The organism is Acinetobacter sp. ANC 3813 (assembly GCF_002135435.1).
Taxonomy (GTDB): Bacteria; Pseudomonadota; Gammaproteobacteria; order Pseudomonadales; family Moraxellaceae; genus Acinetobacter.
Window position 1 is genome coordinate 57,672 of sequence record NZ_NEGK01000001.1, and the last position, 115,343, is coordinate 173,014.

113 protein-coding genes (2 of these 113 cut by a window edge) are annotated in these 115,343 nt (G+C 42.8%); 49 read left to right on the forward strand and 64 right to left on the reverse strand.

The features are described from left to right. The 7 genes from B9T34_RS00260 to B9T34_RS00290 all read left to right on the forward strand — a co-directional run. Positions 1–658, forward strand: partial view of an LLM class flavin-dependent oxidoreductase gene (locus tag B9T34_RS00260; RefSeq protein ID WP_086211171.1) — the final stretch only. The gene continues 761 nt to the left of window position 1, outside the view; only the last 658 of its 1,419 coding nucleotides appear in the window; its start codon lies beyond the left edge, outside the window; the stop codon is at positions 656–658. 57 nt (positions 659–715) lie between these two features. Continuing rightward, entirely contained in the window at positions 716–1,546 is an 831-nt protein-coding gene (locus B9T34_RS00265) for a MetQ/NlpA family ABC transporter substrate-binding protein (RefSeq protein ID WP_086211172.1), read from the forward strand. Between the two features lie 9 nt (positions 1,547–1,555). Next, positions 1,556–2,392, forward strand: coding sequence for a MetQ/NlpA family ABC transporter substrate-binding protein (locus B9T34_RS00270; RefSeq protein ID WP_086211173.1), 837 nt, complete (start codon positions 1,556–1,558; stop codon positions 2,390–2,392). Positions 2,393–2,403: 11 nt separating this feature from the next. Further along, entirely contained in the window at positions 2,404–3,474 is a 1,071-nt protein-coding gene (locus B9T34_RS00275) for a methionine ABC transporter ATP-binding protein (RefSeq protein ID WP_086211174.1), read from the forward strand. Continuing rightward, the gene (locus B9T34_RS00280) at positions 3,455–4,114 is read left to right on the forward strand and encodes a methionine ABC transporter permease (RefSeq protein ID WP_086211175.1); all 660 of its coding nucleotides are present in this window, start codon (positions 3,455–3,457) and stop codon (positions 4,112–4,114) included. The genes B9T34_RS00275 and B9T34_RS00280 overlap by 20 nt, the downstream gene beginning before the upstream one ends. A 113-nt stretch (positions 4,115–4,227) precedes the next feature. Further along, entirely contained in the window at positions 4,228–5,319 is a 1,092-nt protein-coding gene (gene ychF, locus B9T34_RS00285; RefSeq protein ID WP_086211176.1) for a redox-regulated ATPase YchF, read from the forward strand. Between the two features lie 303 nt (positions 5,320–5,622). Next, positions 5,623–6,030: a hypothetical protein gene (locus B9T34_RS00290; RefSeq protein WP_086211177.1), complete on the forward strand. Its 408-nt coding sequence runs from the start codon at positions 5,623–5,625 to the stop codon at positions 6,028–6,030. A gap of 117 nt (positions 6,031–6,147) precedes the next feature. Here the strand turns inward: B9T34_RS00290 and B9T34_RS00295 are convergent, their stop codons facing one another. Next, on the reverse strand, positions 6,148–6,690 hold the full coding sequence (locus B9T34_RS00295) for a DUF962 domain-containing protein (RefSeq protein WP_086211178.1): 543 nt from the start codon (positions 6,688–6,690) through the stop codon (positions 6,148–6,150). Between the two features lie 131 nt (positions 6,691–6,821). Here B9T34_RS00295 and B9T34_RS00300 point away from each other — a divergent pair, with 131 nt between their 5' ends. Then, positions 6,822–7,523, forward strand: a complete 702-nt coding sequence (locus B9T34_RS00300; RefSeq protein ID WP_086211179.1) for a Crp/Fnr family transcriptional regulator — start codon at positions 6,822–6,824, stop codon at positions 7,521–7,523. A 146-nt stretch (positions 7,524–7,669) separates the two neighbouring features. Here B9T34_RS00300 and B9T34_RS18780 read toward each other — a convergent pair whose 3' ends face one another. Then, positions 7,670–7,828: a hypothetical protein gene (locus B9T34_RS18780; protein ID WP_171265085.1), complete on the reverse strand. Its 159-nt coding sequence runs from the start codon at positions 7,826–7,828 to the stop codon at positions 7,670–7,672. A gap of 380 nt (positions 7,829–8,208) precedes the next feature. Beyond that, complete coding sequence (locus B9T34_RS00305) at positions 8,209–8,691, reverse strand: hypothetical protein (protein ID WP_086211629.1); 483 nt, start codon at positions 8,689–8,691, stop codon at positions 8,209–8,211. A gap of 103 nt (positions 8,692–8,794) precedes the next feature. On the opposite strand from B9T34_RS00305, the gene B9T34_RS00310 reads away from it, so the two are divergent. From B9T34_RS00310 to dapC, 5 genes are all read left to right on the forward strand, one after another. After that, positions 8,795–9,541 carry an AzlC family ABC transporter permease gene (locus tag B9T34_RS00310; protein ID WP_086211180.1) on the forward strand — a complete coding sequence of 249 codons (747 nt, stop codon included), beginning with the start codon at positions 8,795–8,797 and terminating at the stop codon, positions 9,539–9,541. A 1-nt stretch (position 9,542) separates the two neighbouring features. Continuing rightward, a complete protein-coding gene (ygaH, locus tag B9T34_RS00315) occupies positions 9,543–9,890 on the forward strand; it encodes an L-valine transporter subunit YgaH (RefSeq protein WP_086211181.1) in 348 nt (115 codons plus the stop codon). A gap of 233 nt (positions 9,891–10,123) precedes the next feature. Next, on the forward strand, positions 10,124–11,338 hold the full coding sequence (gene purT, locus B9T34_RS00320; RefSeq protein WP_171265086.1) for a formate-dependent phosphoribosylglycinamide formyltransferase: 1,215 nt from the start codon (positions 10,124–10,126) through the stop codon (positions 11,336–11,338). A gap of 29 nt (positions 11,339–11,367) precedes the next feature. After that, entirely contained in the window at positions 11,368–14,034 is a 2,667-nt protein-coding gene (gene glnD / locus B9T34_RS00325; RefSeq protein ID WP_086211183.1) for a [protein-PII] uridylyltransferase, read from the forward strand. Positions 14,035–14,058: 24 nt separating this feature from the next. After that, a complete protein-coding gene (gene dapC / locus B9T34_RS00330; RefSeq protein ID WP_086211184.1) occupies positions 14,059–15,228 on the forward strand; it encodes a succinyldiaminopimelate transaminase in 1,170 nt (389 codons plus the stop codon). Positions 15,229–15,401: 173 nt separating this feature from the next. On the opposite strand, the gene B9T34_RS00335 is transcribed toward dapC, so the two are convergent. Together B9T34_RS00335 and msrB are read right to left on the reverse strand one after the other, a co-directional pair. Then, positions 15,402–15,884, reverse strand: a complete 483-nt coding sequence (locus B9T34_RS00335) for a glutathione peroxidase (RefSeq protein ID WP_086211185.1) — start codon at positions 15,882–15,884, stop codon at positions 15,402–15,404. Continuing rightward, positions 15,881–16,300 (reverse strand): peptide-methionine (R)-S-oxide reductase MsrB, encoded by a 420-nt coding sequence (gene msrB / locus B9T34_RS00340; RefSeq protein WP_086211186.1) that lies wholly within the window; start codon positions 16,298–16,300, stop codon positions 15,881–15,883. Before msrB ends, B9T34_RS00335 begins: the two co-directional genes overlap by 4 nt. Before the next feature lie 228 nt (positions 16,301–16,528). On the opposite strand from msrB, the gene B9T34_RS00345 reads away from it, so the two are divergent. Both B9T34_RS00345 and B9T34_RS00350 read left to right on the forward strand, forming a co-directional pair. Beyond that, positions 16,529–17,959: a pyridoxal phosphate-dependent aminotransferase gene (locus tag B9T34_RS00345; RefSeq protein WP_086211187.1), complete on the forward strand. Its 1,431-nt coding sequence runs from the start codon at positions 16,529–16,531 to the stop codon at positions 17,957–17,959. Between the two features lie 209 nt (positions 17,960–18,168). Next, a complete protein-coding gene (locus B9T34_RS00350) occupies positions 18,169–19,227 on the forward strand; it encodes a type II asparaginase (protein WP_086211188.1) in 1,059 nt (352 codons plus the stop codon). Between the two features lie 253 nt (positions 19,228–19,480). On the opposite strand, the gene B9T34_RS18785 is transcribed toward B9T34_RS00350, so the two are convergent. The 3 genes from B9T34_RS18785 to icd form a co-directional block, all read right to left on the reverse strand. Further along, positions 19,481–19,645 (reverse strand): hypothetical protein, encoded by a 165-nt coding sequence (locus B9T34_RS18785; RefSeq protein WP_171265087.1) that lies wholly within the window; start codon positions 19,643–19,645, stop codon positions 19,481–19,483. Between the two features lie 414 nt (positions 19,646–20,059). Then, positions 20,060–20,353, reverse strand: coding sequence for a hypothetical protein (locus tag B9T34_RS00355; RefSeq protein WP_086211189.1), 294 nt, complete (start codon positions 20,351–20,353; stop codon positions 20,060–20,062). A gap of 110 nt (positions 20,354–20,463) precedes the next feature. Continuing rightward, positions 20,464–21,720: an NADP-dependent isocitrate dehydrogenase gene (icd, locus tag B9T34_RS00360; RefSeq protein WP_086211190.1), complete on the reverse strand. Its 1,257-nt coding sequence runs from the start codon at positions 21,718–21,720 to the stop codon at positions 20,464–20,466. Between the two features lie 196 nt (positions 21,721–21,916). Here icd and B9T34_RS00365 point away from each other — a divergent pair, with 196 nt between their 5' ends. Continuing rightward, positions 21,917–22,708, forward strand: coding sequence for an rRNA large subunit pseudouridine synthase E (locus tag B9T34_RS00365; RefSeq protein ID WP_086211191.1), 792 nt, complete (start codon positions 21,917–21,919; stop codon positions 22,706–22,708). Positions 22,709–22,758: 50 nt separating this feature from the next. Here the strand turns inward: B9T34_RS00365 and B9T34_RS18965 are convergent, their stop codons facing one another. The 5 genes from B9T34_RS18965 to B9T34_RS00390 form a co-directional block, all read right to left on the reverse strand. Next, positions 22,759–23,490 carry a hypothetical protein gene (locus B9T34_RS18965; protein WP_228147378.1) on the reverse strand — a complete coding sequence of 244 codons (732 nt, stop codon included), beginning with the start codon at positions 23,488–23,490 and terminating at the stop codon, positions 22,759–22,761. A 160-nt stretch (positions 23,491–23,650) separates the two neighbouring features. Further along, positions 23,651–24,922: a cytosine deaminase gene (gene codA / locus B9T34_RS00375; RefSeq protein ID WP_086211192.1), complete on the reverse strand. Its 1,272-nt coding sequence runs from the start codon at positions 24,920–24,922 to the stop codon at positions 23,651–23,653. A gap of 30 nt (positions 24,923–24,952) precedes the next feature. Next, entirely contained in the window at positions 24,953–26,164 is a 1,212-nt protein-coding gene (locus B9T34_RS00380) for a PucR family transcriptional regulator (protein ID WP_086211193.1), read from the reverse strand. Positions 26,165–26,167: 3 nt separating this feature from the next. Continuing rightward, positions 26,168–27,454 carry a cytosine permease gene (codB, locus tag B9T34_RS00385; protein ID WP_228147379.1) on the reverse strand — a complete coding sequence of 429 codons (1,287 nt, stop codon included), beginning with the start codon at positions 27,452–27,454 and terminating at the stop codon, positions 26,168–26,170. A 220-nt stretch (positions 27,455–27,674) separates the two neighbouring features. After that, positions 27,675–29,378 (reverse strand): M61 family metallopeptidase, encoded by a 1,704-nt coding sequence (locus tag B9T34_RS00390; RefSeq protein ID WP_086211194.1) that lies wholly within the window; start codon positions 29,376–29,378, stop codon positions 27,675–27,677. A 177-nt stretch (positions 29,379–29,555) separates the two neighbouring features. On the opposite strand from B9T34_RS00390, the gene B9T34_RS00395 reads away from it, so the two are divergent. The 4 genes from B9T34_RS00395 (at position 29,556) to B9T34_RS00410 (ending at position 34,059) form a co-directional block, all read left to right on the forward strand. Further along, the gene (locus tag B9T34_RS00395; protein WP_086211195.1) at positions 29,556–30,866 is read left to right on the forward strand and encodes a D-alanyl-D-alanine carboxypeptidase PBP6B; all 1,311 of its coding nucleotides are present in this window, start codon (positions 29,556–29,558) and stop codon (positions 30,864–30,866) included. Between the two features lie 141 nt (positions 30,867–31,007). Continuing rightward, on the forward strand, positions 31,008–32,309 hold the full coding sequence (locus B9T34_RS00400) for an NAD(P)/FAD-dependent oxidoreductase (RefSeq protein ID WP_086211196.1): 1,302 nt from the start codon (positions 31,008–31,010) through the stop codon (positions 32,307–32,309). Between the two features lie 135 nt (positions 32,310–32,444). Next, positions 32,445–32,927: an FKBP-type peptidyl-prolyl cis-trans isomerase gene (locus B9T34_RS00405; RefSeq protein ID WP_086211197.1), complete on the forward strand. Its 483-nt coding sequence runs from the start codon at positions 32,445–32,447 to the stop codon at positions 32,925–32,927. A 103-nt stretch (positions 32,928–33,030) separates the two neighbouring features. Beyond that, positions 33,031–34,059, forward strand: a complete 1,029-nt coding sequence (locus tag B9T34_RS00410) for a hypothetical protein (RefSeq protein ID WP_086211198.1) — start codon at positions 33,031–33,033, stop codon at positions 34,057–34,059. Between the two features lie 57 nt (positions 34,060–34,116). Here B9T34_RS00410 and B9T34_RS00415 read toward each other — a convergent pair whose 3' ends face one another. The 4 genes from B9T34_RS00415 to B9T34_RS00430 all read right to left on the reverse strand — a co-directional run bounded on the left by B9T34_RS00415 (position 34,117) and on the right by B9T34_RS00430 (position 38,036). Then, positions 34,117–34,890, reverse strand: coding sequence for a M48 family metallopeptidase (locus B9T34_RS00415; RefSeq protein ID WP_086211199.1), 774 nt, complete (start codon positions 34,888–34,890; stop codon positions 34,117–34,119). Positions 34,891–35,004: 114 nt separating this feature from the next. Beyond that, on the reverse strand, positions 35,005–35,313 hold the full coding sequence (locus B9T34_RS00420) for a hypothetical protein (protein WP_086211200.1): 309 nt from the start codon (positions 35,311–35,313) through the stop codon (positions 35,005–35,007). A gap of 152 nt (positions 35,314–35,465) precedes the next feature. Continuing rightward, positions 35,466–36,785: an adenylosuccinate synthase gene (locus tag B9T34_RS00425; RefSeq protein ID WP_086211201.1), complete on the reverse strand. Its 1,320-nt coding sequence runs from the start codon at positions 36,783–36,785 to the stop codon at positions 35,466–35,468. Positions 36,786–36,869: 84 nt separating this feature from the next. Continuing rightward, complete coding sequence (locus B9T34_RS00430; protein WP_086211202.1) at positions 36,870–38,036, reverse strand: ATP phosphoribosyltransferase regulatory subunit; 1,167 nt, start codon at positions 38,034–38,036, stop codon at positions 36,870–36,872. A gap of 416 nt (positions 38,037–38,452) precedes the next feature. Here B9T34_RS00430 and B9T34_RS00435 point away from each other — a divergent pair, with 416 nt between their 5' ends. Beyond that, a complete protein-coding gene (locus tag B9T34_RS00435; protein WP_086211203.1) occupies positions 38,453–38,968 on the forward strand; it encodes a hypothetical protein in 516 nt (171 codons plus the stop codon). Between the two features lie 65 nt (positions 38,969–39,033). Here B9T34_RS00435 and B9T34_RS00440 read toward each other — a convergent pair whose 3' ends face one another. Next, complete coding sequence (locus B9T34_RS00440; protein WP_086211204.1) at positions 39,034–39,489, reverse strand: Lrp/AsnC family transcriptional regulator; 456 nt, start codon at positions 39,487–39,489, stop codon at positions 39,034–39,036. Positions 39,490–39,636: 147 nt separating this feature from the next. Here B9T34_RS00440 and B9T34_RS00445 point away from each other — a divergent pair, with 147 nt between their 5' ends. Both B9T34_RS00445 and B9T34_RS00450 read left to right on the forward strand, forming a co-directional pair. Further along, positions 39,637–40,383 (forward strand): AzlC family ABC transporter permease, encoded by a 747-nt coding sequence (locus B9T34_RS00445; protein ID WP_086211205.1) that lies wholly within the window; start codon positions 39,637–39,639, stop codon positions 40,381–40,383. After that, positions 40,380–40,679, forward strand: coding sequence for an AzlD family protein (locus tag B9T34_RS00450; RefSeq protein ID WP_086211206.1), 300 nt, complete (start codon positions 40,380–40,382; stop codon positions 40,677–40,679). Before B9T34_RS00445 ends, B9T34_RS00450 begins: the two co-directional genes overlap by 4 nt. Positions 40,680–40,814: 135 nt before the next feature. On the opposite strand, the gene B9T34_RS00455 is transcribed toward B9T34_RS00450, so the two are convergent. After that, positions 40,815–41,117 (reverse strand): hypothetical protein, encoded by a 303-nt coding sequence (locus B9T34_RS00455; RefSeq protein WP_086211631.1) that lies wholly within the window; start codon positions 41,115–41,117, stop codon positions 40,815–40,817. 186 nt (positions 41,118–41,303) lie between these two features. Next, the gene (locus B9T34_RS00460; protein ID WP_086211207.1) at positions 41,304–42,326 is read right to left on the reverse strand and encodes a type I glyceraldehyde-3-phosphate dehydrogenase; all 1,023 of its coding nucleotides are present in this window, start codon (positions 42,324–42,326) and stop codon (positions 41,304–41,306) included. A gap of 493 nt (positions 42,327–42,819) precedes the next feature. Here B9T34_RS00460 and alaS point away from each other — a divergent pair, with 493 nt between their 5' ends. From alaS to csrA, 3 genes are all read left to right on the forward strand, one after another. After that, positions 42,820–45,510, forward strand: coding sequence for an alanine--tRNA ligase (alaS, locus tag B9T34_RS00465; protein WP_171265088.1), 2,691 nt, complete (start codon positions 42,820–42,822; stop codon positions 45,508–45,510). Between the two features lie 350 nt (positions 45,511–45,860). Then, positions 45,861–47,141: an aspartate kinase gene (locus B9T34_RS00470; RefSeq protein WP_086211209.1), complete on the forward strand. Its 1,281-nt coding sequence runs from the start codon at positions 45,861–45,863 to the stop codon at positions 47,139–47,141. A 254-nt stretch (positions 47,142–47,395) separates the two neighbouring features. Further along, on the forward strand, positions 47,396–47,650 hold the full coding sequence (gene csrA, locus B9T34_RS00475) for a carbon storage regulator CsrA (protein ID WP_067670698.1): 255 nt from the start codon (positions 47,396–47,398) through the stop codon (positions 47,648–47,650). Between the two features lie 61 nt (positions 47,651–47,711). On the opposite strand, the gene rnhB is transcribed toward csrA, so the two are convergent. Further along, on the reverse strand, positions 47,712–48,287 hold the full coding sequence (gene rnhB, locus B9T34_RS00480) for a ribonuclease HII (RefSeq protein ID WP_086211210.1): 576 nt from the start codon (positions 48,285–48,287) through the stop codon (positions 47,712–47,714). 74 nt (positions 48,288–48,361) lie between these two features. After that, a complete protein-coding gene (locus tag B9T34_RS00485; protein WP_086211632.1) occupies positions 48,362–48,748 on the reverse strand; it encodes a hypothetical protein in 387 nt (128 codons plus the stop codon). A 212-nt stretch (positions 48,749–48,960) separates the two neighbouring features. Here B9T34_RS00485 and B9T34_RS00490 point away from each other — a divergent pair, with 212 nt between their 5' ends. Further along, positions 48,961–49,515, forward strand: a complete 555-nt coding sequence (locus tag B9T34_RS00490) for a cytochrome b (protein WP_086211211.1) — start codon at positions 48,961–48,963, stop codon at positions 49,513–49,515. Between the two features lie 85 nt (positions 49,516–49,600). Here the strand turns inward: B9T34_RS00490 and B9T34_RS00495 are convergent, their stop codons facing one another. The 5 genes from B9T34_RS00495 to yaaA form a co-directional block, all read right to left on the reverse strand. Continuing rightward, positions 49,601–49,909 carry a hypothetical protein gene (locus B9T34_RS00495; protein WP_228147380.1) on the reverse strand — a complete coding sequence of 103 codons (309 nt, stop codon included), beginning with the start codon at positions 49,907–49,909 and terminating at the stop codon, positions 49,601–49,603. A 151-nt stretch (positions 49,910–50,060) separates the two neighbouring features. Further along, positions 50,061–51,062, reverse strand: coding sequence for an adenosine deaminase (locus tag B9T34_RS00500; protein WP_086211213.1), 1,002 nt, complete (start codon positions 51,060–51,062; stop codon positions 50,061–50,063). A gap of 66 nt (positions 51,063–51,128) precedes the next feature. Beyond that, complete coding sequence (locus B9T34_RS00505) at positions 51,129–52,451, reverse strand: NCS2 family permease (RefSeq protein ID WP_086211214.1); 1,323 nt, start codon at positions 52,449–52,451, stop codon at positions 51,129–51,131. Between the two features lie 397 nt (positions 52,452–52,848). After that, entirely contained in the window at positions 52,849–53,037 is a 189-nt protein-coding gene (locus B9T34_RS18685; RefSeq protein ID WP_139841234.1) for a hypothetical protein, read from the reverse strand. 479 nt (positions 53,038–53,516) lie between these two features. After that, on the reverse strand, positions 53,517–54,296 hold the full coding sequence (gene yaaA, locus B9T34_RS00515) for a peroxide stress protein YaaA (protein WP_086211216.1): 780 nt from the start codon (positions 54,294–54,296) through the stop codon (positions 53,517–53,519). Positions 54,297–54,419: 123 nt separating this feature from the next. Between yaaA and B9T34_RS00520 the strand changes: the two genes are divergently transcribed. Together B9T34_RS00520 and B9T34_RS00525 are read left to right on the forward strand one after the other, a co-directional pair. Then, positions 54,420–55,049 carry an alpha/beta hydrolase gene (locus tag B9T34_RS00520; RefSeq protein ID WP_086211217.1) on the forward strand — a complete coding sequence of 210 codons (630 nt, stop codon included), beginning with the start codon at positions 54,420–54,422 and terminating at the stop codon, positions 55,047–55,049. A gap of 323 nt (positions 55,050–55,372) precedes the next feature. Beyond that, positions 55,373–55,813 carry a DUF2147 domain-containing protein gene (locus B9T34_RS00525; RefSeq protein WP_086211218.1) on the forward strand — a complete coding sequence of 147 codons (441 nt, stop codon included), beginning with the start codon at positions 55,373–55,375 and terminating at the stop codon, positions 55,811–55,813. Positions 55,814–55,950: 137 nt separating this feature from the next. On the opposite strand, the gene B9T34_RS00530 is transcribed toward B9T34_RS00525, so the two are convergent. The 4 genes from B9T34_RS00530 to pheA form a co-directional block, all read right to left on the reverse strand. Beyond that, complete coding sequence (locus B9T34_RS00530; protein WP_086211219.1) at positions 55,951–56,316, reverse strand: hypothetical protein; 366 nt, start codon at positions 56,314–56,316, stop codon at positions 55,951–55,953. A gap of 109 nt (positions 56,317–56,425) precedes the next feature. After that, the gene (locus tag B9T34_RS00535) at positions 56,426–58,675 is read right to left on the reverse strand and encodes a bifunctional prephenate dehydrogenase/3-phosphoshikimate 1-carboxyvinyltransferase (protein WP_086211220.1); all 2,250 of its coding nucleotides are present in this window, start codon (positions 58,673–58,675) and stop codon (positions 56,426–56,428) included. A 3-nt stretch (positions 58,676–58,678) separates the two neighbouring features. After that, entirely contained in the window at positions 58,679–59,770 is a 1,092-nt protein-coding gene (gene hisC, locus B9T34_RS00540) for a histidinol-phosphate transaminase (protein ID WP_086211221.1), read from the reverse strand. 68 nt (positions 59,771–59,838) lie between these two features. Then, entirely contained in the window at positions 59,839–60,948 is a 1,110-nt protein-coding gene (pheA, locus tag B9T34_RS00545) for a prephenate dehydratase (RefSeq protein WP_086211633.1), read from the reverse strand. Between the two features lie 474 nt (positions 60,949–61,422). Between pheA and B9T34_RS00550 the strand changes: the two genes are divergently transcribed. Next, positions 61,423–61,941 (forward strand): type 1 glutamine amidotransferase domain-containing protein, encoded by a 519-nt coding sequence (locus B9T34_RS00550; RefSeq protein ID WP_086211222.1) that lies wholly within the window; start codon positions 61,423–61,425, stop codon positions 61,939–61,941. 45 nt (positions 61,942–61,986) lie between these two features. On the opposite strand, the gene B9T34_RS00555 is transcribed toward B9T34_RS00550, so the two are convergent. Both B9T34_RS00555 and B9T34_RS00560 read right to left on the reverse strand, forming a co-directional pair. Continuing rightward, entirely contained in the window at positions 61,987–63,129 is a 1,143-nt protein-coding gene (locus B9T34_RS00555) for an acyl-CoA dehydrogenase family protein (RefSeq protein WP_086211223.1), read from the reverse strand. Positions 63,130–63,322: 193 nt separating this feature from the next. After that, entirely contained in the window at positions 63,323–64,669 is a 1,347-nt protein-coding gene (locus B9T34_RS00560) for a dicarboxylate/amino acid:cation symporter (RefSeq protein ID WP_086211224.1), read from the reverse strand. Between the two features lie 398 nt (positions 64,670–65,067). On the opposite strand from B9T34_RS00560, the gene B9T34_RS00565 reads away from it, so the two are divergent. Both B9T34_RS00565 and B9T34_RS00570 read left to right on the forward strand, forming a co-directional pair. After that, positions 65,068–66,072 (forward strand): glycosyl transferase family protein, encoded by a 1,005-nt coding sequence (locus B9T34_RS00565; RefSeq protein ID WP_086211225.1) that lies wholly within the window; start codon positions 65,068–65,070, stop codon positions 66,070–66,072. 132 nt (positions 66,073–66,204) lie between these two features. Beyond that, a complete protein-coding gene (locus B9T34_RS00570) occupies positions 66,205–66,579 on the forward strand; it encodes a hypothetical protein (RefSeq protein ID WP_086211226.1) in 375 nt (124 codons plus the stop codon). 70 nt (positions 66,580–66,649) lie between these two features. On the opposite strand, the gene B9T34_RS00575 is transcribed toward B9T34_RS00570, so the two are convergent. Both B9T34_RS00575 and B9T34_RS00580 read right to left on the reverse strand, forming a co-directional pair. Beyond that, the gene (locus tag B9T34_RS00575; protein ID WP_086211227.1) at positions 66,650–66,916 is read right to left on the reverse strand and encodes a YeaC family protein; all 267 of its coding nucleotides are present in this window, start codon (positions 66,914–66,916) and stop codon (positions 66,650–66,652) included. A gap of 3 nt (positions 66,917–66,919) precedes the next feature. After that, positions 66,920–67,858 (reverse strand): NAD(+) kinase, encoded by a 939-nt coding sequence (locus tag B9T34_RS00580; protein WP_086211228.1) that lies wholly within the window; start codon positions 67,856–67,858, stop codon positions 66,920–66,922. A 164-nt stretch (positions 67,859–68,022) separates the two neighbouring features. On the opposite strand from B9T34_RS00580, the gene mrcB reads away from it, so the two are divergent. Together mrcB and B9T34_RS00590 are read left to right on the forward strand one after the other, a co-directional pair. Continuing rightward, entirely contained in the window at positions 68,023–70,416 is a 2,394-nt protein-coding gene (gene mrcB, locus B9T34_RS00585) for a penicillin-binding protein 1B (protein WP_086211229.1), read from the forward strand. Positions 70,417–70,428: 12 nt separating this feature from the next. Then, complete coding sequence (locus B9T34_RS00590) at positions 70,429–70,977, forward strand: tetratricopeptide repeat protein (RefSeq protein ID WP_171265099.1); 549 nt, start codon at positions 70,429–70,431, stop codon at positions 70,975–70,977. Between the two features lie 38 nt (positions 70,978–71,015). On the opposite strand, the gene B9T34_RS00595 is transcribed toward B9T34_RS00590, so the two are convergent. Next, complete coding sequence (locus tag B9T34_RS00595; protein WP_086211231.1) at positions 71,016–71,915, reverse strand: thiamine phosphate synthase; 900 nt, start codon at positions 71,913–71,915, stop codon at positions 71,016–71,018. A gap of 141 nt (positions 71,916–72,056) precedes the next feature. Here B9T34_RS00595 and hemP point away from each other — a divergent pair, with 141 nt between their 5' ends. Further along, on the forward strand, positions 72,057–72,227 hold the full coding sequence (gene hemP / locus B9T34_RS00600) for a hemin uptake protein HemP (RefSeq protein ID WP_086211232.1): 171 nt from the start codon (positions 72,057–72,059) through the stop codon (positions 72,225–72,227). A 109-nt stretch (positions 72,228–72,336) separates the two neighbouring features. On the opposite strand, the gene B9T34_RS00605 is transcribed toward hemP, so the two are convergent. The 4 genes from B9T34_RS00605 to B9T34_RS00620 form a co-directional block, all read right to left on the reverse strand. Continuing rightward, on the reverse strand, positions 72,337–73,674 hold the full coding sequence (locus B9T34_RS00605; RefSeq protein ID WP_086211233.1) for a sensor histidine kinase: 1,338 nt from the start codon (positions 73,672–73,674) through the stop codon (positions 72,337–72,339). A gap of 3 nt (positions 73,675–73,677) precedes the next feature. After that, positions 73,678–74,343, reverse strand: coding sequence for a response regulator transcription factor (locus tag B9T34_RS00610; protein ID WP_086211234.1), 666 nt, complete (start codon positions 74,341–74,343; stop codon positions 73,678–73,680). Positions 74,344–74,489: 146 nt separating this feature from the next. After that, the gene (locus tag B9T34_RS00615; protein WP_086211235.1) at positions 74,490–74,873 is read right to left on the reverse strand and encodes a NirD/YgiW/YdeI family stress tolerance protein; all 384 of its coding nucleotides are present in this window, start codon (positions 74,871–74,873) and stop codon (positions 74,490–74,492) included. Positions 74,874–74,973: 100 nt separating this feature from the next. Continuing rightward, entirely contained in the window at positions 74,974–76,731 is a 1,758-nt protein-coding gene (locus tag B9T34_RS00620) for a GspE/PulE family protein (protein WP_086211236.1), read from the reverse strand. A gap of 229 nt (positions 76,732–76,960) precedes the next feature. Here B9T34_RS00620 and B9T34_RS00625 point away from each other — a divergent pair, with 229 nt between their 5' ends. Together B9T34_RS00625 and B9T34_RS00630 are read left to right on the forward strand one after the other, a co-directional pair. Beyond that, entirely contained in the window at positions 76,961–78,211 is a 1,251-nt protein-coding gene (locus B9T34_RS00625) for an MgtC/SapB family protein (RefSeq protein WP_086211237.1), read from the forward strand. Positions 78,212–78,376: 165 nt separating this feature from the next. Then, on the forward strand, positions 78,377–79,381 hold the full coding sequence (locus tag B9T34_RS00630; protein ID WP_086211238.1) for a hypothetical protein: 1,005 nt from the start codon (positions 78,377–78,379) through the stop codon (positions 79,379–79,381). Positions 79,382–79,428: 47 nt separating this feature from the next. Here B9T34_RS00630 and tsaA read toward each other — a convergent pair whose 3' ends face one another. Continuing rightward, on the reverse strand, positions 79,429–80,142 hold the full coding sequence (tsaA, locus tag B9T34_RS00635; protein ID WP_086211239.1) for a tRNA (N6-threonylcarbamoyladenosine(37)-N6)-methyltransferase TrmO: 714 nt from the start codon (positions 80,140–80,142) through the stop codon (positions 79,429–79,431). Positions 80,143–80,247: 105 nt separating this feature from the next. Between tsaA and B9T34_RS00640 the strand changes: the two genes are divergently transcribed. Next, positions 80,248–81,027, forward strand: a complete 780-nt coding sequence (locus tag B9T34_RS00640) for a ferredoxin--NADP reductase (RefSeq protein ID WP_086211240.1) — start codon at positions 80,248–80,250, stop codon at positions 81,025–81,027. 67 nt (positions 81,028–81,094) lie between these two features. Here the strand turns inward: B9T34_RS00640 and B9T34_RS00645 are convergent, their stop codons facing one another. Beyond that, positions 81,095–81,568 (reverse strand): hypothetical protein, encoded by a 474-nt coding sequence (locus B9T34_RS00645; protein WP_228147381.1) that lies wholly within the window; start codon positions 81,566–81,568, stop codon positions 81,095–81,097. Between the two features lie 321 nt (positions 81,569–81,889). Here B9T34_RS00645 and B9T34_RS00650 point away from each other — a divergent pair, with 321 nt between their 5' ends. Beyond that, positions 81,890–82,696, forward strand: a complete 807-nt coding sequence (locus tag B9T34_RS00650; protein ID WP_086211242.1) for a DUF2071 domain-containing protein — start codon at positions 81,890–81,892, stop codon at positions 82,694–82,696. Between the two features lie 620 nt (positions 82,697–83,316). Here the strand turns inward: B9T34_RS00650 and B9T34_RS00655 are convergent. Beyond that, positions 83,317–83,877 (reverse strand): TetR/AcrR family transcriptional regulator, encoded by a 561-nt coding sequence (locus B9T34_RS00655; RefSeq protein ID WP_086211243.1) that lies wholly within the window; start codon positions 83,875–83,877, stop codon positions 83,317–83,319. A 368-nt stretch (positions 83,878–84,245) separates the two neighbouring features. After that, positions 84,246–84,908 (reverse strand): cation transporter, encoded by a 663-nt coding sequence (locus B9T34_RS00660; protein ID WP_086211244.1) that lies wholly within the window; start codon positions 84,906–84,908, stop codon positions 84,246–84,248. A 66-nt stretch (positions 84,909–84,974) separates the two neighbouring features. Between B9T34_RS00660 and B9T34_RS00665 the strand changes: the two genes are divergently transcribed. Then, positions 84,975–85,397 carry a Cd(II)/Pb(II)-responsive transcriptional regulator gene (locus B9T34_RS00665; RefSeq protein ID WP_086211245.1) on the forward strand — a complete coding sequence of 141 codons (423 nt, stop codon included), beginning with the start codon at positions 84,975–84,977 and terminating at the stop codon, positions 85,395–85,397. A 72-nt stretch (positions 85,398–85,469) separates the two neighbouring features. On the opposite strand, the gene arsH is transcribed toward B9T34_RS00665, so the two are convergent. From arsH to B9T34_RS00685, 4 genes are read right to left on the reverse strand one after another with little or no spacing between them, the layout of a single operon-like run. Beyond that, positions 85,470–86,174: an arsenical resistance protein ArsH gene (arsH, locus tag B9T34_RS00670; RefSeq protein ID WP_086211246.1), complete on the reverse strand. Its 705-nt coding sequence runs from the start codon at positions 86,172–86,174 to the stop codon at positions 85,470–85,472. A 60-nt stretch (positions 86,175–86,234) separates the two neighbouring features. Next, complete coding sequence (gene arsB, locus B9T34_RS00675) at positions 86,235–87,284, reverse strand: ACR3 family arsenite efflux transporter (RefSeq protein WP_086211247.1); 1,050 nt, start codon at positions 87,282–87,284, stop codon at positions 86,235–86,237. Positions 87,285–87,297: 13 nt separating this feature from the next. Then, complete coding sequence (locus B9T34_RS00680; RefSeq protein WP_086211248.1) at positions 87,298–87,771, reverse strand: arsenate reductase ArsC; 474 nt, start codon at positions 87,769–87,771, stop codon at positions 87,298–87,300. A gap of 35 nt (positions 87,772–87,806) precedes the next feature. Continuing rightward, complete coding sequence (locus B9T34_RS00685; RefSeq protein ID WP_086211249.1) at positions 87,807–88,130, reverse strand: metalloregulator ArsR/SmtB family transcription factor; 324 nt, start codon at positions 88,128–88,130, stop codon at positions 87,807–87,809. A gap of 171 nt (positions 88,131–88,301) precedes the next feature. On the opposite strand from B9T34_RS00685, the gene yegQ reads away from it, so the two are divergent. Further along, on the forward strand, positions 88,302–89,708 hold the full coding sequence (yegQ, locus tag B9T34_RS00690) for a tRNA 5-hydroxyuridine modification protein YegQ (RefSeq protein WP_086211634.1): 1,407 nt from the start codon (positions 88,302–88,304) through the stop codon (positions 89,706–89,708). Between the two features lie 9 nt (positions 89,709–89,717). Continuing rightward, positions 89,718–89,972, forward strand: a complete 255-nt coding sequence (locus B9T34_RS00695) for a YfhL family 4Fe-4S dicluster ferredoxin (protein WP_086211250.1) — start codon at positions 89,718–89,720, stop codon at positions 89,970–89,972. A 304-nt stretch (positions 89,973–90,276) separates the two neighbouring features. Here the strand turns inward: B9T34_RS00695 and ahpF are convergent, their stop codons facing one another. The 4 genes from ahpF to B9T34_RS00715 all read right to left on the reverse strand — a co-directional run bounded on the left by ahpF (position 90,277) and on the right by B9T34_RS00715 (position 95,020). Next, positions 90,277–91,842: an alkyl hydroperoxide reductase subunit F gene (gene ahpF / locus B9T34_RS00700; RefSeq protein ID WP_086211251.1), complete on the reverse strand. Its 1,566-nt coding sequence runs from the start codon at positions 91,840–91,842 to the stop codon at positions 90,277–90,279. A gap of 260 nt (positions 91,843–92,102) precedes the next feature. Further along, the gene (locus B9T34_RS00705; RefSeq protein WP_086211252.1) at positions 92,103–93,020 is read right to left on the reverse strand and encodes a hypothetical protein; all 918 of its coding nucleotides are present in this window, start codon (positions 93,018–93,020) and stop codon (positions 92,103–92,105) included. 45 nt (positions 93,021–93,065) lie between these two features. Then, positions 93,066–94,211 carry a toxic anion resistance protein gene (locus B9T34_RS00710; protein WP_086211253.1) on the reverse strand — a complete coding sequence of 382 codons (1,146 nt, stop codon included), beginning with the start codon at positions 94,209–94,211 and terminating at the stop codon, positions 93,066–93,068. Between the two features lie 17 nt (positions 94,212–94,228). Next, complete coding sequence (locus B9T34_RS00715) at positions 94,229–95,020, reverse strand: tellurium resistance protein (RefSeq protein ID WP_086211254.1); 792 nt, start codon at positions 95,018–95,020, stop codon at positions 94,229–94,231. 362 nt (positions 95,021–95,382) lie between these two features. On the opposite strand from B9T34_RS00715, the gene B9T34_RS00720 reads away from it, so the two are divergent. Then, entirely contained in the window at positions 95,383–96,984 is a 1,602-nt protein-coding gene (locus B9T34_RS00720) for a hypothetical protein (RefSeq protein WP_086211255.1), read from the forward strand. 75 nt (positions 96,985–97,059) lie between these two features. Here B9T34_RS00720 and rnk read toward each other — a convergent pair whose 3' ends face one another. Together rnk and glyA are read right to left on the reverse strand one after the other, a co-directional pair. Next, positions 97,060–97,464 (reverse strand): nucleoside diphosphate kinase regulator, encoded by a 405-nt coding sequence (gene rnk / locus B9T34_RS00725; RefSeq protein ID WP_086211256.1) that lies wholly within the window; start codon positions 97,462–97,464, stop codon positions 97,060–97,062. Positions 97,465–97,633: 169 nt separating this feature from the next. Further along, complete coding sequence (gene glyA / locus B9T34_RS00730) at positions 97,634–98,890, reverse strand: serine hydroxymethyltransferase (protein WP_086211257.1); 1,257 nt, start codon at positions 98,888–98,890, stop codon at positions 97,634–97,636. Between the two features lie 171 nt (positions 98,891–99,061). On the opposite strand from glyA, the gene B9T34_RS00735 reads away from it, so the two are divergent. Both B9T34_RS00735 and B9T34_RS00740 read left to right on the forward strand, forming a co-directional pair. Then, the gene (locus B9T34_RS00735) at positions 99,062–99,556 is read left to right on the forward strand and encodes a DUF695 domain-containing protein (RefSeq protein ID WP_086211258.1); all 495 of its coding nucleotides are present in this window, start codon (positions 99,062–99,064) and stop codon (positions 99,554–99,556) included. 11 nt (positions 99,557–99,567) lie between these two features. Then, entirely contained in the window at positions 99,568–99,888 is a 321-nt protein-coding gene (locus B9T34_RS00740) for a ribonuclease E inhibitor RraB (protein ID WP_139841235.1), read from the forward strand. A 49-nt stretch (positions 99,889–99,937) separates the two neighbouring features. Here B9T34_RS00740 and B9T34_RS00745 read toward each other — a convergent pair whose 3' ends face one another. After that, the gene (locus B9T34_RS00745; RefSeq protein ID WP_086211260.1) at positions 99,938–101,203 is read right to left on the reverse strand and encodes an alpha/beta hydrolase family protein; all 1,266 of its coding nucleotides are present in this window, start codon (positions 101,201–101,203) and stop codon (positions 99,938–99,940) included. A 404-nt stretch (positions 101,204–101,607) separates the two neighbouring features. Here B9T34_RS00745 and B9T34_RS00750 point away from each other — a divergent pair, with 404 nt between their 5' ends. The 3 genes from B9T34_RS00750 (at position 101,608) to B9T34_RS00760 (ending at position 103,607) form a co-directional block, all read left to right on the forward strand. Further along, positions 101,608–102,306, forward strand: a complete 699-nt coding sequence (locus B9T34_RS00750; RefSeq protein WP_086211261.1) for a DNA polymerase III subunit epsilon — start codon at positions 101,608–101,610, stop codon at positions 102,304–102,306. Positions 102,307–102,405: 99 nt separating this feature from the next. Then, on the forward strand, positions 102,406–103,020 hold the full coding sequence (locus tag B9T34_RS00755) for a hypothetical protein (RefSeq protein ID WP_086211262.1): 615 nt from the start codon (positions 102,406–102,408) through the stop codon (positions 103,018–103,020). Positions 103,021–103,256: 236 nt separating this feature from the next. Then, the gene (locus B9T34_RS00760) at positions 103,257–103,607 is read left to right on the forward strand and encodes a hypothetical protein (RefSeq protein WP_086211263.1); all 351 of its coding nucleotides are present in this window, start codon (positions 103,257–103,259) and stop codon (positions 103,605–103,607) included. Positions 103,608–103,691: 84 nt separating this feature from the next. Here the strand turns inward: B9T34_RS00760 and B9T34_RS00765 are convergent, their stop codons facing one another. The 9 genes from B9T34_RS00765 to hutC all read right to left on the reverse strand — a co-directional run bounded on the left by B9T34_RS00765 (position 103,692) and on the right by hutC (position 114,445). Further along, complete coding sequence (locus tag B9T34_RS00765; protein ID WP_086211264.1) at positions 103,692–103,901, reverse strand: hypothetical protein; 210 nt, start codon at positions 103,899–103,901, stop codon at positions 103,692–103,694. A gap of 565 nt (positions 103,902–104,466) precedes the next feature. Next, positions 104,467–105,741, reverse strand: a complete 1,275-nt coding sequence (locus B9T34_RS00770) for a Glu/Leu/Phe/Val family dehydrogenase (RefSeq protein WP_086211265.1) — start codon at positions 105,739–105,741, stop codon at positions 104,467–104,469. A gap of 21 nt (positions 105,742–105,762) precedes the next feature. After that, a complete protein-coding gene (hutG, locus tag B9T34_RS00775) occupies positions 105,763–106,689 on the reverse strand; it encodes a formimidoylglutamase (RefSeq protein WP_086211266.1) in 927 nt (308 codons plus the stop codon). Positions 106,690–106,797: 108 nt separating this feature from the next. Beyond that, a complete protein-coding gene (gene hutI, locus B9T34_RS00780) occupies positions 106,798–108,000 on the reverse strand; it encodes an imidazolonepropionase (protein ID WP_086211267.1) in 1,203 nt (400 codons plus the stop codon). Positions 108,001–108,076: 76 nt separating this feature from the next. Next, on the reverse strand, positions 108,077–109,489 hold the full coding sequence (locus tag B9T34_RS00785) for an amino acid permease (RefSeq protein WP_086211268.1): 1,413 nt from the start codon (positions 109,487–109,489) through the stop codon (positions 108,077–108,079). A 73-nt stretch (positions 109,490–109,562) separates the two neighbouring features. After that, on the reverse strand, positions 109,563–111,095 hold the full coding sequence (gene hutH / locus B9T34_RS00790; protein ID WP_086211269.1) for a histidine ammonia-lyase: 1,533 nt from the start codon (positions 111,093–111,095) through the stop codon (positions 109,563–109,565). An 86-nt stretch (positions 111,096–111,181) separates the two neighbouring features. After that, a complete protein-coding gene (hutU, locus tag B9T34_RS00795; RefSeq protein WP_086211270.1) occupies positions 111,182–112,855 on the reverse strand; it encodes a urocanate hydratase in 1,674 nt (557 codons plus the stop codon). Positions 112,856–113,105: 250 nt separating this feature from the next. Beyond that, on the reverse strand, positions 113,106–113,696 hold the full coding sequence (locus tag B9T34_RS00800; protein WP_086211271.1) for a HutD family protein: 591 nt from the start codon (positions 113,694–113,696) through the stop codon (positions 113,106–113,108). Further along, positions 113,693–114,445, reverse strand: a complete 753-nt coding sequence (gene hutC, locus B9T34_RS00805) for a histidine utilization repressor (RefSeq protein WP_086211272.1) — start codon at positions 114,443–114,445, stop codon at positions 113,693–113,695. The genes B9T34_RS00800 and hutC overlap by 4 nt, the downstream gene beginning before the upstream one ends. Before the next feature lie 444 nt (positions 114,446–114,889). Here hutC and B9T34_RS00810 point away from each other — a divergent pair, with 444 nt between their 5' ends. Then, positions 114,890–115,343, forward strand: partial view of an OprD family outer membrane porin gene (locus tag B9T34_RS00810; protein WP_086211273.1) — the start only. The gene runs 881 nt beyond the window's last position; only the first 454 of its 1,335 coding nucleotides appear in the window; its start codon is at positions 114,890–114,892; the stop codon falls past the right edge of the window.

Sequence of the window (115,343 nt, forward strand, 5' to 3'; positions counted from 1 at the left end):
GTTTATTGGCGCGGATAAGCCAGAAAAAACCAAACAGCAAGTGGATAAAATCCGTGCCCACGCCAAAGCGCATGGCCGCGATCCATCATCTATCAAGCTGTTTGCAGGTATCAGCGTTGTAACGGCAGAAACAGATGAACTTGCACAGGAAAAATTAGCGGAATATATCCGCTACGCCAGCCCTGAAGCGGGTCTTGCGCACTTTTCCAGCTCTGTGGGCATTGACCTAAGCAAGTATGCGGATGATGAAGCCATTCCCTATCAAAAGACCAACAGTATTGCTTCGGTTAACAGCAAGTTTAAAGAACAGAAAATCACGCCAAATGACCTAAAAGCGCAGCTCAAACTGGGCGGACGGTACCCGCTCTTTGTTGGCAGCGGCGCAACTGTTGCTGAGCAGCTTATACAGCTGCTGGATGAAACGGGTTTGGATGGCTTTAATCTCACTCGCACGGTCGCACCCGAGTCACATCAGGACTTTATCCGCTGGGTGATCCCTGAACTGCAGCAGCGCGGGCGCTATAAAACGGAGTACTCGCAAGGCAGTCTGCGCAACAAGCTCTTTCAGCAAGGCGATCGATTAACTGCACCACATCCGGCAGATCAATTCCGCTTCAGAAACTGCAAACAAAAAAACAAGCAGGCTCAATCTGCTTAATACAGCAAATTTACTCAATACATTAAAAACAGAACTTTATATTTTTCGAGGAATATTATGGCGCTTAGTTCAAAATCCAAACTCACGCTGATTGGGGCTATTGCGGCCATCGTCATTATTGGCTTGCTGGTTTGGAATCATCAAAAAAAATCCGCCAATGATGAGTTAGTCATTGGCATCAGCCCTTCTTTTGCAAAACCCTTGCAAGTGGCTGCAGAAGAAGCGAAACAGCAAGGCCTGAATGTCAAATTAGTCGAATTTTCAGATTGGAACACGCCTAATATCACCCTGAATCATGGCGATATTGACGCCAACTTTTTCCAACATCAGCCGTTTTTAGACAATGCGAAAAAAGAAACCGACTTCAAAATCAAAGCCTTTGATGTAGGCGCTGCAACACATGTCGGCCTATATTCAAAAAAAATTAAAAACTTTGCTGAACTTCAAGATAATGCCAAAGTGGTTGTGCCAAATGATCCAGTCAACCAAGGCCGCGCCTTGCAGCTGTTGCAGCAAGCCAAACTGATTACCCTAAAACAGCCGGATAATTTCCTGTCAGGTCTGAACGATATTGCTGAAAACCCTAAAAAACTGCAGTTTATTGAAGTAGAAGGTCCGCAAACGGCCCGTGCAATTGATGATGCAGATTTAGCTTTTGGCTACCCGCATTATTTACGCTTAGCTAAAACAGCAGATCCAGAAAGCGCGCTGCTGTTTGACTCCAACACAGACAAGCGCTTTGCGATTTTATTTGCTGTGCGTGATGACTACCAAGACACCAATGGCAAACTGAGAAAATTTGTTGATATCTATCAAAATTCACCAAAAGTAAAACAGGCGCTGGACGCAGACTTTGGCGCGAAACTTTGGTTCCCGGGCTGGAAATAAGGAATCATCATGTCAAACAGCTTTAGCAAAAACCGTAAAATTTGGCTCATCGCCCTCGCAGCGGCAGCCCTTGTGATTGGCTTGAGTGCATACCGATGGTCTACACAGCAAATACAGCATCAGACCTTGAAAATTGGCATTAGCCCGCCTTATGCAGAACTGCTGCAAAGTGTTGCAGATGATTTACAACAGCATGGCATTCATGTCCAGCTGATCGAATTCTCGGATTGGCAAGCGCCGAATGTCGCTGTGCAAAATGGTGATATAGACGCCAATTTTTTTCAGCAAAGCGTATTTTTAGCCAATGCTGTCAAACAGACTGGCTATGATTTGCATGCTTTTGCCGCCGGCAGCGGCAGTCATGTCGGCCTGTACTCTAAACAATACAAATCATTGGCAGAATTACCGAAAAAAGCGCGCGTGGTCATTCCCAGCGATCCTGTCAATTCTGCCCGCGCGCTGATTCTGCTGCAGCATGCAGGGCTGATTCAGCTCAAAGACATCAGCAATGAATTATCAACCCTTGCAGATATTGTGTCCAACCCGAAACAGTTGCAGTTCATAGAAGTGGAAGGCCCGCAAACCGCCTTGGCTTATGACGATGCAGATCTGATTTTCGGCTTTCCGCATTATCTCAATATGGCCAAAAAAGCAGACCCGCACAGTGCCCTGTTTTTAGATACGATCGATAAGAAATACGCCATCCTTTTTGTCACGCGCAAAGACTATACCGATGAAAATCAAAATCTTGCCGCATTTGTACGCACCTTCCAAAATTCGGAAAAAGTCAAAGCGATTTTAGACCGCGACTTTGGCAAAGGCATGTGGTTTGAAGGCTGGAAATAAGGAGCATTATTATGGTTAGTTTTGGATCGCAAATTGATTTTTCTGTGCCTCACATTAAGATCCGCCAGCTCAATAAATATTATGAAGTGCAAGGCACGCAAGTGCATGCATTAAAGAATATCAATTTGGATATTCCACAAGGTACAGTTTTTGGCATCATCGGTAAAAGCGGCGCGGGAAAATCATCGCTCATCCGCACCTTAAATGGATTGGAAAGCACCAGCAGCGGCAGCATTCACATTCATCAGCAGAATTTGGCCCGGCTGAGCCATGCAGAATTGATTCAGCTACGTCAAAAAACCGGCATGATCTTTCAGCATTTTAATCTAATGTCTGCCAAAACTGTTTATGAAAATGTCGCTTTACCTTTAAGAGTTGCGGCCTATCCTAAAGATCAAATTGAAGCTCGGGTCAATGAAGTCCTCAGTCTCGTTGGATTAAGTGATAAAGCCGCAAACTACCCTTCACAGCTCTCAGGCGGACAAAAACAGCGTGTCGGCATAGCCCGTGCGCTGGTACATCACCCTGAGGTTTTGCTCTGTGATGAAGCCACTTCTGCACTTGATCCTGAAAGTACATCTGCTGTGCTGACATTATTGAAAGAAATTAATCAAAAACTCGGCATTACTATTGTATTAATCACCCATGAAATGCAGGTTATCCGCGAAATTTGCGACCAAGTGGTGGTGATTGATCATGGGGAAATTGTGGAATCAGGGCAGGTCTGGTCGGTATTCTCTTCACCGCAGCAACAAATCACCCAAGAATTGCTCAATCTAGAACAGCTGGAACTGCCTATTCCCTACACCGCAGAAATCCAGCCAGACAGTACTTTGAGTATTTTAAAATTGCGCTATGAATCCACTTTAGAACAATCGCCAGATCTTAAAGCCATATTTGCGCAATTTGATGCACCCGCTCATCTATTGCAGAGTCATGTCGATACCATCCAAAACCATCTTATTGGCTCATTCATTATCGCCTTAGCGCAAACAGATCTCGATTTTGCTGTGCTATCTAGAAAATTAAAACCGTATATTGCGCAGCTGGAGGTGCTGGGTTATGCAAAATCAGCTCATTGATTTATTGATTACAGGGACAATTGATACCTTATTGATGGTCGGCTCTTCTGCCCTTGCCGCATTTCTGATTGGTCTGCCCTTGGCCGTCATTTTAGTCAGCACATCTGATCATGGCATTTATCCATCTAAAAGTATTAACCGAAGCCTAGGCTGGATTGTGAATGTCACCCGCTCTGTGCCCTTTTTAATTTTGATGGTTGCGCTTATTCCGCTTACACGCTGGATAGTCGGTACAAGTTACGGCGTATGGGCCGCTGTCGTTCCTTTGACATTAGCGGCAACCCCATTCTTTGCTCGCATAGCTGAAGTCAGCCTGCGTGAAGTCGATCACGGCCTGATTGAAGCCGCGCAAGCAATCGGCTGCAACCGCAAGCAAATTATTTGGCATGTGCTGCTGCCCGAAGCGCTTCCCGGAATCGCGGCGGGTTTTACCGTGACTCTAGTCACCATGATTAATTCCTCTGCGATTGCAGGCGCTATCGGCGCTGGCGGTTTGGGGGATATTGCTTACCGCTATGGCTACCAGCGCTTTGATATGCAGATTATGCTGGCAGTGATTGTCGTGCTGGTCATTTTAGTCATGCTGGTGCAAGCTGCGGGTGACAGCATTTCCGCACAGCTGGATAAACGCAAGATTTAAATCTGACGCGACTTCATTCCGCATTCTGCACCACGCATCCAAGCCATGACTTTGTCATGGCTTTCATGTAAAATCGTCGGCAATTTTATATATAACACTGTGTGAGTTATTTCATGGGTTTTAATTGCGGTATTGTCGGCTTGCCGAACGTTGGTAAATCTACACTTTTCAATGCATTGACTAAAGCTGCTATTGCTGCAGAAAACTTCCCATTCTGTACGATTGAACCAAACACAGGCATCGTACCTGTGCCAGATCCACGTTTAGACAAACTTACTGCTATTGTTAAACCGCAGCGCGTCATTCCAACAACGATGGAATTTGTCGATATTGCCGGCTTAGTTGCAGGCGCGTCTAAAGGTGAAGGCCTAGGCAACCAGTTCCTTGCTAACATCCGTGAAACTGATGCTATTGCACATGTTGTTCGCTGCTTTGAAGATGAAAACGTGATTCACGTCAATGGTAAAATTGATCCGCTGGACGATATTGCCACCATCAATACAGAACTTGCACTGGCTGACCTAGACACAATCACGAAAGCAATCACACGCTTAGCTAAATCTGCGAAAGGCGGCGACAAAGACGCCATTGCCACTAAAGCGGTTCTAGACAAAATTTTGCCTTTGCTTGAAGAAGGCAAACCTGCCCGCGCAGCAGATTTAGATGATGATGAACGTAAAGCAGTTCGCGGTTTTGGTTTAATGACTTTAAAACCAACCATGTACATTGCTAACGTTGCTGAAGACGGTTTTGAAAACAACCCGCACCTTGAAGCAGTTCAAAAATTAGCAGCCGAAGAAAATGCAATTGTGGTTCCGCTTTGCAACCAAATTGAAGCAGAAATTTCATTGCTTGAAGATGAAGACCGTGCAGAATTCCTTGAAGCATTAGGCATGGAAGAACCTGGTCTAAACGTTGTAATCCGTGCTGGATATGGCTTGCTTGGTTTGCAAACGTATTTCACAGCAGGCGTACAAGAAGTCCGCGCTTGGACAGTTAAAATTGGCGCGACTGCACCGCAAGCGGCTGGCGTTATTCATACAGACTTTGAAAAAGGCTTTATCCGCGCAGAATGTGTCGCTTATAACGACTTTGTTCAGTTCAACGGTGAAGCTGGCGCGAAAGAAGCAGGTAAATGGCGTTTAGAAGGCAAAACTTACATCGTGCAAGATGGCGATGTATTGCATTTCCGCTTTAACGTATAAGCTGTAGTTTGAGCTTTTAATCCAAGCTTAAATAAAACAGATAAAAAAGCTCCAAGTGATTGGAGCTTTTTTATGCCCTATAGATACGAATGCTTGAAGGAAATGCCAAAATTACAACGCATAATCATGAAGCCAGCCTGAAGCTTAATAACATAAAACAAAGCCATAAAACTCCACAGCTTTTCACCTACACAGATGCTGCTTAATGATTTTAAATTCGGATTTATCTTAGAGAATAGGCGCCAAAGCCTTCAGACACCCAATTATAGATCAATTAAATTCGTGTTTTACGGAGTTAAAGAAATGAAAAAAATCAGCACTCTATTCGCAGCAGGAATGCTCAGTTTACTTAGCGCCACTGCATTTGCCTGCCCGCAAGGCACAACACTCACTGGCGGTACTGGCGCCAACCATAAAGGCGGAAAATGTGTAGCCGCTGCAACCGTTAAACATCAATCCCAAGCCGCAAAACATGAAGCCAGTCAAGCTCAGCTACACGCCACTAAAGCTAAACATGACGCAGTAAAAGCTGAACAGCATCGCACTGCAGCCATGCAAAAAGATGTAAAACAGGCTTCACATGAACAAGCCAAGGCAGCTGCAGAAACCAATGCGGCCAAACATGAAGCGGCTAAAGCTAAAACAGCAGCAACTCATGCAAAAATAGATGCACAGCATGCCCATACTGCAGCCAAACCCGTTAAATCTTAAAATTTCTAGCCTAAAAAAAACCGGTCTATGACCGGTTTTTTGCAAACTGTTTTTTAAATCCTATAAATTCAATATTTACTATTCGCAATTAACTTACTTTTATAAAGCTAATTAATTTTAGTGCGCTGAAACGTGCTGTGCTTGCTTAGCATCCATCAAGGCGCGCTGCTTACGGGCCTCTTCCAGCATGCGCTGTTCAATGTCTTTTCTAAAACCCAGCATAAAGACCATTTCGGCCAAAACAAATAATGGGCCAATAGCCAAGCCAATGACATCATCAAAGAAAGCCGGCTTTTTCTTTTCATAAAAATGCCCAATAAATTGAATGGCCCAGCCCACCACAAATATGCCAATGCTTGCACTTAACCATGCAGCCATGCTCCATTGAGCAATCAGATAAGCCAATGGATAAGACACAGCGAAGATCAGCAGCATCAGTAAACCAAAAATTTTATCTAAGCTTATATAATAGATCACCGTCATGGCAATAATCAGAAGAGCCAGCGTAAGTTCAAATCCTGAAACCATTACCCCTGCACGGGCGGTTAAACACATAATTGAAAATACAATCAGCGGAATGCCGACAAAGTGCGTTAGGATATTTTTATGATCCAGATGATATGCGGCATACTGGCTCAGCAGCTGTTCGAGTTTAGTCATGGCTATGCGTCCTTGTAATGGTTATGCTTTCACGCGTTATAATGACTATATAAGAATGCGCAACTGCAAGTTGTCGCGCAGGCGACAAATACAATTTAGACAACCGCCGCTAATGAAAATGGAATTTCAGCATGCTTGATCCGCAATACCTGCCACATTTAAACAATAACTATTGGTATGCGCAGCTTGGCCCCGAATTTCAGCGCTATATTTTAGAGCATGCGCATTTACAGCATATACAGAAAGAGCAGCGCATCTTCCTATCTGGTGATGCCTTTGATGGGATTTATGCCGTTTTAGAAGGCGCAGTCCGTCTTGGCTATATTGATATACACGGTAAAGAAGCTGTTGCCGCGATAGCAGAACCTATTATGTGGTTTGGAGAAATCTCTCTGGTTGATCAACTGCCCCGCTCGCATGATGCCATAGCGATACAGAAATCCACGATTTTGCATCTGCCGAGCGTAAGCATTCAACACCTGCTGCAAGAACATCCGCAGTTTTGGTTCCATATTGCACAACTCACCAGCCAAAAACTGCGTTTTGCCTTTCTAGAACTCATTTCTATCCAAACCCAAAATATCAGCCAGCGCCTAGCGCAGCGATTGCTGTTTATTTTAAATGGCTATGGCAATCATATTGAAATTGAACAGCATAGTATTCATATGTCGCAGGAACAGCTGGCGCAGCTGCTGGTCTGCTCACGGCAAACCGTAAATCAAGAATTACAGGAATTAGAAAAACGCGGCGTACTGAAACTGGCTTTTCGTAAAATAGAAATTTTAGATACTGCGCTGCTGCATCAAATTGCACATGCATGGCCTCAGGCTTAAAACTTGCTGTTTGATCTGACCTAGCGCAATTTAAGTGCAGTATTTTGCGCCATTTTGAAACGTTTTATAATTTTGATTTATATTGGTGCAAATATACCTTTAAAAAAAAATTTAAATGCATTAAGACAATATATTAAAAGCATCTCTTAAGAGAGCAACTGGCAAACATTTACGCTGTCAAAACCATTGGTGCATGGCGCAACTTCTTGCGAACTCGATTCTGGCGCTGTATTTGCATCCGCTTGAACATTCATTGCTGCAGTTAAACATGCCGCAATTGACAACATCATTAATACTTTTTTCATCTTTATCACCATTCATCTTCTTTTGAAATGACATCTATTGAACTTCTTTTACGCGGTTATTTTTACACATTTTATCAAATAACGATAATTCACATTTTTTATAATATTATTGTATTTTTATATTACTCATTGTTTTTAAATCTTAATTAAAAGATAAAAGAAGTGCTTGTTAAATAATATTTATTATATTTCAATATTTTAATTAACAATAAAAAATCACAAAAAAATAAAGCCTTACCTCTAAGACGCAATTATTCTTATAAAATCTATTTACAATCTCAAAATTAAAACTTAATTTTCTTATTTCAGAAACATCAATGTTTAAAAAAACCGCTAAATTGCTTTAGCGGTTTCTCAAACATACATTTCATAAAATTGGCTTAAACGCCAACTTTCTTCGGATCAGTATTTCCCAGCTGAGGCTGTTCAATTGCGCCCTGACACTGTTTTTTATCCCGCTCATAATCTGCCTGCTTTTGCGCGGTTGTATCTGCCTTATCAATGGTTTCACGCGCCCAGATTTCCAAACTGGTTAAGGCTTTACGGCAAAGTGCATATTTGCCTTCCGTTACCGAATCGGTCATTTTGACATTAATACGCCAGTCTGTACTCAGCTTACGGGCAGGCTTACGTACTTTTTCTTCCAGTTGATCAATCTGCTGACTGTATACCAGCGGATCGGCTTGATTAATGAACTTCCATGCTTCATTTGCATATGCCGTAGCGTCATTACTGAGTTTTGGCGCAGGCTTAATTACGACTTTATCTTCTTGAGCGTCGGATGAATTGCCGCAAGCCTGCAGCAACAGTACACTGCTCATCAACATTAGGGCTTTTAAAGTATTCGGTGCAAAGCTGAACATCGCAAGTTCACTCATACAAACTATTCGGCACTATGCTAGTAAATTCGGATACAATACACAATCTCATTTGACCTTTTGATCAACTCTCCCGCTAAGGTGTGTCGTGTCAGAGCACAATCCCTCCCCAGTACAGCCCGCCGGCTTTTGGCAAGGCGCTAAAGATAGCCAAGCAATTATTTTTACCTATCTTCCGGTTTCTTTTGCTTTTGGCGTCTCTGCGACTCAATTCGGCTTCAGCGCATGGGAAGCACTGTTTTTATCCTGCTCCATGTATGCAGGCGCCAGCCAGTTTTTAGTGGTCGCCCTGCTTGGCAGCGGCACCTCTATATGGATGACCGCCCTGACCGTTATTGCACTCGATATTCGCCATTTACTGTATGGCCCTGCTTTGCAAAACCTTATTCAAGACCGTTTAAACCTCAAAAAAACTGCCGTTTGGGCATGGGGCTTAACCGATGAAGTTTTTGCCTCCGGCATGATTAAGCTGTCGCAGCGCCGTCAGGAATGGTCTGAATCTTGGATGCTTGGCCTGAGTTTATTCAGCTGGATGTCGTGGGCGCTAGGTTCCTTTTTAGGCGGACTGTTTGCCGATCAAGTCAGCAATTTACCGCAGTTCTTGCAGGCGGCATTAGATTTCTTACTGCCTGCTCTATTTCTCAGCTTCCTATTGGCTGCTTTTGAGAAAAAGCACAGTTTTGTCGTCGCAGTAACTATCATTGTTTCCGCTGTTGCCTGTTATTTTATCGATTTATCTGCCGCCATTTTCATTGGCATTTCATCGGGCATCTGTGCAGGATTATTTAAGCATTATGTGCTGAAACAACCAGACCCAGAGCATATTGGAGGCTAGTATGAGTTTAGAAATTATCTTAGTCGGCATTATGGTCGGTATTGCCAACTTCGTTTCACGCTTCGGGCCATTTTATTTTATTCAAAAATTCGAGCAAGGCTCACAGCAGCGCGGCTCGCTATGGCTAAAAATTGCATTAGGTTCTATTGGCATTTCAGCAATCAGTTCAATGCTTGTGGTTGCTACTTTACCCCCGCTTTTAGAAACACCAAATAAAAGCATGGCGATGCTGGCGGGGTTTATTGTGCTTGCTGGTTTATATTTTAGATTCAAGAAAATTGTTCCAGCCACGCTGACCGCAGCGCTTACTTATGGCTTGGTGTATACCTATGTGCCTTTTCATTTTTAACAGTCTGATTATGTAATCTACTCGCTTACGTCAGAAGCCTCTCCTTATTATAAAATTTACAGCCTAAGCGCCTAAATTCATATTTTTAGACGCTTTCTCATTAAGCCTATACAAAAATTCTGCCGAATTTATTCATAAATAAAATTGTTGGACAATATCATTTATTTATGTGAATTGGAGCTTAAACAAACATTCAGTTCTGGTATGCTAAAAGTCCATAAAATCAAGCATGGATGATACACATGAGCGTGACTATTGGTACCCCACTTCAATCTTCGGCTTTTAAAGTTTTACTTTTAGGCTCTGGCGAACTGGGTAAAGAAGTGGTGATTTCTTTACAGCGTTTAGGTGTAGAAGTCCATGCTGCAGACCGTTATGAACACGCCCCAGCCATGCAAGTTGCACATTATTCTTATGCGCTGAATATGGCCGATCCAGCCGCACTAAAAGAGCTGATTAATCAAGTACAGCCCAATCTGGTTATTCCAGAAATTGAAGCCATTGCCACCCAAGTATTAGTCGAAATTGAAGAACAACAACTGGCAACCGTTATTCCTTCTGCCAAAGCCGTGAATCTCACCATGAACCGTGAAGGTATTCGCCGCCTTGCTGCAGAAGAACTTGGCCTTCCAACATCCGCTTACCGTTTTGCCGACACACTGGAATCTTTCCGTGCTGCCTGTGACGACATTGGCTATCCAAATTTTGTTAAACCGGTCATGTCTTCTTCTGGCAAAGGCCAATCCCGCGTGAGAAGCTTTGCCGAAGTGGATGCAGCTTGGGAATATGCGCAAACTGGCGGACGCGTAAATCAAGGCAAAGTGATCGTTGAGTCTCAAATTGAATTTGACTTCGAAATCACCTTGCTGACTGTCCGCGCTAAAAATGCAGAAACCGGTGAGATTGAAACCTCTTTTTGCGACCCGATCGGCCACCGCCAAGACTCTGGCGACTACGTTGAAAGCTGGCAGCCGCAAGCCATGACGCCTGCTGCGCTGGAAGAATCAAAACGCATTGCCAATAAAGTGACGATAGCACTAGGCGGCTGCGGTATTTTTGGCGTGGAACTATTTGTCAAAGGCGACAAAGTATGGTTTAGTGAAGTATCTCCTCGCCCGCATGATACAGGCCTCGTAACGCTTGCTTCTCAATTCCAAAGTGAATTTGAACTGCATGCGCGCGCCATTTTAGGCTTGCCTGTAAATACTGAGCGACACAGTACTGCCGCCAGCGCTGTCATTTATGCGGGTGTTGATGACACCAATTTATCGTTTTCTGGCTTGAATCTTGCTTTGGCAAATCCAAATACTGATTTACGTTTATTTGGCAAACCAGAAGGTTTTAAACGCCGCCGTATGGGTGTGGCAACAGCACGCGCAGAAACAACTGATCAAGCGCGTGAACTTGCACTGCAAACCGTACAGCACATCAGTGTTCATCAAAACTAAGCTTGCAACACCATAACGGACAACTGTTCATGATCAATACTTTACCGCTGCTGAATTACATTAAAAGTAATCAAGACATTCAAGCAATTAACCAATGGCGCACAGATGTCGAAAATCAGCTGCAGGAGTATTTTGAGAATGGACAGTCAATCCGTGATGTGATCTTGGCGCGCTCCAATATCATTGATGAAGCTTTGCAATTTTTATGGACACATGCCCACTTAGACCAGACAAATTTAGGTTTGTTTGCAGTTGGCGGTTATGGCCGCCGCGAAATGCTGCCTTACTCTGACGTCGACATCATGATTCTGTCAGAAGACAGTATTTCTGAAGAAGATGAAAAACTGATTTCAACGTTTATCTCATCTCTTTGGGATGTCGGTAACTTCAAACCCGGCATTAGTGTGCGCACCATTGCTGACTGCGTAGCACAAGCGACCAATGATTTAACCGTAGCAACAGCACTGATCGAATCGCGTTTAATCAGCGGCAATCAGCATTTAGCCAAATGGCCGCGTCGCATTGTTTCGCAAACATGGACAGACAAAACGTTCTATGATGCCAAAATGCAGGAACAGCTTAAACGCCATGCACAGCACAACAACACAGAAAGCAACCTAGAACCCGATATTAAAAATGCGCCGGGCGGCATCCGCGACATCAACCAGATTGGCTGGATCGCCAAGCGCCATTTCCGTGTTAACCGCATTTATGATCTTGTACATTTGGGTTTTATTTCAGAATTTGAACTGGGCGTTTTAGAGTCTGCTGAAAGCTTTTTGTGGGAGATCCGCCACCATCTGCATCGCCTGACCAAGCGTGATGAAAACCGCTTATTATTCGATTATCAGCGTGAAATTGCAGCTAAATTTGGCTACATGCGTGAAGAAGACAAATCACCGAATTATCCAATTGAACAATTCATGAAACGCTATTACCGCAGCGCGCAGCAAGTTTCAACACTCAATGAAATGCTGCTGGCTTATTTTAATGAATCGGTTATTACGCCGCGATTACCTAATTATAAACGTGAAATTGAAGAAATTAACGCCAACTTTAAACTGGTTGACGGCAAACTGGCCGTTCAGCACCATAAGATCTTTTCAGAAAATCCAAGCGCGATTTTAGAAATTTTCTACCTGCTGGCCAACCGCCCTGAAATTACAGGGATTCGCGCCAGAACCTTAAGACTGCTGATTTTAGCAGCCAAACGCATTGATAAGAATTTCCGTGACAACCCAGAACATCAAGCGATGTTTATGGCGATTATCCGTTCACCATACCGCCTATATGACACCATGGTCGCGATGAAGCGCTATAGCGTTTTGGGCAATTACATTCCTGCTTTTGGCCAAATTATGGGCCTCATGCAATATGACTTGTTCCACATCTACACAGTAGATGCACATACATTATTGCTCATCCGTAATCTGAACCGCTTTAAAGAGCCAGAGTTTGCCAAAGACTTCCCTGTTGTCAGCTCTGTGTTCCAGCGTCTCGCCCGCAGAGACATCGTGTACCTAGCAGCGATCTTCCATGATATTGCTAAAGGACGCGGCGGCGATCACAGTGAATTGGGCGCTGCCGATGCCATCCAATTCTGTATAAAGCATGGATTTAGTGAACGTGAAGCCAATATGGTGGCATGGTTAGTCAACAACCATTTACAGATGTCTGTGACTGCACAGAAAAAAGATATTTCAGACCCTGACGTTGTTCGTGCATTTGCAGAAAAAATGGGTGACATGGAGCATTTAGATTATCTCTATGCTTTAACTGTAGCGGATATTAATGCTACCAACCCAACGCTTTGGAACACATGGCGCGCATCACTCATGCGCCAGCTCTATACGCAAGCGCGTGATGTCATCCGTTCAGGCCTAGGCCGCCCTGTTGATTATCAAATGCTGATTGAAGACACTAAATTTGCCGCCAGCGAACAGCTGGTCGAAGACTTTTCCTTAGATGAAGTTGAAAAAGTCTGGCAAGAGCTGGGCGATGAATACTTCATTAAAGAATCAGCGGATGAAATTGCATGGCATACCCGCGCCATCTTAAAGCACGGCGATAATCCAGAACCGCTGGTATTGATGCGCGCACACCGCAAATACGCGCAAGATGCGGTGCAGATCTTTATCTACACGCAAGATCAGCCGAACTTATTTGCAACCACTGTAGCCATTCTAGACCGCATGAATCTGGACGTTCAAGATGCGCGGATTATTACGGCGCTAAAAGCCTTCAGCTTAGATACTTATGTTGTTTTAGACCGTTTTGGAACACTGTTAAATGAACCTGAGCGCCAAGAGACTGTCGTGCACGCCTTAGTGGAAGCGCTGAGCCAATCTGATAAATACCCTGGCCTCATGCAGCGCCGCATTCCACGTCAGCTGCGCCATTTTGATATCGAAAATAAAGTTGATATCACCCTAAATGAAGCCCTGCAGCAAAATATGGTGGAAATTGCGACGCTTGACCACCCTGGCCTACTTGCCAAAGTCGGCGGTTTATTTATGATGCAGGGGCTGGATATTCATTCTGCCCGAATCGCGACCCTAGGCGAGCGCGCAGAGGATATTTTCTTTGTGACTAAAAAAGATGGTACGCCAATGAACCGAAGTGAAGCTGATACTTTTGCAAGTCAGCTTAAGTCAGCTTTGGACGAAGCTTCGCATTTAGTGTGCGGCCATCATTAACTTATTTGAACCGGTAACCATTCCATGAACTCTAGTTTGTCATTATTGCACCCGTATCCATTTGAAAAACTGAATAAGCTTTTTCAGGACGTTACGCCTGCGGATTTGCCATTAATTCCATTATCGATTGGTGAACCGAAGCATCCTGCGCCTGAATTTGTAAAGCAGGCAATTATTGACAACTTCCAGCATCTATCTACCTACCCAAACAGCAAAGGCCTGCCTGAATTGCGCAGCAGCATTGCCAACTGGCTAAGCCGCCGCTTCAAGCTCAACAGCATCAGTGCAGAAAACCATGTATTGCCCGTATCTGGCACACGTGAAGCGATTTTTTCTTTTGTGCAGGCTTTGGTAAACCGTGACGATGCACCTTACGTGGTGATGCCAAATCCGTTTTATCAAATTTATGAGGGTGCAGCTTTGCTTGCAGGCGCTACGCCTTACTTCATCAACTGCACAGAAGAAAATAACTATCTGGGCGATTTTGATGCAGTACCTGCAGAAGTTTGGGAAAAAACAGCGTTGCTGTTTGTCTGCACGCCAGGCAATCCAACTGGTGCTGTTCTCTCTAAAGAGCAGTTCAAAAAACTGATCGCCCTGTCTGACCAATACAACTTTGTGATTGCTTCAGATGAATGCTATTCAGAGCTTTGGTTTGATGAAGCGCCGGTTGGCTTATTGGAAGTTTGCGCAGAAATCGGCCGTGATGATTTTAAAAACTGTGTGGTTTTCCATTCTCTGTCTAAGCGCTCTAACTTGCCAGGCATGCGTTCCGGCTTTGTTGCCGGCGATGCAGAATTGCTTAAACCCTACTTAAAATATCGAACCTATCACGGCGCAGCCATGCCGGTTCAGCATCAAATTGCTTCTATTGCAGCGTGGGATGATGAAACCCACGTAGAAGAAAACCGTAAACTGTACCGCGCTAAATTTGACTTGTTCCAAAGCGAACTTGGACATTTATTGCCTTTGCAAAAACCAGATGCAGGCTTTTATTACTGGCTCAAAGTAGACAATGATGAAACTTTTGCCAAAATGCTGATGGAAAAAGCGCATATTAAAGTCTTGTCAGGCCGTTATTTGTCTCGTGAAACCGCAACAGGCAATCCAGGCGAAAACCATGTCCGTATGGCATTGGTTGCGGACATTACACAATGCGAGCAAGCAATTCAGCGCCTTAAAGCAATTCTATAATACCTTAAGATTCGCATTGACAGGCTGCTTCGACATTGTCGGGCAATCCTTATGAAATGTGATCCAGATTAAATAAAACCCGCTTTAATCAGCAGGTTTTATTTTTCAACATCAGGCAGAAAGAAAATGATAAAGGCGCTTATGCGCCTTTAAATTCCTTTGTAAGCAAAAGCTTAACTTGCTAGAGCCTTTTCAATATCTTCCTGCAAAGCTTCCGGCTTGGTTGTCGGTGCATAGCGGTTCAGCACCTGGCCATTTTTTCCAATCAAAAACTTGGTGAAATTCCACTTAATGCCATTTCCCAATACACCTTTAGAATTATTGGTTAAGTAACGGAAAATCGCATGCGCTTCAGGGCCTTTCACATCGACTTTGGCAAACATTGGAAAGTCTACGCCATAATTTTTTTGGCAAAATGCGCCGATCTGATCATTGCTGCCCGGATCTTGGCCGCCAAACTGGTTGCAGGGAAAGCCCAGCACCAAAAAGCCCTGATCCTTATACTGCTGATATATTTTTTCCAGTCCAGCAAATTGCGGCGTAAAACCGCATTTACTTGCAGTATTTACCACCAATAAAACCTTGCCCTCATAGTCGGCAAACGATTTATTTTTTCCATCTAACAACTCAGCCTCAAACTGATAAATGCTTGTCATGGATAGGTTTCCTCATCATTTTTTTCTTGTGATTTTAAGTCTAATGAAGCCGAATTAACGCAATACCGCAATCCAGTCGGCTGTGGACCATCCGGGAAAACATGCCCTAAATGTGCGTCACAATGATGACAGACAATTTCTGTTCTCACCATGCCGTGCGATGTATCTTGATGTTCCTCAATAACAGACGTATTCAGTGGGCGGAAAAAGCTTGGCCAGCCACAGCCGCTGTCAAATTTTGTTTCTGAACTAAATAATGGCTCTCCACAGCAGCGGCAAACATATGTGCCATCTTGTTTCGTATTCCAATATTTTCCAGTAAACGCAGGTTCTGTTCCCTTTTGTCGTGTAATACGAAACTCTTCTGGTGATAACTCTCTTTGCCATTCTCTTTCTGTTTTATTGAGTTTTCCCATGATGACGTACCTTTCTATCTTGCTATTTAAAATAAGATAATCCTATATTTACGTCATTCAATCTTAAATTTCTAGTCTTTATTTAACAATTTACAAAAGACATATAATGAACCAAAAAAGCAAAAAGTAAGCAAAAATAAAAATAAGGTGAGCATTTTATTTATTAAATGCTTTTTTGTGAGCAACTTTAGTGGTAGGCTTAGTCTTATTCTTGCTCAGGATTAAAAAATGTCGCAAAAAAAGAGCGTAATTTTCAAAAATCTGCTGCCTGTGATTAAACAGTATCAGCAGTTAGGATTTACGCATGAAAAAATTGTTGCTTCACTTAGAGATGAGCATAATCTTGATCTGGTAACAACTGAGACATTTAAAAGTTATTTATACCGTTATGCAAAAGTGACCTCCACTCTTTCAGAGAACATCAAAATGCCGAACAACTTTCACACCCCTCGCGAAATAAAAAAATCGTCTAAGCTCGAGCATGTATGCTACGACATTCGCGGACCTGTGTTGCGAGCGGCCAACGAGATGGAAGAGGCTGGTCATAAGATTATTAAGCTGAACATCGGCAACCCTGCTCCATTTGGCTTCGAAGCTCCGCAAGAAATTATTAATGATGTGGCTTTAAACCTGCCAAATGCGATTGGCTATACAGATTCAAAAGGTATCTTCCCTGCCCGCAAAGCGATCTGTCAGTATTATCAGCAAAAAGGCATTTTAGATATGCACGTCAATGACGTCTATGTCGGCAATGGCGTATCTGAATTGATCGTTATGGCTATGCAAGGCCTGCTGGATGACGGCGACGAAATGCTGGTGCCAATGCCCGACTATCCGCTATGGACTGCGGCTGTAAACCTGTCTGGCGGGACAGCTATTCACTACAAATGCGATGAAGAAAACTTCTGGTATCCAGACATTGCAGATATGGAAAGCAAAATCACGCCAAACACCCGCGGTATTGTGGTCATTAACCCCAATAACCCGACTGGTGCGGTTTACCCTCGCCATGTGCTTGAACAAATCGTTGCACTGGCAAAAAAATATGACCTGATTTTATTTGCCGACGAAATTTACGACAAAATCGTTTATGACGGCATTGAACATGTTGCAGTTGCTGCACTTGCGGGTGATCAACTTTGCATTTCATTCAATGGTTTATCTAAAGCATATCGTATTGCAGGCTACCGTTCAGGCTGGATGGCTATTACTGGCGATAAATCACGCGCGATGGATTACATTGAAGGTTTAGATATGCTCGCGTCTATGCGCCTATGTGCAAACCATCAAGCGCAGTACGCGATTCAAACAGCATTAGGCGGCTACCAGTCTATTAATGACCTCATCCGTCCAGGCGGCCGTTTATATGAACAGCGCAACATTGCTTGGGAAATGCTGAATGAAATTCCAGGCGTGTCTTGTGTAAAACCTGAAGGTGCAATGTACTGCTTCCCTAAATTGGATCCGGAAGTTTATCCAATTCAGGATGATGAACAATTCATGCTGGACTTCTTAAAAGCAGAAAAAGTTTTATTGGTACAAGGAACAGGCTTTAACTGGCCAACTCCAGATCATTTCCGCGTGGTGTTCTTGCCAGCAGAAAATGAATTGCGCGAAGCCATTACACGCTTAGGCCGATTCTTAGCAAAAATGCGTTAATTCTTTTCAAGAAAAAAAGGCACTCCATAGAGTGCCTTTTTTTATTTTCCAAAAGCTGAATATCATTATTTGCCTAGACTATAAATTTGAATGATTAATTAAAGTTTCACATTTTATAATCAATATTGGCAATTCTCCTTCCTTTATATTAAGTTAAATCTGGTACAAAAAATGCTTAAAACCAGAACAATGATTGAAAAGGATAATCGATGAAAAAGACAGTTACAGCGCTCGCCCTTTCCATTGGCATGCTTTTGCCGCTTTCAACTTTTGCTAAAAACAATGTCGTTGTTGTCGCCACAGGCGGCACAATTGCCGGTGCTGGCGCAAGCTCCACCAACAGCGCCACCTATACAGCAGCGAAAGTCCCTGTAGATGATCTGCTGAATGCTGTGCCTCAAATTCAAAATTTAGCCAATGTAACAGGCGTTCAGGCACTGCAAATTGCGTCAGAAAGTATTACGGACAAAGAGCTTTTAACCATTGCACGTAAAGTGAATGAATTAGTTAAAAAATCAGATGTTAATGGTGTGGTCATCACACATGGCACAGACACTCTGGAAGAAACTGCTTATTTTCTAAGTCTAACTGTACATACCGATAAACCGATTGTGGTTGTAGGCTCTATGCGCCCGCCTTCAGCGCTTTCTGCCGATGGTCCCTTGAACTTATATAGTGCTGTTGCGCTTGCAGCAGCAGACAGTGCAAAAGGCAAAGGCGTTTTTGTGCTGATGAATGACGATATTTTTGCCGCACGTGACGTTAGCAAAACCATCAACATTCATACCAATGCCTTTGTCAGCCAATGGGGCGCTTTAGGCACATTGGTTGAAGGCAAACCGTATTGGTTCAGAAATGTTGCTAAACGTTTTAACAACAGCTCCGAATTTAATATTGAAAATATAAAAGGCGATGCCTTGCCGCTGGTTCAAATTGTGTATGGTTCAGGCAATATGTTGCCAGATGCATATTTGGCCTACGCAAAAGCAGGTGCTAAAGCGATTATCAATGCAGGGACGGGCAATGGTTCAGTTCCCAATTACATCGTACCGACACTGAATGAACTGCAGAAACAAGGGGTACAAATTATCCGCTCATCACGTGTGCCGCAAGGCTTTATATTACGTAATGCAGAACAGCCAGATGATAAATACGGCTGGGTGGTCGCGCATGATTTAAACCCGCAAAAAGCAAAACTTTTAACAGCCTTAGCTTTAACAAAAACCAAAGATGCAAAAGAAATTCAGCGTATATTTTGGGAATATTGATCTTTATTTAACTGAATAGCACTTTTAACAACGCTATTCGCAATAAATCATTTTAAGTAGTTCAAAAAAATGCAGGCGCCAAATCCCTTGGCGCCTGCATTTTTTATAGCTTTTGCTATGGTTTGATTTCACTGGCTATACTTTTTCCATTCCACGTTCCATATAGTTCAGTGCACTACAATTTTAAAAAATTTGATTCAAACTTAAGATATTCAATTAAATGGATGCCTTCATCCTCCAAAGCACACTTTTTTTAACGCTGTTGCTGATTGCGTTGGTGTTGTTGGTTGGGTTGCTGTTTTTCAGACTTCTGATTTTGTTGGTTCTGGTCTTGCTGCTGTTGCTGTTGTTGTTGCTGATCTTGCTTATTCGGCTGTTGTTGATTCGGGTTTTGCTGCTGCTGTTGATGACTAGCCATGACATGTAACTCCTATTCAATTTAGTTCATCGTACTAAGACGATAGGTTTACTTTAGCCCAGTTCCCTGTCTTTCCAAGCTTTGAGCTGTTTCAAATTGCGTCAATGTAATTACATTGCAAATAAATTGAATAAATTCAGGTACCCATTTTTTGACAGACTTACTGAAATAACGCTTAAGTCCCATATGCAAACCTAAGGATACAAAACCTTAAGCTGGCTGAAACATTTGATGGCAAGCATCAATCTCTATCCAAATTCAATCGCTTAAGCATAAAAACAGTAGTACAAATAAAGTAAAACCCGCTATGCAGCAGGTTTTTCGCTTAGAACTCAAGATTTGTAATGACGAAGCTTAAACCTAAAACACTCAAGCTTGGTTTTAAATCATTCAGTTTCGTCTAAAAATTGCGATTTAGTGTTTGTCTGCTGTTTTGTAGGCCTCTTGCGCTATTGCCAAGCTTTTCTTTTTACCTTCTACAGTATCGGATATTTCATTGCTTGTACCGTTTGCGGCTTTTTGCTTCGGAGCTGGAACACTGTAATTTCTTGGGCGCTGTTCACGCTGAAATTGCACATCTGCTGTTCCAACTGGACAGGGTTTCGCCTGATAGACTATGGAGCCTTTGACATTGCACTTATATACAGCGCCTGCCTGAGCAAAGCACGGAACCCCAAGTATTAGAATTGCTAAGCAATGATATTTCATTATTATCCCCTTATTATTTGTGAATAAAATAGCATCAATCCATGTAAATCACTAGATTTGAATACATAAAAGCCCGCAATATTGCGGGCTTTCAAAACAAGATTGATAACTCAATCGTCCATATGTTCAATAATCGCCTGACCAAATTCCGAACAGCGCAGCAATTTTGCGCCTTCCATTAAGCGTTCAAAATCATAGGTCACTGTTTTAGCAGCAATAGCGCCAGAAATACCCTTAATGATGAAGTCAGCAGCTTCTATCCAGTCCATATCGCGCAGCATCATTTCTGCTGACAAAATAATAGACCCAGGGTTTACTTTGTCCTGCCCTGCATATTTCGGCGCAGTACCGTGTGTTGCCTCATAGACCTGAACCGCACCGCCAATATTCGCTCCGGGCGCAATGCCAATGCCGCCAACTTCTGCTGCCAAAGCATCTGAAATATAGTCACCGTTCAAATTGAGCGTGGCAATCACAGAATAATCTGTAGGACGCATCAGAATCTGCTGCAGGAATGCATCTGCAATGACATCTTTAATCACAATATCTTTGCCGGTTTTAGGATTCTTAATTTTAACCCATGGCCCGCCGTCTATCAGCACACCGCCAAAACGCTCCACAGCAAGTTCATAACCCCACTCTTTAAATGCGCCTTCGGTATATTTCATGATATTGCCTTTGTGCACCAGTGTCACTGAGGGCTTATCGTTATCAATGGCAAATTGAATGGCCTTACGAACCAAACGCTGCGTGCCTTCTTTAGAAACGGGTTTAATGCCAATCCCGCAATTTTCTTCAAAGCGGATTTTGCTTACACCCATTTCTTCTTTTAAAAATTTGATCACTTTTTTGGCTTCTGGCGAATCAGCCTGCCATTCAATTCCTGCATAAATATCTTCAGAATTTTCACGGAAAATCACCATATCCGTATGCTCAGGATGCTGCACAGGTGAAGGCACACCTTTAAACCAGCGCACAGGACGCACGCAGACATATAAATCCAACTCTTGGCGCAGCGCTACATTGAGCGAACGGATGCCGCCGCCCACAGGTGTCGTTAACGGTCCTTTAATTGACACGACATATTCACGCAGCGCTTCCAAAGTTTCGTCTGGCATATATGTGCCGTAAATTTTATTGGCTTTTTCACCGCAATAGACTTCCATCCACTCAATAGAGCGTTTGCCGCCATAGGCTTTTTGCACAGCAGCATCGACCACAGCTTTCATGACTGGCGTGATGTCTACACCTATGCCGTCGCCTTCAACAAAAGGAATAATGGGCTGATTAGGCACATTTAAAGATAAATCTGAATTTACGGTAATTTTGCTGCCGTCCACTGGCACAATGATTTTTTGATGGCCCATTCTGTCTGTTCTCCTTATTATTCATCTGGCAATTTAAAAAATATTTGCCAATTCGCAATACTTTCAATCGCACTTCACGCATAATAGATTAATCGAATTCAAACATCTTTGAGATTTATAAGGGAAATAACTCTATTTTTCGCTTAAATAAAACTCGATGTTTCTTTTATTTATATTAGTGTAGAAGCCATTTCTTATGAAAATCGTCATTTTAAATAAGCCTTATGACGTGCTCTCCCAATTCCGTAAAGACGAAGCGCACTTGACCATGTCCGACTTCGTAGACGATCCAACTTTGCGTTTGGCTGGCCGTCTAGATATGGACTCTGAAGGTTTGGTCTTTTTGACTGACCACGGCGGTCTAAATCAATACATCACAAACCCTGCCAACAAAAAGTTCAAAACGTATGTCGTACAAGTTGAAGGTGATGTTACTGAAGAAGCGCTTGAACAACTGCGCAAAGGCGTAGAATTGAAAGACGGCATGACCTTGCCTGCAAAAGCTTCAAAAATTGAAGAGCCAGCATGGTTATGGGAACGAGATCCTCCTGTACGTTTCCGTGCGTCTGTACCTACCTCTTGGGTTGAGATTCAGATTTGTGAAGGCCGTAACCGTCAAGTACGCCGCATGACTGCAGCAGTGGGCTTCCCTACACTGCGTTTGATCCGTACTCAAATTGGCGCGATCAGCATTGTGCAAATGGAATTAAAACCGGGTGAAACGAAAGAGATTGAGCCGCTGCTGTACCCTGACTTCCAAAACCTGCCTGCTGAAGAACCTTACCGTTCACGTTCTTATGTGAAAAAACCGGGCGGTACAGGCGGTAAGCCAATGGTACGTAAGAACAAAGATGGTTCTGTGAAGAAAACATCAGGTACGAAGCGTATTTGGCAAATGGATGATAGCGAAAAACCAAAACGCCGTACCAATGGTACGACTCGTCCAAATACTAAAGCGCCACGTGGCCGCGGGCGTAATGGTCGTTAAGTTAGATTCTTAAAAATTTGTTTAAAAATTAAAGCTCACATATGTGGGCTTTAATTTACTATTAAACTCGTTGATATATAACACTCTTCTTTACGATCTGAATCTTCTAACTCAGTTTGCATATACACTTCAAAGTTTAAAATCATATGTTCAGCATGTACATTTTCAAAATCTAAAGTAATTTCAGCAATCATCGTTTGCTGAGTGTCATTAACATCTAAATCTAATTCATATAAATCAATTTCAACTAATACTTCGCCTTTTATATCTAATTGATCTAAAAAGTAAATAGCTTGCTGTCTACTATTACGAATATATAGTTTGTTTGCAGCACCACCTAAATTCATAAGTTTAAATTTTACTTGAATCATAAACCCAACAGATTCAAAACAATAACCACCTTTACTTAAATATTGAAAAATAGCGTCTTTTATGATTAAAATTGGCTTAACAGCATTATTCAATGCATCAAAATGCTTATTTTGAATTAATGCTAATTCTTTTTGTTGCTCAACACTTCCCTTCATCTCATCAATTCGCAATTGAAGCGCCCTTTCTTGCTGCTCCAACGCTTTGGTATTTAGATCAAGCTGTTTACCTTGCTGGACATAACCCAAAATCAGCCAGAAGAAAGCAATAGGCGCAAAAATGCCTGCAAGAGCATCACCAAATTCATTTAAAGATGATGGCGATTTTAGACCTGCAAAAAACCAAATAATAATAATTACAGTCAACCAAATGCCTGTAATAGCAATACCCCAATTTAATTTTTTTTGATTCATCAATTCATTCTTCTATGTTTAACTTTGTGTAGCTGTATTTTAAATGAAATTCCCTCTCCTCGTAGGAGAGGGTTAGGGAGAGGTTTTAAAACATCAATACCTCTAAATAAAAACCCATACTTAAGTATGGGTTTTACCTGAAATTTACAGGTATTTCAAATTAAGAAAATAACTCTACTTGCTCTTCCTGACGGCGCATAATCACTTCACCATTACGCACACTTAGCACCGCTTTGGCTTGATTCGCCACAACATCATAATCATTCTGCCCCGGTAAAATAATAAAACTTGCAGGACGGCCAACTTCTATCCCGTATTGATCACCTAAGCACAGTGTTTTCGCAGAATTGTCTGATACAAAGTCTAAGCAGCGCTGCAAATCTTCATAGCCCAGCATATGGCATATATGCAGACCCGCATCCAAAATGCGCAGAATATTGCCATTACCCACTGGGTACCACGGGTCACGGATTGAATCCTGAGCAAAACTGATATTCATGCCAGCACGGTCAATTTCTGCAACACGGGTTAATCCACGGCGTTTAGGATAAGTATCAAAACGGCCCTGCAAATGAATACTTTCGGTTGGGCAGGAAATAAAATTAATCTTTGAACGTTTCAATAAACGGAACAGCTTATAGCAGTAGGCATTATCATAAGAACCCATTGCTGTGGTATGGCTTGCTGTGACACGCTGCCCCATGCCGCGCACCTGTGCTTCATCGGCGAGAACTTCTAAAAAGCGCGATGCCGGATCATCAATTTCATCGCAATGCACATCCACCAAGCGGTCATATTTTTCAGCCAAATCCATCAAAAAATGTACTGAGCTCACCCCTTTTTCGCGGGTGTATTCAAAGTGCGGAATACCGCCAACGACATCTGCACCCAGCTTGACTGCTTCTTCCATCAAACCGCGGCCATTTTTATAAGATTCAATTCCTTCTTGCGGAAAGGCCACAATCTGCAGATTGACTTTATGTTTAATTTCTTCTTTCACTTCAAGCATGGCATGCAACGCAGTGAGCGTGGGATCTGTGACATCCACATGAGTACGCACATGCTGTATGCCATGCGCCACCAGCATATCCACGGTTTTTTTAGCACGCAGTTTTGTATCTTCAAAAGTAATGGTTTCTTTACGCTGTCCCCAGCGCTCGATACCTTCAAACAGCGTACCCGACATATTCCATTCCGGCTCCCCTGCTGTCAGTACGGCATCAAGGTGAATATGCGAATCGATCATTGGCGCCATAAGCAGTTGCTGTTTGGCATCAATTACCTTAGAGGTCTCACTTTGCGGCGCATCGCTTGACAATAGGCTATTTTGCAGCTCTATATGGTCAAATTTTCCATTGCTATAAGCGACTGTATACAGTCCCTCTTTATGGCGTAGTTTTGCATTAATCACTTTCGTGCTTGCTGTATTCATTTCTGTATTTCCTATTTCAATCTATATAAATTAGTGGGTCATGTGCCAAATCAGCAATGCAACGGATGCATTCAGCCGAAAATTGGCATGGCTAATGACCTGACCTGTTAAGCTTTCAATTTTTTGAATGCGCTGATTTAAAGTATTGCGGTGAATGCCTAAACGCTGCGCCGATGCCGCCAAGTTGCCGTTTTCTTTTAATACGGCATCCAGCGTTTCCAGCAGCAGATAAGGATGCTTTTTATCACTCAGCAACAACATGCCGACGGTTTCCTGCATAAACTGCTGAATCACGGTTTTATTTGGAATGGCTTTCAGCAGCTTGAGAATGCCCAAATCTCTGTACAGGCAAACACCATTTTCCGCCTGCACATCCAAGGCAATATCCTGCGCCTGTGAGGCTTCCCAAAAACCGCGCTGAAAAGCTACGGCGGAATTCACCTCATTAGACAGTCCTGCAAAGATTTTTAACTCAGCATCTAAAGTGTTCATGTGTTCAATGAGGCTGGATAATGCTTTCATCCAATCTTCAAGGCTGTACTGATCTAAACTCAGCACTGCGGTAAATTGATCGCCTTGACGGATAACTGGAAAAACCTGCTGATGCTGCTTGCACCAGTTGTCTAGCAGTTCATAACATTGCTGCTTCAGCTGGTACAGCTGTGATTCCTGAGATTTTTCACTGCATTGAAACAAAGCCTGCATATTGCTCAGCTTGAATACCGCGATGGCATGATTGCCCAAGACGGGCAGATCCAAATGTTTGGCTCTCAGCTGTATGGTTTCTAAAGAGGGATAATCTCCCATCAATAGCTGTGTCAGCACATCCTGTGCAGATTTTTTCACTTGTGAAAGCTGAACCAAGCGTGTGCCAATGATGTGCGTGACTTCAATCATTTTCAGACTGTAAGGATGCTCAATTAAAGGCAGCTGCAATTCTTCTGCGCGCTGAATCACGCTAGGCGGAATGTCATGAATATATTTTTCACCTGTCATGACCACCAAGCCAGAAACATTGCGCAGTGAAGCCTGCTCCAGCAAGGCCAGCAGGTTGTTTTCATCCCTTACATAATTAATGCCTGTGACAAAAACCAGCTCACCGCCTTCAATCCAGTCTGCAATGCCTTCATTTTCCGCCACATAAAACCAGCGGACGGTTTTATGCACATTGCGCTGCCCTGCCCGCAGTTTCATTTCATACAGGGCTGGCAGATCAAGCACATCTTGCACGCTCATGCTCATGGCTTACTCCGCCGCCTGCTGTAATACAGCCTGCTTGACTGGAAAGAGCGCATTCAGTACGGAATAGCAGGTAAATGCCACAGCAATTCCGACAATTGGCGCAATCCATGGCGATGTATACGCGCAAACTGCCCCCAAGGTATAAGCGATTAAACCTACCCAATTAAAATTCGGCAATTGCGCATCGGCCAAGCGCGGATACTGCCCTTTATAGCGCACCCAATAGTCCGCCATAATCACGCCACCCACAGGCGGAATAATTGCACCCAGCAGCAGTAAAAATGGAATCAGCAGCTCATACATACCCAAAACTGCCAGAATAATGCCAATCACCGCAGAAATGATCACCATAGTTTTACGGCGCTCACTGCGAACCAAGTGGCAGGCCGCTGCAGAAACGTTATAGATGGTAGGCCCTTGAATCGTCCATAAATTCAGGCACAGCATAATAATGGCTGCGACGGACAGGCCTTGAAGTATCAATACTTCCACAATATCTGATTGCTGATAAACAACGGCCATCCACGCGCCTGCCAACACCATCAAGCCATTGCCAATGACAAAACTGATTAGGCAAGCCCAGATGGCTATGCGGCTGCTTTTTGCCATACGTGTCCAATTGGTAATTTGCGTTGCACCGCTGGCAAAAGTACCAAAGACCATGGTGATTGCAGTGGCATAGGTCAAGCTTTCTGTTGGCTTAACACTGTTTAAACCTACCCAGCCGCCAATTTCTTTGGTCGCCAAATAAATTGAACCCAGCAATAAAAGGAACATTAAGGGAATAGATACTCGGGAAAGATATTCCAAACCTTTAAAGCCAATGAGTGCGGTAATGGAAAAGCCCAAACCAAACAGCACCATCAATGGGATATTCCAAGCTTCAGGCAGATGAATAATTTTGGCTAAGGAAATGGCTAACGTTGCTGTTCCCCATGCAAACCAGCCCAGCTCTGCAAAACCCAATAAAAAGTCGGATAATTTACTGCCTAAATTGCCAAAGCAGAAACGCCCCATAAGTACGGTATTCAAGCCGCTGCGTGCAGAAATTAGACCCAGTGATGCGGCATACAGCGCCAGCAGTAAATTGCCAATGGCGGTTATCCATAAGATATCGATAAATTCAAAGGCCACGCCAATTTTGCCGCCAGCAAACATGGTTCCAGTAAAAAATGTAAAACTGAACAGCACCAAAGCGATAGGCAAGAACCCTTTCCGCTGCGTTTCCGGTGTTTCGGCCAGCGGGCTTTCATCATGTTCATTCATAAGCGCACCCTGCAAATAATTCATTAAGGAATACGCCTCAATTGCAAGAGCTGTGCCTAGTTTAATTATTCTTAAATTGCATTATTTTTCTTCTATTATATGTGCACTATGCATATATTTTTTATATTTAACTTCATTCTATCGCCATAAAACTGTGCATGAAAATCAAGCAATGCACCCAATGCTGTGCAAAAAAAAGGATGCCTAAGCATCCTTTTTCTCAATTATTCAGGTATAGCTTAAATTAGGCTTTCAACCATTTTTCAGCTTTAGCTTGATCTTCCACTTTCAGCTCCACTTCAGTCAAATCTGAGCCTGCAGCTTTAAGGTCAAAACTCATCAATTCATCACGGCGGAATGCCAGCACTGTATAACTGCCATCTTGCTTGGCATATTTTTCTGCCAATTTAACTGTCGCTTTTAAACCATCAATCGCAATAATCACATCATTCGCAGACAATCCAGCTTTTGCTGCGGCGCCATCACGGCGGGTAGATTGCACTAGAACGCCTTCTGGCGTGTCGGCCAATTTCAAGCCAAATGGCAATGATTTGTCATTTTTTAGAATATAACTTAAGCCAAACTCTGGGAACAGCTGATCCAGCGGCAATTCATCAGTGGTATTAATCAAGTGATTGATTTGCTCTAACCAATCATCACCCGTCAATTCATTGCATAAATTGAAAATTGTACGCTCATTGACTTGAATCCCATTTTGCGCATTTTCATACAGCTTACGCATTAAGGCATCAAGGCTAGAACCGCGCAGGCGTAAGCCTAGGTCTAAACACAATGCAACTAAACAGCCTTTGTTATAGTAGCTCGTACCTGCATTATTTGAGTTTTCATCCTGACGGTAGAACTTCACCCATGCATCAAAACTTGATTCAGAGACAGACTGCACAAAACGCCCAGGATTTTGCAAATAGCGGTCAATCTGCGCTTTCAGCAACGCAAGATAAGAGCCCTGATTAATCACGCCGCTGCGCAGCAAGATCAAATCATCGTAATACGATGTGAATCCTTCAAAGATCCAAAGCAAGGAAGTATAGCCTTCTTTGTTCAGATCATAATTTACAAAGTTTTCTGGGCGGATAAATTTCACTAACCATGAATGGAAATATTCGTGGCTGCAAAGACCTAAGAAACGCTGATAATCCTTAGACGGCTCTTCTGGCTCATCTGCTTTCGGCAAGTCATCACGCGGTGTGATCAAGCTGGTGCTGTTTGGATGTTCCAAACCGCCATAGCTGCTGCCTGTCGCCATGGTCATGAAGGTATAGCCTTTGAATGGCGCCGAACCAAACATTGAAATTTCAGTACTGCAGATTTTTTCAATGTCCTGCTGCATGCGCTGCGCATTCATCGCGTGTTTGCCTGACAGCACAAATTCATGCGGAATGCCGTTGGCTTCAAAACTGAAACGGCTTTGATCCGCCAGCTCAAACGGTGAATCAATCAGCTGTGCATAGTTATCCGCATATAGAGTATAGCGGCCTTTCACTAAGCTTTTCACAGTCAAGCCCGTCGCGATTTGGAAATGCTTCAATTCATCTGGAAGGAAAACTTCAACTTCAATTTCTTTATCTTCCTGACCCGCCAAACCCAAACATGCGCAGGCTGGATTGACATATAAACGGCTTTGATCGACATAAGCGCCGCGTACAGACAAATCATAGGCATAAACATCATATTCAACCGTAATCAGTTCATGATCGGTATTGAATAATCGCCATTTATTCTTTTCAAACTTATCAATCTGCAAAAGGCGGCCATCTTCATCGTAGGCGCGCACAGCTTCAATATGCTTAGAAAATTCACGAATTAAATAGCTTCCAGGAATCCAAGCAGGAAGTGAAAGTACTTGCGTAGGGTCTGCTAGGAAGCGCGCAGTGACATGAATAAGGTGCTGACGATAATCGTCAAATTCGATTTGATAATGCAGCATAATGGGCAATACAAAATAAAAAAAGGTAACTTGACAATAAGCTTAACATTTTTTGACTGAACGATGCAGAGCTGCTGCAATTGTCTTCAATTTTCACTAGCTATCAGAAAAAAAAAGGCATAGCATTCTTTAAATTTTTCGTACTTTCAGCCTAGGGATGGCTCTTAAGGAACTTCATTGAAACACGTGATCTACTTTATCGTGGCGCTATGCGCTTTATGTTCCACGATAGCAAACGCTGCACTGCTCAACATCAATCCAGAAACTGTAGAAGCTGAAGCTTGGACCATTCTAGATCCGCAATCTGGACAGGTCATCGCTGAACATAATAGCCATGTACAGCGCGCACCCGCTTCTCTAACAAAAATGATGGTGGCCTATATTGCTTTAAAGGAAATACAAGCAGGCCGTTTAGATAAAAATGAAGTTCTAACTGCAACCCCAGTGGTCAACATCGTCCAATGGGATGAATCACAAATGTACCTCAAGCAAGGTGAACAAATTACCGTTGATCACTTGCTGGCTGGCCTGATTGTCATGTCTGCCAATGATGCTGCGGTCACACTGGCTGAAAAAATTTCTGGCGGCATTCCTCAGTTTGTAGAACGCATGAATAAAGAAGCCAAAGCGCTGGGCATGCAAGATACACATTTCCAAAATCCAGCAGGCATTACTATGCCTGAGCATTATTCATCAGCAGCGGACTTGTCCCGTTTAGGCCGTGCGCTGGTTCAGGAAACGCCGGATTATCTTACTTATTCCAAACAAACCAGCTTCAGCTACAATAAGCACTTTCACCGTGCAACCAATATATTGCTGAAACAGGACCCTTCTGTAGACGGTTTAAAAACGGGCTATACCAAAGCGGCAGGTTTTAACCTCGCCCTGACTGCAAAACGCCCTACTGGCCTGTACAATCAAGATGACCGCCGCTTAATCGTGGTGGTGATGGGTGCAAAAAGCGGTGTGAAGCGCGCAGAAGTTGCACATAAACTCATGAATCTGGCTTATGCCTACACCCGCAATGAAGTCGCGATTAAAGACAAACAGCTGATTGCAGAACTACCTGTCATTAAATCAACACTCAAAATGTTCAAGGTGGAAACCAAAGCGCCGCAAATCATTACCACTTCGCTGTTTGATCCAGCTCAAACTATTGATATGAATACTTTTGATCAGCCGCATCAGCGCATTATGCTCAATACAGGCGATGGCATGATTCACAGTATTGAACCGCTGCAGCAGACAGAGACACGCATGAAAGTGGAAGTGAATGAAAAACTGCTGACTGCACCTTTAACTCAGGTCATGAATTTGGTCACAGTCAATGTGTATCAAAATGACCAGCTCATCAACAGCATCAATTTAGAAGATGATGTGAATATTGAAGAAGCCAATGTATTGCAGCGTTTTTTTTACTGGGTTAAAAGCTTGTTCGGTCTGCTTTCTTCCGATGCAGGTGCTGTAAAAACTTATCCTTTAAATTAAACATTTACTGAAGCGCATGAAATGCATGCGTTTCCTTGCGATGACATTGTGTAACTTGTAAGACAATGTATTCATCGCACTCAAAAGAAGATGGCATACTCCTGCCATCTTCTTTTTTTACAACAAAAAATAGGCAATTTCATGACTCAGCATAAAAAGAGTGAAATGCACAGAATTGTCATCGTCGGCGGCGGTGCAGGCGGTTTAGAGCTGGTTACACAACTCGGCGACAGCCTTGGCAAGTCAGGCAAAGCGCAGATTACTTTAGTGGATATGAAACTGAATCATGTCTGGAAACCCCTGCTTCACGAAATTGCGGCCGGCACCATGAATATTCATGACGAAGCGACCAATTATTATGCCCATGCAGCCAAGCATCATTATGAATTTGTTTTAGGCTGTTTGGAAAATGTCATTGCTGCCGAAAAAAAAATCTTGATCAGTAAAACACAATTGAGTAAATACAATACTGGCGCAGAAACCTTCGAATTGGAGTACGACACGCTTATTTTAGCCGTTGGATCAGTTTCTAATGATTTTAACACAGCAGGTGTTGTTGAACATTGCCACTACCTGGACAGTCTTCAGCAGGCTGAGGTTTTTCAGCAAGATCTGCTGCATCTGTATTTAGATGCGCAAAACAGCAAGGAGCAGCGCCAGCTGAATATCGGCATTATTGGTGCAGGGGCGACAGGCGTAGAGCTTGCCGCAGAGCTGACTGAAGCCAAACAGAATTTCAATAAATATGGCTTAAACAAATTACAGCAGCAAAATGTAAAAATCACATTAATTGAAGGCGCTGAACGCATCCTGCCCGCTTTGCCTGAAAATGTTGCTGAACATGCGCATCGCCAGCTCGAACAAATGAATATTAATGTTTTAACAGCTCAGCGTGTGGAAAAAGTGGATGCGGATAAAATCTATTTTAATGACGGCAGCAGCATTGATGCGGAACTCAAAGTTTGGGCAGCTGGCATTAAAGTCCCGCCTGTTATCGCTAACTTAGAAGGCTTTGCCAAAGACCGTATGGGACGAGTTGAAGTCTATGCGACACTGCAGACCAAGGCTGATCCCAATATTTTTGCATTTGGTGACTGCGCGCATTGCCAGCCTCGCGCCAACGAACCTGTCCTTGGCCCCCGTGCGCAAGTCGCAAGCCAGCAGGCCGCTTTTTTGGCAGAAGCATTAAAACTACGCTTGCGCGGACAACAGCTGCCGATGTTTGTTTTCTCAGATAAAGGCTCATTGGTCTCATTAAGTAAAAATAAAGCCGTTGGCGAATTATTAGGACAAGTAAACGTGCAAGGTATTGTTGCAAAATCCATGTATGTGTCTTTATACCGTATGCATCAGGCATCAATTTACGGTTATGCACATGCAGGTTTGCTCACTGCCAAGGATTTTGTGAGCAGAAAAATCTCACCTAAAATAAAATTGCATTGAATTTTTGAAATTCATCCCTATTAATGAAACAACCATCATCTATAATATGCTTTGCATTTTTTTAGTAACTATTAGTCTACAAAAATGCAAATTCACTTTATGATGTACCCTTAAAAATTTGAATGGATCAATAACATGACTGCTATTGCAAATAACCTTGTGGTGTCTTTCCACTACACATTGACTAATGCTGAAGGTGAGAAACTTGACCAATCTCAAGGTGAACCACTTGCCTATTTGCACGGTGCAGGCAATATCATCCCTGGCCTAGAAAAAGCATTATTGGGCAAAACTGTTGGTGAAAAATTCACTGTAACTGTTCCTGCTGCTGAAGGTTATGGCGAATATAACCCAGACCTAGTTCAAGAAGTTCCAGCTCAAATGTTCCAAGGCGTAGACAACATCCAAGCTGGCATGCAGTTCCAAGCTCAAACAGATGACGGCGTGCAAATTGTTACTGTTAAAGCTGTGGAAGGCGACAACATTGTTGTTGATGCTAACTTCCCGCTTGCTGGTCAAGATTTGACTTTCGAAGTTGAAATCGTTGAGATCCGTGAACCTTCTCAAGAAGAATTAGATCACGGTCACGTACACGGTGCAGGCGGCCACCACCACTAAGATATTTTGATCTAAAGTGCAAAAAGGCAAAGTTTTACTTTGCCTTTTTTATTTTTTACGTTATTTATAGGAAAGATAAACTTCTTAAATTACTCTAAAAATAATGAAATTATTCACACTGTCATCTCTTTCAATGCTTGCCTTTAGCGCATCATCCTACAGTTTGGCAGCAGATGAAGACTGCGCCATTAATAGAACAAAATGGTCTGCAGGTTTCAATAAAGTCTACCAGCTGGATGAATTTTATGTGTATTACTCTGATCTGCCCAATAATCCCAATACACCAGTAGATACGAGAGATATCAACAAAAATAAAGTGCCTGATGTGATTGAAAATATTGCCATACAAGCACAAGCATCACGCGATGCATTCAGCCTTGCAGGATTACGCCACCCTTTAAAAAGCCCGCGCTATCAGCATGTGAAAGCCATAGCCATATATGTGCAAAAGCTGTCTGGCAATGGTATTGCTTATGAAGTCGCTGCTAAACACAGTGCAATTCCAGCCATTAAAAACATGCCCTGCTCTCTGCCCATGAGCATATCCAATAGCATTCCTGATTTTCCAGGCGCTTACTGGACCACGGTGACACATGAGCTTTTTCATTTATACCAATACGGTTACAGCCAATTTAAAAATAAATGGTATTTGGAAAGTATGGCCAATTGGGCGGAACGCGCCTTGCGAGTCGATATAAATACTCAAACCCAAAGACTGGAAGCATTGCCGCAAAATACAAAACAGCTGCAAAAGCAGATATTTGACAAAGACTATAACCCAATGTGGCGCAGGCTGTTTTATATTGATCAAAGTGATGTCTTAAAACTGCCTGTACAATTAACCTCAAGAAAATACATCAATGGCGAAGCTGTATTTAAAGATCAAGTTTGGTATGGAACGGGTTTCGCGCTTAAATTTTTGCAGGATTTGGAAAGGTCCTCAAATGCCATTAGCAAACAGCTGAAATGGCCTGCTTATGAATGGAAAGAACCTAATCAAAAGCTGAATGAATGGAATTGCACCATTTTCCAGATTTATCAAAAAAACTTGCAAGCCATGCCTGTTGATCTGAAAGAAACCGCCGCAATGAGAAAAATCAGCAAGCGTGAACTCAAACCTTTATGCCAATAATTGTATTTTAGTCAAAAAAAAGCAGGGCCTATGCCCTGCTTTTCTCCACTGCAACCATTATTTGCGCTGATTATAAATCTGCTGCGCGGCAGGCAAGTTTTTACGCATTGCTTCAATACGCTGCGTATTTGAAGGATGCGTTGATAAGAATGACGTGCCGCCTGAACCTTCAAGCTTATTCATTTTTTCCCAAAGTGTGATTGCTGCCTGAGGATTGTAGCCGCCGCGCGCCATCAGCATCAAACCGCCTTGGTCAGCGCGGCTTTCTAAGCTCCGTGAATACGGCAAGCCGATCCCAATTTGACTGCCAAGCTGAGCCGCTGCAGTACCAGTCTGCCCAACACCTGCTGCGCTTAGGCCAATGCCTAAGGCAAGATCAGTCAACGCTTGCGCGCCTACTTTATTCTTAGCGTGCTCTTCTAAAGCATGCACCATTTCATGCCCCATCACTGCTGCAATTTCCGCATCAGTCAAATTCAGCTTATTGACAATACCTGTATAAAATACAACCTTGCCGCCTGGCGCTACATAAGCATTCACCTGATCAGACTTCAACACTGCCAGCTGCCAATTAAACTTCGCGCCTGTTTGGTTCATTTGGTCTGCATATGGCTTCAGTTTGATAAATACAGTGTTGATACGCTTATATGTCGCCGAAGATGTATCTAATGTGTTGTTACTGCGTGCCTCTGTTACTGTTTTATTAAAACCTTGAGTTGCTGATGCATTTAAAGTTGCAGTATCTGCACCAGCCATATCAGCAATGGTGGTACAGCCAGAAAGAGTCACAGCACCTGCTGCGCACAAACTCATCAATATATTTTTATTCATTATTCCAAACTCCAAACCCAAAATTAGCTAACTCGAATGGAGCAATTATATTCTTAAAATTTAGGAGGTTGAATGAAGTTAAAGCATATTATCATAGGATTTATGTAAAATAATTTAACCTATAAACTGAATATACAGCCAGTAAATCAAACAGCCCGCATTTAAAAACAGATAAACCTTGCATAAAGGTTCAACTTTCGCCTCAACCGCCTCGCTTTTCCGCTTAAAAAATAAAAAAGCATTTTGAATAAGGATGAGCGGCACCAAAATACAGGCAATAATGACCGAAAGCCCAATCAATGCGTTATAGATAATTTCTGGATTCTGTGTTTGCGCACGGATAATCATCATGGCAATGGTCGGCGCACCGCCCATTGCAAATAGAAGTGAATAAAAGATTGTTCCAGAAATATATTTCTGCATCCTGCAGCACCTTGTTTAATCTAAACTGCATTTTAGCAATTCCCCTGCGGCTGTACAGCCAGCCTCACTGCAACTTTAGTCTTGAACATGATTAAATCCGCATAAAAAAAGCCCCGCATTTAGCGGAGCTTTTCAGTCATATTTCTGAGCGATTAAGCATCGAAAGGATGACGTAAAACAATTGTTTCATCACGATCTGGACCTGTTGAAACGATATCAATTGGGCATTCAATCAATTGCTCAATACGTTTCACATAGTTAATCGCTGCTTGCGGTAACTGATCCATAGATTTCGCGCCGAAAGTTGACTCAGACCAGCCCGGCATAGTTTCGTAGATTGGCTTTAAAGTTTCAAATGCAAGCGCATCAGAAGAACCCACACAGCCTGAATCTGCAGCTTCATAGCCCACACAGATTTTCACTTCTTCTAAGCCGTCAAGAACGTCTAGCTTAGTTAAGCAAATACCAGAAAGTGAGTTCACTTCTACAGAACGGCGCAGGATTTCAGCATCAAACCAGCCACAGCGGCGCTGACGGCCAGTTGACGCGCCAAATTCTGAACCAATAGTACCCAAGTGTTTACCAATTGCATCACCAACATCGTTAGCTGCATCGTAAACAAGTTCAGTAGGGAAAGGACCAGCACCTACACGAGTCGTGTACGCTTTAGTAATACCCAGTACATAGTCAAGGTGCAAAGGACCAAGGCCTGAACCAGAGCTTACGCCGCCAGCAGTTGTATTTGAAGACGTTACATACGGATATGTACCATGGTCAACGTCAAGAAGTGAACCTTGCGCGCCTTCAAACATGATTTTTTTGCCAGCTTTACGGTAAGCATGAAGTTCACCAGTGACATCAATAACCATTGGTGCAACAACTTTACGCCATTCGTCGCAAAGCGCTAGAACGTCTTCAACTTTAACTGCTTCAACACCGAAGAATTGAGTCAATTGGAAGTTATGGTATTCAAGAAGCTCTTCCAGCTGCGCTTTAAGATGCTCGCCGCCGCGAACCAAGTCAGCTACGCGAATTGCACGGCGTGCAACTTTATCTTCGTACGCAGGGCCAATGCCGCGGCCAGTTGTACCAATTTTCGCATTACCGCGTTTGATCTCACGCGCTTGGTCAAGCGCAATGTGATGCGGCAGAATCAACGGACAGTTTGGAGAAATACGCAGGCGCTCTTTAACAGGCACGCCTTCTTTCTCAAGAATGTCCATCTCTTTAATTAGCGCTTCTGGTGAAAGTACAACACCATTACCAATTAAGCACAGTACGTTTTCACGTAAAATACCAGATGGAATGAGGTGTAATACAGTTTTCTTACCACCAACCACGAGAGTATGACCTGCGTTATGTCCGCCTTGATAACGAACTACCGCAGTCGCTTGATCTGTGAGCAGGTCGACGATCTTGCCTTTACCTTCGTCGCCCCATTGGGTACCAAGTACCACAACATTCTTGCCCATAATAGCCTCATTACATCATGCTGTTAAAATTGAAAGCATCGCCAAATGACATGAACATTTGGCTTTGCCATTAAACTGATTCGATTAAACCGCTTCGACTTTCCACTCGCCTGCTGCATTCACCAGCTGGTGCGTCGCATTCGGCACAGAGTTTAAATCATCATTGCCTAATAACTGAATTACACTTAAGCCTTGTGCACGGACATCTGCAATTGCATCCAGCAATGCTTTGTCTGTGCCTTTAGGCGCAACAACTTTTTGAATTTGTGTGAACTGACCTGCACACAGCGCATATAAGTCACACGAGAAACCTGTCGCTGGACGCGCACGTCCAAAGTGTTCGCCAATCCCGTCATAACGTCCGCCTTGAGCCAGCGGAGCCGCACGGTTTGGTGCATATACGGCATACATCAGACCTGTGTGATAATGGTATGAACGCAATTCTACGACATCAATACCAATCAGCAGGTCTGGCCAGCGCGCTTGAATTTCTGACTGAGTTTGCTTCACAGCATTAAATGCCTGCTTGAACTCAGCATCTGCAAAAATTTCAGCGCTTAAGTTGGCTTGCAGCGCATCTAAATCACTTGAATATCGGCCAAGATTATAAAAATCTGAGCCAAATTTTAATTCTTGTGTAAATTCAGCCAGTTCAGGCAAGGCTTTACGCTGATACAGATCGGAAAGCTGACGTTCTACTGCTTTAGATAAGCCTGCATGTTTCACCAGACTGCGGAACAGTCCTACATGGCCTAAATCTAAATGGATGCCCTCAGACAAACCTGCAGTTTGAATTAAGCTCAGCATAACATCGACCATTTCTACGTCGGCATCAATACTGTCTGAACCAAATAATTCTGCGCCTAGCTGCAATGGAGCGCGTGTAGTGTTAAAACCCTGTGGCTTGGTGTGCAAAACAGTGCCAGCATAGCAATAACGCGCTACGCCTTCGACTGGATGTACATGCGCATCGATACGGGCCACTTGCGGTGTCATATCGGCACGCACACCAAGCAAACGCCCAGAAAGCTGGTCGATCACTTTAAAAGTGGCTAAGTCTAAATCTTGATTCGATTCTGAGAGAGAAGAAAGAGATTCGATGTATTCGATAAATGGCGTGTACACCAGCTGATAACCTCGAGATGCGAGGAAATCTAATGCTTTACGGCGCAAAGCTTCAATTACTTGCGCCTGTTCTGGTAATACATCAGCTACACCATCAGGTAATAACCATGTCTCTGAAATGGGCATGTTGTAAACCTAAATACTTGTCAGCGCGGAAGTAATCCGCATAAAAAAATCGGGAACACACCCGATTTCTCATAGTGTATCACGTTCAATTTAGCCATGCATCAGCCAATTTACGAATTTTTGCTTATTGCCTTAAAACAATATGTTCAGCAATGTGCTACAAATGCGGCTGCGGCATCAATAGCATGCAAAGCTTTCGGGCATAAATTAAACACAGGCATCATACTGCAGAATACAGCGACAAATCATTGAATAAAATCATTTAAAATAATATTTTATTAATTAATTCCAATAAATGAGCATCTTGTACAAACCACAGATTCACATATACTTCTGTTCAATTTAGCATCAACAATAAGTAAAAACCAAAATTGAAAAGATGCTGTATCTGAAGGTTTTATTCTAGGGGAAACTAAATGGAATTGCACAGCAACCTGTATTACCGGCATGCGAATGCTCAAGTCATGTCAAAATTAGACCAATTATTTCAGGAACACCGCGGTGATGCAGATAAATTCATTGCTTTGGCCTGCGGCATCAACCCAGAAAATGGCGCTGAATTAGCCAGAGACATTTTAGATACTGTCGACAATATTGAATTTGATTTAGGCCCGGAACTGCTTTATCCCATTGAAGGCTTTTCAATTGCACATTTTGTACACGGCTCATCTGGCGATGAATTTATAGAAGCAATTTTATTTTTTCTTAAGGCGCTAGTGCCAGATATTCATGTTCAGGCCTGGGGCTGCGGTGATGATGACCCTTGGGAATTTTGGTTCAAATTTGAAGGCGATGAACTTATCAGGGAAGATGATGAACCATTCAATGACCCTGAAGAAGATGAAGAAATCAAAGCGAACATCTACAGCTGGTGGCATGCAGGTTTGCCTGAAAAAATTAAAGAAGGCTTTTTAAACGAAGAAACTGAATAACATACTGGTCAGAAGTGCAGGACCTGCGCTTCTGACCCAATAATTTTGTTAATAACAATGCTCTGTTACAAGATCGGCAGTTCTGTAGTTTGCTTTATTTTTTGCAGCGGAATTTCAGTTTTCACATTTTGAATGCTGCTAATCTTATTTAAGCGATGAATTTGAAATTGCCGATAAGCATCTAAATCTGCCACCATAATGCGCAGGAAAAAATCACAATCACCAGCCATGAGCTGACACTCTACGACTTCATCCAATTGCTGAATGGCATCTACAAAGGCATTCACGGTTTTTTCATCCTGCCCTTTCAGCCAGATTCGCGCAAAGACTGTTAAACCCAAATTCACTTTATGGGGATTCAATAGCGCGACATACTTTTCAATAATGCCGTCATCTTCCAGCTGCTTAACACGGCGTAAACACGGTGATGGAGACAGACCGACCATTTGCGCCAACTCAACATTCTGCAGCTTTCCATTGCGCTGAATCTCACCAAGTATCTTCTTATCTATCTGATCCATTTATTATTGCAGCATCCTATTTCAACTTTATCTTAATTTATAAAATATAATGCCAAAAATACAAGCATATCAGGCAAATTAAATGCCCAATGCCAAATACCTTGCTCTAAAATAATGCCTTCACTATTTTTCGGATTGGCAAAGCTCATGTTAAGTTTTCGGACAGCTGCTGCGGATATTCAAACCACAGATAAATATGCAGAATTTAAACGCGGTCTGAAAACTTCAATCCCCTTGCTGCTGGGCATTATTCCTTTTGCTTTAGTACTTGGCGCTCAAGCCGCGCAAAAAGGATTTTCTACTTTAGAAGTGCCCCTGCTGACAGGATTAAACTTTGCTGGCGGTTCTGAATTTGCCATTTTAGAAGTGTGGACCAATCCGCCCAATATCATCATGCTGGTTTTTATTACCTTTTTGGTCAATAGCCGGCATTTACTGATGGGCGCCAGTTTAGCGCCATATTTACGCCATTTGCCCAATCGGACTGCGTACAGCGCCTTGTTCTTTATGTGTGATGAAAGCTGGGCGCTGAGTCTGGCGGATGCGCAAAAAAAGCAGCATCTTGTAGGCATGCTGCGCGCTTTCAGCATGATGTACTATGCAGGACTATGCTTTGCGCTGTATTTCATGTGGGTGGGGTTTACTTATTTAGGCGCTGCCATAGGCCCTGTGCTAGGTGATGTTCAGCGCTTCGGGTTTGATATGGCCTTTCCCGCAGTATTTTTAGTCCTGCTGCGCAGCATGTGGAAAGGAATTCGCGCCGCGCGCCCTTGGCTGGTCAGCTTAGTCACTGCCGCTTTGGCTTATTTGTATCTTCCATCTGGCTGGTATGTGCCCATAGGTGCAGTCAGCGGCATTGTTTCTGCTTTTTTCCTCATCGGAGATGAGGCATGATTCATACACCGACACTTATTGCCATTTTATTTATTGCAGCCACCACTTACTTAACCCGCATCCTCGGCTACGTACTGCTGAAAAATAAAACGCTCAACAATAAACAGCGGCAGATTTTAGAAGTTGTCCCCGGCTGCGTGCTCATTTCTGTAATTGCACCGTATTTTGTTAAAGATAATCCAGCAGATCTGATTGCTATTGTGATTACCCTGCTGGCAGCTTCACGTTTTTCGCTGCTGCCTACCGTTGCAATCAGCATGGCCTCAGCCGCCTGTTTAAGGCTCGTTCTGGTGTAATTCCAAACTTATCCAAGGCGTTTAAATAGTAGCAATTAGGCGCTTTGCTTAAAAAAAACTATAAAAAAGCCCTTTCATAAAAGGGCCTTTTTATACAATCTAAATATCACTGAAATGAAAAATCTGAAGATCCGCTTAATCTTGCTTAGGCGCCACAACCTTGGCGAGCAAATTTACCAGCTCAGCATTCTGCAGTTCGACCTGCTGCAGTTTATGTGAGGTCTGATCCATCGCCTCTTGCTGAACGTGCATCTTTTTAGCCAAATCCTGCATAATTTCCAGCGTCTTTTTCAGATTGGCTTCCAGATGCACAATTTTTTCTTCCAAATGCAAATTGGCTTGAACTTCTGCGTTGTCATCCTGATTTTTGAATTGCAGCCAAATCAGAAAAATAACAGCCAGCGACAGTAAAAAAATAAATCCCCACAATAAGATCATCAGTTTTGCTCTTTTAATCATTCCTTGTGTGCATCTTACCTATTTTAAAGAGACATTTTTGATAAAAAACAGCGATTTCACCGTTTTTACGATCAAAGATGCTTTTTAAGCGCTCAATAACCGCTTCATTGCAAAATCACCACTTAGAATAGGTATTTAAAAAGCGCCTTCAGGCGCTTTAAATTTTTAAGTAAAGGACTCACATAAATCTAATAAACGGTTGGCATAGCCCCATTCATTGTCATACCAAGCATAGACTTTGGCTTGGCGCCCGACTGTCATGGTCTGGCTTAAATCCACAATTAAAGAATAAGGTGAATGATTAAAGTCACTGGATACCAACGGTTCATCGGTCACAGACATAATAGAGGCATAGTCATGCGCTGCAGACTTCACCAGCACTTCATTTACTTTGTGCGTTGTAATTGGAGATTGCGCAATAAAGGTCAGGTCAATGGCTGCCACATTAATGGTCGGTACACGTATAGAATAGCCATCAATCCGGTTTTCCATTTTCGGCATGACTTGCTTTAATGCACCTAATGCAGATGATGTGGTTGGAATAATATTCTGACCAGAAGCTCTTGCTCGACGCAAGTCACGATGCGCGTGATCTAAAACAGATTGATCTGCAGTCACCGCATGAATTTCTGTCATCAGTGCAGATTCTATGCCAAACGCATCATCAATAATTTTAACCAACGGCACTAAAGCCTGTGTCGTACAAGACACACTGGAAATAATTTGATCAGACGTTTTTACTTCATGATGATTGACGCCATACACAATGGCGGCATCCACACTATCAAATGGCGCAGCGCCAATAATCACACGCTTTGCCCCTGCATGAATATGCTGAGTTGCTGCTTCACGCGAGCGAAATAAACCTGTGCACTCAAGAACCACATCAACATTTAAAGCATGCCATGGCAGTAAAACTGGCTCTGCACTGCGCAAGACTTGCACCCGCAGCGCTGTTTCACCAGCCTGTATGCTTATATATTGCTTGCCGTTTTCCGCTTCAATATGCACTTCGCCATGAAACCGGCCATGCGTTGAATCGTACTTAAACAAATGCAGTAAAGTTTCAATGTCTGCAATATCGTTAATGGCAATAATTTCAAAATGAAATTGTTTTGGATTTTCAAACCATGCGCGAAGCACATTGCGCCCAATTCGGCCAAATCCATTGATTGCCACTTGCTGCATGACTTATCCTTCATTTTGAAACAATTATAAAACACCTCTATGTTAATGGATTTCTCAGATCAACCGTTATCATTAATTTAAGTAAGGCTATTCAGAATTATTTTAGATTCGCCGCTTTTTCACCTGATCTTCAACACAGCTTCAATAAATTCAGCTTATATTCATTATTTTACACACCAATACAGCCCAGCTGATGCCTGAAACAACTAGCCCTGCTGTTTACTCAAAATTATTCATAAAAAATAGATTGATATTCAATGTTGTGGACTTTTAGACTTTAATAAAACTTGCGCCTTACAACGACAATTTGGATATTTTTAGAAATCCATAAAAAGTCACATACTTAACTTAAAATCATTGGTCGCAGTGGCTTTTTCCGTTATAATTTGTCGTTTTAAAATTTTAAGCCAGTATCTCAAGCCAGCTTTATCTATATGTAAGACTTGCTTGATATGCTATTCGCCAAATTCAAGATTTATGGAGTGACTTGGTTGTGAGTACTCGTTTTATGACATCAGCTGAAATTCGCGAAGCTTTTTTAAGCTATTTTGAATCGCAAGGGCATACACGTGTCGCGTCGAGTTCTCTGGTTCCGGCCAACGACCCAACATTACTATTTACAAATGCTGGTATGAACCAGTTTAAAGACTGCTTTTTAGGTTTAGAAAAGCGCGATTATGTACGTGCAACATCTTCACAAAAATGCGTACGCGCAGGCGGCAAGCACAACGACCTGGATAACGTTGGCTACACAGCACGTCACCACACATTCTTTGAAATGCTAGGCAACTTCTCGTTTGGCGATTACTTCAAACGTGATGCAATCAAATTTGCATGGGACTTTTTAACCAACGAAAAATGGTTAGGCCTTCCAAAAGATAAATTATATGCAACGGTTTACCACACCGATGACGAAGCATTCGATATTTGGAACAAAGAGATTGGCCTAGACGCCAGCCGTATTATCCGCATTGGCGATAACAAAGGCGGCCAATACGCATCAGATAACTTCTGGGCAATGGGCGATACAGGTCCTTGCGGCCCATGTTCTGAAATTTTCTTTGACCACGGTGATCACATCTGGGGCGGCCTACCGGGCACACCAGAAGAAGACGGCGACCGTTTCATTGAAATCTGGAACAACGTATTCATGCAGTTCAACCGTACTGTTGACGGTGTATTGCACCCTCTTCCAGCGCCTTCTGTAGATACAGGCATGGGCTTAGAACGTATTTCTGCAGTATTGCAGCACGTCAACTCAAACTACGAAATCGATCTGTTCCAGCATGTATTAAAAGGCGCTGCAGAAGTTATCGGTTTAGATACAACTGCTCTTGAAGCTGAAGCTGCTGAGAAAGGCACTCCTGTTCAATACCCTGCATCACTTAAAGTGGTTGCTGACCATGCACGTTCATGCAGCTTCTTGATTGCTGACGGTGTAAATCCTTCTAACGAAGGTCGCGGCTATGTACTGCGCCGTATTATCCGCCGTGCAGTACGTCATGGTAACAAGTTGGGCGCAACAGGTTCATTCTTCTACAAAACACTTCAGCCATTGATTGAAGTGATGGGTGCAGCATATCCAGAACTGGCTGCTAATCAAGCACGCATTGAAGCGCAGCTTTTGAAGGAAGAAGAGCAATTCGCGAAAACTTTAGAGCAAGGCTTGAAATTGCTTGAAGGCGAACTCGCTCAGCTTAAAGGCTCAATGATTCCGGGTGAAACCGTATTTAAACTATACGACACTTATGGCTTCCCAACAGATTTAACAGCGGATATCGCACGTGAACGTGATTTAACCATTGATGAAGCTGGCTTTGAAGTTGAAATGGCTGCACAGCGTCAACGCGCGCGTGATGCAGGCAAATTTGCAGTTGACTACAACTCGATTGTAAAAGTTGAAGGCGAAACTCAATTTGACGGCTATGACGCAACTGCAGGCCAAGGCCAAATCATTGCAATCTACAAAGATGGCGAACAAGTTGACGAAGTCGTTGAAGGCGACGAAGCGCTAATCGTATTGAACCAAACACCTTTCTATGCAGAAAGCGGCGGTCAAGTGGGTGATACAGGTATCTTCAAAAACGAAACCGGTATTTTCGAAGTTCAAGACACGAAAAAATCTGGCGGCGCATTTGTACACCAAGGCATCGTGACGATGGGCAACTTAAAAGCTGCCCAAGCTGTAGAAGCCATTGTTAAAGCAGATTTGCGTGATGCAACTGCGCGCAACCACTCTGCAACTCACCTGCTGCATGCAGCGCTTCGCCAAGTATTGGGTACGCATGTACAGCAAAAAGGTTCATTGGTTGCAAGTGAATTGCTTCGTTTTGACTTTGCGAATGATCAACCTGTTTCATTTGAACAAATTCAAGAAATCGAACGTATTGTCAATGCTGAAGTCATTGCCAACACTGCCGTTTCAACTGAACTTTTAGACATCGATGCTGCCAAAGAAAAAGGCGCAATGATGCTGTTTGGTGAGAAATACGGTGATGAAGTACGTGTACTTTCAATGGGTTCAATCATTGAGGAGAAAAACTTCTCGATCGAACTTTGCGGCGGTATTCACGTTAAACGTACGGGCGATATCGGCTTGTTCAAGATCACTTCTGAAGGCGGTGTAGCTGCTGGCGTTCGCCGTATTGAAGCGGTTACTGGCACCAAAGCAGTTGAAGCAGCACAAAAAGCGGATCGTGACATTCACGCAATCAATGATTTGCTGAAAGCGCAAAAAGATCAAACTTTAGAAAAAGTGGAATCTTTAGCTTCAACAGCATCTAGCCTGCAAAAGCAAATTGAACAATTGAACCAAAAACTAGCGAGCTTCCAAGCAGCTGAGTTATTAAGTCAAGTTCAAGAGATTGCTGGCCGCAAAACATTGATCACCACTGTTCATGGCGTGGATGCGAAATCACTTCGCAACTTGCACGACGGTGTTAAATCTAAGTTGGACAATGCTGTGATTGTGATTGCCGCTGTAGATGCCGACAAAGTGAGCTTAATTGCTTCTGTAGCAAAAGAGTTTACTGGCGCGGTAAAAGCTGGCGACATCATCAAGCACTTAGGTCAAGAACTTGGCGGTAAAGGCGGCGGCAAGCCGGACATGGCTCAAGGCGGCGCACCTTACAGTGACAAACTTGCATCTGTAATGTCCAGCCTGACTGCATGGCTTGAAAAATAAGGTCAAAAACCTTACAGCGGAAACCCATAAAATGATGGATTTCCGCCCTATTCCTCTCTGCTTGAATCACTGCTGTAAGAGCATACAAAATACACAGTCATCTTAAGCAAATATTGAATGCGCCAAGGCGCTTAAATACACAGATTTTCCACTCTATAAACAGATGGCAAATCACAAGAAAGGGTCTGGTCCTGATATTTTCAAGATTAGACACAAAGTATCCCATTAAATTGCATTAACTGATTGCAATTTAGGAGCTGCGTGGTATTTTGGGGCTGCTCAGCGCAGTTGGCTTCAAATATATGTAAGTGCTTTAAGTCTTTAGACTTATTTACTTGGTAAGGATAGTTATGGCATTAATCGTTCAAAAATATGGCGGTACCTCAATGGGTACTCCTGAGCGCATTCTCAATGTAGCTCGTCGTGTAAAGCGTTGGCATGATCACGGTCACAAAGTAGTGATTGTCGTTTCTGCTATGAGTGGCGAAACCAACCGCCTGCTTGCTTTAGCGAAAGCCATTACGGACACCCCTGACCCTCGTGAGCTTGACCAAATGGTCTCTACAGGTGAGCAGGTAACGATTTCAATGTTAGCAATGGCGCTCAATTCAATTGGCGTTGAAGCTAAATCATTAACAGGCCGTCAAGTTGGCATTAAAACTGACAGCGCATTTACCAAAGCACGCATCGAATCTATCGATACAGACGTGATGACAAGTCATCTGGATGCAGGCCGTGTGATTGTTGTGGCTGGCTTCCAAGGCTTTGACACTGAAGGCAATACTACAACTTTAGGCCGCGGCGGTTCAGACACCTCAGGTGTTGCGCTAGCTGCTGCTTTAAAAGCGGATGAATGCCAAATTTACACCGATGTAGATGGCGTATACACCACTGATCCGCGCGTTGCTCCAAAAGCAAAAAAAGTAGACCGCATTTCATTTGAAGAAATGCTGGAAATGGCATCACTTGGTTCTAAAGTTCTGCAAATCCGTTCTGTAGAATTTGCAGGTAAATACCAAGTGCCTTTACGCGTATTATCAAGCTTTGATAATGACGATGATGGCGCATTCGACGAAAACTTCAAACAAAACGTCGGGACACTAATCACCACTGAAGCGGAAGACAACATGGAACAACCAATTATCTCAGGTATCGCGTTTAACCGTGACGAAGCAAAATTAACAATTTTAGGTGTTCCTGACGAACCAGGTATTGCGTCTAAAATCCTATCTCCGATTGGCGCTGCCAACATCGAAGTAGATATGATTATTCAAAACGTTGAAGAAGACGGTACCACTGACTTCACGTTTACGGTAAACCGCGGCGAATTAGCAAAAGCAAAAGCCATTCTTGAAGCGACCGCTAAAGCAATTGGTGCGCGCGAAGTTGCAACACGCGATGATATCGTTAAAGTATCAATCGTGGGTGTAGGCATGCGCTCTCATGCAGGCGTGGCAAGCAAAATGTTCACTGCTTTGGCTGATGAAGGCATCAACATCCTGATGATTTCTACTTCAGAAATCAAAATTTCAGTGATTATTGAAGAAAATTACTTAGAGCTTGCAGTGCGTACACTGCATACAGCATTTGGTTTAGACCGCGAACACGGTGAATCAAGCGCACGTGCGTAATAAATGTGTCAAGAATTGTCATTGTTAGACAGTATTTGAAAAACATTACAAATAAAGCAGGGCCACTATAGTTTTTTTTATAGTGGCTCTGCTATATTAACCCTGAGGATTTTTAGAAAATTTATTAGAAATAAATCTGTAACAATGAAGGCTTCTGACGGTTACTTTAAATTCTGGTAAATTTTCTTTGCTTTCAGGCTGTGTTTTTACATTCTAGATCAATTGCAGGTTTAGCGTTTTGCAAGGAGATAAACATGCTGATTCTGACTCGACGTGTCGGAGAAACATTGATGATTGGGGACCAAGTCAGCGTGACTGTTCTTGGGGTTAAAGGCAATCAAGTGCGTATTGGCGTAAATGCTCCAAAAGAAGTATCCGTTCATCGTGAAGAAATTTACCAACGTATTCAACATGAACGCGCTATGCACGAACATCTTCAACATCTCGATCAAGATTATCAACCTTCTTTTGAAGATGATAATTTGTCACAGAACAACTTCAACCGTTAATTTTTGATGTTGTCTCGTGATAATAAAGCGGCTTTATAGCCGCTTTAAATTTATCTGCCGTTCAGCTTTCTGCCTGCTCAATCGCTTTGCGTACAGGACCAAAACTGCGTCGGTGCTCATCGATCACGCCATGCTGAGCAATCGCTTCAAAATGCGCTTTCGTTGGATAGCCTTTATGTTTTGCAAAACCATATTGCGGATACTTTGCATCCAGCTCAACCATCTCACGATCACGGCTGACTTTTGCCAAAATACTGGCAGCAGAAATTTCCGGATGGATCGCATCACCACCTACCACTGCATCACAGCTCATGCTTAAGCCCTGAGGCACTTTATTGCCATCAACCAGCAGATGTTCTGGCTGAACCGTCAGTTTCTCTACAGCGCGGCGCATGGCCAGCAAAGAAGCCTGCAAAATATTGTATTCATCAATTTCTGCCGCTGAACATTCTGCAATTGCCCAAGCCAGCGCTTTTTCTTGAATTTCTACAAAAAGTTTCTCACGCTTTTTTTCTGTGAGTTTCTTTGAATCATTCAACCCTACAATTGGGTTATTGGGATCAAGTATGACCGCCGCAGCAACCACAGAACCTACTAAAGGTCCGCGCCCTGCCTCATCTGCACCCGCAATTTTCATAGTGTTTCACTCCAATAAAAAACGACCCTCTTCACTAAATTTATATCAGCGCAGAGGATCGTTTTAATACATGCTTAGTTTTTTAGCGTTTCAACTACACATGCATTTAAAGTATTCGTTACAATTTTAGCAGCAAGATTCGCTTGTGAAGTTTTATCCATTGCAGCAACAACCAAATCAGTTGCAGTCACGCTTGTAGTCGCTTTTTCACCTACACATGAACATACTTCTGTTTGAAGTTCAGACTTTTGAGTTTCAGTTAAAAGTTTAGAACCTGTTTTCCAATAAGTATTGTTATTCAACTCTGTCACGCAAGTTGCTTGCACGCCTACTTTAACCGCCATCATTGCCAGGCTGTTTGATGTGGTTGCAGTTGAAGGCGCTGTACCAGTTGTACCTGTTGCAGCGCACGCAGAAAGAACTAATGTAAGTGGTGCTAAAACTGCAGCTAATTTTTTCACAGATAAATCCTTTGTTATGTTAATCGGTGCGCGTATTGTGCCCCAAATGACATCAAAAACGGTAAATCTATTTAAATATAATGCTGTAATTGTGTACTTTAGCATCAACATCAGTGTTTCAAATTATCAACACTGCGTATCAAATACTGGCATGTTTCCACATATAGGAATACATTAATATCTATGATCATATTAATGTATCACTATTCAAAATGAAAAATAATTCGCAATATTACACACGCACAGCTCAATGGCTGCACTGGCTGATGGCCATTATTTTTATTGCCGCATGGCTAATCGGTTTTTATAGCGGCAATTTTTTAAGCTATGACACAGACGGCAGCTTTAAAGGTCAAGTGATTACCCTGCATAAAAATATAGCCACAATAATTATCTTTTTAGTTGTTATCCGCATTTTCTGGCGCTATACACACCCTGTGCCCGAACTGCCAGCAACCATGACTCCACTGATGAAAAAACTTGCGCATTTAGGCCATCTGGCACTGTATTTAGTCCTGCTTGCACTGCCAATTACAGGCTGCTTATTCAGCTGGAGTGCTGGCCACCCTGCACCAGTTCTATATTTATTTAATCTTCCAACCCTAGTGCAGGAAGACCCTGATATTCTTGCGATTGTAAAACCGCTGCATATTTATATCTCATGGGCCGCCGGCCTATTGCTGGCTGGTCATATTCTAGCAGCATTAAAACATCATTTTATTGATAAAGACAACGTGCTGAGAAGCATGACACGTCAAGGCAAATAATCAGGCAATTTGCTTTGCAGCATGCAGATCGCACTAAAACTAAAATCATTCATAACAAACTGAATAAAAGCGCCTGATGGCGCTTTTACATCTTTTGCTGCACAACACAGCTTTTTAATGTGTTCATCATGGCTTTTTTAATCAGCAGATTTTTCGCATCACTACTTACAGCGGCATGCGCCAACTCAGTAGCCGGCACATCATTTAAGGCATTGGTGCTGACGCATCCGCAAACATCTTTAGCAAATTGACTTGTATTGCTGTCTGTCATTAAAAAAGTAGATGCTTTCCACATATTCGAATCTTTTAGCTCCGAAGCGCATTGCTGTTCTATATAGGGTTTTAGCATTTTTTGCATGGCAGTCTGCCCCGCCGCCGCATGACTCAGCGACATAAGCGCTCCCACAAATACAGCACTTTGTACAAAAACCTTCATCTATATCACTCATTCATTTTTTATTGCAGATTCACAGTTCTCTAAAGAACAACAATTTCAAGCAGGCACAAAAAAGGCAGCCGATGCTGCCTTTTCAAACATCCAGCAATTAATGCAAAATTTCAATCTGCTGCTTCCACTTCTGCTTTTCAGCATCAGAAATAAACGAAGCTTCAAATGAATTAATCGCCAATTGCTTTAACTCTTCATGGCTTAAATCTAAAGATTTTGCGATCGCAATGAAATTATCATTCATATAACCGCCAAAGTATGACGGATCGTCTGAGTTGACCGTCACGTGCACACCTTGCTGCAATAGGCGGCGGATATTATGCTCTGCCATATCATTAACCACACAAAGCTTTAAGTTACTGAGCGGGCAAACGGTCAACGGCATCTTCTCCGCAATGAGACGCTGCATCAAAGCTTCATCTTCCTCTGAACGCACACCATGGTCAATACGGTTGACTTTCAGCAAATCCAAAGCTTCCCACACATACTCTGGAGGGCCTTCCTCGCCTGCATGTGCAACAATTAAGAAACCAGCTTCACGCGCTTTTGCAAAAACTCGTTCAAATTTTGATGGCGGATGCCCAACTTCACTTGAGTCCAGCCCCACACCAATAATCTGATCTTTAAATGGCAGAGCCTGTTCTAAAGTTTCAAATGCAGCTTCTTCACTCAAATGACGCAGGAAGCACATAATCAAGTGAGAGCTGATGCCTAATTTGGCTTTTGCGTCATCACAGGCGCGCTGCAAGCCATTAATCACTGTTTCAAAGGCAATTCCGCGATCCGTATGTGTTTGAGGATCAAAGAACATTTCAGTGTGCACCACATGATCTTCAGCACATTTTTCAAAATAGGCCCACGCTAAATCATAAAAATCCTGCTCAAGGATCAGCACATTCGCGCCCGCATAATAAATGTCTAAAAAAGACTGTAAATTATGAAAGTTATAGGCTTGTCTAACTTCTTCTACAGATTGATATGGAATCGCAATTTTGTTGCGCTGCGCAATTTCAAACATCAATTCAGGTTCAAAAGTACCCTCAATATGCACATGCAGCTCTGCTTTTGGCAAAGCGCTAATCAGCTCAAGTTGATCCATTTCTTATCCTCATAAAAATAAAAAAGGGTGCAAACGGAGTTTACACCCTTTCGTGAGTTTGGAGAATTAACCGCCAAACGCAGCAAATTTTAATGCCCAAAGCACAGCAATAATCCACACCATATACGGTACAGTTTTAGCCTTGCCTGTGAACAGTTTAATTAATGCATAGCTGATGAAGCCCATTGCGATGCCGTCTGCAATTGAGTAAGTGAACGGCATAAATACAATCGTCAAGAATGCAGGTACTGCTTCTGTAATATCATCCCATTCAATATGAACGATACCCTGAATCATCAGCACACCAACAAACAGCAATGCAGGCGCTGTTGCAAAACTCGGTACAGATTGTGCAAGCGGCGCCAAGAACAATGCCAAAACAAACAGCACAGCCACAACCACCGCAGTTAAACCTGTACGTCCGCCAGCAGCCACACCCGCAGATGATTCGATATATGGCGTAGTCGATGATGTACCTAACGCAGCCCCAGCAACAATTGCAGATGAATCTGCAAAAAGCGCCTTTTTCAAGCGTGGCAATTTACCGTCTTTCAAAAGGCCCGCGCGGTGCGACACACCAACCAATGTACCCGTTGAGTCAAATAAATCGACCAAGAAGAATACAAAGATCACGCCAATTAAACTTGCAGTAAATAGGCCTTCAAAGTCCATTTGCAGGAATGTTGGAGCTATTGAAGGAATCGCGCCAACCACACCTTTAAATTCGTTATAGCCCAGTACAGTAGCAATCGCTGTGATCACCAGAATACTGATAATGATTGCGCCGCGCACTTTGAACTGGTGCATGACCACAACCATTAAGAAGCCAAATAAAGCTAAAAGAACCGAAGGCTGCTTAAGATCCCCCAAGCTCACCAATGTTGCTGGATTGTCTACAATAATGCCTGCATTTTTCAATGCAATCAGAGCGAGGAACAAGCCAATACCGCCGCCAATAGCCAGCTTAAGCGACATTGGAATTGAGTTCACAATGGCTTCACGGATTTTGAACATGCTGATCGCAATGAACACCAAGCCCGATACAAAAACTGCCGCTAATGCAGTTTGCCAAGGCACACCCATGCCTAAACACACAGAATATGTGAAGTAAGCGTTCAAGCCCATGCCCGGAGCAAGCGCAATAGGATAGTTTGCGACTAAGCCCATGACCAAGCAGCCAATTGCAGCTGCAAGACATGTCGCCACAAAGACAGCCCCATGATCCATGCCTGTTTCAGACAAAATCATTGGATTGACAATAATGATGTAACACATGGTTAAGAATGTAGTTACACCAGCTAATACTTCTGTTCTAAAGCTGGTTTTGTTTTCACTCAGCTTGAACAGGCGTTCAAGAATATTTTCTGAAGATGGATTAGGAGTCGTCATGACCTAGCCCCTATTGAGTAAACTTTATGCCTAAGCACTCCACAAAATGAATCATAAAAACATGATTGATTTTGTCGATGTTTTGACAATCTGCATGCCGGCATTTTCATACCGCAGGAAAATATTAAGTATTTTGCCAATCTCAGTGCGTTAAACCGCAAAATCAGCATCAACAAAAAAGCTGCATAGTATATTTATGCAGCTTCATTTACCTGTATTAAATCAGCACTTTAATATGTTAAAAACTGATCCAATTTCATATGTACCAAATTATAACACATTGATTTTTATTGTTTCTAAATTTTATTTAGCGGACAAATTCATTAAATTTAAGATATTGGTTTCTATAAAAGAAATTTATTTTTCTCATAAAAAAAATTATCCGCCAGCGATGCAATCAAGGCAGCTCAGCCGCCTGCGCTGATGCAATCGGCAAATGTTTATCTGCTGCAGACTTTCTTTGAGGCTGAATAGATTCGTTCAGCAGTTGATTGACTTCAGCCTGCTTCTTCATTTCAGCGTCCTTATAGACCATAAATCCAAGTACACCGACGAGCATAATCAAGACGGGAATAAGGGTTTTCATAACTGGCTTTTATTATTTAATAAACTTTTTCTTATGATAACAAATTTTCAACGAAAAAAAGTGAAAAATACAATTCCATCTTTCCAATTTTTCATTTCTATTTTCAATTTATAGCTAAAGTTGCGCTATTTCAAGGATTAGGAAATATTTAAAATACATTTGCTTTCTTTATCGGCAAATAAAAGTGTGAAATCCATCAAATAAAAGCGAATTGTAAAAAGATGGCCACACCACTTAATTTGGTTAAAAAAACACCCAAACCCAACAATGACAGACATCGTTTTTTTGCTGATATCTTTCAAGCCACAAAACTTAGCCTGTCATACGTTAGAGTTCTTTCAAAAATAAAAAAATGATCATTAATCGGTACTTAAATTATCAATGAAAGTCCCTTCTCCCTTTGGGAGAAGGGACTTTCATCATGAATTTTAAAAGTTCAAAAAATGATTTATGAAAGAGGTCTATTGTATCTGAATATGTTAAGCAGCCTGCTCATCACGCTTAAACACCAGCTCACCCTTTAAGGAACTGTTTGCATCAAAATAATAGCCATCTGTATTAAAGGCTTTTAAATCTTCAGCGTGTTCAATTTTATTTTCCAAAATATAGCGGGCCATTAATCCGCGCGCTTTTTTGGCATAAAAACTAATCACCTTATATTTGCCATTTTTTTGATCCAGAAAAACAGGCTTGATGATTTTCGCTTTAATTTTGCTTTCTTTTACAGACTTGTAATATTCCTCTGAGGCAATATTTACCAGCAGCTCAGAATTTGAAGCCTCCAAATCATGATTGATCATTTGAGTAATTTCATCGCCCCAAAACTCATACAAATTATGCCCGCGTAGGTTTTTCAGTTTTGTACCCATCTCTAAACGATAAGGCATCATCAGATCCAAAGGGCGCAATAAGCCGTACAGACCTGACAGCATTCGCAAATGCTTCTGTGCATACTCAATCTGCTGATCGTTCAGGCTATAAACATCCAATCCCGTATAAACGTCACCTTTAAATGCAAATAGCGCCTGACGCGCATTAGAAAAATTAAAGTCCGAATGCCAATCTCGAAAGCGCCCTGCGTTTAAATGCGCAATTTTTTCACTCACACTCATTAAACTGGCGATATCTGAAGCAGACAGTTTACGACTTACGTCGATAAGCTCTTGTGAATGATCCAGCAGTCTTGGTAATGTGTGTTTATCCGTTGGCAATGCAGATTCGTAATCTAAAGTTTTTGCAGGAGAAATTAGAGCGAGCATAAATAACTTGATTAAAATTTAAGTAATCAAACTATAACAGTAGACTTATTTTATTTCCAATCTGTGTTTTTACTGAACATTATCGGTAGAATAACGCATTCTCCTGCTTACTAATCTATCTCTATGTCTGAACAGATTTCCATTCAAGGCTCTGCTGGCCAAATTGAAGTTTTTGTAGATTATCCTCAGGGTGAAGTGAAAGGATTCGCGGTAGTTACACACCCTCATCCACTGCAAGGCGGTACACCGCAGCATAAAGTGCCTGTATTGCTTGCGCAAATGTTCTTAGAGCGTGGCTGCATTGTTTATCGCCCAAGTTTCCGCGGCGTAGGCCAAAGCCATGGCGAGCATGACGAAGGCTATGGCGAAACAGATGATGTACTGGATGTCATTCAGCATGTCCGTGCAATGCATACAACACTGCCATTTTATGCAGGCGGTTTCAGCTTCGGCGCGCATGTCATGGCAAAATGCTATCACTCGCTGCAAGAAGAAATCCGTCCAAAGCAAACCATCTTATGCGGCTTGCCGACAGCGACTGTTGCAGGCGTACGCCACTATGTAACTCCTGCAATCAAAGGCGACATTCTGTTCATTCATGGCGAAGCGGATGAAGTCACCCTGCTTTCAGATTTGATCGTGTGGGCTAAACCGCAGCGCCACCTTTTGACTGTTTTGCCGGGCGCAAACCATTTCTTTACCGGTTATTTAAAACAGCTGCGAATTGCGATTTCACGTTACCTCGTATCGTAAATACATTTTGCTTCAAGCTGTATATTCAAGGCTCAGAATTCATCTGGGCTTTTTTGTTTTTAATGGCATTTTATACCTTAGCCACCCCCTCATCAGATCATCTAAAATATCTGATTTAAGCTATAAATTATTGATAAAAAATATTAAAAATTTTAGATCCCTCAATCTTTCTGAATAAGAATACAATATATTTATCGTGAAACATTAGTTAAAAAATAATCATTAATGCAATTCATATGGTTGTTTTTTAACCATATAATCAAACGTTTGACTCATTTCGACATAAAAAATGTCGTTTATTCTTTATAGTTTACAGGGATATTATGAAAGTATTTTTCGGGGTTATTGCATTTTCAATATTGTGCACATCCGCAATGGCGCAAAACATTACAGGCACATGGCGCTATATGGATGATAAGACAGGTGAAGCAAAAGGCATTGTCAAAATTGAACAGCAGTCTGATGGCTCATATGCAGGCACAGCATTAAAAGCAACACCTCGCGCTGGCTATACACCAAAAGAATTTTGCACCAACTGCCCCGCTCCATATACCAACAAGCCGATCATCGGCATGAAAGTCATTTCAGGTTTAAAATCTTCGGACGAAGTGAACTATAACGATGGGAAAATTATTGATCCAGTCTCTGGAAAAATTTACCGCTTGAAAGGCAAATTAAGCGCAAATGACAAAAAGCTGTTCTTGCGCGGCTATATTGGCGTATCAGCGGTAGGACGTAATCAAACTTGGCTGCGTGTGGAATAAAATGCTAGTTCAGTTTTTTCTGTGCAGGAATTAAACCTTTCAGCACTAAGATAAAAAATGAATATTTCAAAAGAATAAGGCAGATACTTTTCATGAGGTATCTGCCCTAAAATATGGCGCTTAATGTGCAAAAAACATCAGCCTTTCCATTCAAATTTACTAAATGACTCATCTTCTTTCAGTGTATTTTCGACCGCTTGTGCCAACTGATTCAACAAGCTTTGTTCCGTAATTCGATCTAGCCAATCTTGATTTTCATCTGGATAAGAGGTTATTTCACAGACCAAATGCCCATCATGATCATGCCCTTGACACATCACTGACAGCGGTAAAGCATGATTATCTACGCTCACCGCAATCTGATCTCCGCTTTGCGATAAGGTCTCAAAGCCATATTGTCCCAGCTTTGATGCCAGCAAATCAGCGACCTGCTTTTGCGCCGCACTGAAATCATCCTGATCCTTCTGATGTTCGCAGTGGGCTGCAAATTGTAATTTTCTCATCGTATAACCTAAAGGCATTATTGTTGTATGGTTTTAGAATAAGCAATTAAAACAGAACAGCCAAGCGTTTGCTTGGCTGTTGTCTAACAAATGTACAAAATTAGACTAATTATTCACTGACGTGAATCGTTAAGCCCGCCTGATTTGCCAATGCAGTGAATGTTGGGAAGCTTGTCGCCACAGTCTCAGTGCCAACAATTTTAATCTCGCCTGATGTACGCAAACCCGCCATCGAAAAGCTCATTGCAATACGGTGGTCATGATGTGATTCAATTTCGCCGCCAGTGAAAATCACATCCCACGCTCCCGACCTGCCTTTTCCTTCAATGATGATGCCATCATCTGTTGGCGTACAGTCAATACCCATAATTTTCAGGCCATCTGCCATGACTTGAATACGGTCAGATTCTTTTACACGAAGCTCTGCAGCGCCAGTCAGAATCGTTTGCCCTTCTGCACATGCAGCCGCAATAAACAGCGCTGGAAACTCATCAATGGCCAATGGCACTTGATCTTCCGGCATATGGATGCCTTTCAGCGTACGTGTGCCGCGAATGCGAATATCCGCAATCGGCTCACCGCCTGCAATACGTTCATTCTCAACCGTCAGGTCAGCGCCCATCTGTTTTAAAATTTCAATCACGCCAGTACGGGTTGGATTGATGCCGACTGCTTCAAGCGTCACATCCGAACCTTCAGTAATTGCAGCGCCCACCATAAAGAATGCAGCTGATGAAATATCTGATGGCACTTGAATATTCGTGCCAACCAATTTTCCGCCGCCCTGTAGAGAAATGCGATTGCCTTCTGTTTTTACTTCATAGCCAAAAGCGCGCAGCATGCGTTCTGAGTGGTCACGCGTTGGCTCAGGTTCAGTCACAACAGTCTCGCCTTCTGCCCAAAGGCCTGCCAGCAAAATACCCGATTTTACCTGTGCAGAGGCCATTGGCAAGTCGTAGTGAATACCTTTTAGCTTTTGACTGCCCGAGATTGATACAGGCGGTGTACCGCGTTCACCCGTCGTTTGGATCTGTGCACCCATTTCACGCAGAGGTTTTGCAATACGCTCCATTGGACGTTTAGTCAGCGATGCATCACCTGTCATGACAGAATCAAATTTCTGCGCAGACAGCATGCCAGAAAGCAGGCGCATGGATGTGCCTGAATTGCCCATGTATAACGCACTTGCTGGTGCTTTAAGGCCATGCATGCCAACACCATGAATGGTGACTTCACCATTTTTAGGGCCTTCAATGCTCACCCCCATATCACGGAAAGCTTGCAGTGTCGCCAAAGCATCTTCGCCTTCAAGAAAGCCTGTGACATGCGTCGTGCCTTCAGCAATCGCACCAAACATAATGGAACGGTGTGACACAGATTTGTCGCCTGGCACGGTAAATTTACCTTGGAAATTTTTCTGGCCCGGTAAAATAGTAAATTGCTGTGTCGTCACTTTGTTTTTCTCCATCAAAGGTTTGTTGGCGAGCATATGATTGAAATGCTGACGGGCAGCCTGAGCATGCCCCAATACACCCATGAGCGCTTGAGAGTTATCATCTTCAATCAATTTACGCAAAGTCGCGAGCTGTTTTTCAAAGCCGTCGACTGCATTTAAGATTGCTTTTTTATTGGCAAAAAAGATGTCATGCCACATTTGCGGATCACTGGCTGCGATTCGTGAAAAATCACGGAAGCCGCCCGCGGCATAACGGAAAATATCTAAATTGTCTTCACGATTGGCCAATTGCTCAACCAAATTAAACGCCATTAAGTGCGGAAGATGGCTGGTATGCGCAAGCACTTCATCGTGCTTTTCCACATCCATGCAAATCACTTCCGCCTTGGCGGCCTGCCACAGCTGAATCAGCTTCTCTACAGCCCAATCCGCACTGCTTGGCAGCGGGGTCAAAATCACTTTATGATTGGCAAATAAATCGACCTTGCCTGCATGAACGCCTGTATGTTCAGCGCCTGCAATGGGATGACCCGGCACAAAACCGGCTGGCAATTGCTCGCCAAATACCGCTTTGGCTGCATCCACCACATTGCCTTTGGTGCTGCCGACATCCGTCAGAATGACATTTTCAGACAAATATGGCTTGATGCATTCCAAAACTTTCTGCGTAGCGCGTACTGGCAAAGCCAGCACCACAAGATCAGCGCCTTTTACGGCTTCAATTGGGTCACTGTACCCTTCTTGAATTAAGCCCAAGGCTTTTGCATCTTCCAAGGTCTGTTTAGAACGGGTCGATGCAACGATTTGCTTTGCCAATTTTTCAGCAATAATGACACGGGCAAGGCTTGAGCCAATCAGCCCAAGCCCGATAAAAGCAACTTTTTCAAACAGTGGCGCAGACATATGTTAAGCAACAGCCTCTAATTCAAGCACTTTTGCCAAAGCTGCAAGGAACTTGGCATTTTCAGCTTCTGTTCCAATGGATACGCGAAGATGATTTGCAATACCTACTGGACGCACAATCACACCCTGTTTAAGCAAACCATTAAAGGTTTGTGCAGGGTCTGCCTGAACATCCACCAAAATAAAGTTGGCACGTGACGGTACATAATTTAAGCCCAGCTTTTCAAAACCAGCCTGCAGCTGAGCCATGCCTGCTTTGTTCACTTCACGTGATTTTGCAATAAAGTCTTCATCTTTTAATGCCGCAACCGCTGCAACCATAGCCAAGTGGTTCACGTTAAATGGCTGACGAATACGGTTTAAATAATCAGTCACTTCTATAGATGCCAAAGCAAAACCGACGCGCAGCGCAGCTAGGCCATAGCACTTAGACAATGTGCGGCTGACAATAAGGTTTGGATATTGCTCTAAGAATTTCAAGCTATTGAAGTTTTCTGGGAAATATTCCACATAGGCTTCATCCAGAACAACAATAACATTGGCTGACACTTTTTTCATGAAAGCATCAAATTCCGCTTCTTCAAACCAAGTCCCTGTCGGGTTGTTCGGGTTAGCAATAAAAATTAGCTTGGTATTTTCTTTAATTGCGGCAGCCATTGCATCTAAATCATGCGCAAAGCCTTTGGCTGGCACTTCAATTGCTTCAGCATTAATCGCTTGCGTGACCAAGCTGTATACTGCAAACGCATGCTGGCTATACACCACAGAATCGCTTGAAGACACAAATGCACGCGCAAACATTTCCAGAAGATCGTTTGAACCATTGCCCAGTGTAATTCGGTCATGTGCAACACCAAACTGCGCTTGCACTTGGTCTTTTAAAATAAAACCGCCGCCGTCTGGATATCGCCCAATTTCAGCCAACTCTGCTGCAACCGCCTCTTTCACCTTATCTGAACAGCCCAATGGGTTTTCATTTGAGGCTAATTTGACAATATCAGTAATACCCAACTCGCGTTCAAGTTCACTGATCGGCTTACCCGGTTGATACGGCTTAAGTTTTGCGATGCCTTCATTGGCTGGGACAAACGTCATTTTACACTTCCGATGATTACAAGTGATGAATGCACTGAACCTCAACGAAGATTCAGTGCGGCTGTGATTTATAAAACGGCAATAGGATATGAACCCAATACGCGAAGCTCTTTCACCAACGGGCGGATTTCTTCCAGCGCAGCTTTCACATTGTCCTGTTCAACATGGCCTTCCAAGTCAATAAAGAACACATAGGCCCATTTTTCTGGCAATGCAGGACGCGTTTCAATACTGGTTAAGCTAATTTTATGCTTCGCAAATGGCGCTAGAATTTCCAGCAATGCACCGGCACGGTCATGTGCAGAAATTAACAAAGAAGTTTTATCATTGCCGCTTTGTGGAATTTTCTCACGGCCAATAACCAAGAAACGCGTGGTGTTTTCTGGATTGTCTTCGATATTGCTATGTAAAATTTCTAGACCGTAGATATTTGATGCTACTTCAGAAGCAATCGCAGCTGAGTGCCATTCGTTGCGGATACGGCGCGCGGCTTCTGCATTTGAGCTCAGCGCTACACGTTCTACACCTGGATAATGCGCATCGAGCCAGCCGCGGCATTGCGCCAAAGTTTGCTGATGGGCATAAATCTGTTTAATACTGTCTTTGCGGGTATTTTCAGAAATCAGGAACTGATGATGAATTGGCAATTCAACCTCGCCAATCACATTTAAATGCGACGTTTTAAAGCAGTCCAGCGTGTGATTTACAACGCCTTCTGATGAGTTTTCGACAGGCACTAAACCATAATGCGCACTGCCTGCTTCCACTTCACGGAAAACTTCATCAATGGTTGGCAATGGACGGATAACCGCATCTTGACCAAAATGCTTTAATACAGCCGAATGCGTATATGTGCCTACAGGCCCTAGAAATGCAATGCTTTGCGGCGCCTCTAACGCAAGGCAAGCCGACATGATTTCACGGAATAAACGCGCCATCGTTGCATCAGACAGCGGACCTTCGTTGCGCTCCATAACTTTGCGCAAAACTTGCGCTTCACGCTCAGGACGGTAAAACAGCGGGTTCTCTTCAGCAGCGAATTTCGCTTTAGCAACAGCTTCCGCCAATTTAGCGCGGCGGTTAATCAACTGCTGGATCTGCATATCAACTGAGTCAATATCCTCGCGGATTTGAACTAAGTCGAGAGAAGCCGTGGTGTTCTGATCGTCATTGATCATTGTTATGTCGCCCTTCAAAATCATGGTTGCAAACATTATAACAATAGTTAGCTTTCAAATGTTGCGCAATACGACATTCATTGATTCAGCCTTAAAAACAGACAGTTGTTTAAAACATCAGCAGCTCTGAAATTTATCATCAAAAATATTGCTATAAAAACTGATGTAAAAAACGGTAAATCATCTTGACTTTGATTGTAGTTAAATCACCTTTTGCCGCTTGGAGTATTTATCTATAAGCACAGAGCTTTTAGCAATAATAAAAATTAACAAATATGCCTAGTTTTTCGCTTGGATATACATTAAATTCTAGATAAACACGCTTAAAAAATCACCACTTACTTTTAATTTATAAATTTTTCATTATGGCTAGCATCTTGAATAACGATTTACAGACCAATCCGCTGCAAAGCTGACACGATTTTTTAAGCTTTGTACTTTAGTCTTCTAAAATGCAATACAGGAGCGCCTCTCATGCGCAAAAGAATCGCTGTACTGGTAACACATGATTTTGAAGATTCCGAATATGCCGAACCCGTAGAGGCTTTCCGTGCAGCGCGCCATTGCATTTCCAATATTGAACACCGCGCAGGCAATATTGTTCACGGTAAAAACCGCCAGCACAGCGTGACCATCGACCAAAGTATAGATCATGCTTCAATTGATGATTTTGACGCCCTGCTGATTCCGGGCGGGCATTCGCCTGAACGGCTACGCAGTGACGAACGCTATGTCAATTTCGTGCGGAATTTTGCCGGCGCTTATAAACCCATTATGTGCATCTGCCATGGGCCGCAATTACTGATCAATGCCCATGTTGTGAAAGGCCGCAGAATGACCACTATCGCACCCATTATCTTAGAACTGCAGGATGCAGGCGCTGTGTATTTTGATCAGCCTGTGGTGAATGATAATAATCTGTATATCACATCAAGAGCACCCAAAGATCTGCCTGAATTTATTCGGGAAACCTTAGAGGTTCTCCGCTTATAAGCAAAATAAAAGAGCCGCTCGGCTCTTTTATTTTATTAGTTTAAATTAGCGTCCTAAGATGCTGCGCGCGACAATCTCTTTCATAATTTCATTGGTTCCGCCATAAATACGCTGAATTCTGGCATCTACAAATAAGCGTGAAATTGGATATTCTGTCATATAGCCATAGCCGCCAAACAGCTGCAGCAGATTATCCGCAATTTTCATCTGCATGTCTGTGGCAAAGCTTTTCAGGGCTGCCGCTGTTTCTACATCCAGCTTGCCTTGCATGTAAAGCTCTACATTGCGCTCATAAAATGCCGCTGTTGCCAGTTCATCAATTTTGGCTTGCGCCATGACAAAACGGGTATTTTGGAATTGGCCAATTTGCTGACCAAAAGCTTGACGCTCTTTAACATATTGCACCGCAATATCAATTGAACCGCGTATTGCGCCAATTGCAGTTGAAGCAATGGCTGTGCGCTCACGCGGCAATTCCTGCATCAAATAAGCAAAGCCTTGACCAGCCTGCCCCAGCAGCTGATCTTTAGGCACTTTTACATTGTCATAAAACAACTCAGATGTATCTTGTGAATGCAGACCAATCTTGTCTAAGTTCGTGCCTTTTTTGAAGCCTTCTAAATGCGTATCGACCAATAACAACGACACGCCTTTGGCACGTGCCTGCGGGTCAGTCTTGGCTGCTAGAACGACAAGATCAGCATGCTGACCATTTGAAATGAACGTTTTAGAACCGTTTAGTAAATAATGATCGCCCTGCAAAATTGCGCTGCTGCGCATTGCCTGTAAATCTGAACCTGCACCCGGCTCAGTCATGCCAATTGCGCCAACCACTTCACCGCTGACCATTTTAGGCAGCCAATATTGCTTTTGCGCTTCAGAACCAATATGCAGAATATACGGCGCAGCAATTTCAGAATGGCATGAAATACCTGTAGATAAAGCACTAAAACCTGCACGGGCAGATTCTTCGACCAGCATTAATGAATAATGTGTTGGAACGCCATAACCGCCAAATTCTTCTGGTACATCTACACACAGGAAACCATTGTCACCCAATGCATTCCAAACTGAACGCGGCATAATGCCCTCACGTTCCCATTGCTCATAATGCGGCGCAATCTGCTCTTGCATAAAACGGCGAAAGTTATCTCTGAATAATTCTAAATCTGCATCATAAGCCAGCATTAAGTTCTTCCTTCTGAACATTGTTGTTTTGATTGATTCCATCCTAGATAAGTTTTGCTGCCATGTCATGCTGTAAAACTGAGCGTTCAACTTTTAGAAATACAGCTTGTGACGTAATTTTAAATTCTTATAAATCTTCAAATTTGCATAAAAAAAGGAAGCCGAAGCTTCCCTTTTTAAGTCTCAAAACACATTAAGCATGCGCTTGATTGCTTTCTTCCTGCATCTTGCGGTCTATTTCCGCAGGATCATTAAGCGCAGCATTCAATTGAACGGTATCCAACTTACCTACCCATTTTGCAACCACAATTGTTGCCAATGAGTTGCCCACTAAGTTGGTCAATGCACGCGCTTCAGACATGAAACGGTCAATACCTAAAATGAGTGCCAAACCTGCAACTGGAATATGACCAACTGCAGACAGCGTAGCCGCCATCACAATAAAGCCTGAACCTGTCACACCCGCAGCGCCTTTAGATGAAATCAGCAATACCGCTAAAAGGGTAATTTCATGCGCTAAATCCAATTGCGTATTGGTCGCTTGCGCAATAAAAATTGCAGCCATGGTCAAATAAATAGATGTACCATCTAGGTTAAATGAATAGCCTGTTGGAATTACTAACCCCACAACTGACTTTTCACAGCCCGCAAGTTCAAGCTTTTTCAGCATGCGCGGCAGCACAGATTCAGATGATGATGTACCCAATACAATTAGTAATTCTTCACGGATCATACGGATCATTTTTAAGATACTGAAACCGCAGAAGCGTGCTATCGAACCTAAAACAATAAAGATGAACAGCAGACAGGTCACATAGAAGCAGATAATTAACTGCGCCAATTGCGCCAATGAACCAATGCCATATTTGCCAATCGTAAACGCCATAGCGCCAAAAGCGCCAATCGGAGCAAGCTTCATAATCATATTTACAATGTTGAAGAACACATGTGAAATTTGATCAATGAATTTTAGAACCGGCTTACCTGCATCGCCTAATTTATGCAGGGCAAAACCAAACAAGAGCGCAAACATAAGCACTTGCAGAATCTCGCCTTCAGCAAATGCGCCAACGACTGTATTTGGAATAATATTCAGCAAGAAATCAATCGTCGATTGCGACGCACCCGACTCTACATACTTTGAAATACCTGATGTATCTAAAGTAGCAGGGTCAATATTCATGCCCACACCCGGTTTAGCAATATTAATTACGACTAAACCAATCACCAGCGCCAAAGTCGACACTACTTCAAAGTAAAGCAGTGCAATACCGCCCGTTTTACCCACAGATTTCATGCTTTCCATGCCAGCAATACCGCTCACTACGGTACAGAAAATCACTGGCGCGATAATCATTTTAATCAGTTTAATAAAAGCATCACCCAGCGGCTTAAGCTGCTCGCCTAAGCCCGGAACGCTTTGCTTTACGCCATTAACTATTTCGGTCGTGCTTGGCGAAAAATGCCCTACAATCACACCAAGAATAATGGCAACAATCACTTGAAAATACAGCGACTTATAAATTGGTTTTTTCGTCATGAGAATACTTCACAATATACTTCTGTTTACAGAAGCTTCCGTTTGTTCTGTCTATTTACTTTAAAAATAAACAACCCGAACTCATTTGCCGCTGACAAAAGAGTAAAACGTTGCTGAATTCAATCCAGCAAGCAAATAGTGTGAAAATCGATTTCGGTAAAATCACCCATGCCCTTTTAAGGCTTGGAATAGGAGAAACAGCACACAAAAATACGCGGGAATTTTACCAAGTTATAAACTGCTCGTTTTGCCTGTTATGTTAATTTTGCTCAATAAATATACTTTTCTTATTAGACTATGGTCTATCATTAGACGAAATAAGAATAAAAAATTGGCTGAAAAAACCCAACCATAAAAGTAGACTACAATGTTTGCCTATACTTTTACAATCAGCTGCCATGAATACAAAACGAAATATCTACAAAGATTTTGAACATCCATTTGCACAGTTTGTCCGCATTGTCGGCAAGGGTAAAAACGGCGCCCGCTCGCTGACCTATGATGAAGCCTATCAGGCCTTCAGTATGATTTTAAAAGATGAAGTTCTGGATGTGCAGCTCGGCGCATTCCTCATGCTGCTGCGTGTAAAAGAAGAATCTGTAGATGAGCTGACGGGCTTTGTGCAAGCCACGCGTGACCAGCTGAATTTCAAGCCGCTGCAGGTAGATTTAGACTGGTCATCTTATGCAGGAAAACGTAAGCACTATCCATGGTTTTTACTGGCAGCGCTCACTCTTGCTCATCATGGCTATAAAGTGGTGATGCATGGCGCTTCGGGCCATACCATTAACCGCTTGTATACCGAACAGGTATTGGAATATTTAAGTTATCCAATTTGCCAAAATGACCTCGATGTAGAGCAGCAATTAAAACAGCGCAATTTTGCCTATATGCCATTAGAAGCCATTTCACCTATTTTAAGTGACCTGATTTCACTGCGTAATGTGATGGGGCTGCGCTCGCCTATTCATACGCTGGCGCGTTTAATCAATCCGTTTAATGCCAAAGCAACCATGCAGGCCATTTTTCATCCGGCTTACCGCAGCTCGCATCAGCAGGCCGCCTTTAAACTTGGCTATCAAAACAGCGCAGTGATTAAAGGTGAAGGCGGAGAATTTGAACGCAATCCGGATGCCAAAACCCTCATCTGCGGTATTAAAGACGGTGAATTATATGAACATGAATTGCCTAAACTGACTGATAACCGCAGCCCAACTGAAGAAGAACTCGATTTAGCTGTCTTTAAAGCCGTTTGGGAAGGCTCGAAAAATCATGAATATGGCGAGATTGCCGTTGTAGAAACTATGGGCATTGCGCTGTATGCAATGGGTGCCGTACAAAGCTATGAAGATGCGATGAATTTAGCTCAAAAACTGTGGCAAACACGCAGTGCAAGCATTTAACCGATATGCTGCAGAATAAAGCAGCAAGATTGATACAGTCCCGTAAAAGATCTGCTAGGCAGAGCAGATCTTTTAATGCTAATTTATTTTTTCGTGATACAGTTATCAAAATAATAGCTACGGAGAATCTATATGAATACGACTTTCAACACAGATTCAGCCTCCGCAGAAAAAGAAATGCGGGCACGGAATGCCCTATATGATGCGCTCATTTTTCGGAATACCTTTACACAGGTGGTCATGCAATTTGTTCAGCTGCATTTAGATGCTATTCCAGCTGAATATTGGACTGCGCATTTTGGCAATCCAAAACCCAGTACAGAACAAATTATTGAGCATTTGGTTTTAAATGACCGCAGTATTTTAAATCAGGACGATCTCACTGAAGAGCAAATCGCTTTTCGCCAAAATCATTTGGACTTTGTCTTACCTGCCAATATCAGCCTGTATTCAATCTGTGTCAGCTTTGAAGAAGGTGAACCTTACAACATCAGCATCAACAATTAAAAAAACCAGCATGATGCTGGTTTTTTTCAGTTTAAGATTTATCAATACCTATCATAAATCTTAGATGTCATTACACAAAACGGATTGGCTTAAATTCCGGCTCTTCCACATGTGAATCACAATGTTCATCTTCTTCTTTGGTGCCACGGTCAATATAGCCGCTGCGCTCTGTTTCAGGCAAGTTCTTCATTTCCCACGCATACACTGCCTGCATGCATGTTTGACGCTGCTCTGCGGTCAGCGCTACACCATTTGGCCATTTTCCAATTTCAATTGCTGTTTTTAAGCGTGCAACAATTTCAGGATCCAGTATGGCAAGCATTTGTTCGATATTCATGGATTAATCCTGCTTAAATGAGTCAAAATCTTGGTTCCAGCCAAGCTTGGTACGGCATGCCATATAAAAGTCATAACCTGGCGGATGGAGCAAATTCAGTTTAAAGGGATGTTTACGGATATGTAAACTATCTCCAACACCCAGTGAAACACTGTGCTGACCGTCTGCGCTGACCATAGGCAGCACACGGTTTTCACGAATCAGAATCTTAATTTCACTTTGACCGCCCACGACAATTGGACGTGAAGACAAAGTATGCGGATGCATAGGCACCAAAGCAATAGCATCCATACTTGGATGCACAATTGGCCCGCCGCCCGACAGTGCATAAGCGGTAGACCCTGTTGGGGTAGATACAATCAGACCATCACTGTGCTGACGATAGACATACTGACCGTCAATGTTCAGCTCGAAGTCAATCATATGTACAGATTTACCTGAATGCAGCACCACATCATTGAGGGCAATCGCATCATAAATGCTTTCACCTTTAGATCGGATTTCAATTTCAAGCAAAAAACGGCGGTCCTGCTGAAATTCACCTTTCAGCACTTGATCCAGCTTAAAAATCACTTCTGTCGGCTTGATATCTGTTAAAAAGCCTAAACGTCCGCGGTTTACACCAATCACTGGCGTGTTGTATTTGACCAAAGCACGCGCCGCATGCAGCAGTGAACCATCACCGCCAACCACAATAACCAAATCTACCACTTCCCCCAGCAAGGCTTTGCTGACTGTCTGGGTGTTGGTATAAGGTACCAATTGAGCTGTTTCTGTATCAAATACAGGATGCAGCCCTAAACTCAGTAAATGATCATGTATCAGGCATAAGGTCTCAACCACTGACGATTTGTCAGGACGTCCAATTAATCCAATATTCCGAAAAGCCTTATGTGAAATATGCACCTGCGCCATTGCTCCGCTACGCTTCATGCTTATCATAGCATTAACGCTTTTGATTTAAAAAAACTTTGATTTACAAACTTTGATTTACCAATAATCTGACAGACACCTGCTTATTTTGCATAGTTATACAGTTTAAATATTGCAAAATGGTCAAAAGCTTCGCATGATTAGCAAAATTTCTCAGGATCTTATCATCATTTATGAAGTCTGAACGCGGCATAGGCATTATCGCATTTATTTTCTGTGTTTTGGTGATTGGCGCATTCGTCGCTTTCAGTGTCTATCTGATTAAAATCGACAATGTAGTCCGCGCTAAATTTGAAGGACAGCGCTGGGATATCCCAGCCAAAGTATTTGCTCGTCCTTTAGAAATTTACAGCAATGCGGCAGTCAGTCAAGATGATGTGCAGGAAGAGCTGAAAATGCTCGGCTATAAAAATGCGGACAGCTATGCTAAAACCGGCAGCTACGTAAATAACGGCAATGAAATGTATGTCCATACCCGTGGATTTGATTTCGGCACCAGTGTAGAGCCTGAGCAAGTTTTAAAGATTTCATTTGGTAAAGATACCATTACAGATGTAAGCGCGACCAAGCCTTCATCAAGCGGCATTGCGCGTTTAGAGCCTATGCTGATTGGCGGGATTTATCCGCAGCACAATGAAGACCGCGTGCTGATTAAACTCAAAAATGTGCCGAAACCTTTGATTGAAGCATTAATTGCAACTGAAGACCGCAATTTCTACAGTCACCACGGTATTTCAGTTCGCGGTACGGCGCGCGCTATTGTCAGCAACGTCACGGGCGGCAAACGTCAAGGCGGCTCGACTTTAACGCAGCAGCTGGTCAAAAACTTTTATCTGAGTCCTGAAAAAACCATCAAGCGTAAAGTCAATGAAGCATTGATGGCCATGCTGATTGAACTGCATTACGACAAAGATGAAATTCTTGAAGCGTATTTAAATGAAGTAAACCTTGGGCAAAACGGCAACTATTCAATTAACGGTTATGGTTTAGCTTCACAGTTTTATTTTGGCTTGCCGCTGCGTGAATTGAATATTGCACAGCAAGCTTATTTAGTCGGCTTAGTGCAAGGCCCTACGCTTTATAATCCATGGCGCAATCCTGAAGCTGCGAAAAAGCGCCGCGACATTGTATTAAACAATATGCTGGTCATGGGCTATTTAACACAGCAGCAATATGAGACTGAAACTGCCCGTCCGCTCAATGTCATTGCAAAACCGACGCTCGGCCCTGCCCGCTTCCCAGACTTCCTTGATATTGTGCGCCGACAGCTGCGTACCGAATACCAAGAAAGTGATTTGACCAATCAGGGTCTAAAGATCTTTACGACACTGGATCCATTGGCGCAAACCCGTGTGCAAAACAGCTTTAAAGAAACGGTTGCCCGCTTAGGCAACGCGAATCCGAGCCGTTTAAAAGAACTGCAAGGCGCTGTGCTGATTACTCATCCTGAAAATGGCGAACTCGTAGCCGCTGTCGGTTCTACCCAAGACTTTACAGGCTTTAACCGTGCGCTGGATGCTAAACGTCAAGTGGGTTCACTTTTAAAGCCAGTGATTTACCTCAGCGCAATTGAATCTGGACGCTACAACTGGGCGAGCCAAATTGAAGACAGCGCAATCAGCATTCAAAGTGAAGGCAAAGCATGGACACCCAAAAACTATAGCGGCGGCGAACACGGCGTAGTTCCCATGTCACAGGCATTGTCTCAATCCTATAACTTATCAGCTGTGCGCTTAGGTCAAGAATTTGGTATTTCGACCTTTATCAATCATCTGAAAAAATTTGGCGTCACTTCAAATATTTCCAGCTATCCATCTATTTATTTAGGTGCGGTGGATATGTCGCCTATGGAAGTCATGAGCATCTATGGCAACTTTGCTACTGGCGGTTTCAAATACCCAGTGAAATCGATCCGCTCTGTTGTAGACACCAACGGTCATACCCTAGAGCGCTACAGCTTATCTGTACAGCCGACTATCGACCCATCTGCCGCCTATGTGCTGAACTATGGCTTACAGCAAGTCATGAATTCTGGCACAGGCCGTTCAGCCTATAACACCTTCCCAACTTCGCTTGAATTGGCGGGTAAATCAGGCACCACCAATGACACCCGTGACTCGTGGTTTGCAGGTTACTCAGGCAATTATGCAGCCGTTGTATGGTTAGGCTTAGATGACAATAAAATTACTGGCCTGACGGGTTCAACTGGCGCCCTGCCAGTGTGGATTAATGTAATGAAGCAGCTGCGTCAGAAACCTGTCAATCTGCGCCAGCCAAACGATGTGCTTTGGCAATGGCTAGATAGCAGCACCGGCGAGCTATCAGCTTCAGGCTGTGCCGGCGCCGTGCATATTCCGCTGCTGCGCAACTCTATGCCTAACCGCTCAACCGCTTGCGCAGAGTCACAATATGAATCACCTGCTAACACAAGTGATACCGAATTCCCTCAAGCAGATTCATCTCCAACTGATAGTTTAGAAAACCTTATCCGCGAAAGTGATACAGGCAATGATCAGGATACTTCTGATGATACCCGTGTCATTTCCAGCGGCAGCTTTAACAACTGAGGTTAGATTTTGATTTTAAAGAATACACTCATCGCTTCGATCCTTCTTATTCTGGCTGGCTGTCAAAGCCTGCCAGCGCCTGAACAGAAAGCGCCAGAGAAAAATGCCCAGAAAGAAAATCCGAAAGTTATCCGAGATTCTTCTGGCGTCATTATTCACCCCTATGATCGTCCAGATATTGAACGTAAACCTGTTGTGATTCCAAAGCAGCCAGAACGTGTTCAGAAGTTTGATGATGGCCGCAACCTGCCTGCCTTTAAAAAGCTGATTCAGCAAACCCAAAGCTTTTACGCAAAAGGCGAACTGAATAAAGCGGAAGATACAGCAATGCAGGCGCAACGCCTCGCACCGCAATCTGCAGAAACTTTTATGTACTTGGCCATGATTGCCAACCGCAAGAACCAGCCAGCCAATGCCGAAGCACTCGCGCAGCGCGGTTTAAGCTATGCGCAAAGCACGCCTATGAAAAAACAGCTATGGAATATTATGCTGCAGGCCGGACAAAAACAGAAGAAAACGCAAACCATTCAAAAAGCGCAGCAAGCATTAAAAGCCCTCTAAAATGGGCTTTAATTTTTTAGATCTGTAATTCAAACTGTTTAGATAAAACGCTGGCCTGCAACTCCATAGGCTCCATGCTGCTGCACCTCTAGCAAATGTTCAGGTGTCATACCGCCCAAAGCAAATACAGGAATGTCCATCTGCTGCGCAATCTGCTCCAACTCAGCCCATCCTAAAGCCGGCGTGTCAGGATGAGTTGCTGTTGGCAACACTGGACTTAATAGAATGGCATCACAGCCGATGTCCTGCGCATGCTGTGCAGAATTTAAATCGTGGCAGGCGGCCAAGTAGCGATGGCCTACCTTAAGATCACCTTTTTTCAGCAATAGGCATTGCGCCTGTTTTAAATGTATTGTGCCGATGGCCTGCTGCTGGATGCTGTTCAGCTGTTTCCATAGTTCTATATTGACAATCAGTTGATCCAGCACACTGATATTCTCTTGCGCAAGCGCTTCTACATTCGCCTGTACCGCATCGACACGCCAATACAGCAGCTGATGCTCAGTAAGCTGCGCTAAAGCAGTTAAATCATCTGAAATTTTAATCTGCCGCTGCCAATGCAAGCGCTTCAGCATGGCTTTATTGGCTTTAGGAAAATTTAAATCCAGCAGTTCATTGCGCTGATACCACGTCCACGGCTGCTGAATTTCGTTGAGCAGCGCGTCTGGTACTGCGGCATGAAAAAGATGCAAATTAACAATAACATCGTCATATTCATGGCGAATGAAATCAAAGGCATGCCAATCATTTATGCCAACACCCACTTCTTCAAACACTTCACGGCGGCATGCTTCTTCAGGCGTTTCACCTTCCTCAACTTTACCGCCAGGAAATTCATGCTTATTGCCTTGATGCTGAGATGCTTCGCGCCATCCCACCAAAACTTTGCCTCGATGCAGCAGAATACCAATAGCAATATGCAAATTCGGTTTTGACATAACAGCCTGTTCCATGTTCTTCAAATTTTACTTAGTGTAAGCAAAAATGATTTTTTATAAAATATTCTCATTTACCGTTGACAGGCCTATTCGATAATGATTATCATTTAAATCACTCAAACACACCACGGAGTCGACGGAATGAACGCACCTTTTAGCTTATTTACACGCAACACTGAATCTCATCATGCACTGCCAATGCTGCATTCTAATAACTTATTTGCATTAGGCCGTGAAATCCGCATTATGCATGCAGGAGAAGAATACCGTTTGCGATTAACCCGCAATAATCGCTTAATTCTCACAAAATAACAAAAAGCTAGAGATAATAATAAACGTGGAAACAAGCAGTATGAATCAGCGCATACTGCTTTTTTATGCTTTAAAACAGCATCCTTTATAAAAATCTTCAAACGATGCCTTAGGCTAAAGGCAACTCAATTTTCACTTCTAAGCCGCCCAGCACAGATTGAGAAAATACAATACTGCCTTGATGCAGCTCAATGACTTTCTTGCAAATCGACAAACCCAGTCCAGTTCCTTGTGTTTGCGTACCCAGCGCACGGTAAAACCGCTCACCTAAGCGCGCCAGAACTTCATCCGTCACTTCTGTACCATTATCTGCAATCACCCACTGCGCCTGACCTTGATTGACACTCATACTAATATTCAGCTGGCCATTGCGCTGAGCATAGCGAATGGCGTTATCCACTAAATTGCGCAAGCATGTGAAGATCAGCTCTGCATTGGCATAAATAGGCAAATCTGCCGCCTGTACATGGGTCTGAATGCTTTTTTCCTGTACAAATGGTGCAAGGGCCTGCAGTACTTCAGAGGTCGTGTCTGCCAAATCAATCTTTGATTTAGGCAAATCTTCAGGGTTTGAAGGATCCAGCCTTGCCAGCAATAAAAGATTTTCCAGCACCTGCGTGCCACGGTTGACATCCTGTTGAATCTGCTTCAGCTCATCGGGCAGCTGCGCATGGTCTTGATATTTGCGTTTAAGCACCTGCACACGCATTTGTATAGCTGACAACGGAGAGCGCAATTCATGTGATGCATCGGCTGTAAAGCGCTGCTCAGCAATCAGCGCATGTTTTACCCGTTCCAGCATATGATTGAGCTGCTTGACCATTGGCTGTAATTCTGCCAGTTCAGGCTGCTGTGAAATAATCGGTTCCAAATCATTGGCGCTCTTTTCAGAAATTTGATGCGACAGCGCATGAATAGATTTAAATTGGCGTTTGATTAAAATATGCACAATCAGCCATTGCAAGCACCAAAGCACGGCCAAAATCGCAGCATAGCTTGCCGTGGTCGAAACAATTTCCTCAAAACGGGCTGCAAGCGGCTGAACCGCATAAACCGTCATGTCTGAATTATACTGTACAAAAGTCCGCCAAAGCTCTCCCTGATGCCACATCAGGGAATACCCCTGTCCTGCATGCTGCCGCAGATACTGAAATACATCATTTTCAGCATCTTCAGACTGGGTAAGGGTTTGGCCTTTAAACACCAAGCGGTAATGGATATCAAACTGATCACTCAATTCATCAACTTGCTGCCCTGAGGATTTAGTAATATCCGACAGCATCAGCATGTCTGAAATTTCATCCATGATCTGATCTTGCAGAGACATGATTTGATACGCTGAAATGCCCAACAGCAGCACCAAGGCAATTAAACCTGCAGCAATAGAACTGAAAACTGAAGTTTTAACTAAACGCCGCTGCAGTGAAACCGCCTGTTGTTTTTGCATGCCTTAATCCTGAGGCTGATTCATGCGGTAACCCAAACCGCGAATGGTTTTAATATACTGGCTGCCAATTTTTTTACGCAGCTGATAAATAAACACTTCAATCGCGTTGCTTTCAATTTCATCCCCCCATGCATACAGCGACTCCTCCAGCTGTTCGCGGGTAATGATGTGCTCTGGTTTTTGCATCAGCTTATACAAAATTTGAAATTCTTTAGCTGTGAGCGTCAAGGTTTCATTTTTATGAACCACAATTTTAGCTTGTGTATCTAAGGTCAAACCCGCGAAATGGATTTTTTGGCTATTCACATTATGCTTTTGACGCATTTGCGAACGCACGCGGGCAGACAGCTCTTCCAGACTGAAAGGTTTTACCAAATAGTCATTGGCGCCTAAATCCAGACCTTCGACTCGGTCTTGCACACTGTCGCGAGCTGTTAAAAAGATGACAGGTGTATTCAGCTGTTTTTTTCGCAGCGCCTGCAGAATTTCATCACCCGTTGCCTTGGGCAAGCCGCGGTCTAAGAGCACGCAGTCATATTGATGCTGTTCAATCGCTGAAATGGCAAAGTCACCGCGCTCCACCCAATCAATACTATAGCCATCCATTTCCAGCCAGGTTTTAATGCTTTGCGCCTGAGAGGCATCATCCTCTGCCAATAGAATTCTCATCTCATCTCCGCTTATATTTTTCTGTTATTTCACAACATCATACTGCTTAATTTCAGCAAATTTCACTGATGACACAAATAAAAACAGCATGGTCATTCGGTATGGCCATGCTGTGATCTAATACAATTGTATTGCATCTTTGCGCTTTAGAATTTCACACTATCTACATCAACACTGACGTGCTTCGCGGGTTTGTAATCCACGTCAATTTCGCCGTTAATAGTGAGCGGTGTTTTGGCTGCAACTTTTTTACCGTGCCAAAGTTTGTCGTCAATTTCTACCGTCATCGTGCCAGTGCTGTCACGGAATTGATATTTCTCATCGCCCAGCGCTTTAACCACGTTACCTTTCAGCTCAACCTTGGTATCGTCTTTCAGGCTAAGCGCCTGTTTTACCGTTACTGCTTTAGCAAAAGCGGTATGATTCACTGCGGGTTCAGCTGCAGCTGGCGCTTTTACCGTATTTGCTATAGCCACCGCTGATACAGCAGTAAAACCAGCTGCCAAAATTACTTTAGTGAACTTATTCATCGTTCTAGCCTCATAGTCGTGTTGTATTGCGTTGAAGGCATTAAAACAACCGCAAATGAACTGAACCTTAAGATCATTTAATAGACAAATCAGCACATCATCAATTTAGTGGCACCACCCGCAGCACCTCTTCCAATGTGGTAATCCCTGCAACAACTTTGCGTGCGCCCGCAATCCGCAAAGGTTCAATCCCCTCTTTACGCGCCTGCTGGCGCAACTGGGTTAAATTGCCATTGTCGCCAATAATCTGCTTAGTTTCTAAGCTCAAAGGCATAAATTCATAAATGCCGACACGGCCTTTATAGCCTGTTTGGCGGCATTCGTCGCAGCCCACGGCCTTAAACACAAATTCCGGCGTTTTCACATTATAATCAAAGGTTAAATGCTTCCACTCTTGATCATTAATAAAAGTTTCCTGCTTACAGTGCGGACACAGCTGACGCACCAAACGCTGCGCCAATACACCTAAAATGGTGGCCGCAGTAAGAAAGGGCTGAACACCTAAATCATGCAGACGCGTTAAGCTGGACGGCGCATCATTGGTATGCAGTGTAGAAAGCACCAAATGACCTGTCAGCGCCGCCTGTATCGCCATATTGGCCGTATCATGATCTCGAATCTCTCCGACCATAATAATGTCTGGGTCTTGACGCATGAGTGCACGCACACCATCAGCAAAGCCTAATTCAATCCCTGCATTCACCTGCATTTGGTTAAAACTAGGCTCAAGCATTTCAATGGGATCTTCAATGGTGCAGACATTGACTTGATCTGTCGCCAGCTGTTTTAACGACGAATACAGCGTGGTGGTTTTACCCGAACCTGTCGGCCCTGTAACTAAAATAATGCCATGACTGTGGCTGGTTAATTGGTTCCAAGATTCCTGCAAGCGGCCTTCAAAACCCAATTGCTGAAAACTGCGCACCAAAACATCGGGGTCAAAAATACGCATGACCAGTTTTTCACCAAAAGCGGTTGGCAGGGTCGATAAGCGCAGTTCCGTTTCCTGCCCTTTGGGAGTACGTGTTTTTAAACGTCCATCCTGCGGCTTGCGCTTTTCCGCGACGTTCATTCGGCCTAAAATCTTAATCCGCGAAATCACAGCGGTTAAGGTATTGGCCGGCATGTTGTAAATCGTATGCAGCACACCGTCAATTCGGAAACGCACTTTACCTGTATCTTTACGCGGCTCTAAATGAATATCGCTGGCGCCCTGTTCAAAAGCAAACTGCAGCACCCAATCGACCAGCTTAACAATGTGCTGATCATTGGCATCTGGATTTTGTGAATCCCCCAATTGCAGCAGCGCTTCCACGCCTTTGTTCTCTCTGTCATAAGCAGAAGATTTTTGCGATGAGCTGACCGCACGGCTCACTTGATAGTATTCAATCAGATAGCGTTGCAGCTGATCTGGACTCAGCAGCACACGCTGAATTTTCCGAGGCAGCACTGTCCGTTCTAAATTGGCAACCCACTCAGATTTATAAGGCTGGTCTGTCGCAATCAACACATGTTCATTTTGCAGTTCTACTGCCAAAATCTTGTTGCGCATGGCAAATTCTTGCGACATCACACTGGTGAGTGACTGCACATCCGCCTTTAGGGGATCAATAATATAAAATGGCAGACCTGATTTTTCTGACAGCCACTGGCACAAGCGGTTTAAAGTTAATGTGCTTTGCAGATGGCTGGCATCCGGCAAATTGAAATTGGCAATCCACTGCAAAGGGTGCCATTTCAGCTGATCCCGCTGGCGATGCGTGGTTTGAATCAGCATTTTCTCGCGTTCTGTAATGCGCCCGTCTTTTTGTAATTGCTCTAAACACCAAGAAGTATCAATTTCAAAATTATATGTCATTTGCTTATGTCCCCAAACATGCGTCAACTATAACAAGTTTTCTGCATCGAGTTGAATTATTCAGGCAGAGATACATATCCTGTATGCTTCACAGCACGTTTTACACATAAAAGCGCACTAATCCCATAAAGAAATTAAGGTTATTTGGGATTTATACGTCTTAGCGCTTGCTCATCTATAAAAGCTTGCCCTATATTTAAACTGTGCTCTTTAAGCTTAGGAAGGCTGTTTGGACTTTTCTGCACTGTCTGTCACATCCAGTTCATTTCAGGAGCTGCTGACCTTGTTCGCTTCTGCGCTGGGCTGCGGCCTAATGATTGGCTTGGAACGTGAACGCAGTAAACAGCGTGAAAATCAGCACAGTTTTGCAGGCCTGCGCTCTTTTGCCGTTTGCGCACTGCTGGGCGCTTTGTGCTTTTTACTGGACCCAGTCATTGGTATTGCAGGCGCAGTAATTGTTGGCGGTATCGTTATTTTCTCTATTCAAAATCAGCCTGACGATCCTGGCATTACCACTGAACTTGCCTTTGTCATGACCTATTTTATAGGCGCCATGTGTTTATGGAATGCACCCATCGCTGCTGGGCTTGCCGTCTGCCTCACCATTATTTTAATGGGCAAGCATTCTATGCACAGTTTTGCAGGGAAATGGATGACTGAAGCGGAGTTTAAAGACGGCTTGTTTTTACTGGCGCTGATTCTGATTGCGCTGCCGCTTACCCCCAATAAACCGCTTTGGGGCGCTGTGCTTAATCCTTATGTCATTTTAAAACTGCTGACTCTCATTTTAGCCGTGCAAAGCTTGGCGCATATTGCAAAACGGCTGCTGTCTTCTAAAAATGCCATGCTGTTGTCCGCCATAGCATCTGGCTTTGTGTCCAGTACAGCCACCATTGCCAGCCTTGGCATGGAAGTTCGTTCGGGACGAGCCGAAGCCAAAAGCAATGCTGGCGCAGCCTTAATGTCTTGTGTAGCTACGCTGCTGCAATTGCTGATTATTATTGCTGGCGTAAGCATGGTTTGGTTTAAAACCATACTATTTCCAACCGCCGTTGCCACTCTAATTTTAGCTGGCTCTGCCTATTGGTTCCTCCGAAGCGCTGTGCCCGTCCAAAAATTGGAGCAGGAAGATTCACGCATGTTCAGTTTAAAAGAAGCTGGAATCATTGCAGCAACTTTAACGCTCATTCAAGCGGGAGTGTATGGATTAAATCTGTGGCTGGGTGATGCAGGCTTGATTGCCGGCACCTTGCTTGCATCCCTCTTTGAAATTCACGCTGCGATGGCAACAGTGGTTATGCAAGGCAGCCCTGATCAATCCGCTGTGTTTTATGCTTTTATTTTCGGCCTTGCTGCACATGCCATTGCGAAATCAATCAATGCATTGCTGACAGGCGGCTGGCAGTATTTCCGTGTTTTTGCACCCATCCAGATTCTGCATATGGCCGTATTGATCAGTTTGCTGATTCTGTACAGATAAAAGCCGATTTTGTTAAATAAAATTTAACAGCCAATCTTATTTATTAGTAAAAATAAAACTATTAACATTTCTTAAAATAAAAATTTATTTATTACATGATATTTACAATATTATCCCTGTGCTTTAATGATTTATTAATATTAAAAAACAGAGGGTATATAACCAATGCAGCTAAAAAGCCTGAGCCTATCCATTATTACAGCATTAACTCTGATTGGCTGCGGAGGCGGCGGTGGCGGCAGTTCTGCAAGTGATTACCAAGGGACTGATGCAGGATCTACAGAAGAGAATAAAGATTTCCAGCAATGGCATTATTTTGAACTTGATGGCGGATATGCAGTTAATGAAGCGCTTGAATTAGTTCATCAACTTATGACTTTAGACAAAAGCAATATTTACGTACAAGATGATTCAGCTGAAATTGATAATGATTATTTGATTACTCAAGATGGTGTATATCAAGATTTCGGGCCGCAAAATTCCAAATATGGATATTTAGCCGGAACAGGCAGTTTTAATAATTTGACCTTCATCCAAAAGCCCTACTCCCCTGTAGGGTCGAGTGGCCTTGTATTTACAACAAGTTATAAAAAAATTGACCTAAACGGTAAAAATGCTTTAGCAACTTTAGAAGCAAGAGATCAATGGGAAATCGCAAACAACCCAAATGTAATTTTTGATCCAATACGTCAAACTTATTATAATAAGGTTAAAAATCTAAACTTCCCTGCTGGTTCTTCTTGCCTACAAGATACAGTTCGTACCAATAATCAAGAACATTTGTATGCCTATACATCAAATAATGACAAAGCCTCTTTTGCCCGTTATGAACAGCAGTATGCCCAAAACGATCCTTCTATCTTCAAAAAAACCTATAAAGATACCATTGCTTACTTATATTCTAATAGTAGTACGCCACTTAGCACGGGACCTGGTCAAGACTACGGTGCAGCGGAATACAAAGGTAATTACTATGGTGCAACACGTTATCTAAAGGGTGTTGAGTACAGTTTGGCTGACTATATTCAAAGACAAAAAGATCTAATAGATGAGTCTTTAACAGAAGCAGAGCGTAAGCTCGCGATTGAAGAAATTGATACTTTAAACAATCAATGCTCTTGGTATAACGATACTGCTGCGAAATTCATTCAAGCTCATATGAAACCATAAACACATCATTGGCAGTATTAAAAAAGGAGCTTTGAGCTCCTTTTTTTCTATAGCGCAATGGCAGTAATTTGAATCAGCTCACCACTTACCTGAAATTTAATATTAAATGCGGCAAACAGCATGCCATATTCTCTTTCTGCATCATCCTGATAAGCAGGTCGCGGATCTAAGCTCAGCACCTGTTCAAGTTCATCAATCAATTGAGCGTTCAATAACTGTTTTTTTAGATATTCATCACGCTGTATTTCAGCGTCTATACTCCAAATGACTGCCTTACGTTGAGGCTCTTCTTGCGCATAGCCGCTTTGCGCCCCCTGCACTGCGTCTGAATAGTGAATATAAGGCTTAATATCAATAATGGGAGTGCCATGCAGCAAATCACTTCCACATACATATACTCGGACAGATTTACCTACCTTTTTGACTTCTTTCAGCTGTACAACAGATAAGCCTATAGGTGATGGACGATACATACTACGCGTGGCGAATACACCAATTTTCTTGTTGCCTCCTAAACGCGGCGGACGTACCTGCGGACGAAATTTATCGCTATATTGTTGATTTTTATTGTCATGAAACTGCCAAACCAGCCAAAGATGGCTAAACGCTTCAATCCCCTCAAAGGCCAAAAGGTCATTATACGGCGCCTGCATGTCAATATAAGATTCAACTTGCACCAAATTTGGCTGACGCGGAATGCCAAACTTTTCTTTGTAGGGAGAATTCATATACCCAATAATTGGCAAATTTAAGCCCGTCATAATCACTTTTTCTGATAAGTTCAATTAAATATATTCAGTTTATCGAGAATGGTTTTAGATTAGAATAGCAAGCTGTTCTAATTTGATAATTTATTGAGACCTTTAATGGCTGCTTTCAACGTCGAAAAGATTACTCACGTACACCACTGGAATGACACTTTATTCAGTTTTAAAACTACACGCGATACTGCGCTGCGTTTTAAAAATGGTCAATTTGTGATGATTGGTCTTGAAGTCAATGGCAAGCCTTTATTGCGCGCATATTCAATTGCCAGCGCAAACTACGAAGAAGAGCTAGAGTTTTTCTCTATTAAAGTTCCAGACGGTCCTTTAACCTCTATTTTGCAAAAAGTAAAAGTGGGCGACGACATTCTTGTCTCTAAGAAACCTACAGGTACTTTAGTTCTTGACGACCTAAACCCAGGTAAAAACCTGTACTTGCTTTCTTCTGGTACTGGTCTTGCACCATTCTTGTCTACGATCCGCGATCCAGAAACATACGAACGCTTTGAAAAAATCATTGTTGTTCACGGTACACGTTTTGTTTCTGAATTGGCTTACCAAGACCTGATTGAAAACGAAATTCCAAATCACGAATTCTTCGGTGAGTTAGGCGCTAAAGAAAAGTTAGTTTACTACCCTACTGTGACTCGTGAAGACTTCCATACTCAAGGCCGTGTAACCACTGCTATTGAATCTGGCCAGCTCTTTGAAAAAATCGGCTTGCCGCGTTTCAATCCAGAAACTGACCGAGCAATGCTTTGCGGCTCGCCTGCATTCCTTGATGATGTTGCAGCGCTTCTTGATCAGCACGGTCTAAAAGAATCTCCAAAAATGGGCGTTCTAGGCGACTACGTGATTGAACGCGCATTCGTTGAAAAGTAAGATTCTTTGAATCAAAAAAACCGAGCCTTGTAGCTCGGTTTTTTTATCTGTTATTCAGCTCATTATTTTATGAACTTTGCATCTGAACATGAGATTGCTTCTGACAATGAATTGGCATCTCTGATGCCATGGGTGCAATAGGTAAAAATGCCAGCGAGCTGCCCGATAAACTTAACAGCTTATTCTCAGCCCAATCCAATTGCTGGAACAACGCTTTTAGGCGCTCAGCATAAGCGGGATCATCCGCCTGAACAGATTTCAGCTGAATATCGCTTAACCGCACAGTATTGCCAGACAGTGACCACCTTGCCTCTACACCTATTGATGACTGCTGTTCGCCAGCAGGGCGTTTCATCATCGTTTTACTTTCAGAAAAATATTTGCCGTCTGCTCGGTACTCATCATGCGTTTCAGTACTCATTTGATACGCTGCTAATTCTGAACGGCATGCCCATTGTCCCGTTAAATTTTGCCTAACTTCAGTTTGCATTTCTGCATAGGCTTTTTCTGCAGATACTGCAGCCAATGCATATGAACTCAAAATAGGTATCAAAGCGAATATGCACAGCTGCCCATAAATAAATCTTGTCATTGTTTAATAAACTGATTTTTTAATATTCGATATTAAGCTAAAGACTTTTTAAAATAAAAACTTATTTTCAAATTTAACCATGAGCAAAAAATCAAGCATGCAAAGCTGTAAATAGTAGAATCAAATCGGCTAAACTAAGGTTTTAAGGGGTTATACGCTCTTACATGAACGCATGGTTTACTGAAGAATCAATTAAAAACTTACTTTTACAATGCACATTATTTTGCTTAATATTTCTGTATAAAGATAAATCACCTATTCCATAAATTTATGACATTTCCCCAATTAAAATTTCAAGATTTTTTACAGCCTCGACCCCAGCCTAAAGGTATAGATGTGCAATGTAAATTACAGCATTTTGCACTCATCACCTATGCCCTTGACCCAGAACGTTTTAAGAACATTATTCCTGCACGCTTCAAATTGGACACAGTGCAGTACCAAAGCAAAGAACAAGCCTTGATGTCTGTTGTGCCTTTTATTGATGTTGACTTTACGTCGGCAGTGTACCCATTTCTAAACTTCACCATGGGCCAAACCAACTACCGTGTTTATGTAATTGATCAAGAAACCCAAGAACGTTGCGTCTGGTTCATTGGCACAACACTGGATTCATGGACACTCATCGTACCCCGCTATTTATGGCAATTGCCTTGGCATGCTGCAGATTTCACCTTCGATTGCCAGCAGGATGATTCTGGACTGTACACCCAATATAAAATGCAAACGCAATCAGCTTGGGCAGCAGCAGAATTAGAACTCGGCCAATCCGCAGATGATGCTTGGAATTATCAAGGCTTTCCAGATTTAGAAAGTTATCAAGTATTTTTAACACATCCACTAGCAGGTTTTTATCACCGCAGAGACGGAAAATTAGGAACCTACCGTGTCTGGCATGAGCGATTAAACCCAAAACCCGCAAAACTAATCCATGCCCGTTTTGAACTGCTGCAGCGTTTGAATCTTGTGAGTTTTGAAGAACAGCTTAACCCCTACAGCGTACTGATTGAACCCGTCAATGAATTCACTATTTACTTGCCGCCATGTGTAATCGCTGATGAATGCAGCAAAAAATGACATATTTTAAAAATAATCGGCACAATCGATAGAAAAATAAGCAAAAAACGATAAATGTGCGTTGTTTTTTGAGAAAGATTCTTTATAATCTATTTAAAACAGACAAGTCTGTCTAGTTGCTGAAAAAAACTGAATCTTTTAGCATTCAGAGGGTAAAAAAATAAATACAAGAAGATACTTAAGTATCTCATTTCCCATTATTTACTCATGCTAACAGTGTAAATAATGAGGGATACAATATTTATCAGCAAAGCGCGCTTATCCCAAGTAAGCGCGCTTTTTTTATGTCTTGAATTCTATGCTTGCGCGGTCCTATAGGTTTATAGCAATTCAAAAACTAAGGAAAATGCATTTCCCTAATATAATCAAAAATATGATTTGTTTGAGTTGTTCGCAATGAAGCAGTGCACAGCCTGATCAATAGATAGATGGAATACCCGTTAACACCCGAATTGAATATTTGATTAGGCAATTAAGTTATTTGAGTATGGACATAAGCTTCGACATATAGTGAATGCCTGCTTATACTTTGAAAAATGAATAAAAATTGAGCCTAATTTAGGCAAAATAAACGCTTTAAAAAACTTTTTTGCTATACTTTTAGATCGTTAAGATGAAACTTAAACAAGTTCCATCTGGATTAATGTTTCAACACGCTTCCAATAATCATCCAAACGCACTTGTTCAGGATTAATCTGGGCCTGAATCGTCATGCCATCTAAAATACTGGATAAAAAAGAAGCCAGCTGTAAAGGCTGAGAAATGCCTAAATGCTGTAATCCCTTGCAAAGCTGTGCTTTCAACCACTCTTTGTAATCTATTGCAGGCTGCAAAGAGGACGGATAAATTTTAGAAATTTCTTCTACCGCTTTTTGAAACATACAGCCGTTAAAATCGACTGAACGGAACCAAGCATCGTACCAAACAAAAATTGTGCGAATATGAGACAAATAATCTTTCGGATCACATTCGGCAATCGCTGCATCTAAAGATTCTTGCAGATTATGATTTCGTGTGTTCAAACACTCTTCAATTAATTTAGCTTTAGACGGAAAATATTTGTAAAACGTCATTTTAGCAACGCCTGATTCGCTGATAATCCGGTCAATCCCAATAGAGTTATAACTATGAGAGTTGAATAGATTCAGCGCAGTGTTAATGATGTCTTGTTTTTTTGACATTTATTTTACCTAATGGACAAAGCTTTAAATTTAGAAAAATTACTTTTGAACTATAAGGAACAGCGCACACAAAATGTGTGGAATATAATTATATCTTAAATTTAGTACAAAGCACTGAATTTATACAAAATCATATCAAGTCACAATTCAATTAGAGAAAATCCTTTTAATATCTTAAGCATTGTTAAAGCAATTCTCTGCTGCTGAATACCGCTTCTCACATCAGGCTTGGAATTTAGCTCCGCCATACTCAAGGCTCAAATACATTTTAAACTTTGGCAAATCAGGCCATAAATTTCGGCGTATTACTTCCCTATTATACAGCGGAGAACGGCTGAATCGATCGAATTAGGGCAACGGAAAGCAGCTTAACTGTTGCCGCATTTCTCCGCCTGCACTAGGATCTTCTGCTCAGAAATTATAGGCTGTCTGCGCTCATGCAGTGCTTTGCGAATGACTTGATAACCGCCCGTTAAGCCTAATAGCGCCATAATCGCCGCTACAATAATATCCGGCAGCATACTGCCTGTGCCAAATACCCCAATCGCAGCAAAAATAACCGCTGCATTGCCAATCGCATCATTTCGGCTGCACAGCCAAACCGATGTCATATTAGAATCGCCATCCCTAAATGCATATAAAATAACAGCCGTGATGACATTCGCAATCAGCGCCAGTACGCCAATGGCCCCCATGGTTATTGCTTCCGGCGGTATGCCCTGCATATAGGAATAGATCACTTTAGCGATCACAATAAAGCCAAAGGCCGCCATAGTGATGCCTTTTAACAGCGCCACGGTTGCCCGCCAATATAGGCTTGCCCCTAATACAGCTAATGAAACTGCATAATTGACAGCATCACCAAAAAAATCGAGCGAATCCGCCCAAAGTGAGGATGAATGCGCATAAGCGCCGCCAATCAATTCTACAAAAAACATTGCCAGATTAATGAACAGCGCAATCCACAATGCGGTTCTAAATTTGCTGTCCGGTTTTTTCGGTGCGGGTTCATGACTGCAAGTACAGGCCATTTTCAATATGCTCCTTTTTGTATTATTCTTATTCAAAACTATGGACTAACTCCAAGGTCAAGCGAAATGAGTCAATCGCATCTTGCTGCAGAATATTTAATGAAAGATCTCGTTCAAAAAACTGGATTAAGCGCTGATACCATCCGTTTTTATGAAAAGAAAGATTTGATTCAACCTACATTGCGCGGAGAAAATAATTACCGCTATTACAATAGCCATGCTTTGCGCAGGCTGGTTTTTATCAAACGCTGCCGTGCGCTAGACATGACCTTAAAAGAAATTCAGGCGCTGATTGAATTAGAACAGAACCCAAAACAGGATTGCTGTGCAGTGAATGATTTAATAGAAGAGCATTTAATGCATGTGCAGAACCGTATCGCTGAGCTGCAAAAATTTCAGATTCAGCTCCAGCAGCTGCGCCAAACCTGCACAGCACAATCGACGATTGATGATTGCCAAATTTTAAAGCAGCTCGAATCATTAGATTGAAGTTGAACAGGCGAAGTGTGTTTAAAATAAATTATGCTGCAGATACATATTCTGCAGCATAGACCTTTCTAATTAAATCGATTTTTGATTTACCCTTTTAGACAGCTCTTCAGCAGACTCTTTACGCTCAGAATAGCGGTCTGTCAAAAAACCTGCTTGCCCGCGTGTCAGCAAGGTGAACTTATACAGCTCCTCCATCACATCGACAATGCGGTCATAATAGCTAGAAGGCTTCATTCGATCCGTTTCATCAAATTCTAAAAATGCTTTAGGTACAGAGGATTGATTCGGGATGGTCACCATGCGCATCCATCGGCCCAGTACACGCATTTGATTCAATGCATTAAAGGACTGCGAACCGCCGCAAACCTGCATTAAAGCCAGCGTTTTCCCCTGTGTGGCGCGGATTGCGCCAGCCGCCAGTGGAATCCAATCGATCTGCGCTTTTAAAATTGAACTCATCGCACCGTGGCGTTCCGGCGAACACCAGACCATCCCCTCAGACCATGCCAAAAGTTCATGCAGCTCCTGCACTTTAGCATGTGTATTTTCTGCATCTTCCGGCAAAGGCAGGCCTGTCGCATGAAAAATTTTAACCTCTGCGCCGAACTGCTGCAAAATGCGCCCAGCCTCCAGCACAGCCAAACGGCTGAATGAACGTTCCCGATTAGAACCGTACAGCAATAAAATGCGCGGCGGATGCGTCAATTCTTTCGCCTGAATTTGGCTAAATTCAGGTGTCTGCAAAAGTGTTAAATCAATATTCGGGAGTGACATTGTCCATTCTCTAAATTCTAAAGGCTAAATTTCAATACATTGATTCGGGCAAAATTCATCTTATTCAGAACTTTTATCTGTAAAAAATCGGCTACGCAGCCACAGAGATACACTGACTAATGCAATCAATACCGGCACTTCTACCAAAGGGCCAATAATTGTGGTGAATGCAATGGGGGATGCAATGCCAAAAGCTGCAATCGCTACCGCTAATGCCAATTCAAAATTATTGCCTGCCGCTGTAAATGAAATGGCTGCTGTTTTTGGGTAGCTATTGCCCATCCAGCGGCTCATAAAAAAGCTCACCAAAAACATCAGCACAAAATAAAGGGTCAGCGGAATCGCAATGTGCAGCACATCCATCGGCAGACTCAGCACATCTGCGCCTTTCAGGCTGAACATAGCCATAATGGTGAACAGCAATGCGAGCAGGCTCAGCGGGCTAATTCGAGGGATAAATTTCTGCTGATACCAGTCTAGTCCTTTGCAGCCAACCAAAACTTTCCGTGTCAAAAAGCCCAAAAGAAAAGGAATTCCTAAATAGATCAAAACAGCTTGGGTGATGGTCCAGAAACTGACATCAATCACTTGACCTGCAACACCAAAAAATGGCGGTAAAACAGTTAAAAATAGCCATGTATAAGTGCTGAAAAACAAAATTTGGAAAATACTGTTAAACGCGACAAGTGCAGCGACATACTGATTGTCCCCGCAAGCTAAGTCATTCCAGACCAGTACCATGGCAATGCAGCGCGCCAGCCCAATCAATATCAGGCCAGTCATATAAGCTGGATAATCCTGTAAAAAAACGACGGCAAGAATAAACATCAAGCATGGCGCGATCAGCCAGTTTTGCACCAGCGACAAGGCCAATGTGCGTTTGTCCTGAAAGACTTTGGGCAAGGCTTTATAATCGACTTTTGCTAAAGGCGGATACATCATTAAGATCAGGCCAATGGCGATGAGTGCATTCACCCCGCCCACGTTGAGCTGATTTAAATAATTTGGTACTTGCGGAAGCAATAGGCCAATACCTATCCCTGCCGCCATGGCTATAAAAATCCACAGCGTCAGGTTTCGATCTAAAAATGATAATTTTTTTGCTGACATGCGGGAAACTCAATTAGGCGATTTCAGCAATTTTTTCAATTTCAGCACGCAGTTCCCGCTCAGTTAAATGAGCGAAATCCAGTGCAAAAAATGCATCAAAGCGGCGGTTGATATGATCCACTGTTGTTTGGAAAGCAGCTAGTTTTTCTGCTTCCGGCAGGTCTAAATGAGATGGATCATCCAATCCCCAATGCGCTTTGAGTGCTTTACCTAAATACAGCGGGCAAGGTTCCTGTGCTGCTGAGCCGCAAACCGTGATCACAATTTCAGGCTGAAAAGCTTCGCAATCCTGCATGCTTTTGCTGGACAATCCTGCTGTGGCAATACCCAAATGCTGCAGGGTTTGAATCGTTAAAGGATGAACCTGTCCAGATGGCTGGCTGCCTGCACTGCAGGCGCTGAACCCTTCAGGCGCACGCGCATTGAAAATTGCTTCTGACAAAATACTGCGGCAGCTATTGCCTGTACATAAAAATAGAAATTTCATAACTTTTAATAACTTAATAATTAATAACTTAAAATTTAATTACAGCAGTTGCTGCCGGTACACACTGATTCATCAGCCTGCTGAAACTTTGGATTTTCGCTGGCCGCTATCTTTAAAACCTCATGGCACCAGCCCGGTAAATGGTCATGCAGGCGGTAATAAACCCACTGCCCCTGCCGGCGGTCCTGCAAAATATGGCCGCTGCGCAGCAAAGCCAAATGACGTGAAATCTTCGGCTGGCTTAAATCTAAACCCGCAGTTAAATCGCATACACAGCGTTCACCCTGCTGCACAATCATCATCACAATATCCAGCCGTGTTGGGTCAGCGAGACATTTAAAAAATTCAACCTGATTCATCTCAACCTTAAAATATATGGATATATGAATTTCCATATATAATACTTCCTCAATGATGACAATTTGAAGACATGTGTCGATTTTTTTATTCATAATCCCGAGCTTTTTACTGGGTTGAATCTAATTTTTAAATCCATACAATAAAGCCATATTTTTTGTATGCCTTTAACCATGACCATCTCACACGTGACTGAACTCCTCTCTCCTGCCGGCTCGCTTAAAAATATGCGCTATGCATTTGCTTATGGCGCAGACGCGGTTTATGCAGGTCAGCCACGCTACAGTTTACGTGTACGCAACAATGCTTTTGATCATGACAATTTACAGATTGGTATTTCTGAAGCGCATGCTTTGGGCAAAAAATTCTATGTGGTTGTCAATATTCAGCCACATAACTCTAAGCTTAAAAACTTTATCCGCGACTTAGAACCTGTTGTTGCTATGCAGCCTGACGCGCTCATCATGTCTGACCCTGGTTTAATCATGATGGTGCGTGAGCACTTTCCTGATGTAGCTGTGCATTTGTCGGTACAAGCCAACGCAGTCAATTGGGCAACGGTTAAATTTTGGAAAAATATGGGCCTGACCCGCGTAATTTTGTCGCGCGAGTTATCCATGGAAGAGATTGAAGAAATTAAGAACAACGTGCCAGATATGGAAATTGAAGTTTTCGTACATGGCGCGTTGTGCATGGCTTATTCCGGCCGCTGCTTACTTTCCGGCTATATGAACAAACGTGATGCCAACCAAGGCGCTTGCACCAATGCGTGCCGCTGGGACTATAAAATTCACGAGGCAGCAGAAGATGAAACTGGCGATGTCATACCAGTACAACAACTTGAAGAATCATTCCAAGAATCCTCATGCTGTCAAAACAAAGATGCCGACGAGCAGCACGCCATAGAACAACACCAATTTGGCGAGCCGGTTTTATTACAACGCAATGAAGAAGACATGTTTGCCGCAGAAGAAGATGAGCATGGCACTTACTTCATGAACTCAAAAGATCTGCGCGCTGTACAGCATGTCGACCGTTTAGCGAAAATGGGCATTCACTCTTTGAAGATTGAAGGCCGCACCAAATCATATTTTTACTGTGCCCGTACTGCACAAATCTATCGCAAAGCCATTGATGATGCGCATGAAGGAAAGCCTTTTGATCCATCTCTCATGTCACAGCTGGAAGGTTTAGCCAACCGCGGCTATACCGAAGGTTTTCTGCGCCGCCATGTGCATAGCGAATATCAAAATTATGAAACAGGTTCATCACGTTTTGATCATCAGCAATTTGTCGGTGAAGTTTTGGAGCGTAATGGCGATTACATCAAAATTGAAGTGAAAAACCGTTTTGTGGTTGGTGACTCTCTGGAATTGATGACCACTTCGGGCAATATCACCTTTGAATTAACTGAAATGAAAGACAAAAAAGGCCATGACATTCCTGATGCCAAAGGTTCTGGTCATATTGTCGATATTCCAGTGCCAGCCGATGTCGATATGAATTACGCCCTGCTGATCCGAAATCTGCCTAATTCAACAGCAGATATTTCAGCATCATCATTGGCTTATCAGGCTTAAGGCAACGGTATGGCTTTACTGATCACAGACAAATGCATCAACTGCGACATGTGTTTACCGGAATGCCCCAATGACGCTATTTATGAAGGTGAAAAAGTCTATGAAATAGACACAAGTCGCTGCACAGAATGCGTCGGCTTCTATGACCATCAAACTTGCGTTTCCGTCTGCCCGATTGAATGCATTATCCCGCATCCCGAGCATATCGAAACGCAGGAACAGTTAATGCAAAAATTTGAGGGCTTAAACTTATTTCAAAAATGACTCTGGAGGGAGCAAAGCAAAGAGAAACGGATGTGAATCCAAAGTTTCCCAATAAAACTACAACGAACATTATAAAAATTAACACACTGTGTTAAGAATCAAGCCATTGTGCATGGGGAGCACTTTGGCTTTTTTCTTTTGGCTATCCCTAATAGGCAAATGCTTAAAATAAAAAAAGGAACTTTGGTGTTAGCCTCCAAAGTTCCTAAAAGGGTAAATCTCTTTGTATCTCAATATTCAAAATTTATTTCATGCTTCGTTAGGCATGTAAACATGCCTAACGAAGTGCAGTGTTTCTTTTGAATTACTGACCTGAACGGATGATGTAATCAAATGCAGAGAGTGATGCTTTCGCGCCTTCACCTGTTGCAATGATGATTTGCTTGTACGGTACTGTTGTACAGTCACCCGCTGCAAATACACCTTTGACATTGGTTTCGTTGCGGTCATTAATCACAATCTCGCCGCGGTTTGAAAGTGCTACAGCAGTTTCTTTTAAGAAATCTGTGTTTGGCAGTAAACCGATCTGTACAAAGATGCCTGCAAGCTCAATGGTTTTGATCTCATCTGTTGCGCGGTCTTTGTAGTTCAAGGCAGTCACTTGTGAACCGTCACCCACCACTTCTGTAGACAATGCATTCATAATCACAGTGGTGTTCGGCAAGCTGTTCAGTTTGTCCTGCAATACTTGGTCAGCGCGCAGTTTAGTATCAAACTCAACCAATGTGACATGCTCAACAATACCTGCAAGGTCAATGGCTGCTTCTACACCAGAGTTGCCGCCGCCAATCACTGCAACACGCTTGCCTTTGAACAATGGGCCGTCACAGTGCGGGCAGTATGCAACACCGCGTGTTTTGTACTCTTTCTCGCCAGGAACATTCATCTCTCTCCAGCGTGCGCCAGTTGAAAGAATCACGGTTTTAGATTCAAGTTTCGCACCATTCTCTAAAGTGACTTCCACTAAGCCATTTGCTGTTTGATCTGCGCCTTTAATGTTAGATACACGCTGCAGGTTCATGATGTCTACACCATATTCACGCACATGCTCTTCCATTGCCGCAGCAAATTTAGGGCCTTGGGTTTTTTGAATAGAGGTATAGTTTTCAATATCCATGGTATCCATGACCTGACCGCCCATGCGTTCAGCCACGATACCGGTTTTAATGCCTTTACGCGCTGCATAGATCGCAGACGTATTGCCTGCAGGGCCGCCGCCAATGACTAATACATCAAATGCGTCTTTGGCATTTAATCGTTCAGCATCTTTGGTTGCTGCGCCTGTATCTAGCTGAGCAATGATTTCTTCCAAAGTCATGCGGCCTTGACCGATGTGATTGCCATCTTGGAACACCATCGGCACAGCCATGATTTTGCGTTCTTCCACTTCATCTTGGAAGAATGCACCATCAATCATGGTTGCAGTTGCACCTGGGTTGTAGATTGCAATCAAGTTCAGCGCTTGAACCACGTCTGGGCAGTTATGGCAGCTTAAAGATACAAAGACATCAAAGTCTGAAGTTAAGTTTAGGCCTTTAATTTGAGCCAAAACGTCATCAGACACTTTAGGCGCATAACCAGACACTTGAAGCAATGCCAGAATCAAAGAAGTGAACTCGTGACCCATAGGCAGGCCAGCGAAGTTAACACGCGGCTGCTCACCGGTTTTTGCAATGCCAAAGCTTGGCGCACGGCTGTTTGTACCGTCAAAGCGTGCAGTCACCAATTCAGACAGAGCGGCAATTTCAGTTACCAATTCTTTAATTTTGTCTGATTTGTCAGAAGCATTTAAAGTCGCGACGATTTCAATCGGGCCCTCTAAACGTTCTAAAAGTGTTTTTAACTGAGCAGAAGTATTTTGATCCAACATTGCTAACGCCTCCAAAGGAGTAAATATTTATTTGATGAGTGAATCATAGGGGATTCAATGATATAGGTAAAACAGTTAGTTTTTATAACAATGATCGAATTATTAAATCATAGTAGAAAAACGAAATGAATAACAATGATTTATATATGAGGTTGCAACAATAAAATTCAAGGTGCGTGAACTAAAACATGAAAATTACTGCATTAGTTCACGCCATTTTGAAGTACCTAAACTATAGACTTAGACTCACGGCAGGCTAGTTACTGAATCCGATGCTCAATACGGGCTGCCCTATTTTTTATTTGGCTGGCCAGTAAAAACAGCACCAAACTTAGAAATGCCGTCAATGCAATGACCGCCAGCAACACCCATCTCAGTGCACTGTTAAGTAAGTCTGCTTGCGCAACTTGCTGAGTTACACTTTGCGCCATTGGCGTAATGGTTTTTTGGAACAATTGATTTTGCATGGTCCACAGCTGTTCAGGCTTAAAGCCATATTCTAAAAATTGCGGATCATTTTTTTCAGCTTTGATTAAAGCCTGTACATAAGGAATTGCCGCTGCCCGATCTGCTGGATGATGCAGCAGCGCAGTTTGCGCCAGCAAGTAATTTTGAACAGGCTGCGCTAAATCTGAATCGGCTAAATAATGTGAAATTTCGCTGTCTTGAATCTGTTTATCATATTGAACCAGCTGCTGAAATTCAGCATTTCGGCCTTGATTCCAGTCATACTGCACATAAGTCAAGCTGCCCCAAATCAGCATAAATGCGATCAGCCAGCCAACAAATTTAAGGACAAAGGATTGAAAGCGCAGATAGAAAAAACGGATTTTTCGCAGTAAATACACTGCAATAAAAGCGCCAAAGAATGAAGCAAACAGTTTTAGAAACAGCCATCCAAACCATGACAGCAAATTCACAAAATAATCGGATTGATGACCGAAAGAGGCCAAGCTGCCATCAACGCTGTTTGGCATATGCAACTGCTCAACTTGGGAGGTTAAGCCAAAGAAACTGTAAATAAAATCCTGTTGCACAAATAAGCCAATAATCGATGCCGTCAGCAGCACAGTCGATGTGATGCCAAGCAGCATTAAATTGCGCTGGCGCTTTTTCAACGTTTTTAAGCCTGTTTCAAGCTGCTGCGGCTGCACTGCAAATTCATCCAAGGGAGGCAAATCTGTTCTCCTAGCGGTTTGAAAGACACCTCCCTAAGGCAACGCTTAGTTAGGCTTAGAACTGTTTGAGCTGGACTCAAGCACCAAATGATTCAAATTGTCCTGCAAAATGCGCAGGCGGCCTGCAGCTTCATCACGCTTCTGCATGCCTTCTTTTTGAATTTGAATCACATCATTAACTGTTTTAATGAGGGTGTTTTGCACATGTTCAAGCGTTTCAATATCAATTACTGAACGCTGATTAGCGCGGGCAGTATCTACTGAATTTTGATGCAGCAAGTCTGCATTACGTTTCAGCAGGTCATTGGTCGCATCATCAATAGTATTGGCCAATTGGACACTGTTTTTCTGTTCCTGCAGTGAGATTGCCAAACTGATCTGGTTCTTCCACGCTGGCAGCGTAATGTTTTTAATGGCATAAAACTTGTCGACCAGCATCAAATTATTAGACTGAATAATGCGGATCATTGGCAAGGTTTGCATAGCAGATTGCTGCAGCACTTGCAGATCACTCACGCGCTTTTCCAAATTATTGGATAAATGATTTAAATCATAAATTTTCTGTGTGGTCGATTGATCCTGCTCTTGTCCCGTTAATACCGCAATTTGCTGCTGAATTTCCTGTTCTTTGATTTTGCCAGCAGCCACATAAATACCGAGCTGCTTATATTCATCCTGCACACCGTCAAACATTTTATCCAGCGTACTCACCCGCGCCTTAAGACCGTTTTGTGAGCTTTCAATCTCTTTGACCAAGGCATCAATCTGCTCTTTGGTGGTATTAAAATGCTGATCAAAGCTTTGCTTTGCGCCTTTAAATTTACTGAGAATACTGCCAAAAAAACCCGAACTTTTGGATTTATTCAAAATGCTGCTGGTATTGAGCTGCTGCGCCACCTGCACCACTTGATTCAGTTTTTGCCCTGTAGCATCCAAATCTTTGTTCTGCACTAAATTCAGCAGTTCATCTGTATAGCTTGAGGTTTTGCTGGCAATATTCTTACCGTATTCGGCCACGGCATTATGATTGATATCCGACAGCTCTTTATGCGCCGTCAGCACCTCTTGAAAATCTGATGGCTGCAAGCCGATCCCCTGTAAATCCAGCTGCTGGAATTTTTGTTCAGTTACTGCAATGTCTGAACCCTGTTCCGTATCTGCCGGCAAATATGTCTGTTCTGGATGTGTCATGGCGCACCTTGTACTGATTATGATTTAGAGGGTTTCTCTAATGATTTTCTTAAAGTTTTAATGAGATTTTCACGGCTATTATCAAGTCTGTCCAATGAACTTGTCGAGCCGCTCTGCTGGCTTTGCTTCACATGATGCTGCCATGCAGGAATTAGCACCTGCTGCGCCTCTTTATAACGATCCAATAAGGTAAATGACAGCTGCTGTGACAAATGCATTTGCATGATGGCAAGATCGTTGCTGGATTGCAGCGTTCTTAATGTCTGAATTTTTTTAGACAGCCGCTCAGCAAAACTGTCCAGCGGCAGCGGCTGCTGTGCAAAAGTAGGATATTCATGCAGGAACTCTTCAGCAGCCACAATATATTTGGCCATTTGCTCACGAAGCCCCTGCAGCTGTGAAAAACGCGCCTGAGATTTTTGAATTTCAATCTGCAAGCGGCGGCTGAGCTGATTAGCTTCATCTAAATGGCGGTCTAAATTTTTATAGTATTCCACTTGGCTGGAACCAAACTCTAAATCCAGTCCTAGCCATTTTTGCAGGCCATTGAATTTGCGCTTTTTTAAGACTTTTTTTGAATCCGAAAGTGTTTGAATTAAATGTTCAATACTTTGACTTAGCCTTTGCGTCAACTGCGGATCTACTCCGCTCAATAGCACAGCCTGCGCTTGAATCAGCTGATCGGCATAATGGTTTAAACGGTATGGATCATTCAGCAATGGCAGCAGTTCATTTCGTTTAATCGACAGCGCATCTTCCGGATGCACTGGAATATCGGCAATGGGCACCAAAACATCAGTTGAATGCATAAACAATTAAACCCAATAAAATCATTTTTATACTACGACTTTTAGCCAGCTTTTCATGTATTTTTTTGCAATAAATCATGAAAAATTCTAAGCCCACTGACATTCAAAGCAACACCTTAAGATTTAATGCTGTCATGCCTGTACATTTTGCCTATAAGCCAATCCGCTTTGCTGCTCTAGTTATTTTCATATGAACCTGCACTGAGCTAATACGCCACCCTTTTAGCTATCAATGTAGTTAATTTTTCGATAAAAATATCAAATAAGATCGTTTAAATATTCATAGAATCAAGCGCTAACTTCTAGCAAGATGTATCGCGCATATTTTATACTCTCACAACAATAACACTAAAAGAATCATCATGATAACTAATCATTTAAACAGCGGAACTGCCAGTCAAAGTACAGCAACACAGCGTATGCAAAACATTCGCCATCACTTCAAAAATGCAGAGCATCAGCATGAGTTTTATATTGCAAATGCATTTAATACTGTGAACTTTGATCAAAGCTTTGAAAGCTTTCAACGGCTCGATCAATTATTTACCGCGTTTAAGAACCAAATCGGGGTTTTAGATATTCAGCATGATGCCGATCCGAGCCAGTCAAATAGCTTAATGCTGATTGCCAGTCATTTAGGCCAGTTTTTAGCAGAACGGACGTCTACGCCTGAGCAGTGGTTTTCACGCGAAGAATTAAAGCAAAATTTGCCGCAAAGCGAAGCGTTATTGCCTGAATCTTTTTTATATGACTATGCCCTCGCCCTACCCAATAAAATTGTTTTTCCACTCTTGGTGGCGCATCAATATTTTAAACAGGCGGAAACTTCTCAGACTTTCAGCCAGCATATTGAAATAGAAATTTTGAACCATTTGATTGCCTGCGGGGAAGAAAAAAATAAAATTGCAGAAGAAATGCATGCCTTACAAAGCATGTATCAAAAAAATTATCCGCTGAATTTTGGTAGCGCCTTTCAAAAATTAGTTGAAATTTCGAATCTGGACTATTCCCTGCAGAGCCTTGACCGATTAGATGAATTAATGCGTGAACTGCGTCAGAACTATATTGTCTCTGTAGAAAAATTTCTTTCAGAGCAAAGCAACTTTTACTTTATTTTGTACTTAAGCGGCTATTTGGGCCGTGTCATTGCTCAGCATGCCGGTACGTCCTTAAGATGGCTCAATCCGCAGCAAGTCAGCGAAATGCTTAGACGTGAAATCCAACCGCAATTGGAAACTTGCCGTGTTGCACAAATCCACAATCAAATATTTTTTACCACTGGCCATATTGGTGAATTTCTATTCGCCCCAATGATTAAGACCAGTTCTTTGCAATATGCTAAACAAATTATTGAGGAAATTTTAAAAGTCCGCACACCGCTCTATTTAGCTCATCCTCCTCAAAATGCCGCTTATAAATGCTCACTATTTCATGATGTTTTACATCAAGCAGGTTTTTTACTCGGCTATGTTTTCCAGTTTATACACGGCGTAATGCCTAGGCACGATCCAAATGCCAACATGGATCCAACCAGTTTTCCTCCGGGAAATACCTTTATTAAACATATGGATGGACCGGATTCTGGCTTAAAGCAGCTCGAACAAAATGCGCAAGAATACCCTTATAATGTTCTGGCTTATGAAATGTATGCATGTTTACCGCATATCAGAACCGATGCGATATCTCTCCATGTCCGCCAATATGGAGAACATGCAATCAATTTGCACATCGTGGTTCCATACTTTCCTGTCTTTGACTATCGCGGGTTTCACATACTGCAGCCCTATCTCAGTGCTTGCGATAGCGTGACAGATCAGCAAATGCCTCAAATTTTAAATGCCATGCAAGCATTTTTTGATGGCATCGAAGATTTTGAAACACCTCTCCCTGCTGAGCGCAAAGTGTGGGCAAAACATTATCGGGCTGGAACTTATCCTTATCCGCAGAACTTTGCACAAAACTGAATAATAAAACTGTATGGCAAAAAACTCCAGATCATAGATCTGGAGTTTCACTTTCAAACTTTACAGCGGCAGCGATTATAAATAATTGCCTTCACGCTCCGGCTGATACAGCACTTTTTCAATTTTAACTTTCATGATATGCCCATCTGGCTGGGGCCATTCAATTTCCTGACCTTCCGACAGCCCTAAAATAGCTGCACCAACTGGCGCCAGCACATTCACTTGCCCTTTCTCACCAATAAAATCATGCGGATAAACCAAGGTAATTTCTGTCGGCTCTGTCGCTGGCGCAATCGTAATCAGCACTTTGGCATTCATACTCACCACATTGGCTGGCACATCCTGCGGCGCAACCACTTCGGCACGCGCCATTTCTTCTTCTAAATGCTCCATCGTCGGTGTCAATTTAGATTGATGCTCCAGCATGGTTTCCAAACGGTGTAAATCCTGCTCAGAAAGAATAATGGTGGGTTTTTTCATATACATTTTCCTTTGAATCTTGTTTTTCCATCAAAACAGCTGCGGCCTGATCTTAAAATTTATAATTGCTTTCATTCTGTTATAGCAGAAATTGAGGAATAACCGCTAGCAAACGTTTTTCTTGCACCATAAAAAAAGCCCCCTTGAGGGGGCTTTTCTCAAGTGAAACTTATTTTGCGTAAACTGGGAATTTCGCGCAAACAGTTTCAACTTTCGCTTTCACAGTATTGATTACTGCTTCGTCGCCTTTCGAATCTAAAATGTCTGCAATCCAGCCAGCCAAGTCACGTACTTCAGCTTCGCCGAAACCGCGAGTTGTTACTGCAGGAGTACCAATACGGATACCAGAAGTAACGAATGGAGAACGCGGATCGTTTGGTACAGAGTTTTTGTTCACAGTAATGTGAGCAGCACCTAACCAAGCATCAGCTTCTTTACCTGTAATATCGCCTTGTTTGATTAAAGACAATAGGAACAAGTGGTTTTCAGTACCGCCAGAAACAACGTCATAACCGCGAGCGATCAACACTTCAGCCATTGCTTTAGCGTTTACAACAACTTGCTTTTGATATTCTTTATATTCAGGCGCCATCGCTTCTTTGAAGCAGATCGCTTTAGCCGCTACAGCGTGAACCAATGGACCGCCTTGGTTGCCTGGGAATACAGCTGACTGTAATTTTTTCTCAATTTCTTCGTTTGCTTTCGCAAGGATTAAACCTGAACGCGGGCCGCGAAGTGTTTTATGCGTTGTTGTAGTCGTTACGTCAGCAATTTGCACTGGGCTTGGGTATACGCCAGCAGCAACAAGGCCTGCAACGTGAGCCATATCTACAAATAGGTAAGCGCCAACTTTATCCGCGATTTCACGGAAACGCTGCCAATCAACGATTTGGCTGTATGCAGAGAAACCAGCAACGATCATGCGAGGCTTGTGTTCTTCTGCTAAACGTTCAACTTCTTCGTAATCGATTTCGCCAGTTTCTGGGTTCAAACCGTATTGAATTGCGTTGTAAGTTTTACCAGAGAAGCTTACTTTAGCACCGTGAGTCAAGTGACCGCCGTGCGCCAAGCTCATACCTAACACTGTATCGCCAGGATTAAGAAGCGCTAAGTAAACTGCAGAGTTTGCTTGTGAACCAGCATGCGGCTGTACGTTCGCATAGTCTGCGCCGAAAAGTTCTTTAGCACGGTCAATCGCTAACTGTTCAATAACGTCTACATATTCGCAGCCGCCGTAGTAGCGTTTGCCTGGGTAGCCTTCCGCATATTTGTTAGTCAGTTTTGATCCTTGCGCTTCCATCACTGCTGGCGAGCAGTAGTTTTCAGAAGCAATGAGTTCGATGTGCGCTTCTTGGCGGGCATCTTCTTGAGAAATTGCTTTCGCGATTTCTGGATCAAATTCAGCAATAGAGATATTGGCAAACATTAGCGAGGTCCTATTAAATTAGGGCTTTTAAGCCGTGCTAAGATTGGCGCGTATTATAACAGAAAGTTTGTCTTTTCCACAGTTTGATATTTATTTAATTCCAAGTGATTATTATTCATTTTAACTGCTAATCTTTAGTGAATAAATGAATAATTACAGGAATTGGAGCTGATGGAAATAGACAGTAAATTTACCGATTTACCGCATCATTCCATTGCCGCTCCAGCAGGCATTCGATATTTTGAGATCCAAGAAAACTGGGATTTTTATCTTGATGAAATCGATGGAATACCCGCCAGCTATTTTTTGAATTTGGCTTTAGCTCAAAATGCGCCAATTCAGCCGCTTTCAAATTTGATTTGGGTTGCATTACAAATGAATCACCCTCGAGAAGATGGACTATCTTCCAGAGAGGAATATGATCTTTTATTAAAATTAGAAGATGCCTTGATTCCAGCCATGGCTAAAAACAAGTTAATTGTATATGTAGGCCGTGTAACGCGTGATACAAAAAGGCTGTTTTTCTTCTACGCTGCACCACATATTAATGCAGAGCAATCAATTCAGTCTGCCATGCAGGCATTCCCTGACTACCATTATAGTTTTGGTAAAAAAGTGATAGAGATTGGAACATATATTTTAGAAACCTGTATCCAAATGAAGTGAATTTACAAACGATGTCCAATAGTAAAGTCCTAGAAAACCTAAAAAACCATGGGGACAGTCTTGAAGTTGCACGGCCAGTAGATCATTGGGTTTACTTTAAATCACTGAATGAACAGAGAAATTTCATTAAGAAAGTCGAAGACCTTGGCTTTACTGTAGTTGAGAAAACGACTGCAATAGAAAATAAAAACTATCCTTATAAACTGGTAATTTCGAGAAAAGATCATGTAGATCAATTATCTATTGATCAATGCACCTTGGTGCTTTTTGAGTTGGCAAAACAGGCAAATGCGCAATATGATGGCTGGGAAACGCAAGTCATTCGAAACTGAGGTCGTAAAAATAAAGCCTAATCAGATCAATTAGGCTTTATTTGCATGTTTAATTCGCTGGCATCAGCGTTTTTACATTGGTAATGATATTGTCCCAATTGTTCACATAGACCGAGCCATGATCCCACTGATCGGCTACAGCAAGAGCATCATCCGTCTTGTACGTAATATTGCTGCCTGCAGGCGCTGTAGACACTAAATAGTCAGTGACCTTTCTTGGAATCGTTGGATCTTTAGTTCCCTGATAGATATAAATTGGGGTGGAAATTTTAGTCGTTAATGGCTGTGAACCAGAAACCAAGAACGCTTTCACCTCTGGAATAGCGGTCATAAAGTTTGGCTGTGTCCGTGGATAACCGTCTAATTTTCCATTGTTGTTTTGAAGATAAGCCCCCATGGCATCGCCTAAATTCTGGCCTAATACGTCATAACATACACTTTCAGCTTGTGCAGCGAGCTGATCCGTCGGAGGTATAAAGACTTCGCTGTATTGCAGGGTTGGTGTTGTATTTCTTAACCCTGCCGTGATCAGTGATGTAAATGTATCAAGCGGTGCAAGAATATTTATTTTCTTTATCGGATCTAATTCAGCTGCAGCTTTTTGTTCGCCGCCATTTAAAATTAAACTTAAATAAGACGCAGGCGCTACAGCAACTGTGCCTTTATACGTTAACTGAGCGCGAGATGCATATTGGGCAGCCCCTAATGCCGCCTGCCCGCCTTGAGAATGCCCAACGGTTGCCCATCTTTTTTCTGTGGTGTTGCCTAAGCTTTTACTTGCAGCGACCACAGCATCGGTAATGGAATAGGCTTCACTTTTTAAATTTAAGAATGGATGTAATTCTTTACCGCTTGGCTCACCTAAACCTTCATAATCTGGCGCAACAACGGCATAGCCCGCTGCCAATAATTTAGCAATAAAAAATTCATTGCCCTTCAGACCTTGCTGGCTTGGCGCACATTGATCTGCAACACCAGTCGTCCCATGTGCCCACGCGACAATAGGCCAGCCTCCAGCGGGTTTCGTTCCTTTCGGCGTAAATACAAGCGCAGTCGCTTGAGTCTCAGTTCCATTCACGCCTAACATTTTATAAGTCATCAAGATGCGGGAAGCGCCTGCACTATCTAATACAATATTCGTATTTGCGTTGACATCAACATAGGCTTCTGTTTTCACCACAGGGTTGGCAATATTGTTTTTTGGAATTCCATCATCAGGAACAAAGACCGAATTCCCGCCGTCTCCATCTCCGCCCCCGCAGGCTGTAAGTAAAAACGCGCTCCATACACAGACTGTAAGAATATGCTTTTTCATTGGACCATCCTTGTACTTTGTTCTTAATAAGTATTTAACACTATGTATTACCTGCAATAGGCCAATAGCACAAGAGCTTTTAAGATCAATGACAAGCCTAAATTTTATACACATCACATTATTTTATAATTAATTGATTTTTATAACTTAAAACAAATTTAACTTACAAAAAGAAAACATTCATTTCTTCAAAGATTGTTAGATGCAGCTGCAGATAAAAAAACAAAAACGAACCTGCGCATTTGCAGCCTATAACTGGCTAAACTGCTGAAAAAAACTCCTAATCGTATTGTTTCTACATCCGCGACCTCAGAAAGCTCATCCAATTCTTTGGCTTTGGTTTGTCAATGACTTAGGCAAATGATAAATTGGGAGTTTTATACATTCTCCTGATGGAATCGGTTATGCACGCCATAATTCTCGACACTGAAACGCATACTTTAAATGGCCAGCCGATTGAAATTGCATACGCGCCTATTCAAATCTCTGACCATAAAATTACTTTAGACAAATCTAAATTGTTTGATCAGCTCTATAGTGTGGATGAGCCAATATCTTTTGCAGCGATGGCGGTACATCATATTCTAAAAGCAGATATTCAAGATCAGCCGCATTACACCAGCTTTGAATTGCCTCAAGATACGGTTTATATCATTGGCCATAATATTGATTACGATATCCGCGCCCTTGAAAAATGCGGTGTCGATTCAAAAAATATTAAAGCGATTTGCACATTGGCTTTGGCGCGATTGGTTTGGCCTGATGCCGAAGCGCACAATATTTCCGCGCTGATTTATATGATCAGCAAAGGCAGTGAAAAAGCCCGTGAAATGATCCGTAAAGCGCACCGTGCAGATATGGATATTATTTTAACAGCCAACATTTTGATGCATATCGTGCATCATCTTAAAATCAACAGCATTGAAGAACTATATGAAGCTTCAGAAGATGCCCGCATTCCCCGCAGCATTAATTTTGGTAAACACCGCGGAACTGCAATTGCAGAGCTGCCTGCGGACTACGTGCAATGGCTGCTGCGTCAGGACGATTTAGATCCTTATCTGCGTAAAGCACTCGAAAATACGGCCATCACAACACTTTAAAATACAATTATTTAATAAAGCTTTGTCACAAAAGCTTCATCCCAGTGTAATTTTCACACAATATCATCAGCCTTAATTTATTTGGGGATAAATTAAGGCATGTCTACTTTTACTAAAACTGAACTTGGCTTCCGCACTTTAAAACTTCGAGATTTAGCACTCAATGCCAGACAGCGCAGGCTTTTAGTCTTAATTGACACAGAAGATTTTTACGCGCTTAGCACAAACATGCAGCAACGCATTGCTTCCCCTGATTTACTGCAGCAATTGCAGGATTTGGGTTTAATTACTGCGCACAATACAGTTCAAAATTTTGAAGAAAATCATCTACCAATTGACCAAGACATTTCAGATTCAGCATCTGAAAGCGAGAATATTCATCCCATTGATTTAAGCCATCAAAGCAACGCACCTATTACAGAAACCGTAATAGAAAATCAAAATAATGAAATAGAAGCTGCCCATTCTATACATTCTGAAATCTTAAGTTTTGAAGATTTAAAACAATTTATGATGCATCACCTGCAGCAATATTGCGGGCTGATGGCGAAGCAGCTCCTGATTAAAATTCAGCACGCTGAGCAAATTTCCCAGCTGAAACAATGCCAAATACAATGGATTACTCTGCTCCAAGAGTCACGGATTTTGCCTCAAACGCTGAATCATGCCTTACAGCAAGTCAACTTAAATATGCACCAGCTGCAAAATAGCTAAGGCTCGTCTATTAAGCCACCAATGATTAAGAGTTTTTTTATAGGCGCTGATTCAAAAAATCACTAAAAGAATATCCCTAAACGTCTTGCATGAAAGATAAGTATTTAAAATTAAATCATTTATTAATTTTTAAATAAAATAATTTGTTTTAAGCGTTAATCTCTAAGACTTTATTTGCATGGTGTATTTCTAATATTCAGTGCATATATGCAAGATATTTTGGGGAGTGTAAAACCATGTCGTACTATCTTGAATTTGATGCTTTTGATAATCCGATGCAGCTGAGTAAAGTAGGCAACTGGATTATTACCTTCTTAAGCCCGAAAGAAGAGCTGGAACATATTCAACTGGCGATTACCCATGTCCTGCCGCGTCAAATGAGTGAGCATTTACAGCCGCGTCGGCTCATTATGCATAAGGCGCCTGCAGAGAATAATTGGGAAATTGAGTGCATAGAATGCTTTGACAGCAGTTTAAATCAAGAAATTACTTTTCCGCCAGCAGATCCGCAAGCGCAGGAAGTGATTCAAACTATTTTAAAAGAATTTGACCGCTATGATGTTTGCGTACAGTTCAAGCAAGATTAAATATAAAAATAATCCCCCTGTAATATCAAAAAAACTCACCTAAATACGGTGAGTTTTTTTACGTTAATAAAGCTAGGCTTAAAACTATTTAGCTTCAATCACTTTATAAATACTGGATGAATGCTGGCTTTCGAACAGAAGCTCAATGCTGGGCAAGATCACTTCACCATCGACCACAATGTGCTCAATGCGGTTAGAAACGCTGTTGGAGTCTGGCGCAGAACGCAATAAAGCTTTGGCATCCAAAATTTCACTAAACTGGTTCTTCACCTTAATATCAATCATATTTGTCATTGTTGTCACTCTCTTACTTATTTGAATTAGCATTTTTATACCACATGCCTAAAACAACGCCTTTGCATAAAATGTTAGATTTCTTGGCATTGTAAACTTAGTTAACTCGAAATATTGTAAATCAATGACATACACAATTTTGGCAAAAATTGTATGACAATAACTCACCATTCATGCAGTTCATCAGAAACTTTGTGCAACATTTAAGGCATTAAAAAAGCCCGCATTTCTGCGGGCTCTATGTTGGAAGGCTAGTGCTGATTTTTTGTCTTAACCGAGGTTAGAGACTCAATTAGCTGTCATTGATCCGTCCAACTCTTAGCAGCGTCTTTAACTTTCTGACCTGCTGTAGTATCAATATAGCACTGTTGATTATTAGCGCAAGCACCTTTAACACTTCCAAACATTTGATCAAAATAAATACAATTATATTTCGTCGCTGAGAAGCAGATAATATGTTCGATTCAATTCGCTTGGCGCTTAAAACCTATAATAAAAACTTAAGTGCCTGTTTTTAAAACATCGATTCAAAAACTGACTGTAAGCAAATTGTTTTCAATTGCACTTAGCCAGGGAAAATACCGCGCTCTTTGCGCGCTTTTAAAATACGCTCACAGGCTAAAATGTAGGCCGCGGTGCGTAAAGTACAAGCATTGTTATTGGCGCACGTCCAAACATCTTCTACCGCTTGAATCATCAATTTATCTAAACGGTCATTAATTTCGGCTTCACTCCAGAAATAGCTTGCCATGTCCTGAACCCATTCAAAATAACTGACCGTTACACCGCCAGCATTACAGATCACATCCGGCACAATCATAATTTGACGTTCACGCAAAATATCATCTGCTTCAGGATAGGTCGGACCATTGGCGCCTTCTAAAATCATTTTGGCTTTTAACCGCTGTGCACGATCCACATTAATTTGCCCTTCCAAAGCAGCTGGAATAATGATGTCCGTTTCTATATCCCAAAACGCTTCGTTATCAATAGCTATTGCGCCGTCAAAACCCGCAACGCCTTGATGCTGTTCTACATGCACATGCAGCCTGTTTAAATCAATTCCCATAGCATTATAAATCGTGCCAGTATGATCTTGAATACAGACAATTTTTGCATCAGACAAAGCAAATAAATTGGCAGCTTCACTGCCCACATTGCCATAACCCTGAACGCTGACTTTGGCATCTGCAATGTCCAAATCTATTTTTTGCGCAACTTGACAGCCCGTAATATAAACACCGCGCCCTGTGGCTTTTACACGGCCTAAAGAACCGCCCAAATGCACAGGCTTGCCTGTCACCACACCCGTTACCGTATAGCCCTGACCTGATGAATAGGTATCCATCATCCAGCCCATGACATTAGGATTCGTGCCGACATCTGGTGCAGGAATGTCTTTTTGCGGGCCAATAATATGCGCAATTTCACTGGTATAACGGCGGGTTAAACGTTCTAGCTCACGTGCTGAAAGCTTACGCGGATCAACCCGTACACCGCCCTTTGCACCGCCAAAAGGCAAATTCAGTACCGCTGTTTTAATGGTCATCCACGCCGACAGCGCCATGACTTCATTCAGCTCTACGTCTGGATGATAGCGGATACCGCCTTTGCCCGGCCCGCGCGATAAATTATGCTGTACGCGGTAGCCTTCAAAATGCTGAATTTTTCCGTCATCCATAATGATTGGCACATCGACAATTAAAGCGCGTTTTGGGCGTTTTAAGGTATCGACATAATCGGCCAGATCTTCACTTAGATAAGGTGCCACGCGGTCGACCTGCGCCAAAAAAGTTTGCCATGCACCGTTGCCGCCATTTGCGTAAGAGAGATTTGACATTCCTGTTCCTAAATTTTTAAATTATTGTGGGTTAAATATATAACTGTAGACAATGAACGCCGCGAGTCTTGCAGTCATTGCATCCTGATCGTATTTTGGATTGCATTCTGCAATATCCAGCAGCTTGATTTTTCCGCTACGTTGAATATATCTCATCAGCTTTTCAAACATTTTTAAATCAATGCCTCTGACCGCCGGCGCACTGACACCCGGCGCAATCGATGCGGCAAAAACATCAAGATCCACCGTGACGTACAGCCAATCCACTGCTTGTATAAATTGATCAATTTTAGAGAACACCTGTTGCAGCTGAGCTGCTTCAAGCTCATGATCAAAAATACACTGACTGCCTAAACGCGCTGCTGTATCAAACAATTTTTTGGTATTGGAATGCTGTGCTGCGCCGATGCAAAGATAGTGAAAAGATTTACCGTGCTGTTCGCAGAGCTGAGCTGATTGCAAAAATGGTGTGCCCGAAGTTGCATGCACGTCTTCACGTAAATCTAAATGCGCATCAAAATTGATAATCCCAATGTTTTTTTCTGGATACGTATTTTGTGCATATTGAAAAATGCCACTAAAACTGCCAAATGCAATCTCATGCCCACCGCCAAACACGATCGGTTTTAAGCCTTGCTGCAAAGCCATTTCAATTTGTTCGGCCAAAGCAACTTGGGCTTTTTCCAATTCACCATTGGCACACAGCACTGTACCCAAGTCACGAATTGAAACTTGTGAATGCACAGGCAAATTTGCCAGTTGTTTACGGATTAAATCTGGCGCTTCTGCTGCGCCAATGCGTCCACGATTACGGCGCACGCCTTCGTCAGAGCTAAAACCTAAAATTGCAAATTCAGCGGAATCTGATTGGTTCACCGTATGGAAGATACGCCGATGTTCTGCGCCTTCACCATCCTGCCGCCCTTGCCATTGAAAAGAATGATCCATAATGAATACCGTCTTTAAATCTTCAACGCTTTAAAAATAAAAACTCAGGCTTAAGGCGAAGCTTAAGCTTTCGGTTTAAAAATTGAATGACACCATTCCATTCAAGCCTTAGATCTCTACCTGCTGACCTTTGTAGATGACTTTTTGATTAAGATCACCACCCAGCCAATAGGTAATTTCTGAAGGATGCTGAATATCCCACAGTACAAAATTGGCGAACTTTCCAGCCTCTAAACTGCCATGCATCTGTTGCAGGCCAAGCGCTTGAGCCGCATGAATCGTCACTGCTGCCAATGTTTGTTCTGGCGTCAAACGGAACAAAGTACTGCCCATATTCATCATCAAACGCAATGACTGCGCTGGTGATGTGCCCGGATTTAAATCCGTCGATAAGGCAATTTTCACCCCATGTTGAATTAAACTTTCTACAGGCGGATATTGCGTTTCGCGCAGCAAATAAAATGCGCCTGGCAATAAGACTGCAACCGTATCGGAGGCGGCCATGGCTTTCACATCATCTTCGGTCATATACTCCAGATGATCTGCCGATAGCGCATGATATTGTGCAGCAAGACTAGAACCACCCAAAGCAGACAGCTGTTCTGCGTGCAGTTTGACAGGCAAATTTAAAGATTGTGCAGTTTGAAACACCCGCTCTACTTGGCTTGGAGAAAATGCCAAATGCTCACAAAAAGCATCTACAGCATCGACTAATTGTTCTGCATGCAGCTGCGGCAGCATTTCACTGCAGATATAATGGATATAGTCATCACTGGCATCTTTAAATTCTGGCGGCAAAGCATGTGCAGCCAAACAGGTACTTTTTACCGTCATTGGCAAAGCTGCACCTAACTGACGAATCACTTTCAGCATTTTGCGCTCATTGGCTAAATCCAGCCCATAGCCCGATTTAATTTCAATCGCGGTGACGCCTTCACGCTGCAAGTTTTGAATCCGCTTATAAGCAGATTGAAACAGTTCAGCTTCTGTCGCCTCGCGTGTTGCGCGCACCGTACTGGCAATACCACCGCCATTTTTCGCGATTTCGGCATAACTTACACCCTGCAGGCGCTGTTCAAATTCAATACTGCGATTGCCACCAAAAACGCTATGGGTATGACAGTCGATTAAACCCGGTGTTATCCAAGCGCCTTGCAGATCAATCTGTTCGCTAAAAGATGCTTGAGGAACATCACTGCTTTTGCCAATCCAATGAATCAGCTCAGCATTTGTAATCAGTGCTGCATCTTCAATGATTGAATAAAGGCCATGCTGCATGGTCGCAATATGGCAATTCAGCCAGAGCTTCATGTTGACAATTCCTATTCCGCCAAAGCAAATGCTTAAGCGGAAATGTTGTTGGATTTAAGGAAAATGATTAAATCAGTTATGAGTTGGTTTCTAGTTCTTGCGAGGTATTTTTTGGGTCCTGATTCAAGTTCATTTTTGGCTTGATCTTGAAAAAATAGGCAACCCATAAAATCACCAGCCATGCCGCACCAACATAGATCGCCGGACGAGAGTCTGGGAAGTACGCAATGATGCCTAAAACAAACAACATGAAGACCACTGCAAATGCAGGTGCATACGGCCAGCCCACGACTGGGAAATCTAAAGCTTTAATTTCAGCAGTAGACAATTTACGGCGCATACCCATTTGTGACAGCAGGATCATCAGCCAAACCCAAACTGTTGCAAATGTCGCAATTGAAGCAATAATCATGAAAATATTTTTAGGAATCAGGTAATTCAGCACCACACCAATCAACAGCACGCCTGCCATTACGACAACGGTCATCCAAGGCACACCATTTTTAGATAGCTTGGTAAAGACTTTAGGCGCTTGACCATCTTGCGCCATGCCGTACAACATGCGCCCAGCACCAAATACATCACTATTGATTGCAGAGACTGCAGCTGAAATCACCACAATATTTAAAATGGTTGCTGCTGAACCAATGCCTAGGTTTTCAAAAATTTGTACAAATGGACTGCCTTGTGTACCAATTTGATTCCAAGGGAAAATCGCCATCAACACAAAAATGGTCAACACATAGAATAGTAAAATACGCACAGGCACCGCATTGATGGCTTTTGGAATCGACTTTTTCGGTTCTGCGGTTTCACCCGCAGTAATACCAATAATTTCGATACCGCCAAAAGCAAATACCACCACAGATAAACAAGCAATCAATCCGCCTATGCCATTTGGCATAAACCCGTCATGAATCCACAGGTTTTGCAAGCCAGAAACTGCTGTACCGTGATCAGAATGGAAGCCGTAAAGCATCAGGCCAAAACCGCCGATAATCATGGCGATAATCGCAGTCACTTTTACAATCGACAGCCAAAACTCGAGTTCACCAAAGACTTTGACATGGATTAAATTAATCCCGCCTAAAAACATAATCAGCGATAGAATCCAAATCCAGCGCGGGACATCGGGATACCAAAAGCCCATGTAAATACCAAAAGCTGTGACATCTGCCAAAGCCACAATGATCATTTCAAAGACATAGGTCCATCCCGTGGTAAAACCTGCAAAGGGGCTAATGTACTTGCTGGCATAGTGGCTGAATGAACCCGAAACTGGATTATGTACAGACATTTCGCCGAGGGCGCGCATGACGATATAAATGGCAATACCCGCCACGATATAAGCAATTAATACCGAGGGGCCAGCCATTTGAATCGCACTGGCTGAACCATAGAATAGTCCTGTACCAATAGCTGAGCCTAAAGCTAAAAATCGGATATGACGGGTGTTTAATCCCCGCTGTAAGGTCGACTCTTGTGACATTGTTATCTCCAATCCATGAGGAAATTTTTATTTGATCGGGCCGCATCATGCGGCCCTTTTCTCAATCACAAACTTATTTTAGGCTTGGCAATAAACCGTGAATGATCAGGTCATTTAAGCAGCCGCTCGCCAGCAATTCACTCGCCTGCTCAATATCTGGCGCGAAGAAGCGGTCTTCACTGTAATACGGCACTTGATCACGCAGCGCTTTGCGCGCACGCTCCAATTTAACCGAGCTTTTTAAGCCTTTACGGAAGTCTAAACCTTGGCATGCGCCCAGCCATTCAATCGCAATGATGCCGCGTACATTGTCCGCCATAGACCATAAGCGTTTGCCCGCATTTGGCGCCATAGATACATGGTCTTCCTGATTGGCAGAAGTCGGCAGGCTGTCAACGCTTGCAGGATGTGCCAGTGCTTTATTGTCACTTGCCAATGCCGCTGCAGTCACCTGTGCAATCATAAAGTCTGAGTTCACACCGCCATTTTCCACCAAGAATGGCGGAAGCTGTGACATGTGGCGGTCCATCATCATAGAGATACGGCGTTCAGACAGTGAACCCACTTCTGCAATCGCTAACGCTAAGTTGTCCGCAGCCATCGCTACAGGTTCCGCATGGAAGTTACCCCCTGAAATCACATCGCCTTCTTTGGCAAAAACCAATGGATTGTCAGAAACTGCATTAGATTCCACTTCTAACACTTCAGCCGCTTGACGGATTTGTGTTAAGCAAGCGCCCATCACCTGCGGCTGACAGCGCAGTGAATATGGATCTTGTACTTTTTCACAGTCTTCATGCGAATGGCCGATTTCACTTTCTTCAGTCAATAGATCACGATATGCAGCGGCCACATCAATTTGACCGCGCTGACCGCGTACTTCATGTACACGCGCATCAAATGGTGAACGTGAACCAAGCATCGCTTCTACACTTAAACCGCCGCACACTGTGGCTGCCGCAAATAAATCTTCCGCTTCAAATAAACCGCGTAACGCATAGGCTGTAGATACTTGTGTGCCGTTGAGCAATGCCAAGCCTTCTTTGGCTGCCAATGCAACCGGTTCTAAACCTGCAATTTTTAATGCTTCAACCGCTGGCAGCCATTCGCCTTTATAACGCGCTTTGCTTTCACCCAGCAGCACCAATGACATGTGAGCAAGCGGCGCCAAGTCACCTGAAGCTCCCACAGAACCTTTTAAAGGAATATGCGGATAAACTTCAGCATTAATCAGTGCCAAAAGCGCTTCAATGACTTTTAAACGAATACCTGAAAAACCGCGCGCCAAACTGTTGGCTTTGAGCAGCATAATCAAACGCACCATTGAATCATCCAGTGCTTCACCTACACCTGCTGCATGTGACAATACCAATGAACGTTGAAGCTGTTCTAAATCTTCTTGCGCAATTTTGGTCGATGCCAATAAACCAAAACCTGTATTGATGCCGTAAGCCGTTCGGCCTTCACGAATAATTTGCTCAACACAATCGACACTGGCTTGAATGGCTGGAATGGCCTTCTGATCTAGCTTAACTTTGATCGGCTTTAAAAATGCTTCACGTAATTCTGCTAAATTAAGTTTGCCTGGTTGAATTAAAAGTTCCATGTATACAGCCCTGTTTCCTATTTTTTATACGCTGCTGAATCATCAGGAGAGAGTTGAGATGAATCAGCAGTTGTCCTTTTTACGGCTTAGCCAGTAATCATCGGCAGATTTAAGCCTTGTTCTTTCGCACAGTCAATTGCAATATCATAACCAGCGTCTGCGTGGCGCATTACGCCTGTCGCAGGGTCATTGGTCAGTACTCTGGCAATACGTTCTGCGGCTTCATCTGTACCATCACATACAATCACCACACCTGAGTGCTGTGAGAAGCCCATGCCTACGCCACCGCCATGATGCAACGACACCCAAGTTGCGCCGCCTGCTGTATTGAGCAAAGCATTCAGTAATGGCCAATCTGATACTGCATCTGATCCATCTTGCATCGATTCAGTTTCACGGTTTGGACTAGACACAGAACCTGAGTCTAAGTGGTCACGGCCAATCACAACAGGTGCAGATAATTCGCCTGTACGTACCATTTCATTGAATGCCAGGCCAAGTTTTGCACGCAGGCCTAGACCTACCCAGCAAATACGCGCTGGCAAACCTTGGAATGCAATTCGTTCACGCGCCATATCTAACCAATGATGCAAATGCTCATCATCTGGAATCAGCTCTTTCACTTTTGCATCAGTTTTATAGATGTCTTCTGGGTCACCAGAAAGTGCAGCCCAACGGAATGGACCAATACCGCGGCAGAACAACGGACGGATATAAGCTGGAACGAAGCCAGGGAAATCGAATGCGTTTTCTACCCCCTCTTCTTGCGCCATTTGACGGATGTTGTTGCCATAGTCAAAGGTTGGGACGCCCATTTTTTGGAAGTCCAGCATCGCTTGAACATGCACACCCATAGATTGCTTCGCGGCTTTTACCACTACATCTGGTTCAGTTTGCGCGCGTTCGCGGTATTCTTCCCATGTCCAGCCAATTGGCAGGTAACCATTTAATGGGTCATGCGCACTGGTTTGATCCGTCACCATATCTGGACGCACACCGCGGCGCACCAGCTCAGGCAAAATGTCTGCAGCATTGCCGTGCAGCGCAATTGAAATGGCTTTACCTTCTTTGGTATAGCGCTCAATACGCACCAAAGCGTTGTCTAAATCTGCAGCTTGCTCATCTACATAACGGGTACGTAAACGGAAATCGATGCTGGCTTGCTGGCATTCAATGTTCAAAGAACACGCGCCTGCCAAAGTTGCAGCCAATGGCTGAGCGCCGCCCATGCCGCCTAAACCAGCCGTTAATACCCAGCGACCCGTCAAGCTGCCGTTATAGTGCTGACGCCCTGCTTCTACAAAAGTTTCGTATGTGCCTTGCACAATCCCTTGGCTGCCAATATAGATCCAAGAACCTGCGGTCATTTGACCGTACATCGCCAAACCTTTTGCATCCATTTCATTAAAATGCTTCCAGTTTGCCCAATGCGGCACTAAGTTCGAGTTGGCAATTAACACACGCGGTGCGTCTTTATGGGTTTTGAACACGCCTACTGGCTTGCCAGACTGAACCAGCAAAGTTTCGTGATCTTCTAAATCTTTTAAAGTTTCAACAATTTTGTCATAACATTCCCAGTTACGCGCTGCACGGCCAATCCCGCCATACACCACCAATTCTTTTGGGTTCTCTGCGACATCTGGGTCTAGGTTATTCATCAACATGCGCAGCGGCGCTTCTGTTAACCAGCTTTTTGCATTTAGCGTTGTACCGCGAGGGGCACGAATTTCTACATCACGAAATTTTGTAGTTGTTGTCACCGTTGGACTCCTTCCATTCAACAAACTGTGTTTCTAATGACATCCCTTCAGCACTAATACAAACATGTGCTTACTTGTATATACATGTATACATATTAAACATGAGTCAGAATCTTTGAAAAGACCCCAATTCAAAATAATCATTAAATATTTTTTAAAAATTTGATTTTATTAAAGTTAAATATTTTTATTTTTTTATAATTTGCCGCATTTTATGCCAAAATTTCGGCTAGAGATGTTCATCGAATATTTAATAAAGCTCAATAAAACAGCAATCTTTCTCTAAATTTTCGGGCAGTTGTATTGTTAATATTTGATCAGCATTGCTGATTTTGAGACAGTCCAAAGCCGCTAAATGATATTTTTGCTGTGCAATTTGTATTACTGCAGCTTCTGCCATATTAAAAATAAACAGCGTAGGCGCCGAACTTAAAACGGTTTGCACCGCTTCCCCCTTTAGCCATTGCACCCGCGGCTGAACACGGTCCTTGCGGTAAATTAAATTCAGATCTCGAATCGGGCCATTCAATAGCCTGCAGAACACTGGCTGTTCGCCATCAAAAGCAAAAAGCGTTCTGGTCAATACATGCACTTCATTGGGCTCAGCCAGCATTTTTTGCTTGAGGCTTAGATGCATACCAGCACCTGACAATACCGAAATTATCCGCTGCTTATCTTTAAAAAATGAAAATTCACTATCCGTATCTACATCTGCCATAGAGATGCGCCAGTCAAAATCATCTGCATCTTCTTGCGGGCTACGGGCAATTTCATAAGTAAAGCCTAGGCCATTTTTCCACAGCATTTTTTGGTAATGCTGCAGTGTCAGATGCTGAATCATTGCACGAACTTTCCTTCCAGATAGTAACGGCTGCCTGGATAGGTTAAACGCGCGCTGGAAATGAGATGCTTATTGGACCATGTACGGCGGCGGATGAGCAGACAAGGCTCCTGCTTGGTAATTTTCAGCCATTTGCATTCTTGTGCATTGGCCAAGACAGCTTCCACAATATGCTCCCCTTCACTGACGGGCGCTTGTGCCATCAAATAGGCATTAGGCGTAATTTGAGTAAAATCCTGTTTTAAATAATTTGGAATTAAAGCCGCATTGACCAAACGGTCTTCAACTTGTACAGGCACATCATTTTCATAATGAATAATGATGGAATGAAATAACGGCTGGCCTTCTTGCGTTTGCATAAACAAAGCTTGCTGTACATCCGCTTTAATTTTTTCCAGTTTCAAGACTTCTGCACGGTGAATATGATTACGCGCCACAATTTCATCGGCAATATTATTAATTTGAAATAGGGCTGAATGTCCTTGCCCTTCTGCAACGAATGAACCGACACCTTGCACACGAACCAGCATTTTATCTGCTGTGAGTTCACGCAATGCCCGATTAACCGTCATGCGGCTGCAGCCCAGCAATTTGACTAATTCGCTTTCCGATGGAATTTTGTCATTAACTTTCCATTCTCCGCTGTAAATTTTGCTTTGAATATACTGTTTCACTTGCGCATATAGCGGCGAAGGTGCTTCTAAGCCTATGGATGTTTTATTTTCTTCTGTCGATGAAGTGAATGGCATTTTGGTCTCTAAACTGCTTAGCTTCTAAAATAGATGACCGCCTAAAGCGTTCTGCACTTTCCGTTTTATACGCAAGAAAATCAGCAGCAGCGGTCAAGTTCTGATCTTGATTATAATCAATTCCTTAAGCTTGTATATACAAGCTATTAGATTAATTCAGGCTTTTCTTCTTCAAAATCACTCGACTTATATTCTTCATCCGCCATTCAGATTTAACCTGCTTTTGCTCAATGATTTTTTATATTTAAACTTTAGTCCTAAAAATCGTAATTGAATTACATTTTTATTGAATTGCTTAATCGCTTATGTTAAAAAATAAACAATTGCGCTGATCGTAATTAAATTACGAATAATTTAAATCGTAATTTCATTTGGATACACCCTGTATCTCAGTTCTAGGAATGAACTGATTAACAAGGATTTGTTTTTTAAACTGGATTTTTCATGAAAGCATCAGTCAAATGTTTACTGGTGATGGGTACACTTGTGCCTTTTTCACCTGCTGCTTGGGCCGACGTCATCTTTAAAGAAGACAAGCTGACCGTCACCAATAAAAACTTTTATTTTTACCGCGACTTTCGCAATGGCGAATACAACCCATCAGGCGCCAACAAATTTGTGCCCATAGACGAAAAAGAAGGCTACCGCAGCGAATGGGCGCATGGTCTGATTTTGAATTACGACTCGGGCTTTACGGACGGCGCAGTACAATTTGGCGTCAATGCCTATGGCCTATTCGGTTTTGAACTGTACAGTGACCCATTTAAAACGGGCACCAGCAATCTGCAGATTGATCATGAAGGCAATGCCAAAAGCGCCTTTGGAGAAGTGGGTGCAAGCCTGAAAGTTAAATATAAAGATACTGTTTTGACCTACGGCAACCAGTTTCCAAATGTTC

Excerpts from the sequence above, each read along its gene's own strand:
- pheA (WP_086211633.1), bottom strand. The coding sequence starts at position 60,948 with ATGATCAATGACGATCAGAACACCACGGCTTCTCTCGACTTAGTTCAA.
- B9T34_RS00785 (WP_086211268.1), bottom strand. The coding sequence starts at position 109,489 with ATGTCACAAGAGTCGACCTTACAGCGGGGATTAAACACCCGTCATATC.
- B9T34_RS00610 (WP_086211234.1), bottom strand. The coding sequence starts at position 74,343 with ATGAGAATTCTATTGGCAGAGGATGATGCCTCTCAGGCGCAAAGCATT.
- B9T34_RS00615 (WP_086211235.1), bottom strand. The coding sequence starts at position 74,873 with ATGAATAAGTTCACTAAAGTAATTTTGGCAGCTGGTTTTACTGCTGTA.
- B9T34_RS18685 (WP_139841234.1), bottom strand. The coding sequence starts at position 53,037 with ATGAAAACCCTTATTCCCGTCTTGATTATGCTCGTCGGTGTACTTGGA.
- B9T34_RS00460 (WP_086211207.1), bottom strand. The coding sequence starts at position 42,326 with ATGCAGCAAGTGGCAATCAATGGATTTGGCCGAATTGGGCGCAATGTG.
- B9T34_RS00380 (WP_086211193.1), bottom strand. The coding sequence starts at position 26,164 with ATGAGCATGAGCGTGCAAGATGTGCTTGATCTGCCAGCCCTGTATGAA.
- B9T34_RS00335 (WP_086211185.1), bottom strand. The coding sequence starts at position 15,884 with ATGACAAGCATTTATCAGTTTGAGGCTGAGTTGTTAGATGGAAAAAAT.
- B9T34_RS00470 (WP_086211209.1), top strand. The coding sequence starts at position 45,861 with ATGGCATTAATCGTTCAAAAATATGGCGGTACCTCAATGGGTACTCCT.
- B9T34_RS00365 (WP_086211191.1), top strand. The coding sequence starts at position 21,917 with ATGAAAATCGTCATTTTAAATAAGCCTTATGACGTGCTCTCCCAATTC.
- B9T34_RS00290 (WP_086211177.1), top strand. The coding sequence starts at position 5,623 with ATGAAAAAAATCAGCACTCTATTCGCAGCAGGAATGCTCAGTTTACTT.
- B9T34_RS00345 (WP_086211187.1), top strand. The coding sequence starts at position 16,529 with ATGTCGCAAAAAAAGAGCGTAATTTTCAAAAATCTGCTGCCTGTGATT.
- B9T34_RS18965 (WP_228147378.1), bottom strand. The coding sequence starts at position 23,490 with ATGAATCAAAAAAAATTAAATTGGGGTATTGCTATTACAGGCATTTGG.
- B9T34_RS00445 (WP_086211205.1), top strand. The coding sequence starts at position 39,637 with ATGTTAAGTTTTCGGACAGCTGCTGCGGATATTCAAACCACAGATAAA.
- B9T34_RS00520 (WP_086211217.1), top strand. The coding sequence starts at position 54,420 with ATGTCTGAACAGATTTCCATTCAAGGCTCTGCTGGCCAAATTGAAGTT.
- hutG (WP_086211266.1), bottom strand. The coding sequence starts at position 106,689 with ATGGATCATTCTTTTCAATGGCAAGGGCGGCAGGATGGTGAAGGCGCA.
- B9T34_RS00265 (WP_086211172.1), top strand. The coding sequence starts at position 716 with ATGGCGCTTAGTTCAAAATCCAAACTCACGCTGATTGGGGCTATTGCG.
- B9T34_RS00735 (WP_086211258.1), top strand. The coding sequence starts at position 99,062 with ATGGAAATAGACAGTAAATTTACCGATTTACCGCATCATTCCATTGCC.
- B9T34_RS00455 (WP_086211631.1), bottom strand. The coding sequence starts at position 41,117 with ATGATCTTATTGTGGGGATTTATTTTTTTACTGTCGCTGGCTGTTATT.
- ahpF (WP_086211251.1), bottom strand. The coding sequence starts at position 91,842 with ATGTTGGATCAAAATACTTCTGCTCAGTTAAAAACACTTTTAGAACGT.
- B9T34_RS00500 (WP_086211213.1), bottom strand. The coding sequence starts at position 51,062 with ATGGATCAACTTGAGCTGATTAGCGCTTTGCCAAAAGCAGAGCTGCAT.
- B9T34_RS00745 (WP_086211260.1), bottom strand. The coding sequence starts at position 101,203 with ATGAAAAAGCATATTCTTACAGTCTGTGTATGGAGCGCGTTTTTACTT.
- B9T34_RS00715 (WP_086211254.1), bottom strand. The coding sequence starts at position 95,020 with ATGCATTCAACTGATGTTTTGGTGCCCATTGCCGATATTCCAGTGCAT.
- B9T34_RS00280 (WP_086211175.1), top strand. The coding sequence starts at position 3,455 with ATGCAAAATCAGCTCATTGATTTATTGATTACAGGGACAATTGATACC.
- B9T34_RS00440 (WP_086211204.1), bottom strand. The coding sequence starts at position 39,489 with ATGGATCAGATAGATAAGAAGATACTTGGTGAGATTCAGCGCAATGGA.
- codB (WP_228147379.1), bottom strand. The coding sequence starts at position 27,454 with ATGAATTATTTGCAGGGTGCGCTTATGAATGAACATGATGAAAGCCCG.
- B9T34_RS00800 (WP_086211271.1), bottom strand. The coding sequence starts at position 113,696 with ATGATTCAGCATCTGACACTGCAGCATTACCAAAAAATGCTGTGGAAA.
- B9T34_RS00490 (WP_086211211.1), top strand. The coding sequence starts at position 48,961 with ATGAAAAATAATTCGCAATATTACACACGCACAGCTCAATGGCTGCAC.
- B9T34_RS00295 (WP_086211178.1), bottom strand. The coding sequence starts at position 6,690 with ATGACTAAACTCGAACAGCTGCTGAGCCAGTATGCCGCATATCATCTG.
- B9T34_RS00680 (WP_086211248.1), bottom strand. The coding sequence starts at position 87,771 with ATGAAATTTCTATTTTTATGTACAGGCAATAGCTGCCGCAGTATTTTG.
- B9T34_RS00565 (WP_086211225.1), top strand. The coding sequence starts at position 65,068 with ATGAATACAAAACGAAATATCTACAAAGATTTTGAACATCCATTTGCA.
- mrcB (WP_086211229.1), top strand. The coding sequence starts at position 68,023 with ATGAAGTCTGAACGCGGCATAGGCATTATCGCATTTATTTTCTGTGTT.
- B9T34_RS00595 (WP_086211231.1), bottom strand. The coding sequence starts at position 71,915 with ATGTCAAAACCGAATTTGCATATTGCTATTGGTATTCTGCTGCATCGA.
- codA (WP_086211192.1), bottom strand. The coding sequence starts at position 24,922 with ATGAATACAGCAAGCACGAAAGTGATTAATGCAAAACTACGCCATAAA.
- purT (WP_171265086.1), top strand. The coding sequence starts at position 10,124 with ATGATACACATGAGCGTGACTATTGGTACCCCACTTCAATCTTCGGCT.
- B9T34_RS00710 (WP_086211253.1), bottom strand. The coding sequence starts at position 94,211 with ATGACACATCCAGAACAGACATATTTGCCGGCAGATACGGAACAGGGT.
- B9T34_RS00425 (WP_086211201.1), bottom strand. The coding sequence starts at position 36,785 with ATGGGCAAGAATGTTGTGGTACTTGGTACCCAATGGGGCGACGAAGGT.
- B9T34_RS00630 (WP_086211238.1), top strand. The coding sequence starts at position 78,377 with ATGCAGCTAAAAAGCCTGAGCCTATCCATTATTACAGCATTAACTCTG.
- B9T34_RS00580 (WP_086211228.1), bottom strand. The coding sequence starts at position 67,858 with ATGATAAGCATGAAGCGTAGCGGAGCAATGGCGCAGGTGCATATTTCA.
- yegQ (WP_086211634.1), top strand. The coding sequence starts at position 88,302 with ATGACCATCTCACACGTGACTGAACTCCTCTCTCCTGCCGGCTCGCTT.
- B9T34_RS00420 (WP_086211200.1), bottom strand. The coding sequence starts at position 35,313 with ATGCAGAAATATATTTCTGGAACAATCTTTTATTCACTTCTATTTGCA.
- B9T34_RS00355 (WP_086211189.1), bottom strand. The coding sequence starts at position 20,353 with ATGAAATATCATTGCTTAGCAATTCTAATACTTGGGGTTCCGTGCTTT.
- tsaA (WP_086211239.1), bottom strand. The coding sequence starts at position 80,142 with ATGACGGGCTTAAATTTGCCAATTATTGGGTATATGAATTCTCCCTAC.
- B9T34_RS00435 (WP_086211203.1), top strand. The coding sequence starts at position 38,453 with ATGGAATTGCACAGCAACCTGTATTACCGGCATGCGAATGCTCAAGTC.
- B9T34_RS00505 (WP_086211214.1), bottom strand. The coding sequence starts at position 52,451 with ATGACGACTCCTAATCCATCTTCAGAAAATATTCTTGAACGCCTGTTC.
- B9T34_RS00530 (WP_086211219.1), bottom strand. The coding sequence starts at position 56,316 with ATGAGAAAATTACAATTTGCAGCCCACTGCGAACATCAGAAGGATCAG.
- B9T34_RS00720 (WP_086211255.1), top strand. The coding sequence starts at position 95,383 with ATGATAACTAATCATTTAAACAGCGGAACTGCCAGTCAAAGTACAGCA.
- B9T34_RS00620 (WP_086211236.1), bottom strand. The coding sequence starts at position 76,731 with ATGACATATAATTTTGAAATTGATACTTCTTGGTGTTTAGAGCAATTA.
- B9T34_RS00400 (WP_086211196.1), top strand. The coding sequence starts at position 31,008 with ATGACTCAGCATAAAAAGAGTGAAATGCACAGAATTGTCATCGTCGGC.
- B9T34_RS00660 (WP_086211244.1), bottom strand. The coding sequence starts at position 84,908 with ATGGCCTGTACTTGCAGTCATGAACCCGCACCGAAAAAACCGGACAGC.
- B9T34_RS00535 (WP_086211220.1), bottom strand. The coding sequence starts at position 58,675 with ATGTCTGCGCCACTGTTTGAAAAAGTTGCTTTTATCGGGCTTGGGCTG.
- B9T34_RS00550 (WP_086211222.1), top strand. The coding sequence starts at position 61,423 with ATGCGCAAAAGAATCGCTGTACTGGTAACACATGATTTTGAAGATTCC.
- hutC (WP_086211272.1), bottom strand. The coding sequence starts at position 114,445 with ATGCCATTCACTTCATCGACAGAAGAAAATAAAACATCCATAGGCTTA.
- B9T34_RS18780 (WP_171265085.1), bottom strand. The coding sequence starts at position 7,828 with ATGAAAAAAGTATTAATGATGTTGTCAATTGCGGCATGTTTAACTGCA.
- B9T34_RS00430 (WP_086211202.1), bottom strand. The coding sequence starts at position 38,036 with ATGCCCATTTCAGAGACATGGTTATTACCTGATGGTGTAGCTGATGTA.
- B9T34_RS00390 (WP_086211194.1), bottom strand. The coding sequence starts at position 29,378 with ATGCTGCATTATCAAATCGAATTTGACGATTATCGTCAGCACCTTATT.
- B9T34_RS00350 (WP_086211188.1), top strand. The coding sequence starts at position 18,169 with ATGAAAAAGACAGTTACAGCGCTCGCCCTTTCCATTGGCATGCTTTTG.
- msrB (WP_086211186.1), bottom strand. The coding sequence starts at position 16,300 with ATGGGAAAACTCAATAAAACAGAAAGAGAATGGCAAAGAGAGTTATCA.
- B9T34_RS00750 (WP_086211261.1), top strand. The coding sequence starts at position 101,608 with ATGCACGCCATAATTCTCGACACTGAAACGCATACTTTAAATGGCCAG.
- rnk (WP_086211256.1), bottom strand. The coding sequence starts at position 97,464 with ATGAAAAAACCCACCATTATTCTTTCTGAGCAGGATTTACACCGTTTG.
- B9T34_RS00560 (WP_086211224.1), bottom strand. The coding sequence starts at position 64,669 with ATGACGAAAAAACCAATTTATAAGTCGCTGTATTTTCAAGTGATTGTT.
- B9T34_RS00755 (WP_086211262.1), top strand. The coding sequence starts at position 102,406 with ATGTCTACTTTTACTAAAACTGAACTTGGCTTCCGCACTTTAAAACTT.
- B9T34_RS00765 (WP_086211264.1), bottom strand. The coding sequence starts at position 103,901 with ATGACAAATATGATTGATATTAAGGTGAAGAACCAGTTTAGTGAAATT.
- B9T34_RS00760 (WP_086211263.1), top strand. The coding sequence starts at position 103,257 with ATGTCGTACTATCTTGAATTTGATGCTTTTGATAATCCGATGCAGCTG.
- B9T34_RS00650 (WP_086211242.1), top strand. The coding sequence starts at position 81,890 with ATGACATTTCCCCAATTAAAATTTCAAGATTTTTTACAGCCTCGACCC.
- arsH (WP_086211246.1), bottom strand. The coding sequence starts at position 86,174 with ATGTCACTCCCGAATATTGATTTAACACTTTTGCAGACACCTGAATTT.
- hutH (WP_086211269.1), bottom strand. The coding sequence starts at position 111,095 with ATGGAACTTTTAATTCAACCAGGCAAACTTAATTTAGCAGAATTACGT.
- B9T34_RS00770 (WP_086211265.1), bottom strand. The coding sequence starts at position 105,741 with ATGTCAAATCTCTCTTACGCAAATGGCGGCAACGGTGCATGGCAAACT.
- B9T34_RS00640 (WP_086211240.1), top strand. The coding sequence starts at position 80,248 with ATGGCTGCTTTCAACGTCGAAAAGATTACTCACGTACACCACTGGAAT.
- B9T34_RS00305 (WP_086211629.1), bottom strand. The coding sequence starts at position 8,691 with ATGTTCAGCTTTGCACCGAATACTTTAAAAGCCCTAATGTTGATGAGC.
- hemP (WP_086211232.1), top strand. The coding sequence starts at position 72,057 with ATGAACGCACCTTTTAGCTTATTTACACGCAACACTGAATCTCATCAT.
- B9T34_RS00495 (WP_228147380.1), bottom strand. The coding sequence starts at position 49,909 with ATGTCGCTGAGTCATGCGGCGGCGGGGCAGACTGCCATGCAAAAAATG.
- csrA (WP_067670698.1), top strand. The coding sequence starts at position 47,396 with ATGCTGATTCTGACTCGACGTGTCGGAGAAACATTGATGATTGGGGAC.
- glyA (WP_086211257.1), bottom strand. The coding sequence starts at position 98,890 with ATGTTTGCCAATATCTCTATTGCTGAATTTGATCCAGAAATCGCGAAA.
- hutI (WP_086211267.1), bottom strand. The coding sequence starts at position 108,000 with ATGAAGCTCTGGCTGAATTGCCATATTGCGACCATGCAGCATGGCCTT.
- arsB (WP_086211247.1), bottom strand. The coding sequence starts at position 87,284 with ATGTCAGCAAAAAAATTATCATTTTTAGATCGAAACCTGACGCTGTGG.
- glnD (WP_086211183.1), top strand. The coding sequence starts at position 11,368 with ATGATCAATACTTTACCGCTGCTGAATTACATTAAAAGTAATCAAGAC.
- ygaH (WP_086211181.1), top strand. The coding sequence starts at position 9,543 with ATGAGTTTAGAAATTATCTTAGTCGGCATTATGGTCGGTATTGCCAAC.
- B9T34_RS00415 (WP_086211199.1), bottom strand. The coding sequence starts at position 34,890 with ATGAATAAAAATATATTGATGAGTTTGTGCGCAGCAGGTGCTGTGACT.
- rnhB (WP_086211210.1), bottom strand. The coding sequence starts at position 48,287 with ATGAAAATTGCGGGTGCAGATGAGGCAGGGCGCGGACCTTTAGTAGGT.
- hisC (WP_086211221.1), bottom strand. The coding sequence starts at position 59,770 with ATGACGTTTGTCCCAGCCAATGAAGGCATCGCAAAACTTAAGCCGTAT.
- B9T34_RS00450 (WP_086211206.1), top strand. The coding sequence starts at position 40,380 with ATGATTCATACACCGACACTTATTGCCATTTTATTTATTGCAGCCACC.
- ychF (WP_086211176.1), top strand. The coding sequence starts at position 4,228 with ATGGGTTTTAATTGCGGTATTGTCGGCTTGCCGAACGTTGGTAAATCT.
- B9T34_RS00575 (WP_086211227.1), bottom strand. The coding sequence starts at position 66,916 with ATGAATATCGAACAAATGCTTGCCATACTGGATCCTGAAATTGTTGCA.
- B9T34_RS00570 (WP_086211226.1), top strand. The coding sequence starts at position 66,205 with ATGAATACGACTTTCAACACAGATTCAGCCTCCGCAGAAAAAGAAATG.
- B9T34_RS18785 (WP_171265087.1), bottom strand. The coding sequence starts at position 19,645 with ATGGCTAGTCATCAACAGCAGCAGCAAAACCCGAATCAACAACAGCCG.
- B9T34_RS00525 (WP_086211218.1), top strand. The coding sequence starts at position 55,373 with ATGAAAGTATTTTTCGGGGTTATTGCATTTTCAATATTGTGCACATCC.
- icd (WP_086211190.1), bottom strand. The coding sequence starts at position 21,720 with ATGGGCCATCAAAAAATCATTGTGCCAGTGGACGGCAGCAAAATTACC.
- B9T34_RS00410 (WP_086211198.1), top strand. The coding sequence starts at position 33,031 with ATGAAATTATTCACACTGTCATCTCTTTCAATGCTTGCCTTTAGCGCA.
- B9T34_RS00695 (WP_086211250.1), top strand. The coding sequence starts at position 89,718 with ATGGCTTTACTGATCACAGACAAATGCATCAACTGCGACATGTGTTTA.
- dapC (WP_086211184.1), top strand. The coding sequence starts at position 14,059 with ATGAACTCTAGTTTGTCATTATTGCACCCGTATCCATTTGAAAAACTG.
- B9T34_RS00270 (WP_086211173.1), top strand. The coding sequence starts at position 1,556 with ATGTCAAACAGCTTTAGCAAAAACCGTAAAATTTGGCTCATCGCCCTC.
- B9T34_RS00405 (WP_086211197.1), top strand. The coding sequence starts at position 32,445 with ATGACTGCTATTGCAAATAACCTTGTGGTGTCTTTCCACTACACATTG.
- B9T34_RS00300 (WP_086211179.1), top strand. The coding sequence starts at position 6,822 with ATGCTTGATCCGCAATACCTGCCACATTTAAACAATAACTATTGGTAT.
- B9T34_RS00605 (WP_086211233.1), bottom strand. The coding sequence starts at position 73,674 with ATGCAAAAACAACAGGCGGTTTCACTGCAGCGGCGTTTAGTTAAAACT.
- B9T34_RS00740 (WP_139841235.1), top strand. The coding sequence starts at position 99,568 with ATGTCCAATAGTAAAGTCCTAGAAAACCTAAAAAACCATGGGGACAGT.
- B9T34_RS00665 (WP_086211245.1), top strand. The coding sequence starts at position 84,975 with ATGAGTCAATCGCATCTTGCTGCAGAATATTTAATGAAAGATCTCGTT.
- B9T34_RS00655 (WP_086211243.1), bottom strand. The coding sequence starts at position 83,877 with ATGTCAAAAAAACAAGACATCATTAACACTGCGCTGAATCTATTCAAC.
- B9T34_RS00555 (WP_086211223.1), bottom strand. The coding sequence starts at position 63,129 with ATGCTGGCTTATGATGCAGATTTAGAATTATTCAGAGATAACTTTCGC.
- yaaA (WP_086211216.1), bottom strand. The coding sequence starts at position 54,296 with ATGCTCGCTCTAATTTCTCCTGCAAAAACTTTAGATTACGAATCTGCA.
- B9T34_RS00685 (WP_086211249.1), bottom strand. The coding sequence starts at position 88,130 with ATGAATCAGGTTGAATTTTTTAAATGTCTCGCTGACCCAACACGGCTG.
- B9T34_RS00275 (WP_086211174.1), top strand. The coding sequence starts at position 2,404 with ATGGTTAGTTTTGGATCGCAAATTGATTTTTCTGTGCCTCACATTAAG.